We start from the raw sequence: 83,220 nt of genomic DNA on the forward strand, positions 1-83,220 counted from the left end.
GGCCGGCCGTGGCGATCAGCTTCTTCGCCCGTTCGAGATGGCTGGCGCGGTCGAGCCGACGCACCTCGACAGGCAGCATGATGTTGCGCAGAACCGTGCGCCAGGCGAGCAGCACCGGGCTCTGGAACACGATGCCGACATCGTCCGGCGGCTCGACGACCTTCTTGCCATCGATGACGATCTCACCCTGCGAGGGCGGGATGAGCCCGGCCACCAGCTTCAGCAGCGTGGACTTGCCGCAGCCGGAGGGGCCCACGACGGCGACGAACTCGCCGTCGTGGATATCGAGGTCGATCGGCCGCAGGGAGGGCACGTCGCCGTCGCGGGTCCGATAGGTCTTGGTGAGGCCACGGATTTCGATGAGGCGTTGGCGCACCGCCGGAGCCTCTTCGCGGGCTTCTTCGCGGGCGACGACGCGCAGGGGCAACGACGACATGCCGTCCTCCTCAATTGCTCGGATCGGCGGGGAGATAGTCGCGGGTGTAGAAGGCCTTGGGGTTGTCCTTGGCCGAAGCGGCGACGCCGCCATATTCGACCAGCAGCTCCACCGAATCCTTCATATTGGCGTCGGTGACCTGGAACGGCCGGCGGGTCTTGGTCTCGGCGGTGCGGTAGAGCGGGATGGTCCGCTGGAAGCCCTCGAGCAGGGTCGCGCGCTGCCCGGCCTTGGGCAACGCCGCCAGTACGGCGTCGGTGGCGCCTTCAGGGTTCTTCTCGGCCTCCTCGAAGCTCTTCGTCGTCGCCGCCATGAAGCGGCGGACGAGATCCGGGTTCTTCGCCAGGAACTCCTTGTTGACGATGACGCCCGAGGAGATGAGATGGATACCGTAATCGGCGAACATGATCGGATGCACGTCCTTGCCGGTGGCGTCCTTGATCTTCATGGACTGATCCATGGAATAGCCGAGCAGCAGGTCTGCCTGGCCGTTGATCACCGCGTTCAGCTTGGTCTGCCCGTCGCCCGAAACGGTCTGGAAATCGCGTTCGCTGAGCCCGGTCTGCTTCAGGAACAGCGGCCAGATCTGCGACATGGAATCGCCGGGCGTGGTGGCGACGATCTTGCCCTTGATGTCTTCCGGCTTCTTGATGTTCTTGTCAGTGAAACCCATCACCGACATCGGGCTGGTCTGCAGCGCCACGCCGACGGCGGTCACCGGCGCGCCCTTCACGGCGGCACGGATCATGGTCGGCACGTCGGCATAGGCGAAGTCCACCGTGCCGGCCGCCACCGCCTGGATCGTCACCGCCGAGCCGCGGCCCTCCTGGATGTCAAGATCGATGCCCTCGGCCGCATAGAAGCCCTTGGCCTTGCCGTAGAAGAACGGTGCGTGCTCGCCATACACGTACCAGTTCAGCATCAGCGTCACCTTGTCGGCGGCCTGCGCCGGGGCGAGCGGTAGCGCCAGCGGCACAAGGGCCGCAGCGGCGATGAGTGCGGCCTTCAGGCCGCCTCGCAGCGTGGAGCGTCGAGATGTCGGGTAGCTAAACACCATGTGCACGTCCTCCCTTGGATGTGTCGTGAGACGGGGAGCCCTTCTGCGAGGGCTTTGTCCCCATAGGCTTTCAGATCGTTCGCTTCAGGACGCCGTTGTCAGGTCGTCACGAGGATCTCGTGCCGCTGGCTCGCATGCCAGGGCACCATGAAGCGCTCCACCAGATCGACGATCCAGAACAGGATGACGCCGATCAGGGCGAGAATGATGAGCGCCGCGAACATGGTCGGGAGCTCGAAATTGCCGATGGAACGCTGCAGCACATAGCCAATGCCGGAATTGGAGCCGACGAATTCGCCGACCACCGCCCCGACCACCGCGAGCGTCACCGATACTTTGAGGCCGGCGAAGATGGCGGGCATGGCGTGCGGCAGGCCGATCATCGCGAAGGTCTGCAGGCGTGTCGCCTTCATGGCGCGGGCAAGGTCATGCATGTCGCCATCGACCGACTTGAAGCCCTGCACCCCGGCGACGATGACCGGGAACACCCCGAGCAGGAAGGCGGAGATCACCTTCGGCATCATGCCGAAGCCGAACCACACCACGAAGAGCGGTGCGATGGCGACCTTGGGGATCGACTGCGAGAACACCAGCAGCGGGTAGAGATAGGATTCCACCGTCTTGGAGCCGGCGATCAGCATGGCGAGCGGGATGCCGATCGCCGCCGAGAGCAGGAAGCCCGCCACGGTGGCGATGGTGGTCGGCACCGCCTCCATCAGGAGCTTGTCGCCTTCGGTGCGGAAGGCCTGGATCACGTCCCACGGGGTCGGGATCAGATAGGCCGGAATCTGGAACAGCCGGACGGCAAGGTCCCAACCGACGATGATCATCACCAGCAAAGCGAGCGGCCGGACCCAGGGGGAATTGACGAACCTGGAATTGACGAGCGCGCGCGCAAAACCCTCACGTCGCGAGGACGGCATGGCGTATCTCCCTGATCGTTATCTCACGGCGCTCTGCGTCGCCTTAAGTAACCAACCGTTGAATTACATAATCGATCACGGCGGATGTCAACCACCTTCCTGCGATGGTTCCGTCACGATCCCGGGCGGCTCCGGTCTCGGTGGCAAAAGTCGACGTCATTGACGTCCCCCGACCCTGCCGGTCATATCGCCGCTCATTGTGCCGACCATAGGATCCGCGATGTTCTCGCTGCCCCAGCCCGCGCTTGCGCCCAATACCTATGCCTATGAGACGCAGCCGCTGGTGAAGCCGACCGGCTTTCGCGAATATGATGCGCGCTGGCTGTTCGGCAGCGAAATCAACCTTATGGGCGTGCAGGCGCTCGGCCTCGGCCTCGGCACGCTGATCCACGAACTCGGCGTGCGACCAGACATCGTCGTCGGTCATGATTTCCGCGCCTATTCCGCTTCGATCAAGCACGCGCTCGCCAACGGGCTGATGGCCGCCGGCGTCAGGGTGTACGACATCGGCCTTGCCCTGTCTCCCATGGCCTATTTCGCGCAATTCGCGCTCGATGTGCCCTGCGTGGCCATGGTCACCGCCTCGCATAACGACAATGGCTGGACCGGGGTAAAGATGGGCGTGAATCGCCCGCTCACCTTCGGGCCGGACGAGATGAGCCGGCTGAAGCAGATCGTGCTCTCCGGCGCCGACGTCGCGCGGGATGGCGGTGGCTACCGCTACGTGCCGGATTTCCCGGAGGTCTACATCAGGGATCTCACCGACCGGCCGAAACTGAACACCCGCATCAAAGCGGTGGTGGCCTGCGGCAACGGCACCGCCGGTGCCTTCGCCCCGCGCATCCTGGAAGCGCTCGGCGTCGAGGTGGTGCCGCTCGACTGCGATCTCGATTTCACCTTCCCGAAATACAATCCAAACCCGGAAGACCTCGAAATGCTGCACGCCATGCGCGATGCGGTGCTCGCCTCCGGCGCCGATGTCGGTCTCGGCTTCGACGGCGACGGCGACCGCTGCGGCGTGGTCGACAATCACGGCGAGGAGATCTTCGCCGACAAGGTCGGCGTGATGCTGGCGCGCGACCTGTCGGTGCTGCACCCCGGCGCCACCTTCGTCGTCGATGTAAAGTCCACCGGCCTGTTCATGACCGACCCGGTGCTGATCGCCAATGGCGCCAAGGCCGATTACTGGAAGACCGGCCATTCCTACATGAAGCGGCGGGTGAACGAGAGCGGCGCCCTGGTCGGCTTCGAAAAATCCGGCCATTATTTCTTCAACGCGCCAATCGGCCGCGGCTATGATGACGGCCTCGTCTCGGCCATCGCCATCCTGGACATGCTCGACCGCAATCCCGGCCGCTCGCTTGCCGAACTAAACGACGCGCTGCCGAAGACCTGGTCCTCGCCGACCATGTCACCGCACTGTGCCGATGAGAAAAAATACGGCGTCGTCGATGCGGTAGTGCGGCATTTCGAGACGATGGCAGCGAGCGGTGCGACGATCGACGGCCAGAAGATCCGCGATCTCGTCACCGTGAACGGCGTGCGCGTCACTGTGGAGGACGGCTCCTGGGGGCTGGTGCGCGCCTCCTCCAACAAGCCGGAACTGGTGGTGGTGGTTGAGAGCCCGATATCGGAAGCCCGCATGCGCGACATGTTCCGCCTCGTCGATGGCGTGCTGCGCGCCCATCCGGAAGTCGGCGCCTACAACCAGTCGCTTTGATCGATGTTATGCTTAAAAAGGTTGTAAAGTCTGATAATGTTCGGCTCCCCTCACGGTCGCTTAAATGCTAAGAGTGGCGATTGGGGAGCCTTCTAGACGGACTACGAAAGCATGTCAGCGGAATCGGTGGCCAGACGCCCGCCGCCACAACCTACCAATATCGTCAGCTTGCTGAAGCCGCGTCGTTTCGGGGATGCCCGCGGCTGGTTCTGCGAGACCTTTTCCGAGGCCGCCGCCGCCGCCGCGGGAATAACCACGCGCTTCGTACAGGACAACCAGTCCTATTCGAGCCTGGCCGGGACGATACGTGGCCTTCATTTCCAGCGCCCGCCGCATGCGCAGGCAAAGCTGGTGCGTTGCCTGCGCGGCTCGGTGATGGACTACGCCGTCGATGTGCGGCGCGGTTCGCCGACCTATGGCCGGTTCATCGCCACCAAATTGACGGCCGCCGGTGGCGAGCAGCTCTTCATTCCGGAGGGGTTCGCGCACGGTTTCCTCACGCTGGAGCCGGACGTCGAGGTCGCCTACAAGGTATCGGACATCTATGCGCCTCATTGCGATGGCGGCATCGCCTGGAACGACCCCGATATCGGCATCGACTGGCCGCTGCCGCCAGGGACCGAAGCGATCCTGTCGGACAAGGACCAGGCCTTGCCGACGCTGCGCGCATTCGACAGCCCCTTTGCCTATGACGGCCAGCCGCTCCAGCCGCTCTGAACCGCCATCATGTCGCGACGGCGTGCCACGCCGCATCGCCGCGACACAGGTCTCGACACGGCTCTCATCCTGTAGCAGGCAAGGCAGCCGAGCCGGCGAACGGATTCGTCTGCCGTGGCCGGCCGCAGGATACGCACGATGACAGACCCGATCCTTGTTCTGGGCGCCGGCGGCCAGGTCGGACGCGAACTGCTCGCCCTGGCCGCGACACGCGGCCTGGCGGCACGCGGTTTCGACCGTTCCGCCGTTGACATCGCCGATGCGGCAGCGGTGCGGCGCCTGCTCGCGGGAAGCCCGTCGTCGTTGCTGGTCAATGCCGCCGCCTACACCAAGGTAGACAAGGCGGAATCCGAGCCCGAGGCCGCGCGGCGCGACAATGTCGAGGGGCCGGCCGTGCTTGCCGCGGCGGCGGCGCAAGCCGGCATCCCGCTTCTGCACATCTCCACCGACTATGTGTTCGACGGCTCGAAGGCCGGCCCCTATCTCGAAAGCGACCCGGTGGCGCCGCTCGGCGTTTATGGCCGGACCAAGCTGGAGGGCGAGGACGCCGTGCGCCGGGCGACGGACCGCCACGTCATCCTGCGCACCGCCTGGGTGTATGGCCGCTACGGCAACAACTTCCTCAAGACCATGCTGCGGCTCGCCGCCGAGCGCGATGAACTGCGCGTGGTCGCCGACCAGATCGGCAATCCGACGGCGACGCCGGACCTCGCCGAAGCGATCCTCGCCGTTGCCATCCGTGCCGCCACGAACACCGCGCCGTGGGGCACCTATCATTTCGCCGGCAGCGGCGCGACCAGCTGGCATGGCTTTGCCGATGCCATCGTGGCCGCCGCAGCGCCATTGACCGGCCGGCGGCCGCGCGTGGTGGCCATCGGCACCGCCGACTATCCGACGCCGGCGCGACGTCCGGCCAATTCGCAGCTCGATTCCAGCGCTTTCGCGCACGACTTCGGCTATCACGCACAGGACTGGCGGACACGGGTCGCGGAGATCGTGCCGGCTCTTGTCGGGGAAACGGCGACCGGCTGAACGGCAGGACGGGTTACGGGGCGGATCGCAGGCGTCGGTGGCCAAGCCGCCGCGCGACGATGGTGCGGGAAGAAGAGGAAAGCATGAAGGGCATCATCCTGGCCGGAGGCTCCGGCACGCGGCTGCATCCGATGACGCGGGTCGTCAGCAAGCAGCTGATGCCGGTCTACGACAAGCCGATGATCTATTATCCGCTGTCGACGCTGCTGCTGGCGGGCTGCCGCGACATCCTCGTCATCTCGACCCCCACCGACACGCCCCTGTTCCAGCGCCTGCTCGGCGACGGCTCGCAATGGGGCATCGAGATCAGCTACGCCGTGCAGCCCTCGCCGGACGGCCTTGCGCAAGCCTATGTGATCGGTGCCGACTTCATCGATGGGCAGCCTTCATGGCTGATCCTCGGCGACAACATCTTCTACGGCCACGCCCTGCCGCGGCTGCTGACATCGGCTTCCGAGTTTACCCACGGCGCCACCGTGTTCGCCTATCACGTGGTCGATCCCGAACGCTACGGCGTGGTGGAATTCGACAAAAGCTTCAACGCCCTCTCCATCGAGGAGAAGCCGGAGGTGCCGAAGTCGAACTGGGCGGTGACCGGGCTGTATTATTACGACGCCTCGGTGGTGGAGATCGCCGCCGGCCTCACGCCCTCGGCACGCGGAGAGCTGGAGATCACCGATGTGAACCGCGCCTATCTCGCGCGCGGCGACCTGCGCGTCTCGAAGATGGGGCGCGGCTATGCCTGGCTCGACACCGGCACGCCGGACAGCCTGCTCGAAGCCGGTGAATTCGTGCGCACGCTGGAAAAGCGGCAGGGCTTCAAGATCGCCTCGCCGGAGGAAATCGCCTTCCGCCGCGGCCTGATCGACGTGCGCCAGCTGGAGGATCTCGCGGTCAAGCTCGGCAAGAGTTCCTATGGAGGCTATCTGCGCCGGGTGCTGCAGGAGGCCGCGCGCGGCTGAGGCGCCGCCGGCAACGTCATCGCCAGCCCTACTCGACGGTCGCCTCGGTGTAATAGGTGCGGAACCAGCTCACGAAGGCGGAAATGCCCTCGTCGAGCGGCGTCGATGGTCGATAGCCGGTAATCGCCTGCAGGAGGCGATGATCGGCAAAGGTCTCGGTCACGTCGCCGGGCTGCATCGGCAGGAACAGCTTGCGCGCCGGCTTGCCGACCGCGCGCTCGACTTCCTCGACAAATTCGAGCAGTTCCACCGGAGCGCCACCGGCAATGTTCACCACCCGCCACGGCGCCACCGTCGACAGCGTATCCACGGCATCGGGCACCTGGACCGGCTCGCCCACCACCGGCGGGCGATCCATCAGCCGCATCACCGCCTCGACCAGATCGTCGATATAGGTGAAGTCGCGGCGCATCGCACCGCGGCCGTAGATCTCGATCGGCTCGCCGCGCTCGATCGCCCGGACGAACTTGAACAGCGCCATGTCCGGGCGCCCCCACGGACCGTAGCCGGTGAAGAAGCGGAAGCAGGTGGTGGGCAGGTTCCACAGATGCGCATAGGAATGCGACATCACCTCCATACCCTTCTTGGTGGCGGCATAGAGGCTCAGCGGCGCGTCGGTGGACGCCACCTCGGGAAACGGCACGTCGAGATTGTCGCCGTAGACCGAGCTGGTCGAAGCAAGCAGGAAATGCACGGGCCGCGTCCGGCGGGCGATTTCCAGCACGTTGAACGAGCCGATGAGATTGGATTCGACATAGGCGCGCGGCGCCTCGATCGAGTAGCGCACGCCAGCCTGGGCGGCGAGATGCACGATGATGTCGGGCGCCGCCAGATCGGCCGCCCGCTCGAGGGCCTTCATGTCCTCAAGCCGGGCGACGATCGGCGTGAAGCGGTTCGACTTCTGCAGGATGGCATGACGGGCGTCCTTCAGACGCCTGTCATAGTAGTCGGTCATGGCATCGAAACCGATGACGGTATGACCTTCGTCGATCAGCCGCCGGGCGAGGTGAAACCCCACGAACCCGGCGGACCCCGTCATCAGTATGCGCATGTATCAGAGGGCTTCCGCGCCCGGCCGGCCAATGGAGCTGTACTGGAAGCCGTGCCGGGCGATCTCTTCCGGATTGTAGACGTTGCGCAGGTCCACCAGGACCGGCTCGGCGACAATACCCTTGAGCCGGCCGAAATCAAGCGCCCGGAACTGGTCCCACTCCGTCACGATGACGATGCTGGACGCGCCCTCGGCGGCCTCATAAGGGTCGGCGCAATAGGTGATGCCGGACGGCATGACCAGCTTGGCCTGCTCGGTGCCGACCGGATCATAGGCCTTGACCACCGCGCCGGCGTCGAGCAGCGCCTGCACGATGGAGATGGCGGGCGCCTCGCGCATGTCGTCGGTGTTGGGCTTGAAAGTGAGGCCGAGCACCGCCACCGACTTGCCGCGCAGATTGCCGCCGACCGCCTTCTCGACCTTGCGCGCCATGGACCGCTTGCGCTGGTCGTTGACGGCGACGGTGGTCTCGATCAGCCGGATCGGGCTGTCATTGTCCTGCGCGATCTTGACGAGGGCGAGCGTATCCTTCGGGAAGCACGAGCCGCCATAGCCGGGACCCGCATGCAGGAACTTCGCGCCGATGCGCCCGTCCATGCCGATGCCGCGCGACACCTGCTGCACGTCGGCGCCGACCTTCTCGCAGAGATCCGCGACCTCGTTGATGAAGGTGATCTTCATCGCGAGGAAGGCGTTGGCGGCGTATTTGATCAGCTCGGCGGTGCGGGTGTCGGTGAACAGCAGCGGCGAGGCGTTGAGGTAGAGCGGACGGTAGACCTCGGTCATCACCGCGCGGGCGCGCTCGTCGTTGATGCCGACCACGATGCGGTCCGGCTTCTTGAAATCGGTGATGGCGGCGCCTTCGCGCAGGAACTCCGGGTTCGAGGCGACGGCGACGTCGGCATCGGGATTGGTCTCGCGGATGATGCGCGCCACCTCGTCGGCGGTGCCGACGGGAACGGTCGACTTGTCGACCACCACCGCGAAGCCCTTCACCGCCGTCGCGATCTCGCGGGCGACGGCATAGACATATTGCAGATCGGCATGGCCGTCGCCGCGGCGGGACGGAGTACCAACCGCGATGAAGATGGCCTCGGCACCCTCGATGCCCTCAGGCAGCGACGTGGTGAAGGACAAGCGGTTCTGCTTCACATTGGTGGAGACGAGATCATCGAGCCCGGGCTCGTAGATCGGAATGATATTCTGCTTCAGCGCCTCGATGCGCTTGGGGTCCTTGTCGATACAGACGACCTGATGCCCGAAATCGGCAAAACAAGCGCCGGAGACCAATCCAACATAACCCGATCCGACTACTGCAATCTTCATAAATCCAGTTCCTGTGGGCTGTTTATGGCAACCAAATCTCTGCAAATTCCGAACAAATGTTTCGGCCCGGAATACAATGGATCAACCACAAATTCCGCATCCTCGACGTATCTGGAATACCGTAACAGTCCTACGCCCGTCAAACACCTCGCACCGGCCTCCCCTACCGACACGGATGGACGGCTGAGCCGCATCGGGATCAGCTATCCCATTAAAATTACAGGACAATGACCCGCCCTTCCCCATGTGGGAGGCGCAGACCCGCCGGTGGATCGCCGCCTCGATGCATGGGTTGGCGGGCACCGTGGCACCCGGGAGGCACGCGACCAAGCCAGGCACGCACCTCCGGCCACCCGCCGCCCGAATGACGCCCGCTGAAATTTCGTGCGTTCGGGGTGGAATAGAGGCCCCATCGGCTCCGTATATTGGACATGATGCAGAAAAGTTCGACCTTCGACGTGCTCGGCCAGCTCGCAGCGCTCCGACGCTATGCGCGAGCGCTGACGCGCGACGAGGCGGACGCCGAGGATCTCGTGCAGGACGCGCTCCTGCGCGCTTATGAGAAGCGCTCCGGCTTCGATCCCGAGCGCGGCGCATCCGTGCAGGGGCTGCGCGGCTGGCTGTTCTCCATCCTGCACAACGTCTTCGTCGACCGCCGGCGTGCCCGCCGCGCCGAGGTCGAGCGCGAGAGCGATCTCGCCGAGAACGGTCCGATGGCCGGGGAGCCAGCACAGGAGCACCATGTCCGCCTCGCACAGATCCGCGACGCCTTCATGGTATTGCCCGAGGAGCAGCGTTCGGCGCTGCATCTCGTGGCCATCGAAGGCCTGGGCTATGCGGAGGCCGCCGCGGCACTGGGCATCCCCCAGGGCACGCTGATGTCCCGCCTGTCCCGCGCCCGCGCCGCCTTGCGCGCGGTCGAGGACGGCACGGCGGCGGGCGGCCGCCCGCGCTTGAAACTGGTAGGAGGCCCGGATGAATCATCCCGTTGACCCCGTCGCCGACGATGATCTCTCCGCCTATGTTGATGACCAGCTCGATGTCGCCCGGCGCATTGATGTCGAGGCCTATCTCAGCCAGCGGCCGGAAGCGGCCTCACGGGTAATGGCCGATCTGCGCATCCGCGACGAACTGCGCCTCGCCCTCGCCGATGCCCCCCGCTCGGTGATGAACGCGCCGGCGCGGGTCGCCACCGTCGAGGCGGCGCGGCGGCTGGAGCGGGCGCTCGGCCGGGTGCGGGTGTGGCGGCAGTTGCGCGCTGCGGCGGCGGTGGCGCTGCTGCTCGGCGCCGGCTGGTTCGCCCATGCCCAGATCGGGCCGTTCGGCGTCAGCGAGGTGGTAGCCTCCGATCTAGCCCCCGCCTATGTCGATGCGGCGGTGATGGCGCATCGCACCGCGCATCTGCGTGCCGCCATGCCCTCGCAGGCCGGCTCGGGCGCCTATGACCCGGCCGATATCCGCGCCGCCACCGCCATCGTCATGCCGGAGCTGCCGAAAGGCTGGTCGGTGACCGACGTGCAGGTCTTCCCCTCCAGCTTCGGGCCCAGCGTCGAACTGGTGATCGAGGCCGCAGGCCTCGGCAAGGCGTCGCTGTTCGCCGTACGGCCGGGCAGCTTCGACGTGGTGCCGGCAACGGTGGCGATGAAGGACCCGTTCAACGCCGCCTACTGGCAGGTCGGCGAGGTCGCCTATGCACTGGTGGCCGAGGCCGACACCCAGCAACTCGACCAGGTCGCCTCGAAGCTGGCCCGGTCGCTCTACTGACCCACCCCGCGTGATCGATACGTGGCAGAGACAACGCTTCTTCAAGGAGAATGCAGATGAACCCGCCGAATTCCGGCTTCCAATGGGGCACCAGCGCCCGCAGCGTCGATCAGGCCGTCTATGACGAGGGCCTGCGCCGCCACATGCTGCGCGTCTACAACTACATGGCGCTCGGCCTCGTGCTGACCGGTGCCGTCGCCTTCATCGTCGGCACCACGCCGGCGCTGTATGTGCCGATCTTCTCCACCCCGCTGAAGTGGGTGGTGATGCTGGCGCCGCTCGCCTTCGTGCTGTTCTTCTCGTTCCGCATGCAGTCGATGTCGGCCTCTGGCGCGCAGACGATGTTCTGGGCGTTCTGCGGCGTGATGGGCCTGTCCATGGCCTCGATCTTCCTGGTGTTCACCGGAACCTCGATCGCCCGCACCTTCTTCATCGCCGCCACCATGTTCGGCGCCACCAGCCTCTACGGCTACACCACCAAGCGCGACCTGTCGCAGTTCGGCTCGTTCCTGATCATGGGCCTGATCGGCGTGGTGATCGCCAGCCTGGTGAACATCTTCCTCGGCTCGACCATGCTGCAGTTCATCGTCTCGGTGGTCGGCATCCTGGTGTTCGTCGGCCTGACCGCCTGGGACACCCAGTCGATCAAGGAGCAGTACGCTGACAATTTCGACCAGGAATCGCAGCAGAAGCTCGCCGTGTTCGGCGCGTTCTCGCTCTACCTGAACTTCATCAACATCTTCCAGCTGCTGCTGAATCTCACCGGCGAGCGCGAGTGAGGTCCGGGGCCGGATCCTCCGGCCCAACACTGGATCGACACGAACGTGATCTAGCTTCGAGGAGCGGGAGCAGCGTTCCTGCGGGAAAGCCATTCGGCGCCGCCAGGCACATGCTCCTGCCGATCGGACGAGGAGAATCGAGATGAACGAGCAGGATCGTCAGACCATCCAGGGATTGTTCGCCCGCCTCGCCGAGGTGGAGCGCAACGCGGCGCCGCGCGACGCCGGCGCGGAAGGCTTCATCGGGCAGGAAATCGCCCGCCAGCCCGGTGCGCCCTACTACATGGCGCAGACCATCGTCATGCAGGACTACGCGCTGCAGCAGGCACAGGGCCGCATCGCCGAGCTCGAGCAGCAGAATGCCGAGCTTGAACAGGCCCAGGCCGCGCGCCCGGCCTCGGGCGGAGGCCTGTTCGGCGGGCTGTTCGGGTCGTCGCAGCCGCCCGCCCCGCGCGGCGGATCGGTGCCCTCGGTGCCGCGCAGCCCGACGAACGCGCAGCAATACGCCTCCCAGCCCTATGGAGCGCCGCAGCAGCCGGCGGCGGCACCCGGTTCGCCCTGGGGAGGCCAGCAACCGGGCGCGGCGCCGGGTGGCGTTGGCGCGGCCATGGGTCGCGGCGGTGGCTTCGGCGGTGGCGGCGGCTTCCTCGCTGGCGCGGCGCAGACCGCCATGGGCGTCGCCGGCGGCGTGCTGCTGGGCAATGCTATTGCCGGCATGTTCGGCGGCAACGAGGCGCATGCTGCCCCGGCTGCAACACCGGCGGCCGATACTTCGGCGAACGATACTTCGGCGAACGATACTTCGGCAACCGACAGCTCGGCCACGGACACCGCGGCGGATGATCCGAGCCCGGCCGACGATCTCGGCGCCTCCGACAGCGGCGGCTTCTTCGACGACTTCTTCGGCGGTGGCAGCGACGAAATCTGACCGCCGTCCTCTCTTCCACGACGTTGGTACACCCCAGGCCAACGTTCCCTCGCTGGGCCGGCTCACGCCGGCCCTCTTTTTTCGTCGGTACCGTCAGGCCGGTGAACCGCTAGGGCGCCACCTCGTCCATGCCCATGCCCTGCGTCTGCACCATGTGCAGGCGGCGATAGAGGCCGTCGCGGGCCACGAGTTCGTCATGCGGGCCGTCCTCGGCGATGCCCTCGGGCGTGACCACCACGATGCGGTCGGCATGGCGGATGGTGGCAAGGCGATGGGCGATGACCAGCGTGGTACGTCCCTGCGACAATTCGTCGAGCGAGAGCTGGATCTCCCGCTCGGTCTCGGTATCCAGCGCCGAAGTCGCCTCGTCGAGGATCAGGATCGGCGGGTTCTTCAGGAAGATGCGGGCGATGGCCAGCCGCTGCTTCTGCCCGCCGGAAAGCTTCACGCCGCGCTCGCCGACAATGGTGTCGAGACCGTCCGGCAGGCTGGCGAGCAGGCTGTCGAGCCGGGCGCGCCGTGCCGCCTCGACGATCTCCGCCTCCGAGGCGTCGAGCCGGCCATAGGCGATGTTCTCGCGGATGGTGCCGCCGAACAGGAAGATGTCCTGCTGCACGATGCCGATGTTCTGCCTGAGCGAAGCGAGCGTCATGGCGGCGATGTCGATGCCGTCAATGGTGATGCGCCCGCCGGTCGGCTCGTAGAAGCGCGGCACCAGCGACAACAACGTGGTCTTGCCGGCACCCGAGGGGCCGACAAACGCCGCCGTCTCGCCGGCGCGGATGGCAAGGTCGATGCCGGAGAGCACTGGCCGGCCGGTCGTGTAGCCGAAGCTCACCCGCTCGAAGCGTATGTCGCCGGCAAGCGCGGCCACCTCCACCGCGCCGGGCCGGTCGGCGATGTCGGGCGCGGTCGCCAGCAATTCCTGATAGCGGCGGAAGCCGGCAATCCCCTTGGGATAGGTCTCCATCACCGCCGCGATCTTGTCGAGCGGGCGGTAGAACACCCCGACCAGCAGCAGGAAGCCGACAAAGCCGCCGATCGACAGCTGGCCCTGCACCACATACCAGGCCCCCGCCAGCATCACCGCTAGCTGGACCAGACGCATCGCCATGTAGTTCAGCGCCTGTCCCACCGCCATCAGGCGGTAGGCATCGAGCTTGGTGGCACGGTAGCGCGCATTGTCGAGGGCAAAGAGATCGCGCTCATGCGCCTCGTTGGCGAAGGCCTGCACCACGCGCATGCCGCCGATATTCTCCTCCAGCCGGACATTGAAGGCGCCGACGCGGCCGAACTGCGCCTGCCAGTTCCGCGTCATCCGCCCACCATAGCGCGCCACCAGCAGCACGGTGACCGGCACGATCAGCGCGGTGAGGAAGGCGAGCGGCGGATGCACCCAGAGCATCAGCAGAAAGGCGCCGACGAAGGTCATCACCGCGATGAACAGGTCCTCCGGCCCGTGATGGGCGATCTCGCCGATCTCCTCCAGGTCCTTGGTGACGCGGGCGACGAGATGGCCGGTCTTCACATTGTCGAAGAAGCGGAAGGACAGCTTCTGCAGATGGCCGAAGGCGCGGGCACGCATCTCGGTCTCGATGTTGATGCCGAGCACATGGCCCCAATAGGTCACGACGGCCATCAGCCCGCTATTGACCGCATAGACCGCCAGCAGGCCCACCGCGGCGAGGATGACGAGCTGGAGATCGCCGCTCGGCAGCAGGCGGTCGACGAACAGCTTCATCGCCATCGGGAAGCCGAGCTCGAGCACGCCCGAAAGCACCGCACAGCCGAAATCAAGGACGAACAGGCGCCAATGCGGACGGTAATACGAGAAAAACGCCTTGATCATCACTCACTCCGGCGACGCCCTATGCCGAAACGCGGCATGTCGGCACGTCGCGACGCATGGCTTCCTTTTTCAGGTCCGGACCGGCCCTGCAAGGGACGTCAAGGGGGAGCGGCTCGCCACCGCCACCCTGACGAAATTGTTATCCCCCATACAAAAAAACCCGCAGGGGGTCCATCGCCCCATTGGGTAGCCTGTTGCCGGCCTTCAACAGGTTCGGCGGATCAAGCAAAAGGAAAACAGGCGGCATGGGGCAGCAAATGGCGACGACGCCCCCGGAGCGCCTCATGGCACGCCCGGCGGCCGAGCCCCATGGCGAAACCGGCGCCCCCCTCTGGCACGCGCTGCCGCATCACGACGTCGCCCACCATCTCGGCGTGACGGCCGACGGCCTGTCAGGAGGCGAGGCGAGCGCCCGCCTCGCCCGCCACGGCCCCAACCGCCTGCCGGAGCCGCCGCGCCAGCATCCGCTGCTGCGGTTCCTGGCGCAGTTCAACAACATGCTGATCTATTTCCTGCTGGCGGGCGCGCTGGCCGCCTGGCTGATCGGCCACGGCGTCGATGCCGGCGTCATCCTGGCGGTGGTGCTGGCCAACGCGATCATCGGCTATGTGCAGGAGGGCAAGGCGGAAGAAGCGCTGCGCGCGATCCGCGAGATGATCACCCCGCACGCCACCGCCCTGCGCGACGGACAGCGCGTCAGCATCGGCGCGCATGAGCTGGTTCCCGGCGACGTGGTCCTGCTCGAGCCCGGCGACCGCGTGCCCGCCGATGCGCGGCTGATGCGCGCCCGCGGCATGCGCATCGACGAATCGGTGCTCACCGGCGAATCCGTCGCCGCCGAGAAGCATGAGGAACCCGCGCCGGAAGCCGCCGCGCTGGGCGATCGGCATTCCATGGCGTTTTCCGGCACCACGGTCGCGGCCGGACAGGGCGCCGCGGTGGTGGTCGCCACCGGGGTCCGCAGCGAAATCGGACGTATCGGCAAGCTGATGGCCGAGGTCGAGCCGATGGCGACGCCGCTGCTGCGCCAGATCGACGGCTTCGCGCGGCGCTTCACCTGGCTCGCCTTCGGCGGCGCGGCGCTGCTCTTCGGCTTCGCCGTCGCCTTCCGCGGCCATGACTGGGCGGACGCGTTGATCGCGGTGGTCGCGCTCGCGGTCGGCGTGGTGCCTGAAGGCCTGCCGGCGGTCATTACTATCACGCTGGCGATCGGCGTGCGCCGCATGGCCGCCCGCAATGCGGTGATCCGCCTGCTGCCGGCGGTGGAAACCTTGGGGGCGACCTCGGTCATCTGCTCCGACAAGACCGGCACCCTGACCCGCAACGAGATGACCGCCCGCCGGATCTTCGTGCCGGAAGGCGAAGTCGAGGTGGAAGGCGGCGGCTACAAGCCGGAAGGGCGGATAGTCTGGACCGGCGCCGCCAAGGCCGGCGCCGCGACGCAGGCGGCGCTGCCGCTGATACGAGCGGGCCTGCTGTGCAACGACGCGCAGCTGCGTCGCGAGGCCGATCATTGGAGTGTCGAGGGTGATCCGATGGAGGGGGCCCTGGTGACGCTGGCGATCAAGGCCGGGCTCGACCCAGCCGCCGAACGCAGCTCCTGGATCCGGCGGGACGAAATTCCCTTCGATGCCGCCTACCGCTTCATGGCCACCGCGCATGAGGGCCCCGGCGGCGAGAAGATCCTCTTCATCAAGGGCGCGCCGGAGGCGCTGCTGCCGCGCTGTGGCGCCGATCCGGCGCTGTGGGGGGCGCATGTCGAGGCCGCGGCCGGCCATGGCGAGCGCGTGCTCGCCGAGCGCGCCAAAACCGTGGCGCAACTACCGGAACGGCTGGGCTTCGACGATGCGAACGAGGGCTTCCGCTTCCTCGGCCTCGTCGGCTTCATCGACCCGCCGCGCCCGGAGGCGGTAGCGGCCATCGCCGAGTGCCACTCCGCCGGCATCGAGGTGAAGATGATCACCGGCGACCATGCCGCCACCGCCGTCGCCATCGCCCGCCAACTCGGCATCGCCGAGGAGCCGCTGGCGGCGACCGGCGCCGAGGTCGACGCGGCGGATGACGAGGCACTGGTCGGCATCGCCCGCCGTATTTCGGTCTTCGCCCGCACCAGCCCGGAAAACAAGCTGCGCATCGTGCGGGCGCTGCAGTCGACCGGCGCGGTGGTGGCGATGACCGGCGACGGGGTGAACGACGCCCCGTCGCTGCGGCAGGCCGATGTCGGCATCGCCATGGGCCGCAAGGGCACGGAGGCCGCCAAGCAGGCGGCCGAGATCGTTCTGGTCGACGACAATTTCGCCTCCATCGTCGCCGCCGTGCGCGAGGGGCGTACCGTCTACGACAACATACGCAAGATGATCGCCTGGACGCTGCCGACCAATGGCGGCGAGGTGCTGTGCGTCATCGTCGCCATTCTCGCCGGCGCGCTCATGCCGATGTCGCCGGCGCAGATCCTGTGGATCAATCTGGTGCTGTCGGCGACGCTCGGCCTCGCCCTCGCCTTCGAGCCGACCGAGCCCGGGATCATGCAGCGGCCGCCCCGCCCGGCGAAGGCCGGGCTGCTCTCGCCCTTCATGATATGGCGCATCGTCTTCGTCTCGCTGCTGTTCCTGGTCGCTGCGCTGGGGCTGTTCCAGCTGTCGCTGGCGCGCGGGCAGGGTGTCGATCTTGCCCGCACTATCGTGGTGAACGCCATTGTGGTGATGGAGATCTTCTACCTGTTCAATGTACGCTATATCCGCGGCAGTTCGCTGACCTTGACCGGCGTGGTCGGCACGCCGGCGGTAATCGCTGCCCTCGTCGTGGTGGTGATGGCGCAGTTCGCCTTCACCTATCTGCCGCTGATGCAGGAGATCTTCCTCACCCGTCCGGTGGCGCTGCTCGATGGCATCATGATCATCGGCGTCGGTGTGGCGCTGATGGGCGTGCTGGAGGTAGAGAAACTGGTGCTGCGCCGGCTAGGACTGTTCGCCGCCGAGAATATCTGACGGATGGCGATGCATCGGGGAGTAAGGACGGAAGTGGATGGCATGCGGATTGTGACGACACCGAGCCGGCTGGTGCTTGCCACCGATCTGAGCCCACGCTGCGACCGGGCGCTCGACCGCGCCCGGCAGCTCGCCGCGCAATGGCATGCGCAACTGTTCGCCGTGCATGCGCTCGAGCCGGGCGAATCCGACGACTGGAGCGGCCCCACGACGGCCGACGCCGCCTCCAGTCCGCTTGCCCTCGCCCACCGGCGACTGCGCCGGAGCCTCGGAGACGCCATCGACAATATCGAGGTGGTGGTCGTCGCCGGTCGATGCGAGGCGGTGGTGAGCGAGATCGCGCTGGCACGCGAGGCCGGGCTGGTGATCACCGGCGTAGCCCGCGACGAGGTGCTCGGTCGCCGGCTTATCGGCCGCAGCGTCGCCGCGCTTGTGCATGAGGCACGCCTGCCGCTGTTGATCGTCCGTGATCGCCCGCGCGATGCCTATCTGCGTGTCGTGGTCGCCAGCGACTTCAGCGACGGCTCCGCCCTTCCCCTGGTCACCGCCGCCGCCTGGTTCCCCACATCGCGGCTGGCGCTACTCCATGCCTTTGAGCCGCCTTTTGCCGGAATGACCGCCGATCGCGCCGCCTATGAGGCGGAATATCGCGCCGTCGCGGCGAAGGAGGCCGACGCCTTCCTCGCCACCACCCCGCTCTCGCGCGATCAGATGGAAGTGGTGCTGGAACCCGGCAGCGCCCCCGCCGTGCTCACCGAGCATGTGGAAGCCCGCAATATCGATCTGGTGGTGATCGGCAGCGGCGAGAAGGGCCTGTTGCACCGCCTGCTTGCCGGCAGCACCGACACCTCCATCCTCGCCGAGGTGCCCTGCGACATCCTCGTCGTGCCGAAAGGCTCGCCGTTCGAAGGGAAGGCCTGACCCGGTCATCCCTCGCCCGGCGACCCGGCCCCGCCGGGCGGGACCGACCGTGCGCTGCGTGACGCAACGGCCCATCTCTTCGCAGTTGCAGCAAGTCAAACTGTAATCATTGCAAATTTATGGCAGGTTCTATTCCCAATAAATCGAAACAACATCTGCATAACGGTAACATGGGAACCCGAACGCCGCGACTCAGCAAAGGTTCCATGGGCGATCGTTAATTTGTTGATTGACGTGATCGTCGATCTGGTTTCTTGTCGCCCGCAGCAATGAGCTTCGCGGCATTCTCCGCGGGCCGAATCACTTCTTGATGGCGCAAACTCCCCCCGCATCTCGACGATCGCGGGGCGGTGACATGTGGTTTGATTCGATCCCCGGAAATGACGCGAGGCGTGATACGGCCTGCCGCATGGCAGGCGCCGCAGGCATGGAGGATCGCAGAGATGTCGATTGCACCCCCGAACAGCTCCCGCCCTCAGATACCGACTGCTTACACGCTCTATTTCACCGGCCCGCTTTCCGACGATCCACTCCAGCCAATGAAGCGGCTGCGCTTTTCTTCCATCCCCGACGCCGTCGACCGCGCCCTGCAAATGAAGCGCGAAGGCCAGCTGAAGCCGGTGGAGGTGCGCGACCAGCAGGGCCGCCTCGTCACCTGTGAACTGATCGGCTGGCGTTTCTCGCCGCTCACCACACGGACGGTGGTGCCGGAGCGTGTCGAAACCCGCGGACGTTTCACCGCCTGAACCGCCATTATCCGCGCAAGCGCCGAGTCCCGCAGGGATCCGGCACAGAGATGCCGCTCCCGAAAGGATCGGGCGCTAGGCCTTCCGGCGCGGCGGGCGGGAGAGGCCCGCAACCGTCCGCTTTGCCGTCGCCTTCCGCCGCGCCGGCGGCGTCTCGGGCAAGGCTTTGCCAGCCGTAGCGCTGCCGTCCTCTTTCGCCGCGCGGCTGCGACAGGCCCGCTCCTCGAACTCGGCCCGGATGCGCTCCAGCTCGTCCTCGTCCAGTTCCTCGAGGTCCATCAGCTTTTCGCGTGGCCCGTCAAGGCGGGAGATCAGTTCGTCCAGCTTGATATGCACCGCCGCGGTATCGCGGTTCTGGCTGTTCTGGATCACGAACACCATCAGGAAGGTGATGATGGTGGTCGAGGTGTTGATGATCAGCTGCCAGGTGTCGTTGAAGCCGACGAATGGCCCGGTGACCGCCCACAGCACGATGATCCCCGCCGCTCCGATGAAGGTCGCCGGGTGCCCGGTCCAGTGCGCAACCGTCTGGGTGAAACGGGTGAAGGCGGAGCGCTTGGGGCGCCGGGACGGTGATCGGCCGAGGAGGTCGCGGGCATTGCGGGCATCCCTTCGAAACTGGCGCCAGGTATCCGCGCATCAGCAGTCTCATGCAGCGGTCTCACGGCGGGACAATGAGCGGCGCCGCGTGACGGTTCCGCGGTGACGCCGCCGTCCGCGGTTCCGCCAGCCGCACATCGGCGATCACCGGCAGATGATCGGAGGCGCGCGCCGCTTCCGGATCGGTGAAGCAGGCCAGCACGGCGAGCCCGTCATTGCAGTAGAGCCGGTCAAGCCGCAGCAGCGGCCGGGGCGCCGGAAAGGTGCGCAGCTGGCTGCGCCAGCGGAACACTTCGGCGAGCCGCCGGCGGGCCTGGCCGAAGGAGGCCCAGTCGTTGAAGTCGCCGAGCATCAGCGTCGGCTCGTCCCGGCCGCGCGCGCCCAGCCGGGCGAGGGTTCGCACCTGGCTCATCCGTTCGCCGATGGCGAGGCCGAGATGCACCGAAACCACATTGATTGGCCCGGCATCGGTGGCGATCCGCGCCGAAATGGCGAAGCGCGGCTCGCGCCGCCGCACCGAGAGATCGTGCAGTTCCACTCCGCCGGTCTCCCAGCGGCTGAACAGCGCGTGGCCGTAATGCCCGTCCGGCGCGACGATGGTGCGGGCCTCGGCGAAATAGCCGGCGCGCAGGCCACGCAGCGGGGCGAGGCAGTCGACGTCGCGCCCGCGGGTGTCGATCTCCTGCAGCGCCACGATATCCGGCCGGTGGCGGGCGATCAGCGCGACGATGCGATCGAGATCGAAGCGCCGGTCCGGGCCGATGCCGCCATGGATGTTCCAGCTCATCAGCCGGATGGTGCCGCTCATGGCATACCGTTCATGAGTTGTCGGTTACCGCTCGCGTTTCGCCCGATCAGTTCGCCGGCCACGCCCGGTTCACCAGCAGCTGGAAGCTGAGCGACAGCACGATCCACAGCGCCACGAAGCCGACCAGCAGCGCCATCGCGCCCAGCGACGGATCGGCAAGCACGCCGACGATCTGCCGGCCCAGCGCCGTCATCACGATCAGTCCCGGCGCCAGGCCGAGAATGGTGCCGGCGAGATAGTCCACGAAGGGGATTCCCACGGCGCCGGCGACCAGATTGACGAAGGTGAAGGGCGCCGCCGGCACGAGGCGCACCGTCGTCACCGCCAGCACGCCGCGATTGGAAAGGCCGCGGCGGATGCGGTTGATCCGCGGGCCGATGAAGCGTCGCACCAACCGTGCCCCGAGCGTGCGCCCCACCGCATAGGTGGCGAGCGCGCTGGCCAGGGCGCCGGTTCCGGCCAGCACCGCGCCGGCCCAACCGTCGAACACCGCCACCGTGGCGACGATGAGGAGGGTAACCGGAAACGCCACGAAGCCACCGGCGACGAAGGCGGCGATCACCGCCACCGGCGCCCAGGGCGCGAGGGCCAGGCGCTCGAAGGCCTGCATGATGCGATCCGGCTCGGCAAAGGGCGAATAGCTCCAGGCCAGGGCGAGACCGCCGATCACCGCCAGGGCGGCGACGGCGCCAAGCAGCCACCGCCAGTGGCGCGGCGTCGGCGCCGCGACGCCGGATTCCTCGTAAAGCGGCTCGACGGGATCGGCGAGCGCATCGATCATCGGCAGCGGCAATTCAGCGGCATCCGGCGCATAGGGCACCCGGGCGAGGCGGCGATCCGGCGCGGGCGCATCGAGCAGCGCCATCAGCCCGCCACCGGCAAGCGCCTCGCCGATTTCCTCCGGGGTACGGCCGAGATGCTCGCCGAGGAGGCGGTTGCGCACCCGCGCGATGCCCGCGCGTTCCGCTTCGTCCCTCGCCTCCACCACAAGATCGCATTCGCTGTCGAAACCCATGGAGCGGTTGCATAGATTGGCCGAGCCGATGCGCATCAGCCGGTCGTCGACGATGATGATCTTGGAATGCACCATCACCCGGCCCGCGGCGTCCTCCGGCCCCACTTCCGGATAGACAAATCGCAGGCGATTATTCAGACCGGCGTCGGCGACCATGCGCATCACCCGGTCGCGGCCGACGCCCATGGCGCGATGCTCGAACCAGGAGCGGTAGCCCATCGGCATCACCACCACCGCCTCCAGCTGCGGCCGCTCGCGCAGGCGCGCGATCAGCCGCTCGGTGGTGCGCCGGCAGGTGAAGAACTGGTTCTCGATATAGACGCAGCGTTCGGCGGCATCGATCATGTCGAAGAACAGCGCCTCGACCTCGCGCACGCTCGGCTGCTTGCCATGCGCCGGCAGCGTGCGGCTGATACCGACGGCGATGTCCTCGAATTCCGGCTCCAGCCCTTCCGGCCACGGCGAGGGGCTTGACTGCCCGTCGTCATCGCCGCGCGGTGGTGCCAGCCTTTCGCAGGCGGCGCGTCGCCAGCGTTCGCGCAGCATGTCGCCGAGCGCCGCCGCCGCCGGTCCTTCGACGAGCATCTGCACGTCATGGAACGCGCCATAGGCGGCACCGGCAGGATCGACCCTGAGATCATGCGCCGGCAGATGCTCCGGCGTATCCCAGCGCCGGCCGGTAAGGTCGAGGCCGCCGGAAAACGCCACCCGGTCGTCGATCACCACGATCTTCTGGTGGTGCGAGGCACCGAAGGGTAGCGCATCGTCGAGGCAGATCTCGATCTGCGGCGGGGTGTTCCACAAGAAGGAATAGAGCGGCATCAGCTCCCGCTCGAAGGCGAACACCATCGAGTAGTCCCAGAGCAGGAGGCGGATGCGCAGCTCCGGCCGGCGCTTCACCAGCGCCGAGAGGAAATCGACGAGTTGTTCGGGCAAGCCGTCCTCGGCGCGGCCGCTGGTTCCCACCAGCTTCATCCGGCTGTCGAGGTCCCAGCCGGCGATGTACACGGTGTTCCTCGCCTGTATCAGCGCCGAGCGCAGCGCCTCGAAATAGGCAGCGCCGTCGACCAGCACCGCCGCGCGCTCAACCGATTCGATGCGCCAGACATTGCGCTCCTCGCGCAGTACCGGCGCAGAGGCCAGATCAGCCGGGGTTTCGAGGGGCAAACGCTGAACGCGGTCGAGCATGGCAGGACGTCTCTCCGTGGCCGGTGGCTTGCGTCAACGGTCGCGGCGGCGCCGGGTTCCGCGCCGTCCTGCCGGGGTGCCCTCGCCAGAGCCGGTAGGCGCTGCTACAGCGCTTCGGTCATGAACCCGCTGCTCGACATTCGCTGCGAACGCCCCTGGCTGGTGCTGCGCCTGGCCGCCCCCCACCGCATGGTGAGCTGGTCGCTCAACCGGCCGGGGCTGGTGGAAGCATCGACGATTGCCTGGCGGCAGGTCGCGACCGACGAACTCACGGCCGAACTCGATCCGGCAGCCTGGTTCGCGAGCGAACTGGCGACCGCCGGGCTGGAGGGCGCGGTCGGCCTCATCACCGCCCGCGACGTCGCCTCCCATGTCCACCGCGCCGCCGAGGTCGAGGGTGCCCGCGCCGACTGCGTGGTGACCGCCGGCCTCAATAATGGCGAGCGCGTCGGCAGCCGCCATCCGGCCGCACCGGTGATGGCCGGCACTGTCAACATCTTCTGCCGCTCGGCGCTGCCGCTGACCGAGGCGGCGCTGCTGGAGGCGGCCTCGCTGGTGGCGCAGGCCCGCACCGTGGCGATCATGGAGGCCGGCTATCGCCGTCCCGGCGGCCGGCACGCGGTGACCGGCACCGGCACCGACTGCATCGTCATGGCGGCGCCGATGAGCGGCGCGCCGCAAGCCTATGCCGGCATGCACACCGCCATCGGCGAGGCGATCGGCGCCTGCGTCCACGAGGCCACCCGCATCGCCGTCGCCAGCTGGATCGCCGCGCGAGGCTGATCAGCCGGTGGGCGTCAGCAATTGCTCCAGCGCATCGGCAAGCTGGTCGGCATGATCGGTGGTGACGCAGAGCGGCGGGCGGATCTTCAAGACATTGCCGAACTGGCCGGCGGCGCCGATCAGGATGCCCTTCGCCTTCAGCCCGTTGATCAGCGCCTTGGCGATGTCCGCACGCGGCCCGCTCTCATCGCCAAAGGCGACGCCGAGATAGAGCCCGGCCCCACGCACCGCGGTGATCGGCGCCTTGCCCATCAGATGCGTCAGCCGCGCCTTGAGGTGCCGGCCGACGCGGTCGGCATTGGCGATCAGCCCGTCCTCCTCGATCGCCTCCAGCACGGCCAGTGCCGCGGCGGTGGCCACCGGACTGGCGGCGAAGGTGTTGAAATAGCCGAAATCGGCACAGAAATCGGCGAGCAGCTCCGGCCGCGTCACCACGCCGGCGACGGGATAGCCATTGCCCATCGGCTTGCCCATGGTGACGATGTCCGGTGTGAGGCCGTGGCGCGAGAAGCCCCACATGCCGGCGCCGGTGCGGCCGAAGCCGGGCTGCACCTCATCGGCGATGAACAAACCGCCGGCCTTGTGCGTCACCTCCACCGCGGCGTTCAGGAAACCCGGCGGGTCGGCGAACACCCCGTCTGAGGAGAAGATGGTGTCGACCAGAAGGCCGGCGAAGCGGATGCCGTCCGCCTCCATCGCGGCGATGGCCCCGGCGACCGCCTCGGCGAAGCCCTGCCCGACATCGTTGCCGAAGATCGCCGGATCCGGCGGCGGCACCATGCGCACATGCGGCGGCGGCGCGCCGTTGCGGTAGGAGGATGGCGAGACCTCGGTCACCGCCGAGGTGTTGCCGTGATAGGCGGTCTGCGTCACCACGAAGCCGGTGCCGCCGGAGGCCCGCTTGGCGATGCGCAAGGCGAGGTCGTTGCTCTCGCTGCCGGTGCAGGTGAGCACGATATTGCTCAGCGATGCCGGAAAGCTGGCGAGCAGCTTCTCGGCATAGTCGTGGGAGACGTCGAACAGATAGCGCGAATGGATGTTGAACTGGCCGATCTGCCGCTGCACCGCCTCCACCACCTTGGGATGGCAATGCCCGACGGTCGGCACGTTGTTGTAGAAGTCGAGATAGGCGCGCCCATCGGAGGCATGGAGATAGGGCCCTTCCGCCTTCACCACCTTCAGCGGCACGTCGTAGAACAGCACCGAGCCGGCACCGAACGAGCGCTGGCGCCGCTCGACCAGCGCCGCGATGTCCGGCGGCAGCGCCGCCCCCTCGCCGGAGAAGGCGTTGAGCGAGAGGATCTGGAGTTCGCGGCTTTTCATGCTGCCGTCCTCGCATGGGTTTCAAGGAAGGCGCGGCCGAGCGCCACCGTGCCGTGCGTATAGGCCTCGCCCAACGCCTGCGCAGTCGGGGTCTCGGCATGCGAGGCGATCCAGGCGGTGAGCAGCATGCGCCGCAGCATGATGAACACCGGCAGGATCTCGCACTCCGCGTCAGTGAGCGGCGCCACGCTGCGGTAGCCCGCGACCCATGCCTTTTGCAGCGCGGGGATATAGGGCTCGTGCTCGGTGAAGCTGATGGCGGCGGCGAAGTCATAGAGGTACCAGGAGAAGCCGCAATCGTCGAAATCGATCACCGACAGCGTATCGCCGTCAGCCAGCAGGTTGGCGACCCGCATATCGGCATGGACCAGGCCGAACCGGTCCTCGCCGGTGCCATAGGCGTCCAGCTGCTGCTTGAGCAGCGCCGCCACCTCTTCGAGTACCGCCCGCCCCTCTCCATCGAGGCCCAGCCCGGCGCGCCAGTCGCCCCAAAGCAGCACCTCGCCGAGCATGGCATCGAAATCCCAGCGTTTGCGCACGAAGCCTTCCGGCCGCTGCCACGCCTTCGCATGGGCGTGCAGCCGGGCATTGATGGCCCCGAGCTCGCGGAACCAGCGCGGCAAATCCTCGCCCTCGGCCGGCTCGCGGCCGGGCAGCAGCTGGAACGCCACCGCGTGGCGCGTCACCCCGCCATCGTCGAGATCGGCGATCAGCGTGCCGTCGGCAAGCGGCACCGGGGTCAGCGTCGCCACCACGCCGTCGCGGCCCAGCGCTTCCAGCCAGGCGAGCTCGGAGGCGATCTCCGCGCGCGAATGGTAGCCCGGCCGATGCACCCGCAACACCAGTTCGCGACCGGAGGCGGCGTCGCGGGCGCGAAACGTGGCGTTCTCGGAGATGGTGAGCAGCTTCACGTCGCTGTCCGGCGACAGCCCCCAGCGCGGCAGGGCGGCGCGCAGGCTCGCCTCGAGCCGGCCCAGGAAGTCGTCGCTATACATGGCATCGGTCATTATCAGAGCTTCATCAGTGACTTGAGGTCGTCGAGCGCCATCACGTTGCAGTAGATCATGTTGATGATCTCCAGCTCGCGGGCGTGCAGGTTATCGGTCGCCGCCGCGCAGCAATCCTCCAGCACCACCACGTCGAAGCTCTCATCGGCGAGGCTGCGCACGGTGGAGGAAACGCATTGATCGGTGAAGATGCCGACGCAGATCACGGTGCGGATGCCGAGATTGGCGAGGATCAGCCGCAGATTGGTGCCGGTGAGCGCGCTGTCGGTGGTCTTGATGACGGTGATCTCGTCGCCCTGCGGCGCCAGTGCCGGCACGATCTGCGAGGCGTGCTCGTCCTTGGGCAGCAGCAGATTGTTGAAGCCCGGCTTCTTCTGGCTCAGCGAGCGGTCGCGGCCGTCTTGCGTACGGCAGGCGATGCGGGCGAACAGGCATTCGATGCCCTTCGCCCGGAACAACGCCAGCACGTCGGCGATGTTGGGAATTACCGTGCCGTGCATCCGCTCATGGAACGGCGTCCAGCCGTCGTAATGCACCCGCTCCGCCTCGCTGGCGAGCGACGCCCGGTCGGGGCGCTCCAGATAGGTGTTCTGCACGTCGATGACCAGCAGCGCGGTGGTCGCCGGGTTGAGCTCGGGATCGTCCGGCTCGGGCGCCAGCGCATAGTAGAAGGAGCGGTTGCGGGTTTTCCAGTTCACGCGACGCCTCCCCTGTGCTTGCCGAGGAAGGCGAGCAGGCGCGCGTCATAGGCGGCCGGCTCCTCGTAGAACGGCATATGCGACGAGTTCGGGAACACCGCGACTTCCGCCTGCGGCAGGTTCTGCTTCATGCGCAGCGCGCAGGCGGGGGTGATCTCGTCGTGCCGGCCGACGGTGATCAGCGCCGGGCAGGCGATGCGATTGAGGTCGGCGGTGCGGTTCCAGTCCTTCAGATTGCCGATGTAGAGGAACTCGTTCGGCCCCTGCATCGCCATATAAGGCGCCATGTTCCAGTCGTTCAGCGAGGCCATCAGCGGCGCCGGCCACGCCGCCATACGGCAGACATGGCGGTAGTTGAGCAGGGTGATCGCCGCCTGATATTCGGGATGGTCATAGGAGCCGTCTGCCTCGTGGGCGAGCAGCATCTCCACCGTCTCCGGGCCCAGCGCAGCGCGCAGCCGGTGCATTTCGCTCATCAGGTGAGGCAGGTCGGCGGCGGTGTCCTCGAGGATCAGCGTCTTCAGCGCCTCGGGATACGCCAGCGCATAGTCGATGGCGAGCCAGCCGCCCCAGCTATGGCCGAGCAGATGCACCCGCCCGAGGCCGAGCGCCGTGCGCACCGTCTCGACCTCCACGACATAGCGGGCGATCGACCACAGCGCCGGATCGTCCGGCCGGTCGGAAGCGCCGCAGCCGAGCTGGTCGAAGGCGACGACGCGGTAGCCATGATCGGCGAGGAAGGAATGCGCGTCACGCAGATAGTCGCAGGGCAGGCCCGGCCCGCCATTCAGCAGGAACACCGTGTCTTCGCCGGCACCGTAGCAATAGGCGACGACCTTATGGCCATCGACCTCGATCTCGATCCGCGCGTCGGCGGGTTGCTGCTGCCACATGGTAGGAACCCTATTTCCGCGCCACCGCGACCTCGACGCCGGCACGGGCGAGCGCGCGGGCGAGCGCGCCATCCGGCGCCTTGTCGGTGACGAGGCGTTGGATGTCCGGCACCCGCGCCCAGATGGCGAGCGAGGGCACGTCGAATTTCTTGTGATCGGAGACGATGATAGTCTCCGCCGCCCGGTTCATCATCGCCTTGTAGACCCAGGCCGCCGGCGCCTCGGCATCGGCCAGGCCCTCCGGGGTGATGCCGGAGACGCCGAGGATTGCCCGGTTGACGTTATAGCTTTGCAGGAACTCGATGGTCTCCACCCCCACCATCATGCCCTCGCGGCCGTTGTAATGGCCGGGGCAGAGGATGACGTCGATGGTCGGGTTGGCCGCCACCACGGTGGCCACCGAAAAGGAATGGGTGATCACCGTCAGGTCGCGGCATTCGGCGGCCATACGACGCGCGACATGCGTCGTCGTCGCCCCGGCGCCGATGGCGATCACCTCCTGCGGCTTGATGAACTTCACCGTCCGCGCCGCGATCGCCTCGCGCTCGGCCACCATCATCTGGTGGCGCTCGGTCACCGCCGGCTCGGAGCCGAACGGCCGCACCGCGCCGCCATAGGTGCGATTGATCAGCCCGCGCTCCTGCAATTCGAACAGGTCGCGGCGGATGGTCTCGGTGGAGACGTTGAGATCGGCGGCGAGGTCGCCGACCCGCAGCGTCACGGTGGCCCGCATCTCGGCAAGGATGCGCTCGTGCCGCGCCGCCTTGTCGAGGCGTGGGCGGCGCCGGTCGGCAAGCGTGTCGGAGGGCTCGCTGCCGTTCGAGGACGCCGTCATGCCGGCTGCCGCCGGCGCAGGAGCAGCATGACCAGCCCGCCGCCGAGCAGCAGCGTCGCCGCGCCCAGCGTCGCCATGGTGCCGAGCGCCGGCACCATCGGCGTGTAACCGGCCACCATCTTGGCATAGAGCCATTTCGGGATCGTACTGTCTGCCCCCGCCGTATAGAGCGACAGCGGGAAATTGCTCCACGACAGCAGGAACGCGAACAGCATGCCGGACCAGATGCCCGGCCACAGCAGCGGCAGCGTCACCTCGCGGAACACCTGGGTGCGCGTGCAGCCGAGATCGTAGGCCGCCTCCTCCAGCGAGGCATCGAAGCCATAGACCTGGATGGCGATGACCAGCGTCACCACCGGCACGATCCAGACGAGATGCGCGAACACCGCCGTCAGCCACGAGGTCTGGATGCCCACCGCATTGAAGCCGAGCAGCAAAGCGAGGCCGAGCACCGGCTGCGGGAAGAAGATCGGCAGGATGATCAGCTTCTGGTACAGCCGCCGTCCCTTCCAGTCATAGCGGGCGAAGGCCAGCGCGCCGAAGGTGGCGATCACCACCGAGATCACCGTCACCAGCAGGGCGATGGCGATCGAGTTGCGCACCAGCATGCCGATCTCGATGGAATCGAGGGTCTTCTGCCACCACTCGGTGGCGTAGACTTTGATCGGAAAGCCGAAATAACGGCTCTTGTTGAAGCTCGCCAACGCGCCGCAGAGAATCGGCAGATAGACCGCGACGAGGACGAACACCGTCCACACCCAGATCAGGGCATTGGTGCGTTTGCGAGCGAGCGCCGGACTGGTTGCCATGGTTCAGCGCCTCCCCAGCATGCGGTCGAGGTCGAGCTTGGACAGCGCCGTGAGCGTGAGCGCGGCGATGAACACGCTCACCACCACCGCCAGCGCCGAGCCGAGCGGCCAGTTCTGCGAATAGGTGAAGGCGATCTCGATATCGTGCGAGATCACGATGATCGACTGCCCGCCGAGAATCTTCGCCTCCGCCGTGGCGCCGATGGCGAGCACGAAGGTCAGCAGCATGCCGATCAGGATGCCGGGCATGGCGAGCGGCAATTCGATCTCGCGCCAGATGAACAGCCGCCCGGCGCCGAGGTCGCGCGCCGCATCCACCAGGTCGCGCGGCACCAGGGCAAGGCCGAGCGTCATCGGGAACAGCATGAAGGGCAGATAGGTGTAGGCCATGCCGAACAGGGTGACGCCCGGCGTGTAGAGCACCTCCGGCCCGCCGGGGAGGCCCAGCCATTTCAGCGTGCCATCGAGCACGCCGTTCTTGATGAAGAACAGCACCCAGCCATAAAGCCGCACATTTTCCGATACAAAGAGCGGGAACACGAACAGCACGCTTATGAAGCCGGCCCAGCGCCCGAACACCGCGTTCAGCCCATAGGCGATCGGGTAGGCGATCACCGCCAGGATGGCGACGGTGAACAGCGCGAAGCCGACCGACCAGGCGAAGGACAGCCACACCGTGTTGGTGGGATCGAAGATGCTGGCGAAGTTCTCCAGCGTGAAGGAGCGAAACACGTCGAAGCTGCGCGGCGTCGCGAAGGAATAGGCGAGGATCGCCACCATCGGCGCCAGGAAGCCGATGCCGAGCAGCACCGCTACCGGCAGCGCGCAGCGCGCGCCCACCGAGAGCATCCGGGCCTGGCGGACCTGCCGCGCCGTCTCCGGCGCGCGGGCGAGTGCGATGTCGGCCATCGTCCCCTCCTCAGCTGCCCAGCGTGAAGGCGTCGGCGGCATCCCAGCCGATCGTCACCTCGCGCGAGGCGCCCGGCGGCAACGCGCGGGCGCGCGACAGCTCGACCAGCATCACCTTCTCGCCGGCATCCTTCGAGCCCACCCGCACCTGATACTGGATGCGCGAGCCAAGCGAATATTCGTTGTAGACCGTGCCCTTCAGCTGGTTGTCGGCGCGCTCGCCGGCGGCGAGGAAGCGCATATATTCCGGCCGGATCACCACGAAGGCCTCGTCGAGCACCGCGCCATTCTGCGGCGAGCCGAGCGTGAAGGTGCCGGGCACGTCGACGCCCTGCCATTGCTGACCCACGCGCTTCATCTTGAGGGTGTTCACTTCGCCGACGAACTCCGACACGAAGCGGTCGACCGGGGCGCCGTAGATCTCCTCCGGCGTGCCGACCTGCACGAGCCGGCCGGCGCGCATCACCCCGATACGGTCGCTCATCACCATCGCCTCCTCCAGCGAATGGGTGATGTAGATGAAGGTCTTGCCGGTCTCGCGGTGCAGGTCCTTCAGCTCCTTCTCCAGCGCCTTCTTCAGCTTGTAGTCGAGGGCGGAGAGCGGCTCGTCGAAGAACAGCACCTCGGGATCGTAGGCGAAGGCACGGGCCAGCGCCACGCGCTGGCGCTCGCCTCCCGAGCACTTCATCACATTCTTGTCGTGATAGTTATCCGGCAAACGAACGATGCGCATCAGCTCCAGCGCCCGCTTCTTCCGGGTCGCGGCGTCGGCGCCCTTCACCTTGAGCGCGAAGGCGATGTTCTCGCCGACGCTTTTGTGCGGGAACAGCGCCAGCGACTGGAACACAAGGCAGGTCGGCCGCTTGTTCGGCGGCACGTCGTTGATCAGCTCGCCGCGCAAGGTGATGTTGCCTTCGCTCGGCGTGTCCATGCCGGCCAGCATGCGCAAAAGCGTGGTCTTGCCCGAGCCTGAAGGGCCGACGATGGTCAGGAACTCGCCCTCGCGCACGTCGAGGTCGATGCCCTCCACCGCCGCGAAGCCGCCGAACATTTTTCGCACGCCGACCAGCTGGAGGATCGGCAGCCGCGGGGCTTCGACGGCGGTGGAAGCGGCGGGCAGGGTCTGGAGCATGGGTCTTCCGAAAACAGAGGGTCCGGCGGCGCGCACGCCGCCGGAAATTCAGCAACAGGCAGAGCGATCGGCGGAACCGATCAGCCGCGCAGCCGCTTGGCGGCGTTCATGATGTCGAGCGCCTTGTCGTAATCCGGCACGATGTCGTACTCGACCGAGCGGGCCATTTCCTCTTCGAGGCTGTCCCACTGGATGGCGTCGAGCTCTTCCTTGGTGAACAGGTCGAAGCAGGCCTTGTTGCCCATCTGCGCCACCGGGTTGAAGGTGCCCTCGGCGAAGGCGACGGTGTGCGCCACTTCCGGCGCCTGCACATATTTCAGGAACTCCAGCGCCAGCGGCGACAGGTTCGGGTTGTTCACCGTCGAGGTCACCTCGATCCAGGAGATGCCGCCCTTCCCGCCGGCCAGCGGCCCCTTCAGCGGGGTGATGGCGCGCAGGTTCGGGTGGCCGTCGGCGCGCGCCGGCGAGACCGAATAGGTGCCCCCGGTGAGATGCAGGTCGATCTCGCCGGAGATCAGCGCCTGGTTCATCGAGGCGATGTCGCCGATCAGCTTGGCACCCTTGAAGACCCGCTTGGCGGTCTCCTCGAACTTCGCCAGCTCGTCCGGCGTATGCACCTTGAACGGGTCGATGCCGGCGACGATGAAGATGTTGAACACATTCCAGTCGTCGGATTCGAGGATGCCGTATTTGCCGGCCAGCGCTGGATCGTTGAACAGGTCCCAGCCGGTTTCCTCGGCAGTCTTGCGGCTGACCTTGTCGGTGTTGACGACGAAGCTGTAGGGTCCGAAGCGCTGCACCATGCCGAGCAGGTCGGCGCCGTCCTCGCTCATCGCCCACTTGTAGGGCCATTTGAACTCCGGGAGCATCTGCGCGAAGAAGGGCTCGAACTCCGCCTTCGGCAGCGGCTTGATCAGCTTCTCGGGCAGCATCACCTTGCGCGCCCAGGGATTGTTGACGTTGATCAGGTCCCAGGTGTTGGTCTCGCCGGCGCGCAGGCGGTTGATCATGGTCGGGTCGTTGGTCAGGCTCTCGGCCTTCACCGTCGCACCGGTCTTCTCGCGGAACGGATCGAGCACCTGCGCGGAGTTGTAGCCCTCCCAGCACAGAATGTTCAGCTCCTTCTCGCGCGCCGCGAAGGCGCTGCCGGTGCCGAGCAGCGGCCCCGCCGCCAGCGCCCCGGCGCCGGCCGCCATGCCCTGAAGCATCGACCTTCTGGAAATGCCTGCCATCTGGAAGTCCCCTTTTATGATGGCGCGAACCTCGTCCGGCCGCGCATGCCGTGCCGCATCGAAGCCATGGCGAATGTGGCTTTGATGTTGGAGTTTGTGTGATCCTAAACATCTCGATTTGGGCTTTACAACATCAATTTTGCATCGCACCCTGATCAAAAGACAGGCAGCCCAGACTTGCGGCATCTCAAGGCCGGAGCATCGGCTGCCTGGCTTCAATCGATTGAAAACGCTAAATTTCTTCCAAGGGAAATCACGTCACATGTTTACGCCGCTCGCAGGCAAGACGGTCATCGTCACCGGCGCCAGCAAGGGAATCGGGCGCGGCCTCGCGCTGCGCTTCGGACAGGCCGGCCTCAACGTGCTGGTGGTCAGCCGCCATCTCGCCGAGGCGGAGAAGGTCGCCGCCGAAATCGGCGCCAACGCCTCCGGCTTCGCCGCCGACATCACCCGCGTCGCGGATTGCGACGCCATGGCCGCCACGGCGGTCGAGCGCTACGGCTCCATCGACGTGCTCTGCGCCAATGCCGGCATATTCCCCGCCGCCAAGCTCGGCGAGATGACCGAGGCGGATTTCGACCACGTGATCGGCACCAACCTCAAGGGCACTTTCCTGTCGGTCTCGGCGGTGCTGCCGCAGATGAAGGCGCAGAAGCAGGGCCGCATCGTGCTCACCTCCTCGATCACCGGCCCGATCACCGGCTTTCCCGGCTGGTCGCATTACGGTGCCTCCAAGGCCGGCCAGCTCGGCTTCATGCGCACGGCGGCGATCGAGCTGGCGCCGTGGAACATCACCGTCAACGCGGTGATGCCCGGCAACATCCACACCGAGGGCATGGACGGCATGGGCGAGGCCTATATCGCCTCCACCGCCGCCTGCGTGCCGATGAAGAAGCTCGGCAGCGTGTTCGACATCGCCAATGCGGCGCTGTTCTTCGCCTCCGAGGAGGCCGGCTACATCACCGGCCAGGGGCTGTCGATCGATGGCGGGCAGGTGCTGCCGGAATCGCCGATGGCGCTCGACGAGATGGGCACCGCCTGAGCCGGCACGGCGCCGCCGGCAGACAGCTCCGCGCAAACGAAAAGGGCACCGCCGCGGCGGTGCCCTTTCTTTCGTCAATAGCCGGCGCGGCTATTCGGAGCGGGCGCTCTTCGGCTTCAGCCAGGCGAACATGGAGCCGGCGCCCTTCGGCTTGATCTCGTTGGGCAGGCGGGCCACCACCACCATGTGGTCGATCTTGCCCTTCTTCCAATGGGCGAGGAAGGCCTCGTAATTCTTGAACGAGATGCAGCCATTGGAATCGCCGCGAGGGCCCAGCAGGTAGCTGTGGGTCAGGATGCCGTTGCGGCCAAACATCGGCTCCTTGCCGACCGGCGTCATCCGCAGCGCCTCGACGCCATGGAACAGCGATTCGCGCATGGTCAGCTTGTAGGTGTTCGGCGGTGTCGGGCCGCGCATCTTCACCGAGATATGGCGCGGATCGTCGAACCGGTCGCCATAGCCGGAATGCGCCTCGAACTTGGTGCCATCAGGCATGTACACGACCTGGCCGACAATGTCGTAGACGGCGAAGCGGTCGCCCGATTTCGGCAGACGCACCTCGGCGGTGGACATCGGAATGCCGGTGGCTTCTTCCGGCGACACCTGCGGCGGCTCGGTCGGCCCGAGGTCGAGCTCACCCTCGCCGGTCGACAGCGAAGCCAGCCGCACCTTGCGGGCCAGCGGATTCTTTTCCGGCGTCGGCGCATCTGCGGCAAGGTCGCCCGAGGATAGCGCGTCCGGCTCCGCGGCCGCGGAAGCCGCGGCGGTCTGGGTACGGCCGGCGCCGCGCGGGTCGGAAGGCGGCAGCGGCACCGCATGCGCCATCGCCACCACCGCGCCCTTCGGCGCCGCGCTGCCGGCGAGGTCGGAACTCGGCCGCATCGGCGCGCTCGCCACCGTCTCGGTGGGTGCGGCGCGCAGCGGCATCTGCATGTCGGGGCCGAAAATCCAGTTCGGCGCCAGCGCCACCACGCCGGCGGACTGGAAATTGCGGATTTCGCGGACGCTCGCCTCCATCTTCATCGGCGGCGGCGCCATCTCGAACGGGGTGTCCTCCGGCATGGGCGGCGGAAGATCGGCGGGCGCGACATTGCCCCGGCCGAACCCCGGCAGGCCGGCAACGGCACTCGCCTCGGTCACGCGCCATTCGGGAGCGGTCGCAGAAGACGGCGCCCAGGCGGCGCCGAAGGAGACAGCGGCGGTCGCGGCCGCGCCGCCGGCGCCGATGATCAGCGCGGCGACGAAATGCCAGCGAGGCCTAACCGGCTTCGGCGCCATCGGCGCGCGCGTGCCAAATCCACGGGTCCGAGCTTTTCTGCCCATAACTCCCCAAAACCCACATTCACACCGCCGATGCGTTGCGAATGGCATCGCCGCATCGGTCGGATCACGCTCCCGCCTTCTAACGAGGCGGGCTTACTAGGCGTGAATCCATAGCGAAACTTGGTAAGCAATTTATTGATATCCGGCCGCAATGCAAACGCGAAACGCACGAACGGCATTTCCCACCCCTTCATGCCGCCACGAAATACCGTCACCCGTATCGGCAGTGGCAGGATAACAGTGCCGAGATCCGCTCTCGTGTGCACCCGCCGGTTCATGCGATAAGCCGCCCTGCCGGGACGACCGGCGAGAGCCGGCGACGAACAGGGACGATGTGCATGACCGACGGTATCATTCCCGCCCTCGCGGCCCGCCTCGACGAACTGACGGCCTGGCGGCGCCACCTGCACAGCTTTCCCGAAACCGCCTTCGAGGAACACCTCACCAGCGCCTTTCTCGCCGAGAAGCTGCAAGGCTTCGGCCTGCCGGTGCATCGCGGCCTCGCCGGCACCGGCCTCGTTGCCACGTTGCAGGGGCGCCTGGGAGCGGGACCCGCCATCGGCCTGCGCGCCGATATCGACGCGCTCGACATTACCGAGGCGACCAACCTGCCCTGGCGCTCCACCAAACCCGGCAAGATGCACGCCTGCGGCCATGACGGCCACATGACCATGCTGCTCGGCGCCGCCGAGCACCTTGCCGCCCACCCGGATTTCGCCGGCACGGTGCATTTCATCTTCCAGCCGGCGGAGGAGAACGAGGGCGGCGGCAAGGTGATGGTCGATGAGGGCCTGTTCGAGCTGTTCCCGATGCAGGCGGTCTATGGCCTGCACAATTGGCCGAATGCCGCGTTCGGCAGCTTCCTCGGCCGGCCGGGGCCGATGTTCGCCGCCTTCGATATTTTCGAGGTGAAGATCGGTGGGCGCGGCGCCCACGCCGCCATGCCGCATCGCGGCATCGATCCGGTGCTGGCGGCCGCCCAGCTGGTCGCGGCTCTCCAGTCCATCGTCTCGCGCAGCGTCGATCCCTCCGAGGCGGCGGTGGTCACCGTCACCCAGATCCATGGTGGCGATACCTGGAACGTCATCCCGGACGAGGTGGTGCTGCGCGGCACCGCCCGCACCTTCACCCGCGAGGTGCGCGATCTCGTCGAGACCCGCTTCAGGGCGATCTGCGCCGGCATCGGCGCGGCGAGCGGAACCGAGATCGCCGTGGACTACCAGCGCCGCTATCCGGCGATGGTCAACCATCGCGCCGAGCTCGACGAGGCCTTCGCCGCCGCCCGCGCCACCAGCGGCGACGCGAACGTCATCACCGATTTCCCGCCGATCATGGCGGCGGAGGACTTCGCCTATATGCTGGAGAAGGTACCCGGCGCCTATCTCTGCCTCGCCAGCGGCCCGGGGCCGAACCTGCACAATGCCCAGTACGACTTCAACGACGCGCTCATCCCGGTCGGCGCGTCCTATTGGGTCAACCTGGTGCACCGCCTGCTGAAGCCCTCAAGCTGACACGCGGCGGCCTCACCACGCCACGGCGGCAGCGGCACGGGCGTAGTGGACCACCCCGTCCATCACCAGCTTCAGCGACAGCAGGAACAGCGCCCCGATCACCAGTCGGAAGAACAGTTTTTCCGGGATCACCCGCGTCAGCTTCACCCCGGCGAAGGTACCGATCACCGCCACCGGGGTCAGCGCCAGCGTGAGCGTGAGATTGGACAGGCTCAGCTGGCCCAGCGCCCAGTAGGGCACCAGCTTCATGGCGTTGATCGCGGCGAACAGCAGCGTCGAGGTGCCGGCGAACACCATTTTCGGCAGGCGCTGCGGCAGCATGTAGGTCTGGTAGGGCGGGGCGCCGGCATGGGTGACGAAGCTGGTGAAGCCAGTCAGCGTGCCCCAGAACAGCCCGCGCGGCACGTCCGCCGGGCGCGGCGTGGTCGGCATGCGGCCGAACCAGCGGTTGAGGCAGAAGCCGAGCCCGATCAGCCCGACCATCAGCATCACCGCTTCCTCGCTGATCACCGAGGCGGTGGCCCAGCCGATGCCCACCCCCAGCGCGCCGGCCGGCATCAGGATGGCGAGGTTGCGGCCGGAATATTCCCGCCGGTAGTTCCACACCCCGAACATGTCGCTGATGACATAGACCGGCAGCAGCAGGCCGGCGGCGGTGAGCGGCGACATCACCAGCGACATGATCGGCACGGCGAGCAGGCCGATCATCGGCAGCCCGCCCTTGGACAGGCCGACCGCCGCCGCCGCCAGGCCGGCGGCCAGCGCGAACCCGATCTGCGACGGGTCGAGCATGGTGGAGACTACCTCGGGAGAAAACGGCAGCGGGCGACGGCGCCTTAGCCGTCACCCGCCCGGATACGATGGAGCTCGACGTTCGGGGCGGCTCAGGCCGCCTGGGCGCTCTTCAGCCGCGCGCTCACCTTGGCGCGCAGGCTGTTCAGGTCCTTCACGAACTGGCGGATGCCCTCGGCGAGCTTGTCGGTCGCCATCGGGTCCTCGTTCATGGCGAAGCGGAACGCCTTCTCGTCGAGATGCAGCCGCGCCGGCGCCCCGGCGGTCTCGGCCGGATCGAGCCGGCGGGCCAGCGTGCCCTGATCGGCTTCGAGCTGGTCGAGCAGCGCCGGTCCGATGGTCAGCCGGTCGCAGCCGGCCAGCGCCTCGATCTCGGCGGTGTTGCGGAAGGAGGCGCCCATCACCACCGTCTTGATGCCGTGCGCCTTGTAATAGGCGTAGATGGCGCGCACCGAGACGACGCCGGGGTCGGTCTCGGCAGTGAACGGGCCTTCGCCGGCCTTGACGTGCCAGTCGAGGATGCGCCCGACGAAGGGCGAGATCAGGAACACGCCGGCATCGGCGCAGGCCACCGCCTGCGGCAGCGCGAACAGCAGCGTCAGATTGCAGTCGATGCCTTCCTTCTGCAGAACCTCCGCCGCGCGGATGCCCTCCCAGGTGGAGGCGATCTTGATCAGGATGCGCTCGCGCCCGATGCCGCGCTCTTCATAGGCCTTGATGAAGGCCCGCGCCTTGGCGAGCGTCGCCTCCGTATCGAAAGAGAGGTCGGCATCGACCTCGGTCGATACCCGGCCGGGCACGATGCCGGCGAGCTCGGCGCCGAAATTGAGCGCGAGCCGGTCGCAGGTGGCCTTCACCACCGCGTCGTGGTCGCCGCCCTGCTTGGCGCCCCAGGCGATCGCCTCATCGACGAGCGGCGCATAGGCCGGGGTCTCGGCGGCCTTCAGCAGCAAGGTGGGGTTGGTCGTACAGTCCTGCGGCTTGAGGCGCCGCACCGCTTCGATGTCGCCGGTATCGGCGACGACGACGGTCATGGTGCGCAGCTGTTCGAGCTTGGAGGGCATATCGGTCTCTCTATCCTGCGGCGGCGCCCGCCGCGCCGCATCGGCTCATTTCACATATGGGGCGGCGATCACAAGGCTACGACCCTTGGACCACAAATTGCCCTGCCGCTTCAAGATGCTCCGCCGGCTGTTTCCGCCATCCGGCGCCGCCTGCATCGCGGTCTTGTGAGCGGCGCGGGGCAGGCGTAAATGCTTGGGGTTGACGCGGCGACCGGCCGCCGCTTCCCGAGGTCGCTCATGGACGATATCCACTATCGCGAATACAAAATTCTGCTACGTCCCGAGCGGTTCTTCGACCCGCGCCAGTTCGAGGTGTTCTGGCACAAGACCACGCAGGTTGCCACCGAGCACAAGATCGGCGTCACCACCAACAAGGACGGCTTCAAGCGCCAGGTGCGCGAGGTGCTTTTCTACGACACGCCCGACTACGATTTGTACCGGAACGCCTTCATCCTGCGCAAGCGCACCTTCTACACCGATGGCTGGCCCGAGAACGAGCACGAGCTCACCTTCAAGTTCCGCCATCCCGATTTCCAAGCGGCGGCGCAGGTGGACGTCACCCCGCATCTTCAGGGCGCCGCCGACATCAAGTTCAAGGAAGAGTTGCTGCCGCTGAAGGATAAACTCGGCGGCATGCGCAGCCTCTATTCGCATAATTGCGTGCTGCGCTCGGCGGGACTTGTGCTCGATGCCGAGCTGGAGCGCATCGCCTCGGTGTTTCCGGTGCTGTCGGAACTGTGCCCCGCCCAGGCCGGCACGCCGGTGTCGCTGGTCAACAACCTGCCGGTGGAAGAAGTGCAGGTGAATGTCGGCGAGTTCGATTTCGGCCACGGCCTCGTCGCCAAGGCGACGATCGCGGTGTGGCGCGACCGGCCGACCGAGAGTTCCATCGTCGGCGAGTTCGCCTTCCAGGCCAAGTTCGACCGCTATGACGAACTGCACTCCAAGGCCAAGGCGCGCTCGGAGGCCTTCTTCCTCGACATGCAGCAGCAAATGCCGGAGTGGGTGTATCTCGGCGCCACCAAGACGGCGCTGGTCTATAATTTCGGCAAGCTCGCCGTGGCCGGTCGCGAATGAGCCACCCTGCCCCGGCTGACGCCACCGTGCCCGCTCCACCCTCCGGGCCGGTCGGCTTCGGCGAGATCTTCGCCACCTTCCTCGTCATCGGGGCGACCAGCTTCGGCGGCGGCGTCGTGGCCTATCTGCGCAACGCGCTGGTGCTGCAGAAGGGCTGGCTCGACGAGGAGCGATTCCTGTCGGCGCTGGAGATCGCGCAGGCCCTGCCCGGCCTCAACGCCACCAACATGGCGATCATCGTCGGCGACCGGCTGCGCGGCATCCTCGGCGCCATCATCGCCTTCATCGGCATCACCTTGCCCGGCGCCGCGCTGATCATGGCGCTCGGCGTCGCCTATGCCTCGAACGCCCACAACCCCTATGTCAACGCGGCGCTGATCGGGGTCGGCGCGGCGGCGGTGGGCATGCTGGCGGCGGTAACCTTGCAGATCGGCCGCAAACAGTTCGGCTCGCTGATCGACATCGCCATCATCCTCGTCACCGTCGGGCTGGTGAGCTTCCTGCACGTCTCGCTCATCTGGGTGCTGCTCACGGTGGGCCCGGCGGCAGTGCTGATCTATCGGCCGCGCAAGGAAGCTGCCGCGGCGGAGGCCGACCCGACATGAACGAGAATCTTTCCGTGCTCGGCGTGTTCTCGCTGCTGTCGGTGCTGGCCGTCGGCGGCGGCGCGGCGGTGCTGCCCGAGACCAAGATGCTGGTGGTCGAGACGCATCACTGGCTCACCGACGACCAGTTCCGCGACATTTACGGCCTCGGCCAGGTGGTGCCGGGGCCGAACATGCTGATGGTGATGGTGATCGGCTATCACGTCACCGGCTTCTTCGGCGCCCTGCTCGCCTATCTCGGCTTCTTCGTGCCGGCGGGGGTGATCTCGCTCGGCGCCTCCCGGCTATGGGACCATTTCGAGGGTTCGCCGTGGCGCGCCTCGCTGCAGCGGGGCATGGCGCCGCTGGTGGTGGGGCTGATGGCGGCCGGCGCCATCGCCATCGCCCGCACCGCCATCGACGGCGCGATGACGGTGGCCATCGCCATCGCGGTGTTTCTCGGGGTGTTCTTCGTCAAGCGGATCAACCCGGCGATCCTGGTGCTGGGCGGCGGCGTGGTGGGACTGATCGCGCTGCGCTGAGGTGTCGGGTCTCCGGGCGCCGGCCCGCTCAACCGCCGCGTTGCGGCAGGTAGGGCGCCAGCGCATGCGCGAGGCCGGGCAGGGTCAGCGTCTGCAGCCAGACCTTGCCGGGGCCGGACAGCCGCACCAGGAACAGCCCGTCGCCGCCGAACAGCGCGTTGGCGACGCCGCGCATCGTGGTGATCTCGAAGGAGACGCTCTCCTCGAACAACCCGACATGGCCGGGATGCACCAGCAGTTCCTGGCCCGGCTGCAGCTCGTAGGCCACCAGTTCGCCGCCGAGTTCCACCCAGGCGCTGGCCTCGCCGGAGAGCTTCTGCAGGACGAAGCCCTCGCCGCCGAACACGGCGCCGCCGAGCTTCTGCTGGAAGGCGCTCGCCACCTCGATACCGGAAGTACCGCAGATGAAGCCGTGGCGATGCACCAGATAGCCGCGCCCCGGCGCCACGGCGATTTCGACGATATTGCCGGGCAGCTTGGCGGCGAAGGCGACATTGCCGGGGCCGCTCTGGGCCCGAAACTCGGTCATGAACAGTCCGGCGCCGGAGACCGCCCGGCTGACCAGCCCGAACAGCCCGCCGCCGCCGCCAAAACCCGTCGAGGTGGTCATGCCGATGTCGCCCGACATCCAGGACAGCTGGTCGGGCGCACCGACGACGCTCTCGCCGGGATCGAGGCCGATCTCCAGCACCGGCAGGGTGGTTCCGATGATCTTCGAACGCATGGCTACCGCTCCTGGCGCGCGGCCCTTCCGGCCGCCGTCGCGGCAGATTAGCCGAGCCGCCGACAGTCGGCCAAGACCGACGAAATTTTAGCGCCAGCATGGGTTTAGAGGTACCGCGCCGTCGGCGCGTGCTATCATCGCCGGGTTCGTCGAACCATTAGGGAGACACCCATGCCCGGTCTGCCTGCCTTCGGACTTTCTTCGTATATCCGCCGCTTCGCTTTACCGCTTCTCGGTGCATTCGCCATCGCCGTCGCCCTTGCCGCCACCCTTGGCCTCGGCACCCCGGCGCAGGCCGGCCTCGCCATGCCGGCGCTCGCCACCGCGCCGGCCGTCCAGGCCGTGACGCCCGGCATCGAGCCGGTGCGCTGGGTCTGCGGCCCGTGGCGCTGCGTCTGGCGTCCCAACTATCCCGGCTACTGGTACCAGCCCCCCTATGCCCGCGGTTGGGGCCCGCCGGTGCGCCCGGCCTGCTACTGGCATCGCGGCTGGGGTGGCGGCTGGGTGCATACCTGTCCCTGAGCCGATACCGCCCCTGAGCGCGGACTCCCCCTGAGCATCGATCGACATGCCGCCGCGCAAGGGCCTTGCCTTCGGCGCGGCGGCTGCCCGGCCGGCGGCTATGCCGCTCATCCTGAAACCCTTCCCGGCGAAGGCGGCATGCCGTACCCAGCCCCGCCGCGCCGGGGCGACATCGGCGCCGCCGCTCCCGACGTCCCTTCCGATTCCCGAGCCTCATGACCTCCGATCCGCCGCCCGGCACCCGCCTGCGCCCACTGATCTTCGCCACCCTCGCCACCCTGATCGCCGGCTTCGTGGATGCGGTCGGCTATGCCTATCTCGGCGGGCTGTTCCTCTCCTTCATGAGCGGCAACTCGACCCGGCTCGGCATCAGCCTCGCCTCCGGCCAGTTCCTCGCCGCCGTGCACGCCGCCATCGTCATCGGCTGCTTCGTCGTCGGCGCACTGATCGGCACGCTGATCGCCGATGCCGCCGCCCGCTGGAAGCTGGTGCTGATCCTCGCCGTCGAAGTGGTGCTGTTCACCCTCGCCGCCGCTCTGGCGCAGCGCGATATCGGCTTCACCGCCCTGCTGCCGGTCGCCGTCGCCATGGGCCTGCAGAACGCGGTGCACCAGCTCATCGCCGGCGCCGATGTCGGCAAGAGCTTCGTCACCGGCGCGCTGTTCGGCATGGGCCAGGCGCTGGCGCGCCGGCTCACCGGGCGCGGCTCCACGGCCGAGGCGGCGAGCTATGCGCTGTCCTGGTCGGCCTTCGTCATCGGCGCGCTGGTCGGCGCCCTGATGCTCGCCGGCATGGGACTGGCGACGGCGCTGGCTATCGCCGGCGGGCAACTGGCGGTGCTGGTGGCGGTTGCCTTCGCCTTCAACCGGCATCTGGGGCCGGCGGTGGCGGATTATGGCGGCGACTGAAGCCGCCTCGGCCGGCCGCTATTCCAGGCCGATCGCGTCGCGGGCCTTGGCCAGCGCCTGATGACAGGCGTCGGAATCCTCGCGCTCGTCGGCCGCGCGGGCCTTGTCGAGCTCGGCCTGCGCCTTTTCAGGGGCGACGCCCTCGCCCAGCTCGGCCTCGGTCTGCGCGAGGCCGCCGGGGGTGGGCTCGTGGCTCAGCGTCGCATCTTCGCTCTCCGGCGCGCTCGGGCCATTGGCGGCGAGATCGGCGATCAGCCGGTCGAGCGCCTCCTGCGTCGAGACGATGTCCTGCGTGCAGGGGCCGGCCAGCGCGGCCGGAGCCGATACCAGCAAGAGGGCGACGATGAACGGGGCGGCTTTCAGGCTCATGACATCCTTCCCTCGGCGGACCCGCGAACGGAATCAGCCCACCGGTGGCGGCATTCTAGCAAAGTCTTCCGCCCGGTATCGAGGCCAAGCATGAGCTGCAACCACCATGGAGCCATCACGAAGCCCCGGCGTCGGCACGGCACCCGCCCATGCGGGCTCAGTCGCGGGCGCTCAGCTCGCGCTCGCCGCGATGGACCGGCGGCGAGGCGGCCGGGCGCCCGGCGGCGCGGCGCTTGAACATCGCCGGCCGGCGATACCGCAGCACGCCGCGCCCGCGCCGGCGCAGCTGCGCCTCGCCGATGACCAGCCGCCCCAGGGTCGGATAGGCGGCGGCATGCGTGCCGGCGGCATCGGTGATCAGCATCGGCAGGCCGAGCAGCCCGCTCCAGAACCGCCATTCGGCGACCACGTCGTCGACATGCGGGGCGCTGTACAGCGTCACCGACAGCTCGACATCGTCATGCACCAGCACCACCGCGACGCCGTCATCCTCGCCCTCGGGATCGAGCAGGGCAATGGCGAGGCCGCGATAGCGCGAATATTCGATTGCCGCCCGCAGCGGCAGGCCGCCGAGCCGGCGGCGCAGCACCACATGGCCCGGATGCAGCTCGACGCGACGGCCGTCGCCATCGGCGCCGGCGTCGGCGGTGTCGAACACCACCGGCCAGCCCGCGCCGCCGATCGGCCACGCGAGCGAAACATAGTCGTAAGATGAAACCGGAGGCCGAGCCTCCGTCGCGCATTGACGCCTCATGGTTCTCCCCGCCGGTTTTTCGACTTTGCTGTCCCGGTCGTGGGCTGAACCCTAGGCTGGCCCCTGTCGCTTCCGGCTTAAGGGACATGGTTGATCGTTTCTTTGCCGCGCCAATCGCCGTCCATGCTTGACGGAATCTTGCCGAAACGCGCGCAATCCTGCCAATGCGCATGCGCCGCACCTCAGCCATGCATCGTCACGCTTGCGTCTGGCGCGTGCTAAGCCTAATTCGCTGTTGATGGATCTTTCCTCGCCCCGCAACCCGATCGCCGTGCCGCCCGATGCCGGCGCGGTCGCCGAGCAGCTCGCCGCCGTCGTGGTGGAAGCGGGCGGCGTGGCGCGCGACATGTTCGCCCGCGGCATCACCTCCTGGTCGAAGCACAACGACTCTCCGGTCACCGATGCCGATATCGCCGTCGACACCCTGCTCAAGCAGAAGCTCGGCGCCCTCGCCCCCGACTATGGCTGGCTGTCGGAGGAGACGGCGGACATGCCGGCCCGGCTGGAGCGGCGGCGGGTGTGGATCGTCGATCCCATCGACGGCACCCGCGCCTTCATGGCCGGCGGGCCGGATTGGGCGGTAGCGGCGGCACTGGTGGAGGATGGAAGGCCGATCGCCGGCGCCCTGTTCGCCCCGGTGACGCAGGAACTGTTCCTGGCGGCAGTGGGATGCGGCGCCACCCGCAACGGTGCCCCGATCCGCGCCTCGAACGCGCACGCCGTCGCCGGCGCCCGTGCCGACGGCCCGGCGCACTGGCTGTCGCGGGTCGACCGCGCCGGCATGCTCGCCCGGGTGCCGCGCATCCGTTCGCTCGCCCTGCGCATCGCCAGGGTGGCCACCGGCGAGCTCGATGCCGCCTTTGCCGCGCCCAACGGCAATGATTGGGACCTTGCCGCCGCCGACCTTTTGGTGCACGAAGCAGGGGGCCGGTTGACCGACCTCGACGGCCTCCAGCTGATCTACAACGCTCCTGTGCCTCGGCACGGCGCTCTGGTTTCCGCGGGCGCTGGGCTGCACCCGTCGGTGATGGACGCGGCCCGCCGGGACGAGGAATGACATAGGAATCCGATGGCAATGGCTGACAGCGCGACGAGCCCCCAGCTTCTCCACCTCGTCTTCGGCGGCGAGCTCGACAGCATCGACGGGGTGACCTTCAAGGATCTCGACGGCCTCGATGTCGTCGGCATCTTTCCGAATTACGCCACCGCCCACGTGGCGTGGAAGGCCAAGGCGCAGCAGACCGTCGACAACGCCCAGATGCGCTATTTCATCGTCCACCTGCACCGGCTGCTCGACCCCGACACCACTGCGAAGAACTGACGGACAGCATCGGTCCCATGTGGCGTAAGCTGCGACGCTCGCAGGCCGTCCGCACCCTTCTCGGGCGCGGAATGGCCTCTTATCTGCGCTTGGTCTGGCGCTCCTCCCGGGTGGTGATGGAGCCGGCGAACCTGCATGAGCTCGCCGACCAGCAGCTGCCGATGATCCTCACCTTCTGGCACGGCCAGCATTTCCTCACGCCGTTCCTGGTGAAGCCGCATCACCGTGCCAAGGTGATGATCTCGCGCTCGCGCGATGCCGACGTGAACGCCATCGCCGCCGAGGCGCTCGGCATCGGCACGGTGCGCGGTTCGGGCGCGCAGGGGCGCAACTTTCACGAAAAGGGCGGCCTCAACGCCACCATGGAGATGATCCGCAACCTCCAGGAGGGCTGCAACGTCGCCATGACCGCCGACGTGCCGAAGATCTCGCGCGTCGTCGGCCTCGGCGTCGTCACCATCGCCAAGCATGCCGGCCGGCCGATCTATCCGGTGGCGATCGCCACCTCCAACCGCATCCTGGCCAAGAGCTGGGACAAGGCGGCGATCCACCTGCCGTTCGGCCGCGCCGCCGTGGTCGCCGGCGAGGGCGTGCGGGTGCCGGCCGATGCCGACGCCGAGACGCTGGAGGCCGCCCGCCGCGAGGTGCAGCGCCAGCTCGAGGAGATCACCGCCCGCGCCGAGGCGCTGGTCGGCCGCCCTTCCGCCGGCTCCCGCGCCGGCAGCGCCGAAGACGGCGCCGGCAGCTCCGCCGGCGGCGTCCACACCGGCAGCCTCAATGCCTAGGCGCCGGGCGACGCTGCTCATCCATCTCTACCGCCTCCTCACCTGGCTGGCCTCGCCCTTCGCGCGGCTGCTGCTCGCCGGCCGGCTGCGGCGCGGCAAGGAGGATCCCGCCCGCCTCGCCGAGCGCTTCGGCCGCGCCTCGCGCCCGCGCCCCAAGGGGCCGCTGGTCTGGCTGCACGGCGCCAGCGTCGGCGAGATCATCGCCATCATGCCGCTGATGGACCGGCTGCGCGCCCTCGGCTTCAAGGTGCTGCTCACCTCCGGCACGGTGACGTCGGCGCGCCTTGCCGCCACCCGCCTGCCGCCGGACGTGGTGCACCAGTTCGTGCCGCTGGATTCGCCGGCGTTCATGCGCCGCTTCCTCAAGCACTGGCGGCCGGACCTGGTGCTGCTGGTCGAATCCGAGCTGTGGCCGAACCTGCTTCTCGAGGTCGGCCGGCGCCGGGTGCCGCTGGTGCTGGTCAATGCCCGCATGTCGGAGCGCTCCTTCGCGCAGTGGAGCCGGCTGCCGAAAAGCGTCGCCGCGCTGCTCGCCCATGTCGACCTGTGCCTGGCGCAGGGCCCGCAGGATGCCGAGCGGCTCGGCGCGCTCGGCGCGGCGCGGGTCACCCCGATCGGCAACCTCAAATTCGACGCGCCGCCGCCGCCGGTCGACCTGGTCGCCTTCGACGCCCTGCGCGCCGCCACCGCCGGCCGGCAGGTGATGGTGGCGGCCTCCACCCATCCGGGCGAGGAGGCGATGGTGGTGGAGGCGCACGGCATGCTGGTGCGCCAGCTGCCGGACCTGCTCACCATCATCGCCCCGCGCCATCCCGAGCGCGGCCGCGAGGTGATCGGCGTCGCCACCGAGGCCGGCTGCCCGGCGGTGCTGCGCTCGGACGGCTACCTGCCGGACCGGGGAACGCAGATCTATGTCGCCGATACCATCGGCGAGCTCGGCCTGTTCTACCGGCTGGCGCCGGTGGCGCTGCTGGGCGGTTCGCTGATCCGCCATGGCGGCCAGAATCCCATCGAGCCGGTCAAGCTCGACGCGGCGATCCTGCACGGCCCGCATGTCGCCAATTTCGCCGCGCTCTATGCTCAGCTCGACGCCGCCGGCGGCGCGGTGCCGGTCGTCGATGCCGACTCGCTGGCGGCGAGCGCCGCGACGCTGATCGGCGATGGCGCGGTCCGCCGCCGCATGCTGGCGGCGGCGCAGGCGACCATCGCCACGCTGGGCGGTGCGCTGGAACGCACGCTCGCCGCCATCGATCCCTATCTGGTGCAGATCCGGCTGGAGCGGCACCCGTCATGACGCGCCCAGTTCGCCTCCCCGCCGTCCTCACCTCGCCCCGCAGGAGCTGAGGCGATGCGCGCACCCTCCTTCTGGTGGCAACCCGAACGGAGCCTGGCGGCGCATCTCCTCTCGCCCCTCGGCAGCCTCGTCGGCGGCGTCGCCGCCCGTCGCATGCGTCAGCCGGGGATCAGCCTCGGCGTGCCGGTGATCTGCATCGGCAATCCCACCGTCGGCGGCGCCGGCAAGACCCCGACCGCGCTCTATCTCGCCCGCCGCATCGCCCGCAAGGGCCACCGGCCGTCGATCCTGACGCGGGGCTATGGCGGGCGCGTCGAGGGACCGCTTCAGGTCGATCCGGTTAGGCACCGTGCCCTCGACGTTGGCGACGAGCCGCTGCTGCTCGCCACCGTCGCCCCGACCTATGTCGCCCGCGAGCGGCCGCACGGCCTCGCCATGGCCGTCGCCGACGGCGCCGACGTGGTGCTGATGGATGACGGCTTCCAGAACCCCTCGGTGCAGAAGACGCTCTCCATCCTGGTGGTCGATGCCGCCGTCGGCATCGGCAACGGGCTGTGCGTGCCCGCCGGGCCGCTGCGCGCCCCGCTCGCGCCGCAGCTCGCCCGCGCGCAGGCGGTGCTGGTGGTCGGCGAGGGCGAGGCCGGCGCCGATGTGGCGCGGCTGGCGCGTGCGGCCGGCCTCGCCGTGCTCACCGGCCGGCTGGCGCCGAATGCGGCGGTGATGGCTCGGCTGATCGGCCGGCGGGTTCTCGCCTTTGCCGGCATCGGCCGGCCGGAGAAATTCTTCGCCACGCTGCGCGGCCTCGGCGTCGCCTCGGTGGCCACCCGCGCCTTTCCCGACCATCACCCTTTCAACGCCAGCGACATCGCGGCGCTGGTCGAACGGGCGGCGGCGGACGATCTGATGCCGGTGACGACGGAAAAGGACGCCGTGCGCCTCACCGCCACGCCGGAAGGCCGGGACCTGCTGCGCGCCAGCGTCGTGCTGCCGGTGCAGCTGGTGCTGGAGGAGGAGAGCGTGGTGGCGCTCGACCGTCTGGTGGCGCGGCTGTTCGTCGACGGCTGAGCCGCGGCGAAGCGGCCGGACCGTCCATGCCGGCGCGCCGGAAGGATCAGGCGCTGGTGGAATCGCCGCGCAGGCGGCCGGGATGCAGGCGGGTCAACACCGCCTCGGGGCTGAAATAGGCTTCCTGCAGGTCGACGCTCCAGTAGCGCAGTTCGTCGAGCGGGATCGGCTGGCCGGTCACGGCGCAGCGCACGAAGGTGCCGGGGCGCACCACCCGGAAATCGCCGTCGAGATAACGCAACTCGGCCTCGCCGGATGCGGAAAACCGTTCGAAGCGGTTCATCGTCGTCCCAAATCCTGTCTGGCCGCCCTCACGGGCGACATTAGCCAATACCGCCCCGCATCGACAAGCCGGAAGCCGGCTTCACGGGGCAACTGCTTATTGGAGCCTCATCGCTCTCCCGTCCATCGGGTGCCGTCACCCGATGCGGCAAGGCTCTAATCGTCGAACAAGGTGGGCTGCGCCGGCGGGTTCGGCAAGGTTTTCGTCTCCGCCTTGGCGCCCCGCCCGCGCGTCGCCCGCTTCGACGGCGGGCTGGGCGGGCGGGTCGCGGTGGGTGGCGGCGCATCCGGGCCTCGTTCGCCGGCCACCGCGCCCACATGCCCGTCGGCGAACTCGATATCCAGCCCCTGCCCGCTGGCGATGGCGGCGGCGCTGCGCAGCGGCTGGCCATCGGCGGCGCGCACCAGCGCGAAGCCCCGTGCGAGCACCCCACGATAGGACAGCGCGCCCATCAGCTTGCCGATGGCGTCGAGCCGGCGGCCCCGTTCGGCAAGCAAGCGCCGCCACGCCGGATCGAGCCGCGCATGCTGGCCCTCGAATCGCTCGCGGGCACGGTGGATGCGCTCGCGATGCGCATTGGCATTGGCACGCAGCGCCGCGTCGAGCCGGCCGGCGACCAGCGTGAAGCGCTCGCGCCGGCCCGCCACCAGCTGGGTGAGCCGGTGCGGGGAGAGCCGCCCCTCGGCGCGGGTGAGCTGAAGCCGATGCGCCGCCGCATTGGCCTTCAATGCCCGCGGCAGCCGCCCGGCCGCCAGGTCCAGCCGCTGGCGCGGCACCGCGAGCAGCGTGTCGGCGCTTGGCAGCAACCGGGCGAGGCTGCGCAGATCGGCACGCCGGCGCTCGCCGGCGCGGGCCATGGTCGCGGAAAGCCGTGCCCCGCCGGCCTGGATCGCCGCGAGCAGCTCGCCGCGCACCGGCACCGCCATCTCGGCGGCGGCGGTAGGCGTCGGCGCGCGCACATCGGCGGCGAAGTCGATCAGCGTCACATCGGTCTCGTGGCCGACGGCGGAGATCAGCGGGATGGCGCTCTCCGCCGCCGCCCGCACCACCGCCTCGTCGGAAAAGCCGAGCAGGTCCTCCAGCGAACCGCCGCCGCGGGCGACGATCAGCACGTCCGGGCGCGGGATCGGCCCGCCGGGCTCCAGCGCGTTGAAGCCACGAATGGCGGCGGCGACTTCCGGCCCGCAGGTATCCCCCTGCACCCGCACCGGCCACACCAGCACGCGGCGCGGGAAACGGTCCGACAGGCGGTGCAGGATGTCGCGGATCACCGCCCCGGTCGGCGAGGTGACGACGCCGATGACGCGCGGCAGGAAGGGCGGCCGGCGCTTGCGTTCGGGTGCGAACAGACCCTCGGCGGCCAGCCGGCGCTTGCGCTCCTCCAGCATCGCCATGATGGCGCCGGCGCCGGCATATTCCAGCTGCTCGATGACGATCTGATAGGAGGATTTGCCGGGAAAGGTGGTGATGCGCCCGATGGCGACCACCTCCAGCCCTTCCTCGGGCTTGAGCTTCAGCCGCGAGAAGCTGGTCTTCCACACCACGGCGTCGAGCCGGGCATTGGTGTCCTTCAGGCTGAAATAGGCATGGCCGGAGGAGTGCGGCCCGCGATAGCCGGAAATCTCGCCGCGCACCCGCACATGGCCGAAGGCATCCTCCACCGTGCGCTTGAGCGCGCCGGAGAGCTCGGAGACCGTCCAGTCGGGCTGGTTGGAGACGGGCGATTCGGTGATGAGATCGGACATGCGCCTGTCATAGCCGGTTTGACCGCAAGCCGAAAACCGGGTGGCATGTGTCAACTGTTCTGACACCTTGCGGACTCTCGCGGACAAGGAGGAGACCCATGCCGACATCCGTCCTGCCGTTCCTGATGTTCCAGGGCGAGGCCGAGGCCGCGCTTGCCTTCTATCTCGCGGTCTTCCCCGACGCCCATATCGACGAGGTGAGGGAGAATCCCGCCACCGACGCCATGCCCGCCTCGAAGCTCACGCGCCTGACCCTGCACGGACAGTCGGTGCTCGTCTTCGACAGTCCCGTGAAGCACGGCTTCGGCTTCACGCCGTCCTTCTCCTTCTTCGTCACCTGCGAGAGCGAGGAGGAGGTGCGCCGGCTCTCCGACATGCTGAAGCAGGACGGGGCCGAGATGATGCCGGCGGGTTCTTACGGTTTCAGCACGCTGTTCGCCTGGGTAAGCGACCGTTTCGGTGTTTCCTGGCAGCTCAATTGCCCCTGACAGTCGCCGCTCCTCCACCGCCTTGATCGCCGCCCCCGCAGCCACTAGGTTGCGCGCGATTTTCCGCCAACCGGCCGAGCCTCCATGATCGATCCCGCGCTGCCGCCCCATATGCGACCCGACCGGTCGTTCCAGGGCCTCATCCTCGCCTTGCACGCCTTCTGGGCGGACAAGGGCTGCGTCGTCTTGCAGCCCTACGACATGGAAGTCGGCGCCGGCACCTTCCATCCGGCGACCACGCTGCGCGCGCTCGGGCCGAAGCATTGGAAGGCCGCCTATGTGCAGCCCTCCCGCCGTCCCAAGGATGGGCGCTATGGCGAGAACCCCAACCGGCTCCAGCATTATTACCAGTATCAGGTGATCCTGAAGCCCTCGCCGGCCGATCTTCAGGATCTCTATCTCGCCTCGTTGGAGGCCATCGGCATCGATCTGAAGCTGCACGACGTGCGCTTCGTCGAGGACGATTGGGAGAGCCCGACGCTCGGCGCCTGGGGCCTCGGCTGGGAGTGCTGGTGCGACGGCATGGAAGTCTCGCAGTTCACTTACTTTCAGCAGGTGGCCGGCATCGAATGCGCGCCGGTGTCCGGCGAGCTCACCTACGGGCTGGAACGCCTCGCCATGTATGTGCAGGGGGTCGAGAACGTCTACGACCTCAACTTCAACGGCCGCGAGGGAGACGAGAAGGTCACCTATGGCGACGTGTTCCTGCAGGCCGAGAAGGAATATTCCCGGCATAATTTCGAGCACGCCGACACCGCCATGCTGCTGGAGCAGTTCCGCATGGCCGAGAGCGCGGCGGCGAAATATCTCGAGGCAGGCTGGAGCGACGACAAGTCCCGCCACCTGATGGCCCAGCCCGCCTATGACCAGTGCATCAAGGCGAGCCATGTGTTCAACCTGCTCGACGCGCGCGGGGTGATCTCGGTCACCGAGCGCCAGAGCTACATCCTGCGGGTGCGCGAGCTGGCGAAAGCCTGCGGCGCCGCCTGGCTGGCGACGGAGGCCGGCGGCACCCCCGCCGCCTGATCCGCAGGCGGCACCGACGACACCCGAACCTTCCTTTGCGCGGCGGCGCCTCCCCAGCGCCCCGCCTCCTCGAACCATCCGACGTGGCCCATGCCCGACCTCATGCTCGAACTCTTCTGCGAGGAAATCCCGGCCCGCATGCAGGCCGGCGCCGCCGAAAGCCTGCGCAAGCTGGTCACCGACGCCCTCGTCGAGCGCGGCCTGCTCTATGAGGGCGCCAAGGCCTTCGTCACCCCGCGCCGCCTCGCCCTCGCCGTGCATGGCCTGCCGGCGAGCCAGCCGGACACCCATGAGGAGCGCAAGGGCCCGCGCGTCGGCGCGCCGCAGGCGGCGATCGACGGCTTCCTCAAGGCATCGGGGCTGACTTCCATCGATCAGGCGAAAATCGAGAGCGACCCGAAGAAGGGCGAGTTCTACGTCGCGCATCTGCACCGGCACGGCCGCCCGACGCCGGAGGTGATCGCCGAGATCGTCCCCGCCATCATCCGGTCCTTCCCGTGGCCGAAGTCGATGCGCTGGGGGTCCGGTTCGCTGCGCTGGGTGCGGCCGTTGCAGTCCATCGTCTGCACCTTCGGCCCGGAGACCGAGGAGCCGGAAGTGGTGCCCTTCGAGGTCGACGGCATCCGCTCCGGCGACACCACGCGCGGCCACCGTTTCCTCTCCTCCGGCAGCATCAAGGTCCGCCGTCTCGACGACTGGATGACCAAGCTGGAAGCCGCCTTCGTGGTGGTCGATCGCGAGCGGCGCAAGGACATCATCCTCGCCGACGCCAAGGACCTCGCCCTCGCCCATGGGCTGGAGCTGGTGGAAGACCCCGGCCTGCTCGACGAGATTTCCGGCCTGGTCGAATGGCCGGTGGTGCTGATCGGATCGTTCGACGAGAGCTTCCTCGATGTGCCGGACGAGGTGATCCGCGCCACCATCCGCATCAACCAGAAGTGCTTCGTGCTGCGCGATCCGGCGACCGGCCGCCTCGCCAACCGCTTCATCCTGGTGTCGAACCTCGCGGCCAAGGACGGCGGCGACGCCATCGTCGCCGGCAATGGCCGCGTCATCCGCGCCCGGCTGTCGGACGCCAAGTTCTTCTGGGAGACCGACAAGCGGACCAATGCGACGGTCTCGCTGGAAGAGCGGCTGGCGAAGTTCAAGAACGTCACCTTCCACGAGAAGCTCGGCTCGCAGTTCGAGCGCATCCAGCGCATCGCGCGGCTTGCTCGGGAATTGGCCCCTGTGGTCGGCGCCGACCCTGATTTCGCAGAACAAGCCGCGCTCTACGCCAAGAGCGACCTGCGCACCGAAGTGGTCGGCGAGTTTCCCGAAGTGCAGGGGCTGATGGGCAAGTACTATGCCCGCCTCGAAGGCCTGCCGGAGGAGATCGCGCTGGCCGCCGAGGAGCACTACAAGCCGCAGGGCCCGACCGACCGCGTGCCGGTCGCCCCGGTCTCGGTGGCGGTGGCACTCGCCGACAAGCTCGACACGCTGGTGGGCTTCTGGGCGATCGACGAGAAGCCGACCGGCTCGAAGGACCCCTACGCGCTTCGCCGCGCCGCGCTGGGCGTCATCCGCATTATTCTCGAAAGCAACAGCCGCGTTCTGTTGTGGCCGGCGTTCGTGGTTCTCGGGCGACGAATCATGGGGCAGATGCTGCGGGCGGAGTATAGTCAATCGCAGCTGACGACCAAGTTTCTGGAACTTACCGGAGATATCAACCCTGAGGGCATGATCTCCAAGCTGCAGAAGTATGCCACAGAGGCTGCGCTGTTGATGGAGGGCGAAGACCATTTCGCTGTTCCTGTGCAGGAGTGGGAAAAGAAGCGAGCGAACGACCTCCTCGCCTTCTTCGCCGACCGCCTCAAGGTTCACCTGCGCGAGCAGGGCGCCCGCCACGATCTCGTCGATGCCGTCTTCGCCCTTCCGAGCCAGGACGACCTCCTGCTCGTGGTGAAGCGCGTCGAGGCGCTCGGCCGTTTCCTGCGCACCGAGGACGGCCGCAACCTGCTCGCCGGCACCAAGCGCGCCGCCAACATCCTGCGCATCGAGGAGAAGAAGGACGGCGTCTCCTATGCCGGCGGCGTCGACATCACCCTGCTCGTCGAGGCCGAGGAGCGCACGCTGGCCGACGCCATCGCCAAGGCCGGCCCGCTGATCGGCACCGCGCTGAAGGCGGAGGATTTCGAGGGCGCCATGGGCGTCATGGCGAGCCTGCGCGCGCCGGTCGACGCCTTCTTCGAGAAGGTGACGGTGAATGCCGAGGACAAGGCCCTGCGGGCCAACCGCCTCGCTTTGCTCGCCGATATCCGCGCCATCACCCGTCAGGTCGCCGATTTCGACCGCATCGAGGGCTGAAAACGGCCGTAGCGCGACAAGGCCGCCATGAGCCTGATCCAGAACGAGCGCATCAAGCTGACGGCCACGCTGTTGAACAATGTGGCCGCCGCGATGTTCATCACTGGCGGGGTTGGGCCGATCGTCGCGCTTTCCTATGGAGTGCCCGGCCCGACCGGCGGATGGTCCGCTCTCGGCATCACCGCCATTTGGATTCTCAGCGGTTCGGCCATAGCTTACATGGCAAGGCTGCTCCTGAAGCGATTGAAGCCATGACCGCCGCAACTCTCGCGTGGTATATTTCCCCGCTCCTCCTGCTGGCGGCGTGTTATGGCCTTTATCTCGTGACCAGGGACCAGAATCACCACGCCGGCCCGGCGGAGTGAAAGCTGCGCTCCGATGGTGCATCGCACCGTCGGTCGGGAACCTTCCCGTACCTCCGGCCGTTCATGACGGGCACCCACCGGAGACCGCTTCATGTCCCTCAGCATCATCGCCATCCAGCCCATCGTCGCGCTGATCGCCGGCATCCTCATCCTGGTGATGCCGCGTCTGCTCAACTACATCGTGGCGATCTATCTGATCTTCATCGGCGTCATGGGCCTGATCGGCAACGGCACCATCAATCTGTGACGACGACGGCCGGCAGGGGCCGCCGCAGGCGAATGGCCGGGCAGCGCCCGGCCATCAGCTCATTTTGCCGCCGGCATCCGGCGGCGGTCGGATCGTGGGATTCCCTATCCTCAGATCTTCTTGCCGATCAGCCGGTCGACGCTCCACGGGCCGGGGCCGGCGAAGGCGAGGAAGAACAGCGTGAAGCAGTACAGCGCCGCCAGTTCGCCGCCGTTCAGGATCGGGAAGAAATCCCGCGGCGCATGCACGAGGAAATAGGCCACGGCGGTCATGCCGGACAGCACGAAGGCCACCGGCCGCGAGAACAGGCCGATTAGCAGCAGCGCGCCGCCGAACAGCTCGAACAGGCCGGCAATGCCGCCCGGCGTGGCGAAGCTGACTCCGGTCTGCGGCGTGACTGGAAACCCCAGCACTTTCGTCGTTCCGTGCTGCATCAGCAGCAGGGCGGTCATGACCCGCAGAAGGCTCAGCACATGCGGCGTGAGCGTGTCGACAATTTTTGTCATTCCCCAGTATCCCTTAGTACGCTCGGTTTTTCTCCCGGCGGCGGGAGGCTGCCGCAACGTCGCTTAGGACGCAATCGCCCTATCTATCACGTTGCAGTGCGATATAATTCGCCGCACTGCGAATGATGGATTGAACGAAACACCTCAAAAGGCTAGACCAGAGATGGAAAAGTCATCCGGGATGGCCTTCCCAATAAGATGAACCCCTTGATGGGGCTCCCTTTTCGAACTCGCCAGCATTTCCATAGAGGCTATGATCGTGCGGTCCAGGCACGTTCAACCAGCGGGACTTCCGAAATGACGAAATGGGTCTACACCTTCGGCGACGGCGCGGCAGAAGGTGCGGCGGACATGCGCAACCTCCTGGGCGGCAAAGGCGCCAACCTTGCCGAGATGTCCAATCTGGGACTGCCGGTTCCACCCGGCTTCACCATCTCCACCGAGCTCTGCACCTGGTATTATGCCAATGGCAACGTCTATCCGGCCGAGCTGAAGGGCAATGTCGAAGACGCCCTCGCCTATGTCGGCAAGCTGGTGGGCAAGACCTTCGGCGATCCCGCCAACCCGCTGCTGGTTTCCGTGCGTTCGGGCGCCCGCGCGTCCATGCCGGGCATGATGGACACCGTACTCAATCTCGGCCTCAACGATGTGACGGTCGAGGCGGTGGCGGCGGCCTCCGGCAATCCCCGTTTCGCCTATGACAGCTATCGCCGCTTCATCCAGATGTATTCGAACGTGGTGCTCGATTTCCCGCACCATCATTTCGAAGAGGTGCTGGACGGCTACAAGGCCGATAACGGCTACAACCTCGACACCGACCTCTCCGCCGACGACTGGAAGGAACTGGTGAAGCGCTACAAGGCGCTGGTCGAGCACGAGCTCGGCAAGCCGTTCCCGCAGGATCCGCAGGACCAGCTCTGGGGCGCCATCGGCGCGGTGTTCGGCTCGTGGATGAACCAGCGCGCCATCGTCTATCGCCGCCTTCACGCGATTCCCGAGAGCTGGGGCACGGCGGTGAACGTGCAGGCCATGGTGTTCGGCAATATGGGCGACACCTCGGCCACCGGCGTCGCCTTCACCCGCAACCCGTCCACCGGCGAGAACGCCCTCTATGGCGAGTTCCTGATCAACGCGCAGGGCGAGGACGTGGTGGCGGGTATCCGCACGCCGCAGAACATCACCGAAGTCGCCCGCATCGAGGCCGGCTCCGACAAGCCGTCGATGGAGAAGGCGCTGCCGGAGGTCTACACCGAATTCACCCGCATCGCCGGCGTGCTCGAAGGGCATTACCGCGACATGCAGGATCTCGAATTCACCGTCGAGACCGGCAAGCTGTGGATGCTGCAGACCCGCTCCGGCAAGCGCACCGCCAAGGCGGCGCTGCGCATCGCGGTGGAACTCGCCAATGACGGCGTGATCACCCGCGAGGAGGCGATCGCCCGCGTCGACCCCGCCGCGCTCGACCAGCTGCTGCACCCGATGCTCGACCCCAAGGCCGAGAAGACGGTGATCGGCTCCGGCCTGCCGGCCTCTCCCGGCGCCGCCTCGGGCGAGGTGGTGTTCTCCGCCGACGACGCCGAGCTGCTCAAGAGCCAGGGCCGCAAGGTCATCCTGGTGCGCATCGAGACCTCGCCGGAAGACATTCACGGCATGCACGCCTCGGAAGGCATCCTGACGACGCGCGGCGGCATGACCTCGCACGCCGCCGTGGTGGCGCGCGGCATGGGCAAGCCCTGCGTCTGCGGCGCCGGCACCATCCGCGTCGACTACGCCGCCGGGACCATCACCTCCGGCGGCGTCACCGTGAAGAAGGGCGAGATCCTCACCATCGACGGCGGCACCGGCCAGGTGATCGCCGGCGCGGTGCCGATGCTGCAGCCGGAGCTTTCCGGCGAGTTCGGCACGCTGATGGGCTGGGCCGACGGCGTGCGCCGCATGAAGGTGCGCGCCAATGCCGAGACGCCGCTCGACGCCCGCACGGCGAAGAACTTCGGCGCCGAGGGCATCGGCCTGTCGCGCACCGAGCATATGTTCTTCGACGCCGACCGCATCCGCGCGGTGCGCGAGATGATCCTGGCCGACGACGAGAAGGGCCGCCGCGCCGCGCTCGCCAAGCTCCTCGCCGCCCAGCGCTCCGACTTCCAGGAGCTGTTCGAGATCATGGACGGGCTGCCCGTCACCATCCGCCTGCTCGATCCGCCGCTGCACGAGTTCCTGCCGCACACCGACGCCGAGATCGCCGAGGTGGCGGAAGGCCTCGGGGTGAGCGCCGCCAAGCTGGCGGCGCGCAAGAAGGAGTTCGACGAGTTCAACCCGATGCTCGGCTTCCGCGGCTGCCGTCTCGCCATCGCCTTCCCGGAGATCGCCGAGATGCAGGCGCGCGCCATCTTCGAGGCGGCGGTAGCGGCGCAGAAGTCCACCGGCAAGCCGGTGGTGCCGGAGATCATGGTGCCGCTGATCACCGGCAAGCGCGAGTTCGACCTGGTGAAGGAGTCGATCGATTCTCAGGCCCGCAAGGTCGAGGAAGAGACCGGCGCCAAGGTCGAGTACCAGGTCGGTACGATGATCGAGCTGCCGCGCGCGGCGCTGAAGGCCGGCGAGATCGCCGAGACGGCGGAGTTCTTCTCCTACGGCACCAACGATCTCACCCAGACCACCTACGGCATCTCGCGCGACGATGCCGGCACCTTCCTCGGCACCTACATCTCCAAGGGCATCTTCGAGGTCGACCCCTTCGTGTCGATCGACACCGATGGCGTCGGCGAGCTGGTCAAGATCGCCACCGAGCGCGGCCGGGCGGTGCGCCCGAAGCTGAAGCTCGGCATTTGCGGCGAGCATGGCGGCGACCCGGCCTCGGTGGCGTTCTGCGAGGAAGTCGGGCTCGACTACGTGTCCTGCTCGCCCTTCCGGGTGCCGATCGCCCGCCTCGCGGCGGCGCAGGCGGCCCTGAAGACCCAGGCCGCCAGCCAGGCCTGAGGCGGATCGACAGCATACGGTTCGGCGTCAGCCGGGCCGCACGAGACGATGCGGTGGCCGGGCGAGCAGCCCGGCCATTTGCTTTGGCGGCATTCGCTTGCGGGAGCCTCCACTCGCGAGCGCCTTCGCGGCTGCTGCATGTGCGGTAGTATCGGCCGGCTCGCCCGGCCCCGACCCGCCTCTGCGGAAGGCCTGTCCTGGCAGGGGGCTTTCCTTTTTGCCGGCGGAGGCCCATATCAGGGCGACCGCTCAATGTGGAGTGCGAAACCGCGGCCATCTTTGGCTGCTCAGATTGGATAGGATTTGCAAGTTCTCGTTCGCGACAACAATGTCGATCAAGCCCTGAGAGTCCTCAAGAAGAAGATGCAGCGGGAAGGCGTCTTCCGCGAGATGAAGGCTCGTCGGTCTTATGAAAAGCCGTCCGAACGGCGCAACCGGGAAGCGGCCGAGGCGGTGCGACGTGCCCGCAAGGCGGCCCGGAAACAGGCCATCCGCGAGGGATTGATCGCCGCGCCAAAAAAGAAGCCGATGGTGGGCCGTGGTCGTCCGGAGGCGTCCCCGGGCGCGCCTCAGGCTGACGTGGCAAAATAAAGTCGGCGCAGGGTTGCGATAGCTCGCCTGATCCTGTAAATTACCCGCATCGATCTTGCACGTTGAACTTTGTTTGTGCGCCTTAAGCGCTGTGGCGAACTTCCTCTCAAATCGATGTCAACACAACGCTTGCCTATGGTAAGCGATCGATTTTCTATGTCGTATGAAAGGAATATCGTCATGGCGACGGGTACCGTGAAGTGGTTCAACAGCCAGAAGGGCTATGGCTTCATCCAGCCGGATAACGGCGGGTCTGATGTCTTCGTCCACATTTCCGCTGTGCAGCGGGCCGGCTGGACCGACCTGCGCGACGGGCAGAAGGTCTCTTATGAGGTCGAGTCCGATCGCCGCACCGGCAAGCAGACCGCTGGCAATCTGCAGGCGGCGTGATCGTGCCGACGGCTCCTGACCACGGATGTACTGGCAGGAGTAGTTGAGCACCATGGAAGGCCGGGGTCATCCCGGCCTTTTTCATTTTGAGAGGATGCCGGCAATGACCGATCCCACCCGCGACACGGCGTTCAAGCCCAATCTCACCAAGACCGAGAGCAAGGCCGAGGCGGTATCGCGGATTGCCAAGTCGATGATCGAGCAGGAAACCGCAAAGCGGGACGCGAAGACCGCACGGCTGAAGGAAGCCCGCCTGGCACAAGAAGCCGCGGCCCAGCCGGTAAAGGCCGCCCCCCGCGCGAAAGCACGCCGGGCGAAGTAGATCGCCGAACGCGTCGATGTTTCAGCCTTGCCGGTCGGTGCGCCGCCGGAGCGCAATATCTACGACCGAGTAGACCACCCCCATATGCTCGTCTTGCGGATGCCGGGCCTGCCACCTTCCGTCGGGCTTCCGAGGCCCCTGCCGCACCGCAAGCCGGCATAAGGCCGGCCAGGGCCGTGATCGCGGTGCCGGGGCGATGAGCCGGCGATTTCTTTCCAAGTTGAGCCTTCCGAGGTTTGCGCGTCGGCCGCATGCGGCGCACGGCGGGAGCCGTCGGGCGAGATCGCGGGCCCATCAAGGGGGCGCCAAATGCCTCGCCGGTGCGCTCGCCACATTGTCCGCGCCTCCACGCGATCAACGACATCCGCCGCGGTGCCGGCCCGGCCATGGCCGCAACGGCTCAATCCGGCAGCATGAGCCGGGGCTGGTCCCGGCCGAGTTCCGCTACCCTCCAGAAGGCAAAAGCAAGAAACGGCACCCGCGGCCCCACGAGTTGCGGGTCTCCGGGGTATCGAAGCGCGAAATAGGTCTCCGAGCTGTGAAGCGGGGCCAGCCGCTCGATGGCCTCCTCAAGCAGGAGGCCTGGATCGCCGGAAAATTCGCACGCCCAACGTGCGCTCGCAGCAGCCTCTTCATGGACAAGGCGAGCCGCACAGCGTGTTTCAATGCGGAGCTTTTCATTTTCCTGCGCCCGCCAGAGCGGCAGCAGGAAATGCCCGAACCTCTTGCGAACATCATCGACAGTCCACCCGGCACCGATGAGGTTAGCTTTCAGCAATAATTCGATACCGTGCGCCGTCAGATGCAGGGCGGGGAGATGCACCATGCGGGACGACGCGTAATCCTGCGTATCGACGAGCACTTTCGCCGCCGTGAGATAGCGCGTGGCAGTACCCAGCCATCGGACGTGATCGGTCTCGTTATAATCTTGAGACTCAGCGGCCATCTCGGCTCGCCCCTCCCGCGCTATCTGCCCCGCGCCGCCGCCTTCAGCTGGTACAGCGCCTCCAGCGCCGCGCGCGGGGTCATCTCGTCCGGGTCGATCCCGGCGAGCGCCGTCTTCACCGCCTCGGCCGCCGGGTCCGCCTTCGCCAGCTCCACCGGCGCGGCGGACGCCGGCGCCCGGTTGATCGCCGCGAACAGCGGCAGGTCGTCGAGGATGCGCTGCGCCGGCGCCGCGCGGTCGGCATTCTCCAGCTCGGTCAGCACCGCCTTGGCCCGCGCCACCACGCTTGCCGGCAGGCCGGCCAGCCGCGCCACCTGGATGCCGTAGGAGCGGTCCGCCGCTCCCGGCACCACCTCGTGCAGGAAGATCACCTCGCCCTCCCACTCCTTCACCTTCACCGTCGCGTTGACGAGGCGGGCGAGGCGCTGGGAGAGCGCGGTCAGCTCATGGAAATGGGTGGCGAACAGGCCGCGGCAGCGATTCACCTCGTGCAGGTGCTCGAGGCTGGCCCAGGCGATGGATAGGCCGTCGAAGGTGGCGGTGCCGCGGCCGATCTCGTCGAGGATGACGAGCGAGCGCTCGCTGGCCTGGTTGAGGATGGCGGCGGTCTCCACCATCTCCACCATGAAGGTCGAGCGGCCGCGCGCCAGGTCATCAGCGGCGCCGACGCGCGAGAACAGCCGGTCGACCACGCCGATATGGGCGGCACGGGCGGGCACGAAGCTGCCGGTCTGGGCGAGGATGGCGATCAGCGCGTTCTGCCGCAGGAAGGTGGATTTACCGGCCATGTTGGGGCCGGTCACCAGCCAGATGCGGCCGGAGGCGGCCCGCCCCTTGGCGTCCTCGGGCGGCGAGAGCTCGCAGTCATTGGCGACGAACGGCCCCCCATCGCGGCGCAGCGCCTGCTCCACCACCGGGTGGCGGGCGCCCTCCAGCCGGAAATCCAGCCCGCCATCGACCTCGGGCCGCACATAGCCCTCCTCCACCGCCAGGCGCGCCAGGCCGGCAGTGACGTCGATCACCGCCAGCGCCCCGGCAGCAGCGCGGATCGCCTCGGCCTCCAGCAATATGGCGGCGGCCAGCCGGTCGAAGATCGCCTGTTCCAGCGCCAGCGCCCGCTCGCCGGCGCTGGCGATCTTCGCTTCCAGCTCCCCGAGCTCGGTGGAGGTGAAGCGCATCGCCCCAGCCATGGTCTGGCGATGCACGAAAACCGCGCCGAAGGGCGGCTCACGCAGCCGGTCGGCATTCTGCTGGCTGACCTCGACATAATAGCCGAGCACCGCATTGTGCCGGATCTTCAGCGACTTGACGCCGGTCTCCTCGGCATAGCGGCGCTCCAGCGCCGCCACCACCCGCCGGCTCTCGTCGCGCAGCGCGCGGGCGGCGTCGAGATCGGCATCGAAGCCGGCGCGGGTAAAGCCGCCATCGCGGCGATAGGGCGGCAGCTCGTCGGCCAGGGCGGTGGCAAGCAGCGCCGGCAGCGCCGGATCGACGGCGCCGAACAGCAGCGCATTGGCGTGTAGTTCCTCGCCCACCTCGCCGGCCAGCAGCAGGCGGGCAATGGCGGTGCCCTCGGCCAGCCCCCGCCCGATGGCGGCAAGGTCGCGCGGCCCGGAACGGCCGAGCGCGATGCGGGCAAGCGCGCGGGCGAGGTCCGGCGCCCCGGCGAGCCGCTGCTGCAGGCCGGCGCGCAGCTCCGCGTCCTCGACCAGCGCCTCCACCGCGTCGAGCCGGGCGGCGATGCGGGCGGGGTCGGTCAGCGGCTCGGCCAGGCGTCGGGCCAGGAGGCGGGCACCCGCCGAGGTCACGGTACGGTCCACCGCGGCATTGAGGCTGCCGGCGCGGTCCCCCGTCGTGGTGCGCAGGATTTCCAGGTTCACCCGCGTCGCCGGGTCGATTACCATGATGTCGGTGGCCGCCTCGCGCTGAGGTGCGGCGAGCGGCGGGCGACCACCCAGCTGGGTGCGCTCGATATAGGCGACCACCGCGCTGGCGGCGGTGAGCTCGACGCGGGAAAACGCGCCGAAGGCATCGAGGGTGGCGACGCCGAAAAAGCCGGCGAGCCGACGCTCGGCGCCGGCGCCGTCGAAGCTCTCCTTGGGCAGCGGCGTCACCGCCGGCAGGCTGCGCCAGATCTCGCGGAAATCAGCCTCATCATACACCGGATCGGACAGCAGCAGCTCGGCCGGCTCGACCCGCGCGAGGTCGGCGGCGAGGCGGCCGGAATGGGTCTCGATCACCCGGAACGAGCCGGTGGAGATATCAGCGAAGGCGAGGGCGTAGACATAGCCGTCCTCGCCCGCCCCCTCGCCGCCGCGCTGGCGGGCAAGCGCGGCCAGCACATTCTCGCGACGGTCGTCGAGCAGGGCGTCCTCGGTGAGGGTGCCGGGGGTGACGAGACGGGTAACATCCCGCCGCACCACGCTTTTCGGCCCGCGCTTCTTCGCCTCGGCGGGGTCCTCGATCTGCTCGCAGACGGCGACGCGGTGGCCGCAGGCGATCAGCTTGTGCAGATATTCCTCGGCGCGCTCCACCGGCACCCCGCACATCGGGATGTCCGCGCCCTGGTGCTTGCCGCGCTTGGTCAGCACGATGCCGAGCGACCGCGAAGCGATCTCTGCATCCTCGAAGAACAGCTCGTAGAAATCGCCCATCCGATAGAACAGAAGGCTGTCGGGATTGGCGGTTTTTATCTCGATATACTGCGCCATCATCGGCGTGACGCGCTCGGCATCGCCGGTCGGCTTCGGGCTGGGGGTCTGGGTCGCATCCATGGTCGAAGGCTTGCAGGTGGCCGGACACGACTTCAAGTATTTACCGGGGTTTTCCCCGCCTTACAGCTCGATGCCGCGCAGCGCCTCGGGATCCATCAGCCCCATCAACCGCCCGGCGGCGCAACGCGCCAGCCGCAAAGTGAGCGCCTTGCGCTGGTGAGCGACGAGCGGGTGGCGCGGCGCCTCGCGGACCAGCGCCGCCCCGAAACCGTCGGCCACCAGGATGCCGGTGTCCTCGGGCAGGATGTCCAGCGGGAAATCCGGGGCGACGGCGAAGAACAGCCGGTCGCAAAAAGCGCGATATTCGAACCACTTATGATCGGCACGGAAATCGGCGATCGAGGATTTCACCTCGATGACCCATACCTCGCCCTTGGCGCAGAGCACCGCGATGTCGGCGCGGCGGCCGGTGCCGAGCACCAGTTCCGGCACGCCGACCAGCCCGCGCGCCGCCACATAGCGCAGCGCGCCGCGACGGATGGCGAGCGCCGCCTCCGACTGGCGGCCGTCCGGCGGCAGGACGAGATCGGTAAGGGTGCCATGCATGCCTGTACCCTATACGTTCTCATCGGCAGATGGGAAGCCCCCCAAATGGGATGCTCTCTTGGAAAGGCCGGTTACCATCCGGATCGACTCGTCTATAAGCGGGCGTCGCTTTCTCACCGCTGCCCGGCCATGCCGCCCGAAACCGCATCTGTCGCCCCCCAAGCCGAACGCCCGGCGCCGAGCCTGCGCGAGCTGTTCGTCGGCTTCCTGTCGGTGGCGGTGGTGGCGTTCGGCGGCGTGCTGCCGATCGCCCGGCGGGCGGTGGTCGAGCGCTACAAATGGGTGGATTCGGACGAGTTCACCGAGTTGGTCGGTCTTGCCCAGTTTCTGCCGGGCCCAAACATCGTCAATTTGTCCATCGTGATCGGTTCGCGCTTCCGCGGCGTGCCCGGCGCCATCGCCGCGTTCTGCGGCCTCACTTTGGCGCCGGCGGTGTTCGTCATCCTCGCCGGCACGCTGTTCGCCCGCTACAGCGACGTTCCGGCGGTCGCCGACCTCATCGCCGGCCTCGCCGCCGGTGCGGCCGGCATGGTCATCGCCATGGCCGGTCGCATGGGCGAGATGCTGTGGCGGCGCCCGAGCGTACAAGGCCTTGGTATCGCCGCCGCCGCCTTTGTCGGCATCGCCGTGCTCGGCCTGCCGCTGCTCTGGGTAATGCTCGGCCTCGCCCCGGTGTCGATTGCGCTCGCCTGGTGGGCGATCCGATGAACGATGACAGCGTGCTCGGCGCGCTGGCGCTGAATTTCCTCGTCCTCTCGCTGCTGGCGGTGGGCGGCGCCAACGCGGTGCTGCCGGAAATGCACCGCCAGGTGGTCGACGTCGCCGGCTGGATGACCAATGAGCAGTTCGCCCAGACCTTCGCCATCGCCCAGGCGGTGCCGGGGCCGAACGTGTTGGTGGTGACGCTGATCGGCTGGCACGTCGCCGGCTTTGCCGGCGCGCTGGTCTCGACGCTGGCCATGTGCGTGCCGACCTGCGTGCTGGCCTATGTCGTCGGCGGCGTCTGGTACCGCTTCCGCGCCGCGAAGTGGCGCCGGGCCATTCAGGGCGGACTGGTGCCGCTGACCATCGGGCTCATCGCCGCCTCCGGCTTCCTCCTCGCCGAGGGCGCGGCGCGCTCGGTACCGACCGCGCTCTACACCGCCGTCACCGTGCTGGTGCTGCTGTTCACCCGGATCAGCCCGCTCTGGATGCTGTTCGGCGGCGGCGCGCTCGGGCTGCTGCGCCTCATCTGAGGACATCCGCCGCAAGCGGGTCGCTGTTACCTCAAGGCTCCAGGGCGGCTGCCCCTTCGCCGCGCGAGAAAGGCGGCAGCTCGGGGCCCGCCAGCGGCGCCTCGGCCGGCTCCGGCCGGCTTGCCCCGGCGGCGAGGCGACGCACCAGCGCTAGGGCGCTGACGAGCGCCAGCACGCCGAAGGCGACCGATCCAAGCGCCTGGCCGGCGAGCACGCCCTGTGCGCCCCAATAGTGCCCGCCCACCATCACGAAGGGGATGACGCCGAGCGTCGCCCGGCTCCAGTTGAACAGGGTGGAGCGCAGCGGCGCGCCAAGATTGTTGAAGGCGGCATTGGCGACGAACAGCATGCCGAGGAAGATGAAGCTGCCGGCGACCCACAGGCAGTAGAAGACGACCAGATCCTCGCCCTCTGCCGACAGCCCGAACGCGCCGGCCACGGCATGACGCCCCAGCGCCATCAACGCCCATATCCCGATCACATAGGCGAGGATGAGCACGAGGCTGTCGAGGATGGCCCGCCGCACCCGGTCGTAGCGCCCGGCGCCGACATTCTGGCCGATCACCGGTCCGATGGCGCCGGTGAGCGCGAAGAGCGGCCCGAAGGCGACCGGGATCAGCCGCCCCACCACCGCGAAGGCCGCCACCGCCGCATCGCCATGGGTGGCGAGCGCATAGGTGACATAGGCATTGCCGACCGGGGTGGCGAGGTTGGTGAGGATGGCCGGCACCGCAATGCCGGAGAGCGGCCCGACATCGTGCCGGAAGTCGCGCCAGCGCAGCGGGCTGGCATAACCGTGGATGCGCAGCACCGCATACAAGCCATAGGCCGCCATCGCCACGCGGGAGATCACCGACACCACGGCCGCGCCCTCGACCCTCCAGTCGAGCACCAGGATCAGCACCGGGTCGAGCGCCGCCGTCACCAGGCCGCCGATCAGCGTCACCAGCATGGAGCGCCGCGCATCGCCGAGGCCGCGCAGCGTGCCGGAGGCCGCCATGCCGATGCCGAGCAGCGGCGTCGACGGCAGCACGACCATCAGGAAATCGCGGGCGATCTCCAGCGTGCGCCCGGTGGCGCCCAGCAGGGAGAGCAGCGGCGTCAGCACCGGCATCATCGCGCCGGCGGTAATCACGCAGGCAAGCGTCATATAGACGAAGCCGGAGGTCGAGATGCGCCCCACCTCCTCGCGCCGGCCGGCGCCGATAGCCCGCGAGATCAACGCCGAGACGGCGATCATCACCCCGATCGACACCGAAGTGACGAAGAACATCACCGTGCCGGCATAGCCGATGGCGGCGGCGAGTTCCTCTTCACCGAGCAGCGAGATGTAGAACAGGTTGAGCAGGTCGACGACGAACACCGCCACCAGCCCGACCGAGCCGGCCGCCGTCATTACCGCGACGTGGGCCATGGTCGAGCCGGTGACGAAGCGGGCCGGGGATGCGGATGTCGTCTTCATGGCCCGGCTTATCGCATGGAGGCGGCGGCGGACGATAGCGCCCCGGCAGGGTGAAAGCGCGAACGACGACACGGCCGGCATGCTCCGCTGCACCGCGCATAGGCCCACCCGGCCGATTGGCGTATGGTCGCCGCGACCGGCCGGATGCAACAGCCGTATCGGGACGGTGTGACAGGAGCATGCGATGAATCAGTTGCAGGAATTGCTCTCCCAGGCGCAGCACGGCCAGGTGTTCGACAACCTTGCGCGCAGCTACGGCATCTCGCCGGAGCAGGCGCAGCAGGCGGTGGAGGCCCTGCTGCCGGCCTTCTCGGTCGGCCTCGACCGCAGCACGCGTACACCGGAAGGCCTGGCCGGGCTTCTTGGCACCATGGCCCGCAATCCCTATTCGCAGGCTTTCGACGACCCGGAGGCGACGCCCGCCCCAGCGCTGAAAGCGCAGGGCACGGACGCGCTCGCCGCCATGTTCGGCTCGCCGGAGGTAAGCCGCGCGGTCGCGGCGCGCGCATCCTCCGAGACCGGGCTCAGTTCCTCCCTGCTGAAGCAGATGCTGCCGGCCATCGCCGCGCTGGTGCTTGGCGGCCTGATGAAGGGTGGCGGCGCCGCGGGTAGCGGAAGTAGTGGTGGCGGAAGTGGTGGTGGCCTTGGCGATCTTCTCGGCGGCCTGCTCGGCAACCGAGCCCCGGAAGGCTCCTCCACCGGCGCCTCGACGGGGGGCGGCCTCGACGATCTCTTGGGCGGCATATTGGGGGGCGGTGCCCCGGCCGAGCGCGCGGGGTCTGCATCCCCCTCCGGCAACCCGCTGCAGGACCTGCTGGAAGGCCTGGCGAGGGGCGGCCTCGGCGGCGCCTCGCGCGACGGTACGACCCCGGACGATCCGCGCAGCCCGGCCTCGACGGGCAACCCGCTCGACGATCTGCTGGGCGGCCTGTTGGGCGGCGGCCGACGGGGGACGGGCGAGCAGCCGGAAGCCGGCGCCGCCCCGCAGCCGCGACAGGGCGGCGACCCGACGGGAGACCTTCTCGGCAGCATATTGGGCGGACTGCTCGGCGGCGGCGCCGGCGCTCGCCCGGCCCCCGGTATCGATCCGGCGAATCAGCCGCAGGATCCCACGCTGCAGCCCTTGAACGACATATTCGACCAGTTCACCCGCAAGGACGGGCGCTGAACGTCCCGGTCGCCCGCCCGGATCAGTCTCCACATCTCGATCCCGAACGATCGGGACGACGGAGCTGAGACAGCCCGATTGAGAAGCGTCATGAAAATCGGCTAGAAGAGCCGGCTGCCGATCACTCGCCGAGAGATGCCGCTCTGATGTCCGACACGACCCTCGAGACCACCGCCGATCCGCTGGACGACCACGCCAAGGCCCGGGTGCTGGTGCAGGCGCTGCCGCACATGCAGCGCTATGACGACGCCATCATCGTGGTGAAATATGGCGGCCACGCCATGGGCGACGAGCAGGTGGCGCGGGATTTCGCGCAGGATATCGTGCTGCTCGAACAGTCCGGCGTGAACCCGGTGGTGGTGCATGGCGGCGGGCCGCAGATCGGCGCCATGCTGGCCAAGCTCGGCATCAAGTCGGAATTCGCTGCCGGGCTGCGCATCACCGACAAGGCCACCGTCGAGATCGTCGAGATGGTGCTGGCCGGCTCGATCAACAAATCGCTGGTCGGCTTCATCAACGAAGCCGGCGGCAAGGCTTTGGGCTTGTCCGGCAAGGACGGCAACATGGTGATCGCCTCCAAGGTCACCCGCAGCGTCCTCGACCCGGATTCGAATATCGAGCAGGTGATCGATCTCGGCTTCGTCGGCGAGCCGTCGAGCGTCGATACCACCGTGCTCGACCAGATTCTCGGCCGCGAGCTGATCCCGGTGCTGGCCCCGGTCGCCACCGGCGAGGAGGGCGGCACCTTCAACGTCAACGCCGACACCTTCGCCGGCGCCATCGCCGGGGCGCTCGGCGCCAAGCGCCTGCTGCTGCTCACCGACGTCCCCGGCGTGCTCGACCGCGACAAGAACCTCATCAAGGAACTGTCGATCAGCCAGGCTCGCGCGCTGATCGCCGACGGCACCATCTCCGGCGGCATGATCCCCAAGGTCGAGACCTGCATCTACGCGCTGGAACAGGGCGTCGAAGGCGTGGTGATCCTCGACGGCAAGGTATCGCACGCCGTGCTGCTCGAACTGCTCACCGACCACGGCGCCGGCACGCTGATCCGCCGCTGAGGCGCGATCCCGGGGCGAGGCGTGAAATCGCGCCTCGCCTGCGACCCGGCTCTTCGCTATGGATGGCGTCATGCCGCACGCCACCGATACCGCCCCCGCATCCGCCAGCTTCTCCGGCGTCGACACCTGGGTGTTCGACCTCGACAACACGCTCTATCCGCCCGGTCTCGACCTGTGGCGGCAGATCGACCTCAACATGCGCAGCTACATCGCCGATTATCTCGGCCTGTCGCTCGACGACGCCTTCGCGCTGCAGAAGGGCTACTACCGCAAATACGGCACCTCGCTGCGCGGGCTGATGATCGAGCACGGCATGGACCCGGACCCGTTCCTGGCCAATGCGCATAATATCGACCTGTCCGAGCTCGATCCGGCGCCGGAACTCGGCGAGGCGCTCGGCGCGCTGCCCGGCCGCAAGCTGGTCTACACCAACGGTTCGCGCGCCCATGCCGAGGCGATCCTGGGCAAGCTCGGCATCTCCGACCATTTCGCCGACGTGCACGACATCGTCGCTTCCGAGTTCCACCCCAAGCCGCAGGAACCGGCCTATCGCCACTTCCTCGGCCTGTATGGCGTCGAGCCGACCCGCGCGGCGATGTTCGAGGACCTGGCCCGCAATCTCGAGGTGCCGCACGCGCTCGGCATGCGCACCGTGCTGGTGGTCCCGCGCGGCCTCGCCGTCAGCCCCGCCGACCGCGAGGCCTGGGAACATGACGGACGCGACGCCCAGCATATCCAGCACGTTACCGACGACCTGCCCGCCTTCCTGCGCGCCGTGCGCGGGGTGATCGCCCGCGACGCGGGTTGAACCGACCCGTTGACACCCGGCCATCCACGCCGCAACAAGTCCCCCGCCATTTAGCGGAGTAACAGAGCATGTCGAGCGAGCTGAAGACCATCATCGAGGACGCCTTCGAGAAGCGCGCGGAGATCGGCTTCGACACCAAGGGTCCGGTTCGCGACGCCGTGAATGCGGCGCTCGGTCTGCTCGACGCCGGCAAGGCGCGCGTCGCCGAGCAGGGTGCCGACGGTAACTGGACGGTCAACCAGTGGCTCAAGAAGGCGGTGCTGCTCTCCTTCCGCCTCAACGACATGGCCCCGATCACCGGCGCCCCCGGCGGCGCGACCTGGTGGGACAAGGTGCCCTCCAAGTTCGACGGCTGGGGCGAAACCGAGTTTCGCGCCGCCGGCTTCCGCGCCGTGCCGGGCGCCATCGTGCGCCGCTCGGCCTATATCGCGCCGAACGTCGTGCTGATGCCCTCCTTCGTCAATCTCGGCGCCTCGGTCGGCGAAGGCTCGATGGTCGACACCTGGGCGACGGTGGGCTCCTGCGCCCAGATCGGCGCCCGCGTGCACCTCTCGGGCGGCGTCGGCATCGGCGGCGTGCTGGAGCCGCTGCAGGCCGGTCCGGTGATCATTGAGGACGACTGCTTCGTCGGCGCCCGCTCCGAGGTCGTCGAGGGCGTGATCGTGCGCAAGGGCTCGGTGCTCTCCATGGGCGTGTTCATCTCGGCGACCACCAAGATCGTCGACCGCGCCACCGGCGAGGTGTTCGTCGGCGAGGTGCCGGCCTATTCGGTGGTGGTGCCCGGCGCGCTGCCCGGCAAGCCGCTTCCCAATGGCGCGCCCGGCCCGTCGCTCTACTGCGCGGTGATCGTGAAGCGGGTGGACGAACAGACCCGCTCCAAGACCTCGATCAACGACCTGCTCAGGGACTGAGCGACGGCGGCTTGTCCCCCTTCTCCGCCTTGCGGAGAAGATTACGGCGAGGGTCGGTCCGGTTTCGCCAGAAGCCCTCGCCGGGCTGCTGCACGGGCCACCTCTCCCCGCCGGGGAGAGCAAGGTATAAGGCTAGGCTTCGAGGAGACCGTCGCATGTCCGGCTCTGCCGATCCCGTCGAGATTACCCGCACGCTCATCCGCTGTCCTTCGGTGACACCCGAGGAGGGCGGGGCCCTCTCCTATCTCGAAGGCCTGCTCGGCGCCGCCGGCTTCCGCGTGCACCGCGTGACGCTTACCGGTCGCGACACGCCGGACGTCGAGAATCTCTATGCCCGCTTCGGCACCAGGGGTCCCAATCTCTGCTTCGCCGGGCACACCGACGTGGTGCCGCCCGGCGATCCGGCACATTGGCGCTTCCCGCCTTTCGAGGCGGCCATTCATGGCGGCCTGCTCTATGGCCGTGGTGCGGTGGACATGAAGAGCGGCGTCGCCGCCTTCACCGCCGCGGCGCTCGACCTGGCGGCCGAGCACGGCGACAAGCTGCCCGGCTCGATCTCGCTGCTGATCACCGGCGACGAGGAAGGCCCGGCGATCAACGGCACCGAGAAGCTGCTGCGCTGGCTGGCCGACCGCGACGAGCGGCTCGACCATTGCGTGCTCGGCGAGCCCTCCAGCCGCGCCGCACTTGGCGACATGGTGAAGATCGGCCGTCGCGGCTCGCTCTCCGGCACGCTCACCGTGCACGGCAAGCAGGGCCATGTCGGCTATCCGCATCTCGCCGAAAACCCGATCCCCGGCATGGCGCGGCTGATCACCGCGCTCACCGCCGAGCCGCTCGACCGTGGCTCGGCGCATTTCCAGGCTTCGAATCTCGAGGTCGTGTCGGTGGATGTCGGCAACCCCGCCTTCAACGTCATCCCGGCCGAGGCGAAGGCGCGCTTCAACATCCGCTTCAACGATCTGTGGATGCCCGACACGCTGAAGGCAGAGGTGGAGCGCCGGCTCAAGGCCGCCGCCGGCAACGAGGTGCGGTTTTCCCTGGCTTTCGAGGAGCGCTCCTCCGACAGCTTCCTCACCGCGCCCGGCGATTTCGTCGACCTGGTGGTCGCCGCCATCAGCGACGCCACCGGCCGCACGCCGGAGCTCTCCACCACCGGCGGCACCTCGGATGCGCGCTTCATCAAGGATTACTGTCCGGTGGTCGAATTCGGCCTCGTCGGCACCTCGATGCATGCGGTGGACGAGGCGACACCGGTCGAGGAGATCCACGCGCTCACCCGCGTCTACAAGGACATCGCGACGCGCTATTTCGACGCCTTCGGGCGCTGAGGCGACCTATTTGCTGGTAAGCGCTGGCGCCAGCGGATCGCCGGTCAGCAGCGACTGGCGGTAGCCATCGGTCTGCACATAGCCGCTGATCTTGACGCAGGTCGAGGTGCCGGCAACCCGGGTGAAATCCTTGCCATAGCTGGCGCATACCGGATCGGGCCGACCATCGGCGGTGGGCTGCGGGGCCGGCGGGGTGGGGCTTCCCGCAACCGCCGCCGCCGATACGGAAACAAGGCCGACGACGGCGAGAACGGCCAGGCCCGCGGCCTGCCGCACGGTTCCGGTAACTTGGTTCATCGCTTCCCTTCCCCTCCCGCCATGTCTCAGCTCGAAGCGCCGCAAGCCTCGGCCGGGATTGCGGCCCGATCTAGGCAGCCGGTTTCACATCGTGCCTGTCGCAGCTGCGGATGCAATGAGTGCCTGCCCTGCTTAGCACGACCGCGGCCAGCGGTCGTCATTGGCGCGCCGCCGCGCCGACCTTAGGATGCCGGGGGAATCACGGAGTCCGCCATCATGACCCAGCCGCCGATCCGCCCCGTGCTGGCGGTATCCACCGCCGTTTTCCGCGACGGGCAGGTGCTGCTCGCCCGGCGTGGCGCGCCGCCGCTGCGCGGGCTGTGGTCGCTGCCGGGCGGGCGGCTGGAGCCCGGCGAAACCCTGGCCGAGGGCGCTGCCCGCGAGGTGATGGAGGAGGTTGGCGTCGCCTGCCGGGTGCTAGGGGTCGCCGGCGCGCTCGACATCATCCGCCGCGACGAGGCCGGCGAGGTCAGCGCCCATTTCGTCGTGGTCAGCCATGCCGGGCTCTGGCTCGACGGCGAGCCGTCGACCGGACCGGAGGCGGCGGAGGTCGGCTGGTTCGATCCGCACCATCTGCCCGAGGATAGCACCGAAGGCCTCACCGGCATCGTCGCGGCGGCCCGCGCGCTTGTCGCCGGCTCTTGACGCCGCCGCCGCTCCGGCTCACCACAAGCGCGATGACACGCTGCCCGAACCTGCCCGCCCGTCTGCGCCCATTCCGTCCGCGCCTTGCGGCGGGTGCGGTCGCTGTTGGCCTGGCGCTGGCGCTGGCCACCCCCGCCGGCGCCCAGACGGCGTCCCGACCGAACCAGGGCTCCGCCCCGCCCTATGAGGCGGACATGCTGCGGCTGGCGGAGATGCTTGGCACGCTCCACTATATCCGCCCGCTTTGCGGCACGCCGGATGCCGGGCGATGGCGCGACGAAATGCAGGGCCTGCTGGAGACCGAGCAGCCCTCCGAGGAGCGGCGCGGGCTCATGGTCGCCGCCTTCAATCGCGGCTATGAGAGCTACCGACAGGTCTATCATAGCTGCACGCCGTCCGCCGAGCTGGTGGCGCAACGCTATCTCGAGGCCGGCGCCCGGCTGTCCCGCGACATCGCGGCACGCTACGGCAGCAATTAGCCGCGCGGGCGGCGGCGCGTCATGGAGCCGGCTATCGCATCGTGCTAACTATTGCCGTGGAAGCCGACGCAGGAGCGGATGATGAGACCGCGAGCATGGTTTGTCGTCGTCGTTGCAGGCTTGCTTGCCCTCACGGCCCAGCTGCGCGCCGACGGGTCGGGCGATCCGGCCGTCGCCGGATCGGATGAGGGCAAGTATGCCGACAAGGACGGCAACCCCACCTTCAAGATCTCCCCGGATGGCACCGTCGATTGGTACACGGCGATCGGCTACACCCGCTACACCGCCAATTGCATGCAGTGCCACGGCCCGGACGGATTGGGATCGAGCTTTGCCCCTTCGCTTGTCGATGCGCTGAAAACGCTCAGCTACAGCCAATTCCTCGACATCGTGACCAATGGCAAGAAGAACGTCGATGCCAGCCAGGAGCTGGTCATGCCGTCGTTCGGGGTGAATCCGAACGTGATGTGCTACATAGACGCCATCTTCATCTATCTGCGGGCACGCTCCGATGGCGCGCTCGGCCGGGGCCGACCGCAGAAGAGCGAGCCCCGCCCCGCCGGATACAGCGCGGCCGAGGATGCCTGCATGGGCTAGGCCCCGGCCATGACCGCCGGCGACAATCCGGCCACCGCGCGCCCGAAGCGGTGCACCGTGTGTCGAAACGACGTAGAGCGCCCGACAGGCACCAGGGAGGAAATAATAGGACTTCGCAACTTGCTGGCCTCGGCCGCCGTGATAACGGTCGGCCTGGCCGGGGTGGCGGGCGTGAGCTCGGCCCAGCAGCCCCCGGCGGCGGCGCAGGCCGCCCGGCCGAACATCCTCGTCATCTTCGGCGACGATGTCGGACAGACCAATATCAGCGCCTATTCCTTCGGGTTGATGGGCTACCAGACGCCCAACATCGACCGGATCGCCAAGGAAGGCATGAAGTTCACGGATTATTATGCCGAGAATGGCTGCACCGCCGGCCGCTCCTCCTTCATCACCGGCCAGACGCCGAAGCGCACCGGCCTCACCAAGGTCGGCATACCCGGCGCGAGCGTCGGCCTGCAGGATCGCGACGTCACCATCGCGCAGGCGCTCAAGCCGCTCGGCTATGCCACCGGCCAGTTCGGCAAGAACCATCTCGCGACCGTGACGAATATTTGCCGACCAATCACGGCTTCGACGAGTTCTTCGGCAATCTGTACCACCTCAACGCGGAGGAGGAGCCCGAGCGACCCTATTGGCCCAGGATGATCCCGACTGGGTCAAGGCCAATTCCCCGCGCGGGTGCTGAAGGCCTCCGCCGACGGCAAGATCGAGGATACCGGCCCGCTCGACAGCAAGCGGATGGAGACCATCGACGACGAGACCACGAGCGCCGCCGCCGATTTCATCGAGCGGCAGGTCAAGGCGGGCAAGCCGTTCTTCACCTGGATGAACACCACCCGCATGCACGCCTTCACCCATATCCGCCCCTCGATGCAGGGACAGAGCGGCATGCCGGGCAACGACTATGCCGACGGCATGATCGAGCATGACGGCCATGTCGGCCAGTTGCTGAAGAAGCTCGACGATCTCGGCATCGCCGAAAACACCATCGTCGTCTACACCACCGACAACGGCCCGAACCAATGGTCCTGGCCGGACGCGGCGACCACGCCGTTCCGAAACGAGAAGGACACGAACTGGGAAGGGGCCTTCCGCGTGCCGGCGATGATCCGCTGGCCCGGCAAGGTCAAACCCGGCTCGGTCGGCGTCGACATGGTGTCCGGCCTCGACTGGTTTCCGACCCTGCTCGCGGCCGCGGGTGAGCCGGACATCAAGCAAAAGCTGCTTCAGGGCACCAGCATCGGCGGCAAGACCTTCAAGGTGCACCTCGATGGCTACAACCAGCTGCCCTACGTGACGGGACAGCAGGAGCACGGCAACCGCAATGAATTCGCCTATTTCAACGATGACGGCCTGATGGTCGCCTATCGCAACGGGCCGTGGAAGGCGGTGTTCTGCGAGATGCGGGCGCCGGGCGGGTTCCGCGTCTGGTACGAGCCCTTCACCTGCCTGTGGGTTCCCAAGCTGTTCAATCTTCGCATGGACCCGTATGAACGGGCCGACATCGTCTCCGATCAGTATGACGACTGGCGGGCGAAGAATGCTTACCTCATGGCCTATATGTCGGCGAAGGCCGGCGCATTGCTGCAGAGCTTCATCGACTACCCGCCGAGCCAGGTTCCGGCCAGCTTCACCATCGACCAGGTGTCGCGCGAGATCGAGGAACGGGTGAAGGCCAACGCCGCCAAGTCCGGCGCCGGCGCGCCGAACTGAAACACCCCGCCCGGCGGGGGTGTCTCCGCCGGGCGGGGCGCGCGCCGAAGAAGCGCCCTCGCGACGACCGGCGGGCGGAGCGAGACGACTGCCGTGGCGGGCGGCTGGTCGCTCGCTGTGTGGGGCAGAGTCCTCATCGCGCCAGGACAATTCTCCTCACCCGGCGATGTCCGTTCCCCCACCTCTGCACGCCGTCAGGTCGATCAATAATGGCGGCGTGGCGGCTGCCCCGTTGGCTGCGACCACGTCCTTTGCCTATCCGTAATTACCCAAGCTAAACCATGCAGAAAAATGAGTTTTCTTAAATGTCGATACCCTAAACCGGTAAGTATACGTGACATTATTTTCTTTAATTTTCTATCGCCAAATCATTTGGTGCGTTTCTTTCGTTTGAGAAAATGGTAAAAAGCCACGCCTCAAAATGAGGATAATTGGGCGGAAGCTATCGGAATAATAGAAAATCGTGCCTTCCGCCCGTACAGGGAGCGGGAACATGGGCGCAGTCAGAAAGCATGTCATCAGGCTGTTGGCCGCGGCGGCGGTGTTGACGGCGGCAGGGACGATAACCGCCGTGGCGCCACCGGCCGCGGCGCAACAGCCTCCAAGCCGACCGAACATCCTGTTCATCATGGGCGACGATATCGGCTGGATGCAGCCGGGCATCTATCATCGCGGCCTGATGGTGGGTGAGACGCCGAATATCGACCGCATCGGCCGCGAAGGCGCGGTGTTCACCGATTACTATGCCGAGCAGAGCTGTACCGCCGGGCGCAACGCCTTCTTCACCGGCATGCACCCTCTGCGCACCGGCATGATTCCGCCGCAGCTGCCCGGCAGCCCATCCTATTTGCGGCCCGGCACGCCGGCGCTGGCCAAGTTCCTCTCCGATCTCGGCTATTCCACCGGCGAGTTCGGCAAGAACCATCTCGGCGACCATACCGACGCGCTGCCGACGGCGCACGGCTTCCAAGAGTTCTGGGGCTATCTCTATCATCTCGACGCCATGCAGGGCGTCAGCTTCCCGGACATCAACAGGACGCCGACCGAGCAGACGGTCGCGCCGCCCTGCCTGAACACCCCGGTGCCCGGCCTTACCGACCCGCCCGGCGCCGTGGATCCGAAAACCACGATCTGCCTCACGCCGCCGCGGCCGGTGCTCTCCTGCACCTCCGCCGATGGTACCTCGGCCAACCAGACCTGCAAGGATGAAGGGCCGCTGACGCTGGAGCGCTCGAAGACCGTGGACGAGGAGATCTCCGCCAAGGTCATCGACTTTCTCGACCGCAACGACCCGCAGAAGACCAGCAAGCCGTTTTTCGTCTGGTACAACCCGGCGCGCATGCACATCACCACCGTACTGCCGGACAAGTATATGGGCATGGTGGGCGAGCCCGGCGGCAAGGACTGGGGCGTCAACGAAGCCGGCATGAAGCAGATGGACGACAATATCGGCCTCGTGCTGCAGAAGCTTCAGGACATGGGCGAGCTCGACAACACCATCATCGTCTTCACCACCGACAATGGCGCCGAGACCATCACCTTCCCGGATGGCGGCACCACGCCCTTCAAGGGTGGCAAGCTCTCCACCTGGGAGGGCGGCATGCGGGCGCCGCTGGTGGTGCGCTGGCCGGGACACATCGCGCCCGGCACGCTGAAGACGCAGATCTTCGCCTCGCTCGACTGGCTGCCGACGCTGGTCGACATCGCCGGCGGCGCCAAGGGCAACGAGCTGAAGGCGAAGATCGAGCAGGGCAGCTATCCCGGCATCGTCAAGACCACGCTCGACGGCGTCAACCAGCGCGCCTATCTCGAAGGCTCGACGGAGAAGTCGGCGCGCGACACGTTCTTCTACTATTCCGGCAAGGACCCGTCGGCGGTTCGCTACAAGAACTGGAAGATGTATTTCGCCATGGTGTCGGACGCACCGGCCGGTTTCATCAGCGGCGTGATGCCCTATCACTGGACGCAGGTGGTCAACATCAAGCGCGATCCGTTCGAAACCTCCATAGGCGACCAGATCAAGACGCTGTTCGGCATGGGCGGCGCCCTCGCCGGGCCGGTGACCGCCTATGTCTATGACTGGAACCTGCTGCCCATCGGCCAGGCGCTGTGGCTGCGGGAACTCGAGACCTATGTCGACTATCCGCCGCTGCAGGACCCCGCCAGCTACAACCTCGAACAGGTGGTCCAGCAGGTCCGGCAGATGCGGAACAGCCGCGCTGGCGAGTAGCGCCGGGACATACAGAGACGGGGCGGGCGATACCCGCCCCGTCCTCCTGCGACCGCCGCCGGTTTCGGCGGCCGCAGAGCCGCCGACCGTCTCCTCTCCGGAAAGACGCTACGCCGCAGGGCGCAGGAGGCAATACTGATGCGGGCATCTCCAACCGCCTTCGTCGCGTGAATCGGGAAACTGATCACGGTGATGAGCCCCTGCCGACCGCTTCCTTCGGTCAGGCGCCGGAAAAGTGCGAAGAACGAGCTTCATTAAGCAATATTTCTGCCTTTTGTCGCTCAGCAGTGTACCGTTGAACGGGGACGAGATGGCATCGGGCTTGTCGTTCGCGCCACGAGGACACGCATGGACATCAAGCTGGGCTTTGAACTCATCTACGATTGCCCTCAGCCCACGCCGATGCTCCTCGTATTGAACATCCACTACAGCAGAGCGTCCGATATCATCGTTCCCGATTTGGTGGTGACGCGGCCAAGTGTACCGATAGCGGCTTACCGTGACGGATTCGGCAATTGGTGCAGCCGCATGACTGCGCCGGCCGGTCGCACCGTCATCACCACCAACGCAGTCATACGCGACAATGGCGCCCCGGACGTCTTTCGGCCGGACGCTTCCGAACATGCCATCGAGGATCTGCCGGAGGAGGCGCTCGTCTTCCTGCTGGCCAGCCGCTATTGCGAGACGGAATTGCTCGCCGATACCGCGTGGAAGCTGTTCGGGGACTTGGCTCCGGGCTGGTCGCGCGTGCAGGCGGTGTGCGACTTCGTGCATAACCATATCGAATTCGGCTATGAGCACGCCCGCCCCACCAAGACGGCTTTCCAAGCCTATCAGGAGCGGCGGGGCGTATGCCGGGATTACGCCCATCTCGCCGTCGCCTTTTGTCGCTGCCTCAACATCCCGGCGCGCTATTGCACCGGGTATCTCGGCGATATCGGCATGCCGCCCCCTTATGGACCGATGGATTTCGCCGGCTGGTTCGAGGCCTATCTGGGCGGTCGCTGGTACACTTTCGATCCTCGAAACAACATACCGCGCATTGGTCGCGTGCTCATGGCGCGCGGGCGTGACGCGACCGACGTCGCCCTGGTGACGTCGTTTGGCCCCAACACGCTGTCGGGCTTCCGGGTGTGGACGGATGAGGTGCTGGATCCGGCCAGTCCCGCCTGAGGACGGCCGAACCGGGACGCCTGCGTCTATCCGCTGCAAATGTGCGGATAAGGGCGACTTCCGATCGCGAAGGGTCGATCGACCAGATCAACACCAGCGACCGCGACCGGCGAACCGCAGGCGCTCGGCTCACTCCGGAGAACGTTGAAGGCGTCGGCGTGTGGTTGGCGAAGCCGATCCCTCGGCCCATATGACGCCTGGCCAGCAAGGCCATCCTTCAACCCCGTTCGTCGGTGGAGATTTGCATGTCCCTTTCGATCTTTGAGGCGTCGGTCCCGGTGTTTCTGCGGGCCTTCGACAATTTTTCGGCGATCCTCGAGAAGGGAGAGACGTTCGCCCAGGTGAAAGGCATTGATCCCGGCACATTGGTGGAAGCGCGGCTTGCGCCGGACATGCTGTCGCTGGCCGGACAGGTTCAGCGGGCCAGCGATACCGCGAAGTTTTGTGCCGCCCGCCTTACCGCTACGGAAGGCCCGAGCTTTGAGGACAACGAGGCCAGCTTCGCCGAGCTGCACCAGCGCATCGCCAAGACCGTCGCTTATCTGAAGGGCTTCGATGCCTCGAAATTCGAAGGCGCCGAGAATCGCCAGATCGTGCTGAAGCGCCGCCAGGGCGAGGTGACGCTCGATGGGCGCGGCTATCTTTTCACCTTCGCGCTGCCGAACTTCTTCTTCCACGTCACGACCGGCTACGACGTCCTGCGCCACAAAGGCGTGCCGGTCGGGAAATCGGATTTTCTCGGACCGCTGTGACCCGCTGTTAGCGACAAACCGCCGTCGCACACCCTTCCCTTCGGCAACCCGGCTTCAATCCCAAGTTTACCGTTCGAGCTTGCTCGTGCAGTCGAGTTTGCCGAACTTCTGCTCTCCCGGCGCGATCTCCTCGACGCGCCGGGGGAGGCCGATGCCGATCCGGCATCACCAATGCATCGCCTCAGGCTGCCGGCTTCATCTCCGCAAGCAGCGTGGGGATCAACTCGGACACTGTCGGGTGGATCGGCACGGCGCGTTGGAAGACGGTGTAGGGGACGTCTGCATTCATGATGTCGAGCAGGCCGTGAATGGCCTCGTCGCCACCGGTGCCGAGAATGGCTGCTCCGAGGATGCGCTGCGTTTGCGCATCGACCACCACCTTCATGAAGCCTTGCGTCTCGGCTTTCTCGACAGCGCGGCCGACTTTGCTCATCGGCCGCTTGCCGACCAGCAGCGATCGGCCGGTCTCGCGGGCCTGGGCCTCCGTCATTCCCACGCGCCCGAGCGGAGGATCGGTATAGAGCGCATAGCCGGGCAGGCGCTCGCTCACCTTCCAGTCCTGCCCATCGAGCAGGTTGGCGGCGACGATCTCGAAGTCGTTATAGGCGGTATGGGTGAAAGCTCCCCGCCCATTGCAGTCGCCCAGCGCATAGACGCCGGGCACGCTGGTCGCCAGATGATCGTCGACCGTGATGTAGCCGCGCGCGTCGGTCCCGATGCCGGCGGCTTCCAGCCCCAGATCATCGGTGTTCGGCCGCCGGCCAATGGCGAGCAGCACGTGCGAGCCGACGATCTCCGGCGCGCCCTCCGTGCAGCCGACCCGCACCGCCACGCCTTGGTCCCGCCGGGCGAAGCTCAGGCATTCGGCGCCGGTTCGCACCTCGATCCCCTCGGCTTCCACGATCTCCCGGATCGCCGCCGACACGTCCTCGTCCTCGCGCGCGATCAGCCGTGCGCTCTTCTCGACGACGGTGACGCGGGAGCCGAAGCGGCGGAACATCTGCGCGAATTCGAGGCCGATATAGGAGCCGCCGACCACCACCAGATGCGCCGGCACGGTATCGAGCTCGACCATGTCGCTATTGGTGAGATACGGCACCTCCCCGAGGCCGGGCAGGTCTGGCACGGAGGCGCGCCCGCCGACATTGAGGAAGATGTGCGGCGCGGTGAGCACCTCGCCCGCAACCTCCACCTCATGCGGACCGGTGAACCGGGCATGGCCGCGAAAGACCGTGCAGCCATCCATGCCTTCGAGCCACGTCTCGATGCCGGCGCGCCCGTCCTGAATGATCTTCTCGGCGCGGGATTGCACCCTCTTCATGTCGATGCCGGGGGTACCGTCGAGCACGACGCCATATTCCGCCGCCCTCTGCGCCATGCGGGCGGCATAGGCGCTCGCCACCAGGGTCTTGGTCGGCTTGCAGCCGGTGTTGACGCAGGTGCCGCCGAAATGGTGGCGCTCGATCACAGCGACGCTCTTGCCGGCGGCCGTCAGCCGGCCGGCAAGGGACGGGCCAGCCTGGCCGGCGCCGATGATGATCGCGTCGAAGCTGCGGGAAGCGGCCGGCTCCGCCATTACGGCACCATGACGATGATGAGGGCGCCGATGACCGCCACGGCATCCTCGATCAGGGCGGCGGGCCGGTCCTGGCCGAACAGCCCGGCAAGGTGCCCGCGTGCCGACCGTCCGCCCAGCGTGCCGATCACGGCGCCGATCGCACCGGCCACCGCTCCGATCAACAGGCTGCCTCCCACGACGCCGAGGCACGCGCCGCAGAGGGCCCCGCTGATCAGCCGGGCGGCGAATTGCGGCGGCACCGTCCGGCTGGGCGTCGTGGGCAGCTGGTCGGTGACGAACTCCACGAGAGCCAGCGCGGTAAATATCCAGGGCGTCCATGCGTAGCCCATGAAGGCCAGCGGCGAAGCGGAAACATCGATCCACCCGAGATGGGCGGCCCAGGCAATGGCGGCCGGCGCGGTCATGGCGCGCAACCCGGCAACGACACCGATCAACACGGCAAGAAAATAGAGCATGGCATCCCCTGATGAACCGCTCGCACCTTGGGCGCCCCGCGCGTCCAAGAGCGCATTATCGTGTTCTGCTGGCTATCAAGTGACAGGACGCGAACTCTGACAAGAGTCCGAAGCGTTTCGCCATCGAGAACGCACGACAAGCCGGCATACCGAGGCCTGGCGACACGCGCGCGGCGAGGCTCGCATCATCCAGCATGACGGCTCGATGGTGAGGGTAGGCCCCGCCCTATCAGCTGCGAGCGATCCGGCTCGGCAACAGTTCGCCGCTGCGTTCGAGGATCGGGTAGGCCGCCGCCGCAACGATGTGGCTGTTGATCAATTTCATGTCGCGCAGCAGATCGAGGTGGAGAGCGCTCGCCTGCGCGGTAGGAAGCTCGCTGTCGCGCAGGCGCTCGAAATGCTGCAGCGTGGCGCGGGCTTCGGCATCGCGGAACGCGATTTTTTCGTCGGCCAGAAGCCGTGCCGCGCGGGGATCCTCGGTCATGAACAGCGAAGCGGCCGTGCGCAGATTGGTGATCAGCCGATCCATGAGCGAGATCAGTTCCGCCTGCCGCTCCTTGGGCAGGGCGAGGCCGCGCTTCAGCCCCTTCGAGGTGTGCGGCAGCAGATAGCGATCGACGACATCGCCGGCCTGTTCGAGGTTCATCGTGAAACCGAGCACTTCCTGCAGGCGGCGGTGATCGTGCGGCCCGAGCTCGTCGGGATCGATCGAGGTGAGATAGCTTTTGATGGCGATGTTGAGTCGATCGATGACGTCATCCTGCCGGCGCGTCTCGGCGATCAGCCGGCGGTCGCCGCTTTTCAGCCCGTCTCGCGCGCCGGCCAGCATGGTCTCCAACACATCCGCCAATCGGAGCGCCTCGCGCGCGGCACCGCCGAGTGCCACGATCGGCGTCTCTTTCGCGGCAGGATCGAGATAGAGCGGGTGCGACGGGTCTGCCCCGGCGGTGCGGCTCGGCAGCATCCTCGTCAAAAGCCGCCCGAACGGCCCGAGGATCGGCAGGAAAACCACCGCCACGACGACGTTGAAGAGAGTATGAAAATCGGCCACGGCCCGGGCGTCGACCGGCTGCAGCGTGACCATGAAGCGCCCGATCGGCTGCAGCGCCAGCAGGCAGACGCCAACGCCGATGAGGCGGGTCAGCAAATTGCCGAGCGGCACCCGCTTTGCGGCAGGGTCGTTGCCGGCCACTCCCTCCAGAAGCGGATTGATCGCCGTGCCGATATTGGCTCCAAGCACCAGCGCAAAGGCGGCGTTGGGCGGCACCACGCCATTTGCGGCGAGCGACATCACCAGCAGCACCACAGCGACGCTCGAATGCGCCGCCCAGGTCAGGCCCGCCGCCAGCAGCACATCGAGGAGGGGGACGGTGGAGATGGCGCCGAGAAGCAGCCGCAGGCTCGGCGCATCCTCGTAGTCGCGCATGAGATCGAGCAGATTGTCGAGCGCCATCAGCATTAGGCCCAGCCCGATCAGCACGCGGCCGAGATCATGGGTCTGCGACGCGGTATCCCGTCGGAACATCAGCACGCCGATGAGGATGAAGGCGGGCGCGACCACGGCGATGTCGAAGGAGAGCAGCTGCACGATCAGCGTCGTGCCGACATTGGCGCCAAGCATGACGGCAAGCGCCGGCACCAGTTCGACCAGGCCGCCGGCGGCGAA

At 67.5% G+C, this 83,220-nt stretch carries 80 protein-coding genes and 2 pseudogenes (1 of these 82 cut by a window edge); 47 read left to right on the forward strand and 35 right to left on the reverse strand.

Features of this window, described 5'->3' with window-relative positions:
* The 3 genes from KHC24_RS15235 to KHC24_RS15245 all read right to left on the reverse strand — a co-directional run.
* Nucleotides 1-436 carry the 5' portion of an ABC transporter ATP-binding protein gene (locus KHC24_RS15235; protein ID WP_213364162.1) on the reverse strand. The gene continues 398 nt to the left of window position 1, outside the view, so 436 of the gene's 834 nt are visible here — the first part of the coding sequence; the start codon lies at nucleotides 434-436; the stop codon falls past the left edge of the window.
* 10 nt (nucleotides 437-446) lie between these two features.
* Nucleotides 447-1,493, reverse strand: coding sequence for an ABC transporter substrate-binding protein (locus KHC24_RS15240; protein ID WP_213364163.1), 1,047 nt, complete (start codon nucleotides 1,491-1,493; stop codon nucleotides 447-449).
* Nucleotides 1,494-1,591: 98 nt separating this feature from the next.
* Entirely contained in the window at nucleotides 1,592-2,416 is an 825-nt protein-coding gene (locus tag KHC24_RS15245) for an ABC transporter permease (protein ID WP_213364164.1), read from the reverse strand.
* Between the two features lie 220 nt (nucleotides 2,417-2,636).
* Here KHC24_RS15245 and KHC24_RS15250 point away from each other — a divergent pair, with 220 nt between their 5' ends.
* From KHC24_RS15250 to rfbA, 4 genes are all read left to right on the forward strand, one after another.
* Nucleotides 2,637-4,136 carry a phosphomannomutase/phosphoglucomutase gene (locus KHC24_RS15250; protein WP_213364165.1) on the forward strand — a complete coding sequence of 500 codons (1,500 nt, stop codon included), beginning with the start codon at nucleotides 2,637-2,639 and terminating at the stop codon, nucleotides 4,134-4,136.
* Nucleotides 4,137-4,247: 111 nt separating this feature from the next.
* Nucleotides 4,248-4,853 carry a dTDP-4-dehydrorhamnose 3,5-epimerase gene (gene rfbC / locus KHC24_RS15255; RefSeq protein WP_213364166.1) on the forward strand — a complete coding sequence of 202 codons (606 nt, stop codon included), beginning with the start codon at nucleotides 4,248-4,250 and terminating at the stop codon, nucleotides 4,851-4,853.
* Between the two features lie 138 nt (nucleotides 4,854-4,991).
* Nucleotides 4,992-5,885 (forward strand): dTDP-4-dehydrorhamnose reductase, encoded by an 894-nt coding sequence (rfbD, locus tag KHC24_RS15260; RefSeq protein WP_213364167.1) that lies wholly within the window; start codon nucleotides 4,992-4,994, stop codon nucleotides 5,883-5,885.
* Between the two features lie 83 nt (nucleotides 5,886-5,968).
* Nucleotides 5,969-6,847 carry a glucose-1-phosphate thymidylyltransferase RfbA gene (gene rfbA / locus KHC24_RS15265; protein WP_213364168.1) on the forward strand — a complete coding sequence of 293 codons (879 nt, stop codon included), beginning with the start codon at nucleotides 5,969-5,971 and terminating at the stop codon, nucleotides 6,845-6,847.
* Nucleotides 6,848-6,875: 28 nt separating this feature from the next.
* On the opposite strand, the gene KHC24_RS15270 is transcribed toward rfbA, so the two are convergent.
* Both KHC24_RS15270 and KHC24_RS15275 read right to left on the reverse strand, forming a co-directional pair.
* The gene (locus KHC24_RS15270; RefSeq protein ID WP_213364169.1) at nucleotides 6,876-7,898 is read right to left on the reverse strand and encodes an NAD-dependent epimerase/dehydratase family protein; all 1,023 of its coding nucleotides are present in this window, start codon (nucleotides 7,896-7,898) and stop codon (nucleotides 6,876-6,878) included.
* A 3-nt stretch (nucleotides 7,899-7,901) separates the two neighbouring features.
* Nucleotides 7,902-9,224 (reverse strand): UDP-glucose dehydrogenase family protein, encoded by a 1,323-nt coding sequence (locus KHC24_RS15275; RefSeq protein WP_213364170.1) that lies wholly within the window; start codon nucleotides 9,222-9,224, stop codon nucleotides 7,902-7,904.
* 431 nt (nucleotides 9,225-9,655) lie between these two features.
* On the opposite strand from KHC24_RS15275, the gene KHC24_RS15280 reads away from it, so the two are divergent.
* The 4 genes from KHC24_RS15280 to KHC24_RS15295 all read left to right on the forward strand — a co-directional run bounded on the left by KHC24_RS15280 (nucleotide 9,656) and on the right by KHC24_RS15295 (nucleotide 12,695).
* The gene (locus KHC24_RS15280; protein ID WP_213364171.1) at nucleotides 9,656-10,216 is read left to right on the forward strand and encodes a sigma-70 family RNA polymerase sigma factor; all 561 of its coding nucleotides are present in this window, start codon (nucleotides 9,656-9,658) and stop codon (nucleotides 10,214-10,216) included.
* Nucleotides 10,200-10,988: an anti-sigma factor family protein gene (locus KHC24_RS15285; RefSeq protein WP_213364172.1), complete on the forward strand. Its 789-nt coding sequence runs from the start codon at nucleotides 10,200-10,202 to the stop codon at nucleotides 10,986-10,988. Before KHC24_RS15280 ends, KHC24_RS15285 begins: the two co-directional genes overlap by 17 nt.
* A gap of 56 nt (nucleotides 10,989-11,044) precedes the next feature.
* Nucleotides 11,045-11,767, forward strand: coding sequence for a Bax inhibitor-1/YccA family protein (locus tag KHC24_RS15290; RefSeq protein WP_213364173.1), 723 nt, complete (start codon nucleotides 11,045-11,047; stop codon nucleotides 11,765-11,767).
* A gap of 142 nt (nucleotides 11,768-11,909) precedes the next feature.
* The gene (locus KHC24_RS15295) at nucleotides 11,910-12,695 is read left to right on the forward strand and encodes a DUF2076 domain-containing protein (protein WP_213364174.1); all 786 of its coding nucleotides are present in this window, start codon (nucleotides 11,910-11,912) and stop codon (nucleotides 12,693-12,695) included.
* Between the two features lie 109 nt (nucleotides 12,696-12,804).
* On the opposite strand, the gene KHC24_RS15300 is transcribed toward KHC24_RS15295, so the two are convergent.
* Nucleotides 12,805-14,544 carry an ABC transporter ATP-binding protein gene (locus KHC24_RS15300; RefSeq protein WP_213364175.1) on the reverse strand — a complete coding sequence of 580 codons (1,740 nt, stop codon included), beginning with the start codon at nucleotides 14,542-14,544 and terminating at the stop codon, nucleotides 12,805-12,807.
* A 284-nt stretch (nucleotides 14,545-14,828) separates the two neighbouring features.
* Here KHC24_RS15300 and KHC24_RS15305 point away from each other — a divergent pair, with 284 nt between their 5' ends.
* The 3 genes from KHC24_RS15305 to KHC24_RS15315 all read left to right on the forward strand — a co-directional run bounded on the left by KHC24_RS15305 (nucleotide 14,829) and on the right by KHC24_RS15315 (nucleotide 19,198).
* Nucleotides 14,829-17,531, forward strand: a complete 2,703-nt coding sequence (locus tag KHC24_RS15305; RefSeq protein WP_213364176.1) for an HAD-IC family P-type ATPase — start codon at nucleotides 14,829-14,831, stop codon at nucleotides 17,529-17,531.
* Between the two features lie 42 nt (nucleotides 17,532-17,573).
* Nucleotides 17,574-18,452 (forward strand): universal stress protein, encoded by an 879-nt coding sequence (locus KHC24_RS15310; RefSeq protein ID WP_213364177.1) that lies wholly within the window; start codon nucleotides 17,574-17,576, stop codon nucleotides 18,450-18,452.
* Between the two features lie 443 nt (nucleotides 18,453-18,895).
* Nucleotides 18,896-19,198 carry a hypothetical protein gene (locus KHC24_RS15315; protein ID WP_213364178.1) on the forward strand — a complete coding sequence of 101 codons (303 nt, stop codon included), beginning with the start codon at nucleotides 18,896-18,898 and terminating at the stop codon, nucleotides 19,196-19,198.
* A 75-nt stretch (nucleotides 19,199-19,273) separates the two neighbouring features.
* On the opposite strand, the pseudogene KHC24_RS15320 reads toward KHC24_RS15315, so the two are convergent.
* The 3 genes and pseudogenes from KHC24_RS15320 to KHC24_RS15330 all read right to left on the reverse strand — a co-directional run.
* A pseudogene (locus KHC24_RS15320) lies at nucleotides 19,274-19,732 on the reverse strand (low affinity iron permease family protein); the annotation flags it as partial.
* A gap of 127 nt (nucleotides 19,733-19,859) precedes the next feature.
* The gene (locus KHC24_RS15325; protein ID WP_213364179.1) at nucleotides 19,860-20,606 is read right to left on the reverse strand and encodes an endonuclease/exonuclease/phosphatase family protein; all 747 of its coding nucleotides are present in this window, start codon (nucleotides 20,604-20,606) and stop codon (nucleotides 19,860-19,862) included.
* A gap of 46 nt (nucleotides 20,607-20,652) precedes the next feature.
* Nucleotides 20,653-22,809, reverse strand: coding sequence for a VTT domain-containing protein (locus KHC24_RS15330; RefSeq protein WP_213364180.1), 2,157 nt, complete (start codon nucleotides 22,807-22,809; stop codon nucleotides 20,653-20,655).
* Nucleotides 22,810-22,929: 120 nt separating this feature from the next.
* On the opposite strand from KHC24_RS15330, the gene KHC24_RS15335 reads away from it, so the two are divergent.
* The gene (locus KHC24_RS15335) at nucleotides 22,930-23,592 is read left to right on the forward strand and encodes an adenosylcobinamide amidohydrolase (protein ID WP_213364181.1); all 663 of its coding nucleotides are present in this window, start codon (nucleotides 22,930-22,932) and stop codon (nucleotides 23,590-23,592) included.
* Here KHC24_RS15335 and KHC24_RS15340 read toward each other — a convergent pair whose 3' ends face one another.
* From KHC24_RS15340 to KHC24_RS15380, 9 genes are all read right to left on the reverse strand, one after another.
* Entirely contained in the window at nucleotides 23,593-24,915 is a 1,323-nt protein-coding gene (locus KHC24_RS15340) for an aspartate aminotransferase family protein (RefSeq protein WP_213364182.1), read from the reverse strand.
* Nucleotides 24,912-25,922, reverse strand: coding sequence for a phosphotransferase enzyme family protein (locus KHC24_RS15345; RefSeq protein ID WP_213364183.1), 1,011 nt, complete (start codon nucleotides 25,920-25,922; stop codon nucleotides 24,912-24,914). Before KHC24_RS15345 ends, KHC24_RS15340 begins: the two co-directional genes overlap by 4 nt.
* Nucleotides 25,923-25,924: 2 nt before the next feature.
* Nucleotides 25,925-26,620: a cysteine hydrolase family protein gene (locus tag KHC24_RS15350; RefSeq protein WP_213364184.1), complete on the reverse strand. Its 696-nt coding sequence runs from the start codon at nucleotides 26,618-26,620 to the stop codon at nucleotides 25,925-25,927.
* Nucleotides 26,617-27,513: a proline iminopeptidase-family hydrolase gene (locus KHC24_RS15355; RefSeq protein ID WP_246546980.1), complete on the reverse strand. Its 897-nt coding sequence runs from the start codon at nucleotides 27,511-27,513 to the stop codon at nucleotides 26,617-26,619. The genes KHC24_RS15350 and KHC24_RS15355 overlap by 4 nt, the downstream gene beginning before the upstream one ends.
* A 10-nt stretch (nucleotides 27,514-27,523) precedes the next feature.
* Nucleotides 27,524-28,348 carry a DeoR/GlpR family DNA-binding transcription regulator gene (locus KHC24_RS15360; protein ID WP_213364186.1) on the reverse strand — a complete coding sequence of 275 codons (825 nt, stop codon included), beginning with the start codon at nucleotides 28,346-28,348 and terminating at the stop codon, nucleotides 27,524-27,526.
* The gene (locus tag KHC24_RS15365; RefSeq protein ID WP_213364187.1) at nucleotides 28,345-29,157 is read right to left on the reverse strand and encodes an ABC transporter permease; all 813 of its coding nucleotides are present in this window, start codon (nucleotides 29,155-29,157) and stop codon (nucleotides 28,345-28,347) included. The genes KHC24_RS15360 and KHC24_RS15365 overlap by 4 nt, the downstream gene beginning before the upstream one ends.
* A 3-nt stretch (nucleotides 29,158-29,160) precedes the next feature.
* Nucleotides 29,161-30,066, reverse strand: coding sequence for an ABC transporter permease (locus KHC24_RS15370; RefSeq protein WP_213364188.1), 906 nt, complete (start codon nucleotides 30,064-30,066; stop codon nucleotides 29,161-29,163).
* A gap of 10 nt (nucleotides 30,067-30,076) precedes the next feature.
* Nucleotides 30,077-31,198, reverse strand: a complete 1,122-nt coding sequence (locus tag KHC24_RS15375) for an ABC transporter ATP-binding protein (protein WP_213364189.1) — start codon at nucleotides 31,196-31,198, stop codon at nucleotides 30,077-30,079.
* An 80-nt stretch (nucleotides 31,199-31,278) separates the two neighbouring features.
* Nucleotides 31,279-32,430 carry an ABC transporter substrate-binding protein gene (locus KHC24_RS15380; protein ID WP_213364190.1) on the reverse strand — a complete coding sequence of 384 codons (1,152 nt, stop codon included), beginning with the start codon at nucleotides 32,428-32,430 and terminating at the stop codon, nucleotides 31,279-31,281.
* Between the two features lie 262 nt (nucleotides 32,431-32,692).
* On the opposite strand from KHC24_RS15380, the gene fabG reads away from it, so the two are divergent.
* Nucleotides 32,693-33,472, forward strand: coding sequence for a 3-oxoacyl-ACP reductase FabG (gene fabG, locus KHC24_RS15385; protein WP_213364191.1), 780 nt, complete (start codon nucleotides 32,693-32,695; stop codon nucleotides 33,470-33,472).
* A 90-nt stretch (nucleotides 33,473-33,562) separates the two neighbouring features.
* On the opposite strand, the gene KHC24_RS15390 is transcribed toward fabG, so the two are convergent.
* Nucleotides 33,563-34,750, reverse strand: coding sequence for a tlde1 domain-containing protein (locus KHC24_RS15390; RefSeq protein WP_246546983.1), 1,188 nt, complete (start codon nucleotides 34,748-34,750; stop codon nucleotides 33,563-33,565).
* Nucleotides 34,751-35,133: 383 nt separating this feature from the next.
* Between KHC24_RS15390 and KHC24_RS15395 the strand changes: the two genes are divergently transcribed.
* A complete protein-coding gene (locus KHC24_RS15395; protein ID WP_246546985.1) occupies nucleotides 35,134-36,306 on the forward strand; it encodes a M20 aminoacylase family protein in 1,173 nt (390 codons plus the stop codon).
* Between the two features lie 12 nt (nucleotides 36,307-36,318).
* Here the strand turns inward: KHC24_RS15395 and KHC24_RS15400 are convergent, their stop codons facing one another.
* Both KHC24_RS15400 and tal read right to left on the reverse strand, forming a co-directional pair.
* Nucleotides 36,319-37,098 carry a sulfite exporter TauE/SafE family protein gene (locus tag KHC24_RS15400; protein WP_213364193.1) on the reverse strand — a complete coding sequence of 260 codons (780 nt, stop codon included), beginning with the start codon at nucleotides 37,096-37,098 and terminating at the stop codon, nucleotides 36,319-36,321.
* Between the two features lie 92 nt (nucleotides 37,099-37,190).
* A complete protein-coding gene (gene tal, locus KHC24_RS15405) occupies nucleotides 37,191-38,162 on the reverse strand; it encodes a transaldolase (protein ID WP_213364194.1) in 972 nt (323 codons plus the stop codon).
* 237 nt (nucleotides 38,163-38,399) lie between these two features.
* On the opposite strand from tal, the gene KHC24_RS15410 reads away from it, so the two are divergent.
* Genes KHC24_RS15410 through KHC24_RS15420 form a run of 3 tightly spaced genes read left to right on the forward strand, consistent with a single transcriptional unit; the run spans nucleotide 38,400 to nucleotide 40,365 of the window.
* On the forward strand, nucleotides 38,400-39,239 hold the full coding sequence (locus KHC24_RS15410; protein WP_213364195.1) for a hypothetical protein: 840 nt from the start codon (nucleotides 38,400-38,402) through the stop codon (nucleotides 39,237-39,239).
* A complete protein-coding gene (locus tag KHC24_RS15415) occupies nucleotides 39,236-39,844 on the forward strand; it encodes a chromate transporter (protein ID WP_213364196.1) in 609 nt (202 codons plus the stop codon). The genes KHC24_RS15410 and KHC24_RS15415 overlap by 4 nt, the downstream gene beginning before the upstream one ends.
* A complete protein-coding gene (locus KHC24_RS15420) occupies nucleotides 39,841-40,365 on the forward strand; it encodes a chromate transporter (protein ID WP_213364197.1) in 525 nt (174 codons plus the stop codon). The genes KHC24_RS15415 and KHC24_RS15420 overlap by 4 nt, the downstream gene beginning before the upstream one ends.
* Nucleotides 40,366-40,393: 28 nt before the next feature.
* Here KHC24_RS15420 and KHC24_RS15425 read toward each other — a convergent pair whose 3' ends face one another.
* Complete coding sequence (locus tag KHC24_RS15425; RefSeq protein WP_213364198.1) at nucleotides 40,394-41,089, reverse strand: TIGR00266 family protein; 696 nt, start codon at nucleotides 41,087-41,089, stop codon at nucleotides 40,394-40,396.
* 171 nt (nucleotides 41,090-41,260) lie between these two features.
* Between KHC24_RS15425 and KHC24_RS15430 the strand changes: the two genes are divergently transcribed.
* A complete protein-coding gene (locus KHC24_RS15430) occupies nucleotides 41,261-41,611 on the forward strand; it encodes a hypothetical protein (RefSeq protein ID WP_246546987.1) in 351 nt (116 codons plus the stop codon).
* Nucleotides 41,612-41,826: 215 nt separating this feature from the next.
* Nucleotides 41,827-42,519 (forward strand): YoaK family protein, encoded by a 693-nt coding sequence (locus KHC24_RS15435; protein ID WP_213364199.1) that lies wholly within the window; start codon nucleotides 41,827-41,829, stop codon nucleotides 42,517-42,519.
* A gap of 18 nt (nucleotides 42,520-42,537) precedes the next feature.
* Here the strand turns inward: KHC24_RS15435 and KHC24_RS15440 are convergent, their stop codons facing one another.
* Complete coding sequence (locus tag KHC24_RS15440) at nucleotides 42,538-42,888, reverse strand: hypothetical protein (protein WP_213364200.1); 351 nt, start codon at nucleotides 42,886-42,888, stop codon at nucleotides 42,538-42,540.
* Between the two features lie 157 nt (nucleotides 42,889-43,045).
* Nucleotides 43,046-43,642: a DUF6101 family protein gene (locus KHC24_RS15445; protein WP_213364201.1), complete on the reverse strand. Its 597-nt coding sequence runs from the start codon at nucleotides 43,640-43,642 to the stop codon at nucleotides 43,046-43,048.
* A gap of 238 nt (nucleotides 43,643-43,880) precedes the next feature.
* Here KHC24_RS15445 and KHC24_RS15450 point away from each other — a divergent pair, with 238 nt between their 5' ends.
* From KHC24_RS15450 to lpxK, 5 genes are read left to right on the forward strand one after another with little or no spacing between them, the layout of a single operon-like run.
* The gene (locus KHC24_RS15450; protein ID WP_213364202.1) at nucleotides 43,881-44,699 is read left to right on the forward strand and encodes a 3'(2'),5'-bisphosphate nucleotidase CysQ; all 819 of its coding nucleotides are present in this window, start codon (nucleotides 43,881-43,883) and stop codon (nucleotides 44,697-44,699) included.
* Nucleotides 44,700-44,717: 18 nt separating this feature from the next.
* Complete coding sequence (locus KHC24_RS15455) at nucleotides 44,718-44,963, forward strand: DUF4170 domain-containing protein (RefSeq protein WP_213364203.1); 246 nt, start codon at nucleotides 44,718-44,720, stop codon at nucleotides 44,961-44,963.
* A 17-nt stretch (nucleotides 44,964-44,980) separates the two neighbouring features.
* Entirely contained in the window at nucleotides 44,981-45,748 is a 768-nt protein-coding gene (locus tag KHC24_RS15460) for a lysophospholipid acyltransferase family protein (protein WP_213364204.1), read from the forward strand.
* Nucleotides 45,741-47,042 carry a 3-deoxy-D-manno-octulosonic acid transferase gene (locus tag KHC24_RS15465; protein ID WP_213364205.1) on the forward strand — a complete coding sequence of 434 codons (1,302 nt, stop codon included), beginning with the start codon at nucleotides 45,741-45,743 and terminating at the stop codon, nucleotides 47,040-47,042. Before KHC24_RS15460 ends, KHC24_RS15465 begins: the two co-directional genes overlap by 8 nt.
* A gap of 54 nt (nucleotides 47,043-47,096) precedes the next feature.
* Nucleotides 47,097-48,107, forward strand: a complete 1,011-nt coding sequence (lpxK, locus tag KHC24_RS15470; protein ID WP_213364206.1) for a tetraacyldisaccharide 4'-kinase — start codon at nucleotides 47,097-47,099, stop codon at nucleotides 48,105-48,107.
* 46 nt (nucleotides 48,108-48,153) lie between these two features.
* On the opposite strand, the gene KHC24_RS15475 is transcribed toward lpxK, so the two are convergent.
* Both KHC24_RS15475 and xseA read right to left on the reverse strand, forming a co-directional pair.
* Nucleotides 48,154-48,390: a DUF2093 domain-containing protein gene (locus KHC24_RS15475; RefSeq protein ID WP_213364207.1), complete on the reverse strand. Its 237-nt coding sequence runs from the start codon at nucleotides 48,388-48,390 to the stop codon at nucleotides 48,154-48,156.
* Between the two features lie 155 nt (nucleotides 48,391-48,545).
* Complete coding sequence (gene xseA / locus KHC24_RS15480) at nucleotides 48,546-50,135, reverse strand: exodeoxyribonuclease VII large subunit (protein ID WP_213364208.1); 1,590 nt, start codon at nucleotides 50,133-50,135, stop codon at nucleotides 48,546-48,548.
* Between the two features lie 98 nt (nucleotides 50,136-50,233).
* Here xseA and KHC24_RS15485 point away from each other — a divergent pair, with 98 nt between their 5' ends.
* The 5 genes from KHC24_RS15485 to KHC24_RS15505 all read left to right on the forward strand — a co-directional run bounded on the left by KHC24_RS15485 (nucleotide 50,234) and on the right by KHC24_RS15505 (nucleotide 54,607).
* The gene (locus KHC24_RS15485) at nucleotides 50,234-50,623 is read left to right on the forward strand and encodes a VOC family protein (protein WP_213364209.1); all 390 of its coding nucleotides are present in this window, start codon (nucleotides 50,234-50,236) and stop codon (nucleotides 50,621-50,623) included.
* Nucleotides 50,624-50,707: 84 nt separating this feature from the next.
* Entirely contained in the window at nucleotides 50,708-51,649 is a 942-nt protein-coding gene (locus tag KHC24_RS15490) for a glycine--tRNA ligase subunit alpha (RefSeq protein WP_213364210.1), read from the forward strand.
* A gap of 90 nt (nucleotides 51,650-51,739) precedes the next feature.
* Nucleotides 51,740-53,995, forward strand: a complete 2,256-nt coding sequence (gene glyS, locus KHC24_RS15495) for a glycine--tRNA ligase subunit beta (protein WP_213364211.1) — start codon at nucleotides 51,740-51,742, stop codon at nucleotides 53,993-53,995.
* A gap of 27 nt (nucleotides 53,996-54,022) precedes the next feature.
* Nucleotides 54,023-54,250, forward strand: a complete 228-nt coding sequence (locus tag KHC24_RS15500) for a hypothetical protein (protein WP_213364212.1) — start codon at nucleotides 54,023-54,025, stop codon at nucleotides 54,248-54,250.
* 201 nt (nucleotides 54,251-54,451) lie between these two features.
* Entirely contained in the window at nucleotides 54,452-54,607 is a 156-nt protein-coding gene (locus KHC24_RS15505; RefSeq protein ID WP_213364213.1) for a DUF3096 domain-containing protein, read from the forward strand.
* 110 nt (nucleotides 54,608-54,717) lie between these two features.
* Here the strand turns inward: KHC24_RS15505 and KHC24_RS15510 are convergent, their stop codons facing one another.
* Entirely contained in the window at nucleotides 54,718-55,113 is a 396-nt protein-coding gene (locus KHC24_RS15510; RefSeq protein WP_213364214.1) for a DoxX family protein, read from the reverse strand.
* Between the two features lie 297 nt (nucleotides 55,114-55,410).
* Here KHC24_RS15510 and ppdK point away from each other — a divergent pair, with 297 nt between their 5' ends.
* The 4 genes from ppdK to KHC24_RS15530 all read left to right on the forward strand — a co-directional run bounded on the left by ppdK (nucleotide 55,411) and on the right by KHC24_RS15530 (nucleotide 59,392).
* Nucleotides 55,411-58,089: a pyruvate, phosphate dikinase gene (gene ppdK, locus KHC24_RS15515; RefSeq protein ID WP_213364215.1), complete on the forward strand. Its 2,679-nt coding sequence runs from the start codon at nucleotides 55,411-55,413 to the stop codon at nucleotides 58,087-58,089.
* Between the two features lie 303 nt (nucleotides 58,090-58,392).
* Complete coding sequence (gene rpsU / locus KHC24_RS15520) at nucleotides 58,393-58,680, forward strand: 30S ribosomal protein S21 (protein ID WP_213364216.1); 288 nt, start codon at nucleotides 58,393-58,395, stop codon at nucleotides 58,678-58,680.
* A 180-nt stretch (nucleotides 58,681-58,860) separates the two neighbouring features.
* Nucleotides 58,861-59,070, forward strand: a complete 210-nt coding sequence (locus tag KHC24_RS15525; RefSeq protein WP_213364217.1) for a cold-shock protein — start codon at nucleotides 58,861-58,863, stop codon at nucleotides 59,068-59,070.
* A 103-nt stretch (nucleotides 59,071-59,173) separates the two neighbouring features.
* On the forward strand, nucleotides 59,174-59,392 hold the full coding sequence (locus tag KHC24_RS15530; protein ID WP_213364218.1) for a hypothetical protein: 219 nt from the start codon (nucleotides 59,174-59,176) through the stop codon (nucleotides 59,390-59,392).
* A gap of 400 nt (nucleotides 59,393-59,792) precedes the next feature.
* On the opposite strand, the gene KHC24_RS15535 is transcribed toward KHC24_RS15530, so the two are convergent.
* Genes KHC24_RS15535 through KHC24_RS15545 form a run of 3 tightly spaced genes read right to left on the reverse strand, consistent with a single transcriptional unit; the run spans nucleotide 59,793 to nucleotide 63,658 of the window.
* A complete protein-coding gene (locus KHC24_RS15535) occupies nucleotides 59,793-60,338 on the reverse strand; it encodes a hypothetical protein (protein ID WP_213364219.1) in 546 nt (181 codons plus the stop codon).
* 20 nt (nucleotides 60,339-60,358) lie between these two features.
* Nucleotides 60,359-63,112, reverse strand: coding sequence for a DNA mismatch repair protein MutS (gene mutS, locus KHC24_RS15540; RefSeq protein WP_213364220.1), 2,754 nt, complete (start codon nucleotides 63,110-63,112; stop codon nucleotides 60,359-60,361).
* A 60-nt stretch (nucleotides 63,113-63,172) separates the two neighbouring features.
* Nucleotides 63,173-63,658, reverse strand: coding sequence for an MmcB family DNA repair protein (locus KHC24_RS15545; RefSeq protein WP_213364221.1), 486 nt, complete (start codon nucleotides 63,656-63,658; stop codon nucleotides 63,173-63,175).
* Nucleotides 63,659-63,787: 129 nt separating this feature from the next.
* Between KHC24_RS15545 and KHC24_RS15550 the strand changes: the two genes are divergently transcribed.
* Together KHC24_RS15550 and KHC24_RS15555 are read left to right on the forward strand one after the other, a co-directional pair.
* The gene (locus KHC24_RS15550) at nucleotides 63,788-64,366 is read left to right on the forward strand and encodes a chromate transporter (RefSeq protein ID WP_213364222.1); all 579 of its coding nucleotides are present in this window, start codon (nucleotides 63,788-63,790) and stop codon (nucleotides 64,364-64,366) included.
* The gene (locus KHC24_RS15555) at nucleotides 64,363-64,893 is read left to right on the forward strand and encodes a chromate transporter (RefSeq protein WP_213364223.1); all 531 of its coding nucleotides are present in this window, start codon (nucleotides 64,363-64,365) and stop codon (nucleotides 64,891-64,893) included. Before KHC24_RS15550 ends, KHC24_RS15555 begins: the two co-directional genes overlap by 4 nt.
* Nucleotides 64,894-64,924: 31 nt before the next feature.
* Here KHC24_RS15555 and KHC24_RS15560 read toward each other — a convergent pair whose 3' ends face one another.
* On the reverse strand, nucleotides 64,925-66,355 hold the full coding sequence (locus KHC24_RS15560) for an MATE family efflux transporter (protein WP_213364224.1): 1,431 nt from the start codon (nucleotides 66,353-66,355) through the stop codon (nucleotides 64,925-64,927).
* Nucleotides 66,356-66,539: 184 nt separating this feature from the next.
* On the opposite strand from KHC24_RS15560, the gene KHC24_RS15565 reads away from it, so the two are divergent.
* The 5 genes from KHC24_RS15565 to dapE all read left to right on the forward strand — a co-directional run bounded on the left by KHC24_RS15565 (nucleotide 66,540) and on the right by dapE (nucleotide 71,634).
* The gene (locus KHC24_RS15565) at nucleotides 66,540-67,523 is read left to right on the forward strand and encodes a DUF937 domain-containing protein (RefSeq protein ID WP_213364225.1); all 984 of its coding nucleotides are present in this window, start codon (nucleotides 66,540-66,542) and stop codon (nucleotides 67,521-67,523) included.
* A 146-nt stretch (nucleotides 67,524-67,669) separates the two neighbouring features.
* Nucleotides 67,670-68,584, forward strand: a complete 915-nt coding sequence (argB, locus tag KHC24_RS15570; RefSeq protein ID WP_213364226.1) for an acetylglutamate kinase — start codon at nucleotides 67,670-67,672, stop codon at nucleotides 68,582-68,584.
* A gap of 70 nt (nucleotides 68,585-68,654) precedes the next feature.
* The gene (locus KHC24_RS15575; RefSeq protein ID WP_213364227.1) at nucleotides 68,655-69,392 is read left to right on the forward strand and encodes a pyrimidine 5'-nucleotidase; all 738 of its coding nucleotides are present in this window, start codon (nucleotides 68,655-68,657) and stop codon (nucleotides 69,390-69,392) included.
* A gap of 68 nt (nucleotides 69,393-69,460) precedes the next feature.
* Complete coding sequence (dapD, locus tag KHC24_RS15580) at nucleotides 69,461-70,303, forward strand: 2,3,4,5-tetrahydropyridine-2,6-dicarboxylate N-succinyltransferase (protein WP_213364228.1); 843 nt, start codon at nucleotides 69,461-69,463, stop codon at nucleotides 70,301-70,303.
* A gap of 155 nt (nucleotides 70,304-70,458) precedes the next feature.
* Nucleotides 70,459-71,634, forward strand: a complete 1,176-nt coding sequence (dapE, locus tag KHC24_RS15585) for a succinyl-diaminopimelate desuccinylase (protein ID WP_213364229.1) — start codon at nucleotides 70,459-70,461, stop codon at nucleotides 71,632-71,634.
* Between the two features lie 6 nt (nucleotides 71,635-71,640).
* On the opposite strand, the gene KHC24_RS15590 is transcribed toward dapE, so the two are convergent.
* Complete coding sequence (locus KHC24_RS15590; RefSeq protein WP_213364230.1) at nucleotides 71,641-71,931, reverse strand: porin; 291 nt, start codon at nucleotides 71,929-71,931, stop codon at nucleotides 71,641-71,643.
* Between the two features lie 216 nt (nucleotides 71,932-72,147).
* Between KHC24_RS15590 and KHC24_RS15595 the strand changes: the two genes are divergently transcribed.
* The 7 genes and pseudogenes from KHC24_RS15595 (at nucleotide 72,148) to KHC24_RS15625 (ending at nucleotide 79,520) form a co-directional block, all read left to right on the forward strand.
* Nucleotides 72,148-72,576: an NUDIX hydrolase gene (locus tag KHC24_RS15595; RefSeq protein WP_213364231.1), complete on the forward strand. Its 429-nt coding sequence runs from the start codon at nucleotides 72,148-72,150 to the stop codon at nucleotides 72,574-72,576.
* Nucleotides 72,577-72,608: 32 nt separating this feature from the next.
* A complete protein-coding gene (locus KHC24_RS15600; RefSeq protein WP_213364232.1) occupies nucleotides 72,609-73,055 on the forward strand; it encodes a TIGR02301 family protein in 447 nt (148 codons plus the stop codon).
* 81 nt (nucleotides 73,056-73,136) lie between these two features.
* The gene (locus tag KHC24_RS15605; protein WP_213364297.1) at nucleotides 73,137-73,652 is read left to right on the forward strand and encodes a c-type cytochrome, methanol metabolism-related; all 516 of its coding nucleotides are present in this window, start codon (nucleotides 73,137-73,139) and stop codon (nucleotides 73,650-73,652) included.
* A 9-nt stretch (nucleotides 73,653-73,661) separates the two neighbouring features.
* Nucleotides 73,662-75,365, forward strand: a pseudogene (locus KHC24_RS15610) (arylsulfatase).
* Nucleotides 75,366-75,858: 493 nt separating this feature from the next.
* Nucleotides 75,859-77,595, forward strand: a complete 1,737-nt coding sequence (locus tag KHC24_RS15615) for an arylsulfatase (RefSeq protein ID WP_213364233.1) — start codon at nucleotides 75,859-75,861, stop codon at nucleotides 77,593-77,595.
* 348 nt (nucleotides 77,596-77,943) lie between these two features.
* Nucleotides 77,944-78,768 (forward strand): transglutaminase-like domain-containing protein, encoded by an 825-nt coding sequence (locus tag KHC24_RS15620; RefSeq protein ID WP_213364234.1) that lies wholly within the window; start codon nucleotides 77,944-77,946, stop codon nucleotides 78,766-78,768.
* Nucleotides 78,769-79,013: 245 nt separating this feature from the next.
* Nucleotides 79,014-79,520: a DUF1993 domain-containing protein gene (locus KHC24_RS15625; protein ID WP_213364235.1), complete on the forward strand. Its 507-nt coding sequence runs from the start codon at nucleotides 79,014-79,016 to the stop codon at nucleotides 79,518-79,520.
* A gap of 181 nt (nucleotides 79,521-79,701) precedes the next feature.
* Here KHC24_RS15625 and KHC24_RS15630 read toward each other — a convergent pair whose 3' ends face one another.
* The 3 genes from KHC24_RS15630 to KHC24_RS15640 all read right to left on the reverse strand — a co-directional run.
* Entirely contained in the window at nucleotides 79,702-81,096 is a 1,395-nt protein-coding gene (locus KHC24_RS15630) for an FAD-containing oxidoreductase (protein WP_213364236.1), read from the reverse strand.
* Nucleotides 81,096-81,554, reverse strand: coding sequence for a DUF4126 domain-containing protein (locus KHC24_RS15635; RefSeq protein WP_213364298.1), 459 nt, complete (start codon nucleotides 81,552-81,554; stop codon nucleotides 81,096-81,098). The genes KHC24_RS15630 and KHC24_RS15635 overlap by 1 nt, the downstream gene beginning before the upstream one ends.
* 229 nt (nucleotides 81,555-81,783) lie before the next feature.
* A partial coding sequence (locus KHC24_RS15640; protein WP_246546991.1) for a Na/Pi cotransporter family protein occupies nucleotides 81,784-83,220 on the reverse strand: 1,437 nt, incomplete at its 5' end.

Source organism: Ancylobacter defluvii (assembly GCF_018390605.1).
GTDB lineage: Bacteria > Pseudomonadota > Alphaproteobacteria > Rhizobiales > Xanthobacteraceae > Ancylobacter > Ancylobacter defluvii.

Excerpts from the sequence above, each read along its gene's own strand:
- KHC24_RS15240 (WP_213364163.1), bottom strand. The coding sequence starts at position 1,493 with ATGGTGTTTAGCTACCCGACATCTCGACGCTCCACGCTGCGAGGCGGC.
- KHC24_RS15245 (WP_213364164.1), bottom strand. The coding sequence starts at position 2,416 with ATGCCGTCCTCGCGACGTGAGGGTTTTGCGCGCGCGCTCGTCAATTCC.
- KHC24_RS15250 (WP_213364165.1), top strand. The coding sequence starts at position 2,637 with ATGTTCTCGCTGCCCCAGCCCGCGCTTGCGCCCAATACCTATGCCTAT.
- rfbC (WP_213364166.1), top strand. The coding sequence starts at position 4,248 with ATGTCAGCGGAATCGGTGGCCAGACGCCCGCCGCCACAACCTACCAAT.
- rfbD (WP_213364167.1), top strand. The coding sequence starts at position 4,992 with ATGACAGACCCGATCCTTGTTCTGGGCGCCGGCGGCCAGGTCGGACGC.
- rfbA (WP_213364168.1), top strand. The coding sequence starts at position 5,969 with ATGAAGGGCATCATCCTGGCCGGAGGCTCCGGCACGCGGCTGCATCCG.
- KHC24_RS15270 (WP_213364169.1), bottom strand. The coding sequence starts at position 7,898 with ATGCGCATACTGATGACGGGGTCCGCCGGGTTCGTGGGGTTTCACCTC.
- KHC24_RS15275 (WP_213364170.1), bottom strand. The coding sequence starts at position 9,224 with ATGAAGATTGCAGTAGTCGGATCGGGTTATGTTGGATTGGTCTCCGGC.
- KHC24_RS15280 (WP_213364171.1), top strand. The coding sequence starts at position 9,656 with ATGATGCAGAAAAGTTCGACCTTCGACGTGCTCGGCCAGCTCGCAGCG.
- KHC24_RS15285 (WP_213364172.1), top strand. The coding sequence starts at position 10,200 with ATGAATCATCCCGTTGACCCCGTCGCCGACGATGATCTCTCCGCCTAT.
- KHC24_RS15290 (WP_213364173.1), top strand. The coding sequence starts at position 11,045 with ATGAACCCGCCGAATTCCGGCTTCCAATGGGGCACCAGCGCCCGCAGC.
- KHC24_RS15295 (WP_213364174.1), top strand. The coding sequence starts at position 11,910 with ATGAACGAGCAGGATCGTCAGACCATCCAGGGATTGTTCGCCCGCCTC.
- KHC24_RS15300 (WP_213364175.1), bottom strand. The coding sequence starts at position 14,544 with ATGATCAAGGCGTTTTTCTCGTATTACCGTCCGCATTGGCGCCTGTTC.
- KHC24_RS15305 (WP_213364176.1), top strand. The coding sequence starts at position 14,829 with ATGGCACGCCCGGCGGCCGAGCCCCATGGCGAAACCGGCGCCCCCCTC.
- KHC24_RS15310 (WP_213364177.1), top strand. The coding sequence starts at position 17,574 with ATGCGGATTGTGACGACACCGAGCCGGCTGGTGCTTGCCACCGATCTG.
- KHC24_RS15315 (WP_213364178.1), top strand. The coding sequence starts at position 18,896 with ATGTCGATTGCACCCCCGAACAGCTCCCGCCCTCAGATACCGACTGCT.
- KHC24_RS15325 (WP_213364179.1), bottom strand. The coding sequence starts at position 20,606 with ATGAGCGGCACCATCCGGCTGATGAGCTGGAACATCCATGGCGGCATC.
- KHC24_RS15330 (WP_213364180.1), bottom strand. The coding sequence starts at position 22,809 with ATGCTCGACCGCGTTCAGCGTTTGCCCCTCGAAACCCCGGCTGATCTG.
- KHC24_RS15335 (WP_213364181.1), top strand. The coding sequence starts at position 22,930 with ATGAACCCGCTGCTCGACATTCGCTGCGAACGCCCCTGGCTGGTGCTG.
- KHC24_RS15340 (WP_213364182.1), bottom strand. The coding sequence starts at position 24,915 with ATGAAAAGCCGCGAACTCCAGATCCTCTCGCTCAACGCCTTCTCCGGC.
- KHC24_RS15345 (WP_213364183.1), bottom strand. The coding sequence starts at position 25,922 with ATGACCGATGCCATGTATAGCGACGACTTCCTGGGCCGGCTCGAGGCG.
- KHC24_RS15355 (WP_246546980.1), bottom strand. The coding sequence starts at position 27,513 with ATGTGGCAGCAGCAACCCGCCGACGCGCGGATCGAGATCGAGGTCGAT.
- KHC24_RS15360 (WP_213364186.1), bottom strand. The coding sequence starts at position 28,348 with ATGACGGCGTCCTCGAACGGCAGCGAGCCCTCCGACACGCTTGCCGAC.
- KHC24_RS15365 (WP_213364187.1), bottom strand. The coding sequence starts at position 29,157 with ATGGCAACCAGTCCGGCGCTCGCTCGCAAACGCACCAATGCCCTGATC.
- KHC24_RS15370 (WP_213364188.1), bottom strand. The coding sequence starts at position 30,066 with ATGGCCGACATCGCACTCGCCCGCGCGCCGGAGACGGCGCGGCAGGTC.
- KHC24_RS15375 (WP_213364189.1), bottom strand. The coding sequence starts at position 31,198 with ATGCTCCAGACCCTGCCCGCCGCTTCCACCGCCGTCGAAGCCCCGCGG.
- KHC24_RS15380 (WP_213364190.1), bottom strand. The coding sequence starts at position 32,430 with ATGGCAGGCATTTCCAGAAGGTCGATGCTTCAGGGCATGGCGGCCGGC.
- fabG (WP_213364191.1), top strand. The coding sequence starts at position 32,693 with ATGTTTACGCCGCTCGCAGGCAAGACGGTCATCGTCACCGGCGCCAGC.
- KHC24_RS15390 (WP_246546983.1), bottom strand. The coding sequence starts at position 34,750 with ATGGCGCCGAAGCCGGTTAGGCCTCGCTGGCATTTCGTCGCCGCGCTG.
- KHC24_RS15395 (WP_246546985.1), top strand. The coding sequence starts at position 35,134 with ATGACCGACGGTATCATTCCCGCCCTCGCGGCCCGCCTCGACGAACTG.
- KHC24_RS15400 (WP_213364193.1), bottom strand. The coding sequence starts at position 37,098 with ATGCTCGACCCGTCGCAGATCGGGTTCGCGCTGGCCGCCGGCCTGGCG.
- tal (WP_213364194.1), bottom strand. The coding sequence starts at position 38,162 with ATGCCCTCCAAGCTCGAACAGCTGCGCACCATGACCGTCGTCGTCGCC.
- KHC24_RS15410 (WP_213364195.1), top strand. The coding sequence starts at position 38,400 with ATGGACGATATCCACTATCGCGAATACAAAATTCTGCTACGTCCCGAG.
- KHC24_RS15415 (WP_213364196.1), top strand. The coding sequence starts at position 39,236 with ATGAGCCACCCTGCCCCGGCTGACGCCACCGTGCCCGCTCCACCCTCC.
- KHC24_RS15420 (WP_213364197.1), top strand. The coding sequence starts at position 39,841 with ATGAACGAGAATCTTTCCGTGCTCGGCGTGTTCTCGCTGCTGTCGGTG.
- KHC24_RS15425 (WP_213364198.1), bottom strand. The coding sequence starts at position 41,089 with ATGCGTTCGAAGATCATCGGAACCACCCTGCCGGTGCTGGAGATCGGC.
- KHC24_RS15430 (WP_246546987.1), top strand. The coding sequence starts at position 41,261 with ATGCCCGGTCTGCCTGCCTTCGGACTTTCTTCGTATATCCGCCGCTTC.
- KHC24_RS15435 (WP_213364199.1), top strand. The coding sequence starts at position 41,827 with ATGACCTCCGATCCGCCGCCCGGCACCCGCCTGCGCCCACTGATCTTC.
- KHC24_RS15440 (WP_213364200.1), bottom strand. The coding sequence starts at position 42,888 with ATGAGCCTGAAAGCCGCCCCGTTCATCGTCGCCCTCTTGCTGGTATCG.
- KHC24_RS15445 (WP_213364201.1), bottom strand. The coding sequence starts at position 43,642 with ATGAGGCGTCAATGCGCGACGGAGGCTCGGCCTCCGGTTTCATCTTAC.
- KHC24_RS15450 (WP_213364202.1), top strand. The coding sequence starts at position 43,881 with ATGGATCTTTCCTCGCCCCGCAACCCGATCGCCGTGCCGCCCGATGCC.
- KHC24_RS15455 (WP_213364203.1), top strand. The coding sequence starts at position 44,718 with ATGGCTGACAGCGCGACGAGCCCCCAGCTTCTCCACCTCGTCTTCGGC.
- KHC24_RS15460 (WP_213364204.1), top strand. The coding sequence starts at position 44,981 with ATGTGGCGTAAGCTGCGACGCTCGCAGGCCGTCCGCACCCTTCTCGGG.
- KHC24_RS15465 (WP_213364205.1), top strand. The coding sequence starts at position 45,741 with ATGCCTAGGCGCCGGGCGACGCTGCTCATCCATCTCTACCGCCTCCTC.
- lpxK (WP_213364206.1), top strand. The coding sequence starts at position 47,097 with ATGCGCGCACCCTCCTTCTGGTGGCAACCCGAACGGAGCCTGGCGGCG.
- KHC24_RS15475 (WP_213364207.1), bottom strand. The coding sequence starts at position 48,390 with ATGAACCGCTTCGAACGGTTTTCCGCATCCGGCGAGGCCGAGTTGCGT.
- xseA (WP_213364208.1), bottom strand. The coding sequence starts at position 50,135 with ATGTCCGATCTCATCACCGAATCGCCCGTCTCCAACCAGCCCGACTGG.
- KHC24_RS15485 (WP_213364209.1), top strand. The coding sequence starts at position 50,234 with ATGCCGACATCCGTCCTGCCGTTCCTGATGTTCCAGGGCGAGGCCGAG.
- KHC24_RS15490 (WP_213364210.1), top strand. The coding sequence starts at position 50,708 with ATGATCGATCCCGCGCTGCCGCCCCATATGCGACCCGACCGGTCGTTC.
- glyS (WP_213364211.1), top strand. The coding sequence starts at position 51,740 with ATGCCCGACCTCATGCTCGAACTCTTCTGCGAGGAAATCCCGGCCCGC.
- KHC24_RS15500 (WP_213364212.1), top strand. The coding sequence starts at position 54,023 with ATGAGCCTGATCCAGAACGAGCGCATCAAGCTGACGGCCACGCTGTTG.
- KHC24_RS15505 (WP_213364213.1), top strand. The coding sequence starts at position 54,452 with ATGTCCCTCAGCATCATCGCCATCCAGCCCATCGTCGCGCTGATCGCC.
- KHC24_RS15510 (WP_213364214.1), bottom strand. The coding sequence starts at position 55,113 with ATGACAAAAATTGTCGACACGCTCACGCCGCATGTGCTGAGCCTTCTG.
- ppdK (WP_213364215.1), top strand. The coding sequence starts at position 55,411 with ATGACGAAATGGGTCTACACCTTCGGCGACGGCGCGGCAGAAGGTGCG.
- KHC24_RS15525 (WP_213364217.1), top strand. The coding sequence starts at position 58,861 with ATGGCGACGGGTACCGTGAAGTGGTTCAACAGCCAGAAGGGCTATGGC.
- KHC24_RS15530 (WP_213364218.1), top strand. The coding sequence starts at position 59,174 with ATGACCGATCCCACCCGCGACACGGCGTTCAAGCCCAATCTCACCAAG.
- KHC24_RS15535 (WP_213364219.1), bottom strand. The coding sequence starts at position 60,338 with ATGGCCGCTGAGTCTCAAGATTATAACGAGACCGATCACGTCCGATGG.
- mutS (WP_213364220.1), bottom strand. The coding sequence starts at position 63,112 with ATGGATGCGACCCAGACCCCCAGCCCGAAGCCGACCGGCGATGCCGAG.
- KHC24_RS15545 (WP_213364221.1), bottom strand. The coding sequence starts at position 63,658 with ATGCATGGCACCCTTACCGATCTCGTCCTGCCGCCGGACGGCCGCCAG.
- KHC24_RS15550 (WP_213364222.1), top strand. The coding sequence starts at position 63,788 with ATGCCGCCCGAAACCGCATCTGTCGCCCCCCAAGCCGAACGCCCGGCG.
- KHC24_RS15555 (WP_213364223.1), top strand. The coding sequence starts at position 64,363 with ATGAACGATGACAGCGTGCTCGGCGCGCTGGCGCTGAATTTCCTCGTC.
- KHC24_RS15560 (WP_213364224.1), bottom strand. The coding sequence starts at position 66,355 with ATGAAGACGACATCCGCATCCCCGGCCCGCTTCGTCACCGGCTCGACC.
- KHC24_RS15565 (WP_213364225.1), top strand. The coding sequence starts at position 66,540 with ATGAATCAGTTGCAGGAATTGCTCTCCCAGGCGCAGCACGGCCAGGTG.
- argB (WP_213364226.1), top strand. The coding sequence starts at position 67,670 with ATGTCCGACACGACCCTCGAGACCACCGCCGATCCGCTGGACGACCAC.
- KHC24_RS15575 (WP_213364227.1), top strand. The coding sequence starts at position 68,655 with ATGCCGCACGCCACCGATACCGCCCCCGCATCCGCCAGCTTCTCCGGC.
- dapD (WP_213364228.1), top strand. The coding sequence starts at position 69,461 with ATGTCGAGCGAGCTGAAGACCATCATCGAGGACGCCTTCGAGAAGCGC.
- dapE (WP_213364229.1), top strand. The coding sequence starts at position 70,459 with ATGTCCGGCTCTGCCGATCCCGTCGAGATTACCCGCACGCTCATCCGC.
- KHC24_RS15590 (WP_213364230.1), bottom strand. The coding sequence starts at position 71,931 with ATGAACCAAGTTACCGGAACCGTGCGGCAGGCCGCGGGCCTGGCCGTT.
- KHC24_RS15595 (WP_213364231.1), top strand. The coding sequence starts at position 72,148 with ATGACCCAGCCGCCGATCCGCCCCGTGCTGGCGGTATCCACCGCCGTT.
- KHC24_RS15600 (WP_213364232.1), top strand. The coding sequence starts at position 72,609 with ATGACACGCTGCCCGAACCTGCCCGCCCGTCTGCGCCCATTCCGTCCG.
- KHC24_RS15605 (WP_213364297.1), top strand. The coding sequence starts at position 73,137 with ATGAGACCGCGAGCATGGTTTGTCGTCGTCGTTGCAGGCTTGCTTGCC.
- KHC24_RS15615 (WP_213364233.1), top strand. The coding sequence starts at position 75,859 with ATGGGCGCAGTCAGAAAGCATGTCATCAGGCTGTTGGCCGCGGCGGCG.
- KHC24_RS15620 (WP_213364234.1), top strand. The coding sequence starts at position 77,944 with ATGGACATCAAGCTGGGCTTTGAACTCATCTACGATTGCCCTCAGCCC.
- KHC24_RS15625 (WP_213364235.1), top strand. The coding sequence starts at position 79,014 with ATGTCCCTTTCGATCTTTGAGGCGTCGGTCCCGGTGTTTCTGCGGGCC.
- KHC24_RS15630 (WP_213364236.1), bottom strand. The coding sequence starts at position 81,096 with ATGGCGGAGCCGGCCGCTTCCCGCAGCTTCGACGCGATCATCATCGGC.
- KHC24_RS15635 (WP_213364298.1), bottom strand. The coding sequence starts at position 81,554 with ATGCTCTATTTTCTTGCCGTGTTGATCGGTGTCGTTGCCGGGTTGCGC.